The sequence below is a fragment of the Rhodococcus daqingensis genome (assembly GCF_042665615.1).
GTDB classification, from domain to species: Bacteria; Actinomycetota; Actinomycetes; order Mycobacteriales; family Mycobacteriaceae; genus Rhodococcus_G; species Rhodococcus_G daqingensis.
In genome coordinates, this window is sequence record NZ_JBHTCS010000025.1 from 1 (window position 1) to 85126 (window position 85126).

Below are 85126 nucleotides of genomic sequence, written 5' to 3' on the forward strand. Positions count from 1 at the left end.
TCAACTGGAACGACGTCGCCGCCCGCTTCGACCGCGCCCGCACCCAGACCGCCGGCCTGATCGCCTGAGCCGCCTCGCCGAGCGTGCACTTCCCGGGCCAAACCCCCAGGAACAGCCCCGGTAGCTGCACACTCGGCGGTCCGGGGGCGGGCGCCGAGTGTGCAGCTACCGGGGCAAATGTCGAGTGGCGGCGGACATATCTGCACACTCGGCAGGGGTCGGATGCGCTACCGCCAGGTAACCTCTACAGCGATGTCCACGACAGCTGAAGAGTCCCCGGCCGCCGCCGTGCAGCCGCAGCCTCTGACCACCCAGACCCGCACCCTCACCGGCTGGGGGCGCACCGCGCCCACCACCGCCGAGGTGCTGTCCACGCCCGACGTCGAGGTGATCGCCAGCGCGGTCGCGCAGGTCGCCGAGCAGAACGAGGGCAAGCCCTCCTACCTGCGGCGCGGTGTCATCGCCCGCGGACTCGGGCGGTCCTACGGCGACCCGGCGCAGAACGCGGGCGGCCTGGTCATCGACATGAATGCGCTCAACCGCATTCATCGCATCGACCGCGACACCCACCTGGTGGACGTCGACGCCGGGGTGAACCTGGACCAGCTCATGAAGGCCGCCCTGCCGTTCGGCCTGTGGGTCCCGGTGCTGCCGGGCACCCGCCAGGTCACGATCGGCGGGGCCATCGGCTCCGACATCCACGGCAAGAACCACCACAGCGCCGGCAGCTTCGGCAACCACGTCGTGTCGCTGGACCTGCTGACCGCCGACGGCAAGGTCCGCACGCTCACCCCCAAGGGCGGGCGAACCGATCCCAAGGCCGCGCTGTTCTGGGCGACGGTCGGCGGCATGGGCCTGACCGGCATCATCCTGCGCGCCACCATCAAGATGACGCCCACCGAGACGGCGTACTTCATCGCCGACGGCGACGTCACCAACAGCCTCGACGAGACCATCGCGCTGCACAGCGACGGCAGCGAGGCCAACTACGAGTACTCCAGCGCGTGGTTCGACGCGATCTCCGCGCCGCCGAAGCTGGGTCGCGCCGCGGTCTCCCGTGGCTCGCTCGCGAAGCTCGATCAGCTTCCGGCCAAGCTGCAGAAGAACCCGCTCGCGTTCGACGCGCCGACGCTGATGACGTTCCCGGACATCTTCCCGAACGGTCTGGCCAACAAGTTCAACTTCTCCGCGATCGGCGAACTCTGGTTCCGCAAGGCGGGCACGTACCGCGGCAAGGTCCAGAATCTGACGCAGTTCTATCACCCGCTCGACATGTTCGGTGAGTGGAACCGCGCGTACGGATCCAACGGATTCCTGCAGTACCAGTTCGTGGTTCCGCCGGAGGCCGTCGAGGAGTTCAAGAAGATCATCGTCGACATCCAGCGCAGCGGTCACTACTCGTTCCTGAACGTGTTCAAGCTGTTCGGCGAGGGCAACCAGGCGCCGCTGAGCTTCCCGATGTCCGGTTGGAACATCTGCGTCGACTTCCGCATCAAGCCGGGCCTGAACGAGTTCGTCACCGAACTCGACAAGCGGGTCCTCGAATTCGGCGGACGCCTCTACACGGCCAAGGACTCGCGCACCACCGCGGAGACCTTCCACGCGATGTACCCACGCATCGACGAGTGGATCGCGACGCGCCGGAAGTACGACCCCACAGGCGTTTTCGCCTCCGACATGTCCAGAAGGCTTGAATTGTGATCAATGCAGTAGGAAACCCGCAGACCATCCTTCTCCTCGGTGGCACCTCCGAGATCGGCCTGGCCATCTGTGAGGAGTACCTGACGAAGGCGCCGCTGCGCGTGATCCTGGCAACGCTCCCGGGCGATCCCGGCAGCGACGCCGCGGTCAAGCAGCTCGAGGCGAAGGGCGCCACCTCGGTGGAGGTCATCGACTTCGACGCCCTGGACACCGAGTCGCACCCGAAGGTGATCGACGCGGCCTGGTCCAAGGGTGACGTCGACGTCGCGATCGTCGCCTTCGGACTGGACGGCGATTCCGAGGAGCTGTGGCAGAACCAGCGCAAGGCCGTCATGGTCGCGGGCGTCAACTACACCGCGGCCGTCTCGGTCGGTGTTCTCCTCGGCGAGAAGATGAAGGCGCAGGGCTTCGGCAAGATCATCGCGATGTCGTCGGTCGCGGGCGAGCGCGTCAAGCGTGCCAACTTCATGTACGGCTCGACCAAGGCGGGCCTGGACGGGTTCTACCTGGGGCTCGGCGAGGCGCTTGCCGAGTTCGGACCGAAGGTCACCGTGGTTCGGCCGGGCATGGTGCGCACCAAGTTCAGCGCCCACGTCAAGGAAGCTCCGCTGACGGTCAACAAGGACGACGTCGCGAAGCTCGCCGTTGCGGCATCGGACAAGGGCAAGGAAATCGTCTGGGCCCCGGGCCCGTTCCGCTTCGTGATGATGATCCTGCGGCACGTTCCGCGCTCGATCTTCCGCAAGCTGCCGGTCTAGGACTCGCGACCGCACCGCACCACGAGTCGGCCCCACCACAGCGCACTGGGGTGGGGCCGACTCGTCGGTTCAGGCGACCACTGAGGTCAGGCCACCGCCTTGGGCGCCGCCGGGGCGGGCCGCACATCGCCCATCCCCGGCTCGACCCGCTGCCACTCGCCACTGCTCTTGCAGGTCTGGTAGGTGCCGTCCGGGTGATAGACCTTGCTACCGACGCTGTAATCCTTACCGTTGTAGACGCATACGGTCGTCTGTGTCCCGTCGGGGGCGGTGCGGATCTCGGCCTGGGCGACCGAGGCCGTGGCACCGGCCAATCCTGCGGCGACGATGAACGAGGCGGCGAGCGTCTTGGCGGTTCGAGAGGTCATGTGTGGCCTTTCCTTTGGGTCGGTCCGGGTGGACTACAACAAATATGGGGGCGCGCGGCCTGCACGAATAGGCACCCAAGGAGGCCGATCCGGCCACCCCGGGCCCCGGTGCGCCCGGCAATCCGCGGCGCTCGCATCCGGGTCCGCCGCCGTTCACTAAGCTCGGTGTTCGTGACCGACGCTCCCGCAGCTCCGATCCCCGACACCGCACCGAGCACGTCCGCGGCCCGCAGGGACCCCCTGCGGCGCGCGCTGTCCACCGCAGGCGAGATGGCGCTGGCCGCGGTCGTCGCGGCCGCGGTGGCCGCGGTCGGACTGCTCGCCTTCTCCCTCGTGGACTGGCCTGCGTTCAACGCCTCCAACGTCACCCGCGCGCTGACCACCGTCGGCCAGGTCGTCGCGCTGGCGGCCCTGGCACTGTCGGTGTGGCTGCTGCGGGCGCGCCGCGCGGTGCCCGCGGCGAAGCTGCTGTCCTGGGCGGCGCTGTCCGGCTTCGTCACCGTCACCCTCGGGATGCCGCTGGCCGCGACGAGGCTGTACCTGTTCGGGGTGTCGGTGGACCAGGAGTTCCGCACCGAGTTCCTCACCCGGATGACGGACACCGCGGCGCTGAAGGACATGACCTACGCGGACCTGCCCTCGTTCTACCCGGCCGGCTGGTTCTGGGTCGGCGGGCGGCTGGCGAACCTGCTCGGCATGGACGGCTGGGAGGTCTTCAAGCCGTACGCGATCGCGTCCCTCGCGGTGGCCTCCGTTGTGTCACTGGTGTTGTGGTCCAAGCTCATCCGCGACCATGTCGCGGTGCTCGTCGCGTCGGCCGTGACCGCGATCGCGGTGGCCTACGCCTCGCCCGAGGCGTACAGCGCGGTGCTCGTCGTGCTGCTGCCGCCGGTCCTGGTGCTGGCCTGGGGCGGGCTGTACCGACCGCGTCGGACCGGTACCGACGGCTGGGGCGCGATCGTCGGGACCGGGATCTTCCTCGGCATCGCCGCCACCTTCTACACCCTCTACCTGGGCTGGGCGGCGTTCGCCGTGACGCTGATGGCGCTGGCCTCGGCGGCGCTGGCGGTACGTGCGCAGGGATCCTGGCGTGCCGCGCTGGACCCCGCGGTGCGGTTGGCCGTCATCGCGGCGATCGCCGGACTGCTGGCGCTGGTGGTCTGGCTGCCCTACCTGCTCGAGGCCCGCACCGGGGCCACCGCGAGCTCCGGAACCGCGCTGCACTACCTGCCCGACACCGGGGCCCGGCTCCCCCTGCCGATGTTCCACTTCTCGTTGATCGGGGCGCTCTGCCTGCTCGGCACGGTGTGGCTGGTCGGCCGGTTCACCTCCTCGCGGCGCGCGCAGGCACTCGGGATCGGCGTGGTCGCCGTGTACGCGTGGTGGCTGCTCTCGATGGCCGTGACGGCGATCGGCAACACCCTGCTGTCGTTCCGCCTCGAACCTGTGCTGCTGGTACTGCTCGGCGCCGCAGGCGTTTTCGGATTTCTCGACTTCGCGCGCTGGACGTTCCTGGCGACCAGCGAGAACCCCCGGGTCCGGGCCGGGATCGTCGCGATCGGCGCGCTCGGCGCGGTGGCGTTCGTGCAGAACATCCCGCAGGTGCTCGCGACGGAGATCACCACCGCGTACACCGACACCGACGGCAACGGCGAACGGGCCGACAAGCGCCCGCCCGGCGCCGCCTCGTACTACGACGAGGTCGACGCGGCCATCGCCGCGCAGCGACCGGGGCCGCGTTCGGACACCGTGGTGCTCACCGCCGACACCGGTTTCCTCAGCTTCTACCCGTACTTCGGCTTCCAGGGACTGACCTCGCACTACGCGAACCCGTTGGCGCAGTTCGACCGGCGCGCCGCCGCGATCGCCGACTGGACCGAAGCCGAGAGCCCCGACGCGCTGATCCGTGCCATGGACGAAAGCCCCTGGCGCGCACCGGATGTGTTCGTCTTCCGGAAGGGAACCGACGGCTACACCCTGCGCCTGGCGGAGGACGTGTACCCCAACGACCCGAACGTGCGACGCTACACGGTGGCCTTCCCCCAGACGCTGTTCGACGACCCGCGGTTCACGACCACGGAGGTCGGTCCGTTCGTCGTCGTCACGCGCGTCGGCTGAACACGACTGTCCCCCACGCCCGTTGGGCGCGGGGGACGGATTCGGGCGGGTCAGCCGCGGACGAACGGCATGATCGCGCGCACCCGCGAATCACGAAGGTACAGGCCACCCCACACCAGGATGCCGAAGTAGATCGGCGCCAGGGTGGTACTGAGGATCGGCTGCTCGGTGAGTAGGTTCGTGCCCACCGCCCCGCCCAGGTATCCGGTGAGCAGGACCGCGCCGAGGATCGAGGTGAGCGGCACGACGTAGAAGGCGAGGCAGATCAGCAGCACGACACCGAACACCCTGTTCAGGCTCGGATCGAACCCGAGATCTTCCATCGCGGTGCGCACCTGCTCGACGTTCGCGATGTGGGTGAGCGAGTCGAAGAGGAAGAACACGACGGCCAACCCGCTCAGGACCAGGCCAGTGATCCGCGCCCGGCGCGAGGGGGCGGCGTTGGTGGCGGCGGGAGCGGTGGTCGTGGTGTAGGACGTGGTGGTCATGGCGGGCTCCGATGCTCGATTGCTTCGTGCACGGCGCGCGAAGCGGTTGCCATATAGACCGGCGCCGACCGCGAAACTCATCGCGCGGGTGGAAATTACCCGCCGAACCAGGCCATAGCGTCGAGGCGAAAGCCCTGACCTGCGGTGACGGTGCGCAGGGCGGACTCGAGCGCGCGCAGCTGGTTGGCGGCGCACACTTTCTGACAGCGTCGCACCCATGCTGGCCGCTCAACGCGTGTGCGTTCCTGTCACAAGGTGTGCACGAAGGCGTGATCGTCTGGGATGGCGCGGAGCAGCCCATTTGCTGAAACGCCCACGCATCAACGCCAGTGTTGTCATCATTGATGACAACACTGGCGACTCATTGGGGAGTACACGATGGTCAATGTCGGTTCGCGCCGAACGGTCCGATTGACGCCCGAGGTGATCGTGGACGCCGCCGTTCGGATCGCCGCGCGGGGCCGCCCGGACGGCCTGACCGGGCGCGCGCTCGGCGAGGAGCTCGGGGTCGACCGGTCGGCGGTGTGGCGGCACTTCGCCGACAAGGATGCGCTCCTGCGGGCCGTCGGCGACCGGCTGCTGACCATGGCCCATGAACGCGTCCCCTCCGGGCTCGGTCCGAAGCAGCGGATGGAACACCTCGCCGGTGCGGTGGTCGCGGTGTTCACCGAACATCCCCATGTCGGCGCCGCCGTGGCGCCGCGCACCACCCGCGGCCCCGGCGAGTTCGCCCTCGTCGAGATGATGCTCGCCGCGCTGGACGAGCTGGGGCTGGAGCCGGCGGACGTGGTCCGCTATCAACGGATGCTGGCCGAGTCCGTGCTGTCCTACGCGGGGATGCGGGCCGGCTACGCGGTGCTGCCGGACAAGCTACGCGCCGGCGACGAACGCGCCTGGGCCAGCGAGTACGTCGGCGCGGACCCGGCGCGGTACCCCGCGATCGCCGCACACGCCCCCGCGCTCTCGGAGCTGAGCCCGGACCTGGTGCTCGACACCCTGATCGAGGCGTTCTGGACGGCCGTCGACGCCAGGGCCCGCACCGCCCCCGGCCGCGAGCCCGCGGACTGACCGCACCCCCACGGCCGCACCGACCCGCCCACCGCACCGATTTCGAGGATCTCCCGCGCATGATCGAGCCCACGTCCACCGAGCCCACCACCACCGAACCCGCAGACGCCGAATCCACCTCGGCCCCAACCGCACCCGCCCGTTCCCGCTCCCGGTTGCGCACGGCCGCGATCGTCGTCCCGGTGGTCGCGGCGACCGTGGTGGCGACAACCTATGCAGCGACGGCCGCCCTCGACATCCCGACGCCCCCGACCCTGGCCCGGCTGCTGACGGACGCACCGTCGAAGCAGGGTGAGCTGTATCCGGCACGTGCGGTGGCGGCCTCGCCCGATCCCGCTCCGCTGCCGGTGAACCCGATTCCGCTACCCGAGACGGTGCCGTGGAAGGGCGAGCAGATCCCGGTCGCGCAGTTCCTCGAGTCCACCCACACCAACGCCTTCCTGGTGCTGCGCGACGGCGCGCTCACCCACGAGTGGTACCGCGACGGCGTCGAGCCGACGACGCGGCTGTCGTCGTGGTCGATGGCCAAGTCGGTTGTCTCGCTGCTGATCGGGCGGGCGATCGACGCGGGCAAGCTCCGCGAGGACGACCGGCTCGTCGACATCCTGCCGGAGCTGACCACCGGCGGCGAGTACGACACCGTGACCGTGCGGCACCTGCTGGACATGACCGCGGGCGTCGATGTGTCCGAGAACTACAACCCGTACTGGCCGCTGACCGGCACGGCCCGGATGTACCTGACCCAGGACCTCGACGAGTTCGTCGCCGACCACCGCGAGGTCACATTCACCCCGGGCAGCGAGGGTGACTACCGGAGCGTCGAGACCCAGCTCCTGGGACAGGTGCTGGCGCGGGTCGAGGGCAGGCCGCTGACCGAGCTGCTCGAGCGGGACCTGTGGGCCCCGATCGGCGCCGAGGACGGGGCCACCTGGAACCTCGACCGGGACGGCGGCCAGGAGAAGGCGTTCTGCTGCATCAACGCCACCGCCCGCGACTACGCCAAGATCGGCCAGCTCGTCCTCGACGGCGGGCGCGCGGGTGGCACCCAGGTCGTCCCGCCCGCATGGATCGAACGCATCAGCGCCCCTGCGCCGCACCAGGTCTCGGGGTCGAACTGGGGCTACGCCGCGCAGTGGTGGCACCCCACCCCCGACAGCCCGGACCTGTCCGCGCTCGGCGTCTACGGCCAGTACACCTACGTAGACCCGGCCACCCGCACCGTCATCGTCAAGCTCAGCGACCACGGCACCGAGCAGGACGAGGAGGCGACCTTCGAGGTGCTCCGGGCCGTCGCGGGCAGCTAGGCGCGCCAATCCCGGCCGAGCAGGGCCAGCGACGGAACCAGCCGTGGTCGTGGCGTGCGGTACGCACGAAGGTTCCTGCCTCCGCACCGATAGGCTGCTGCCCGTGCCGTCGATGACCCGAGAACGCCTGATGGACGCCGCCCTGCGCCTGTTCGCCGCCCAGGGCGTCGCGGCCACCACGGTGACGGCGATCGAGGATGCCGCGGGCCTGGCGGCCGGACGTGGCGGCTTCTACCGGCACTTCCGGTCCAAGGACGACATCCTCGATGCCGGGCTCGACCGCGAGCTCGCCCGGCTGCGGGCGATCCGTCCGGTGCGCCTGCCGGCACCGGACGGTGCCGACGGCCCCACGGGCCTGACCTCCCGGATCCTCGACGACCTCGGCTACCTGCGCGAGGCGCGGACGCTGATCGCCCTGCTCCTGCGCGAACGTGATTCCACCCCGGCACTCGTCCAGCGCGTCGGCGGCGTGCTCGTCGAGGCCGGGGCGGCCGGCGGCGCGCTCGACCTCGCCGAACTGGCCGGGATCGGCGATGCCGCCGACGATCCCGAGGCCGCGGCGGTGGTGAGCATGTGCGCCACCATCGGCTACTTCCTGACCACGGACTTCTTCCAGGAGATGCCGGCCCATGTCGGTCCGGAGCGCTTCGCCCGGACACTCGCGACGCTACTGGCCGCGCCCGACGCCGACTGACCTCCTCCCCGCGTTGCGATTTCACCCCTCGCGGGATGTAAGAGACCCCTTGCGTGATGTAAGAGACACCTTGCATACTTCTGAACGTGCGTCCAATTCGTGAAGTTCGCAACATTCGGGAGGGAATACAGAAATGACCACCACCACTCGCCGCCTGGTCGCCACCGCCGCGGCCGCGGCCTGCCTGTTCGGCCTCGGCACCGGCGTCGCGTCCGCCCAGCTGCCCGACTTCGGATCCTCGGGCGGGGTCCCGACGACGTCCGAGACCGACCCCGTCGTCCTCGTCGACAGCTTCGGCGGCATCGGCAAGGGCCGGCTGGTCAAGCAGATCATGTCCTCGCCCGCGGTGAGCCAGGGCGGCACCATCAAGTTCCGCGTGATGGTGCAGTACGTCGCAGGCAGCAACACCCGCGTCGAGCTGGTCCGCGACGCGGTGCCGGCGGCGCTGCAGCTGGTCAAGGTGGAGCGGCCCGTGGACGGCGCACTCGGCACGTCGATGAAGACCATCGAGGCGAACGCGTACGAGCAGACCACCTACAACGGCATCGACTACACCACCGTGTCCTGGAAGGAGGGCGGCTTCCTCGGGATGTTCCAGGACAACCCCGAGATCACCCCTGGCCACCCGGTTTTCGTCGACTTCACCTACAAGGTGCCGGCCGACATGGCCACCGGCGAGCACAAGCACGGCGCCGAGGCCCGCATCAACACGCTGATCAACCCCGAGGTCAAGAACGGCACCGGCGCCCAGCCGTTCACCGTGTCCGAGGCCACCCGCCCGTTCGGTAGCTGACCGTGAGGGTGTGGCTTCGCCGGCGCCGGTGAAGCCACACCTCAGCCCGCGTCGCGCCCGAGGAACGCCAGTAGCAGCGTCCCCGGGTGCGACCCCGGGGCGACGTGAACCGGCGCCGAGAATCGCGCCGGCCGGTCCGCATCGCTGACGAAAAGCGTTGCACAGGTGAGCAGTTCCTCGGCAAGGTCCGGCGGGATCGGCCGGTCTCGCCCGCACGCCCTGGCGACGTCCCACCCGTGCACGGCGATCTCCAACGCACCGGCGGCGGGCACGATACCCGCGGCCATCGAGACGCCACCGATCAGAATCCCCTCCGGATCGCCCGAGCGTGCCCACGACCCGAGCAGTCGGCAGGCGCGATCACACAGCGCCGCAACGGGATCGGCTCCGGGGTCCGGCCCCACTGCGGCGGGTGCCAGCACGATGTGCCGGTCCAGGGCCGCCTCCTGCAGCGTACCGAGGGCATCATTCATGTGCGCCAACAGTTCCCGCAGATCCCAACCGCGGCAGGGCGTGGCCCTGCCCATCGATTCCTCCGTCACGAGCTGCAGGCTGCCCAGCGTGTAGGCGATCGAACGCTCCAGCAGCGCGACCGGGTCGGCCAACGGCCACGCGAGCGCGGCGCCGGTCATGACCCGACCGGCAGCGTCTCGGGCAGTCCGAACTTGCCGAACAGCGACACGTCGAAGAACACGGTCACGTGGCCGATACCGGACGGCCCCAGCGAGACCACCTGCAACTGGAAGGCGGAGTACCCACCGTCGGGCCCCCGCATGTACATCGCGAACGCCGGCTGCCCGTTCGACACCGTGGGGATCAGCTTCATGTCCCCCGGACCCTTTGCGGGACAGTTGTTCTCGATCAGGGTGCGGATCGCGTCGGGACCCTGGTACCAGCCGACGAAGGGCGGCATCTCCCAGACGGCGTCCTGGGTGAACAGCTCCTTGAGCGCGGCCATGTCGTACGTCTCGAAGGCCGCCATGTACCGGTCCAGCAGCTCGCGCTGATCCGGCGCGACCGGCTCCACGACGGCGTCCTCGGCGGGCGAGGCCTGATCGATCTGCGCGCGGGCCCGTTGCAGCGCGCTGTTCACCGCCGCCGTGCTGATGCCGAGCAGTTCCGCGACCTCCGCGGCCGGCCAGGCCAGCACCTCGCGCAGGATCAGCACCGCCCGCTGCTTCGGGGGCAGGAACTGCAGCGCGGCGATCAGCGCCAGCCGGATGCTCTCGCGGGAGGTGGCGACCACCGCGGGGTCACTCGCGGCGGTGCCGAGCAGGGCGTCCGGGATCGGCTCGAGCCAGGGCACCTCGCCCTGCTCGACGAGCTCGCCGGCCGGGTCCGAGCTCGGCGCGCCGAGGCCGGTGGGCAGCGGGCGCTTGCCCTTGCTCTCCAGCGCGGTCAGGCAGGTGGTCGTCGCGATCCGGTACAGCCAGGTACGCAGCGACGAACGGCCCTCGAACTTCTCGTAGGCGCGCCACGCCTTCAGGTACACCTCCTGCACCAGGTCCTCGGCGTCGTGCACCGAACCGGACATCCGGTAACAGTGCGCCAACAGCTCCCGCCGGTACGGCTCCGCCAGCGGAGCAAAGTCCTCCTGAACCGCGCCCTCTGTCATCGATTCCCACCCTTCGTCGAATGCCTTCCCGAGTACAGACCGGCGGCGAGGGGAAAACTCATCGGTGTCGCTCGATGAATCTTCATGGCCCGCCCCTTCTGTACAGAGGACCACGATCAGGTGAGGGAGGAAAGCCCGGCGCGAGTTCGTCGATGATGTCCAGGAAGGGGCCGACCAAGGGGTTCTCACCCGCAGCGGGCCACATCAGGCCGTAGTCGATGGTCGGGGCGTCGCGAAACGGCACGAAGACCATCCCCGGCCGGGCGTGGAACAGCTCGGCGCGGGCGGAAACCGTGCTGACGCCGACGCCGGACGCGACATAGACCAGGACTTCCTGCCAGAAGTTCGGCGCGGGCCCCTGGGAGATCGGACGGCCCGAGGGGGTCCGGCGGGGGAAGTATCGGTCCATCCAATAGCGGGGAACCTTGGCGTCGTCGATGGTGACCAGCACCGTATCGGCAAGGTCTTCGAGCGAGACGCTTTCCCTGCGGGCGAACGGGTGGCCTGCGGGGACCATCAGCGACCGCGGTTCCGCGAACACCCGTCGCCCCGTGGTGATGTCCGGTTCGTCGATGGGGAACTCGGTGATCTGCACGTCGACCGTGCCGGCGCGCATGCCGCCGAGGGGGTCGCAGAGCTGGATCTCCTGGATCTCGACGTCGCAGTCCGGATACCGCATGCGGAACAGATCGGCGGCCCGCACCACCAGGTTTCCGCACCACGGTGCGGACCAGCCGACCCGCACCACGCCCTTGGTCCGCACGCCGCGGCCGGTTGCGATCGCCTCGGCGAGCCCGACGCTGATCTGCTCGTACGCGGGCAGTAGGCGGTCGCGGAGCCGCCTGCCCACGTCGGTCAACGTCACGCTGCGGCTGTTGCGTTCGAACAGCTGCGCACCGACGCGGCGCTCCAGCTTCCTGATGGTCTGGCTGATCCGGCTCGTCGTCACGTGCAGGCGCTCAGCGGTGCGGCCGAAGTGCAGTTCCTCGGCCAGCGTGAGGAATGCCTCGAGCTCCAGTCGTTCCAGCATGCCCCACTCCTGTTCGTGTAGCCCCGCTGAACGGAGCGTGCCGATTTCCGATCTTGTTGCCGATTCACCGATCCAGAACGCTGATGTGACAGCGAATCGCATCCCGGATCCCCCACTCGATCAAGGAGCAGCATTTACATGCGCAAGATCATCAACTCGACGTACATCTCCCTCGACGGCGATATCGAGCAGCTCGACCAGTGGTCCTTCGACTACTGGAGCGACGACCTGGAGCGGTACGCGCACAAGCTGCTGTTCGCCGCCGATGCGCTGCTGATGGGCCGCGAGACGTACGCGAACTTCGAGCCCGCATGGAGTGAGCGCGCAGGCACCGACGCGTTCGCCGACCGCATGAACAGCATCGACAAGTACGTCGTCTCCTCGACCCTGGCGGGAGGCGCCTGGGGTGACACCACCGTCATCCCCCAGGACAAGGCCGTCGCCGAGATCACCGAACTCAAGGCGCGGCCTGGCGGCGACATCCTCATGTACGGCTTCGGGCCGGTCGCCAAGACCCTGCTCGAGCACGGCCTGCTGGACGAGGTCCACTTCTGGGTGCACCCGGTGATCGCCGGCGGCGGAACCCTTGCCGCCGACGGCTTCCGGGGCAGGCTCGAGCACACCCACACCGAACTCATGGACACCGGCGTCGTGGTCCTCACGTACGCGCCTGCCGTCACGTCGTCGTAGCCCCCGCGCCCCGCACCTCGGGCCCGCCGGCTCCTGCTGCTCGGCGGCACGGCCGGCGCGCAGCTCGAGGTGCGAGCCGGTGAACCCGGCCCGCATGCGGCGGTCGTGTGTGACAACCACCAGGGCGCCCCGGTAATCCGCCAGCGCCCGTTCCAGCTCCTCGACGAGGGCGGGCGCGAGGTGGTTGGTGGGTTCGTCCAGCAGCAACAGGTCGACCGGTTCGCTCACCAGCCGGGCCAGCTCGATCCGGCGCCGCTGCCCGTACGAGAGGTCCCCCACGCGTAGGCGCAGATCGGCCGGGCTGAACAGGCCCAGCGAGAGCAGCGTCTCCGCGTGCTCGTCCGGATCGCCGTCCCGGTCATGCGCGAATGCCTGCACGACGGTGAGCCCGGGCGGCCACGGGAACTGCTCCTGGCGCAGATGTCCGACCCGCTCAGGGATGTGCACCGAGCCACCGTCGGGTCGGAGCTCGCCAGCGAGGACGCGCATCAGGCTGGTCTTGCCGGCGCCGGTGGGGCCGGTCACCAGCAGCCGCTCGCCGGGCCGGATCCGCAGGAAGGGGATGTGGAGCCGGTCCTCGACGTGCACGTCGGTGAGCTGGGCCGCCACCGCGGCTCCGCGGCCCGCGGTCGTCACGCGCGCGGAGAGGACCAGCGGGTCGGGCGGTGGTGTGACGGGGTCGCCCGTCAGTCGCTCGACCCGCTGCTTCGCGTTGCGGACCCGGACCATCGCGCCGTGCCCGCGACCGCGCGCGCGAAACCCGCCGTGGCCGAAGACGCTCAACGGCAGCTTGCGGGGAATCCCTTCCAGCCGCGCCACATTGGCTTCGGCGAGCTGTCGGTTTCGGGCGAGTTCGGCACACCAGTCCTCGTACTCCTGCAGCCGCCGTCGGCGCTCCGCCGCTTTGGCGGTGAGATAGCCGTCGTAGCCGTTCCCGTAGCGGGACACCCGGCCGGAATCGACCTCCAGGATCGTGGTCGTGAGCCGTTCCAGGAACATCCGGTCGTGACTGACCACGATCACCGTGCCGTTGTGCCCGCGCAGGAACGCTTCCAACCAGCCGACCGCGTGGTCGTCCAGGTCGTTGGTCGGCTCGTCCAGGAGCAGCAGCTCCGGTTGCGCTGCGAGCGTGGTGGCCAGCGCCAGGCGGGACCGCTCACCCCCGGACAAGGTGTCCAACCTCCTGCCGAAGTCCAGATTCGGCAGGCCGAGTCCGTGCAGCGCGATGCCCACCCGGGTGTCGGCCTCGTAGCCGCCGCGCGCCTCGTACCGCTCGATCAGTCTGGCGTAGGCCGCATACGCTGGGCCGCCGGTTCCGGGGTCGGTTTCCCCCTTGGCCAGGTCGGCTTCGGCCTGGCGCATCCGTGATTCGAGCTCGCGCAGGTCGGCCAGGGCCAGGTCGACCACGTCCTGCACGGTGGCCTCGGGCGGAAGCCGCAGGGCCTGGGCCAGGTAGCCAGTACCGCCCGGTGCGGTCACGGTCATCTCGCCGTTGTCGACGCGCTCGTCGCCGGCGATGAGCCTGAGGAGCGTGGACTTGCCCGAGCCGTTGTCTCCGATGACGCCGACCTTCTCGCCCGGCCCGACAGTGAAGGAGACCCGGTCGAGTATGACACGGTCCCCGTAGCGCTTGGTGATGTCGCGGAGGGCGAGTTGTGAAGTGCGCATGGAGCTTTTCCCCTGTTCCCGGCCAGGCCGATCGGAGCGGTTCGAAGACGTATCCGGATGCACCGCGCGGTGCGGAATCCGGCGAGACCGGGGAGGGAGCGTCGAGCGTCCTATGGGATGTCTCCTTCTCTACATGCAGCGCTACGAGGACCTATCTAGACGAGACGGTTCGTCTTGTCTGGTGCTCACGCACTATGCCATCAGTGGCGAACGAAGTCAAGACGAACCGTCTCGTCTTGCTACTTGCTGTCGCGCGGCGGTGGCGCGAACGATGCGCCGCCGAGGAGAGCAGCCGATGCAACCTCCGCGGGGGCCAACGGATTCGTTGCGCTGCAGCGGCTCTCAGGCCGCGGTGAGGATCAGCGGCCCGTCCGCGGTGATGGCGACGGTGTGCTCGCTGTGCGCCGCGCGGGTGCCGTCGAGGGTGCGCAGCGTCCACCCGTCCGGGTCGTGCCGGTAGTCGTCGGTGCCGCCGCGGATCAGCATCGGCTCGAGCGCGAGCACCAGGCCGGGGCGCAGCTTCATCCCCCGGCCGGGCCGTCCCTCGTTCGGCACGTCCGGCTCCTCGTGCATGGCGCGGCCGATGCCGTGGCCGCCGTGATCGGCGAGCACCCCGCGGCCCCTGCTCCTGGCGAAAGTGCCGATGGCATCGGCGATGTCGCCGATCCGGTTCCCCACCCGCGCGGCCTCGATGCCCCGCGCGAGGGCCGCCTCGGTATCCGCGATCAGGCTCAGGTCCTCGGGGTCGGCCGCGCCGACCACGAAGCTGATCGCCGAATCACCGCACCACCCGTCGAGAAACGCTCCGCAGTCCAGGCTCACCAGATCGCCGTCGGCGAGCCGGTAGTCGGTCGGGATGCCGTGCACGATGGCGTCGTTGACGCTGGCGCACACCACGCCCGGGAACGGGGACGGCGCCCAAGCGGGGTGGTAGTCGAGGAAGGCCGGGCTGGCGCCCGCCTCCCGGATCACCGCCGCCGCGGCCGCGTCCAGCTCGCGCAGGCTCACCCCGACCGCGGCCGTCGCCCGCGCCGCCGCGAGGGCCTGCGCCACCACCCGTCCGGCCGCCCGCATCGAGCGCACCTCGCCCTCGGTCTTGATCTCGACCATGCCCACTCCACCTCCGGTTACGAATAACTATACCGGTATTACTATAGGACCATGGTGCGCGTGCCGCTGACGGCGGAGGAACTCGAACGGGGCCGACGACTCGGTGAGCTGCTGCGCGGAGCCCGCGGCGAGGCCAGCATGGTCGAGGTCGCGATGGACGCGGGCATCTCCGTGGAGACGCTGCGCAAGATCGAGACCGGACGGATCGCGACGCCCGCGTTCTTCACCGTCGCCGCCCTCGCCCAGGTGCTCGGGCTGTCTCTGGACCTGGTCGCCGAGGCGCTGGCCGATCCCCCTCCGGGCCGCGAGGCGGCCTCGTAGCGTGAGCGGCCCATGATCGAACGGCGCACGCGTCCGGTTCGTGCAGCGGTGACCATCGTCGTCGCGATCGCGGCGGCCGCGCTCCTGACGATGGCGCTGGCCAAGGAGATTCGACGTCCCGACAACGCCCACTGCCTGCCGGTCGAGCAGAGCATCGTCGACGCAATCGCGAGTCGTTCGACCGCGCGGCCGATCGCCCCCACCGCGGCTGTTGCTGTACGGGATCCGTGGATCGCGGCCACGGCCTCGGTCCCCTTCGCCAACTACTATGCCGTCGCGATGCGGTTCACCACGGCGGATGGCGAAACCGCGTACGGCGTCTGGGGTTTGGGCACGGACGCGGCCCGGTCGCAGGACGGGTCGGCCGTCGGGTTCGGCAGTGGCCGTAGCGGACTCGTCGGTGTGGACGACGCGGCGCGAATATGGACCGACTGGCCGCCGGGCACCGACATGCCCTTCGCGGCGGAGGGCACGTCGGTGGTCCGCGCAAAGCAATGTCTGGACCTCGTCGATCGGTGAGGTGCCGGCCCGGGTCGTGACCGACCCGGTCCCGAACCTCGCCACCGGAACGGTGCAGGTCGCTGTCATTCAGGTGGATGACAGTGGATCGAGTCGCCCGCTCCGGCCGATCGGCCGCCATCTATTGTCCTGTCAACGTTGCGGCATGGGCAACGGATGGGTGTGCGTTGAAAGTTCTCTGGAATGGGAGCATTTCGGGCATGCCAGGACAGCCAACGAGAAAGCGCAAATGACCAGCACACGAATCAATCGGAATCGCTGTCGAACCCTCCCCCGGCTTCTTTTCGTGATGACCGCAGCCGTCGGACTCACTGCGTCGATGGTCGGCCAGAGCAACGCCGCACCGGTTGGCGTTGCCAACCCTCCGGGCGGAACTGTATACGCTTGGGGAACAAGCGACTACGGGCAAACTGCGGTACCCAAAGCCCTCGCCAACAAGACCGTCACCGCCGTCGCGACAGGCAGCAACCACTCCATGGCGCTCACCGATGAGGGCGCCGTGCACGTCTGGCCGACATATGACGTTCCAGGCGGGGATCCAAGCGCCCCACCTCAGGAGCTCAGCGGCAAGACAGTCAAGGCCATCGCCGCCGGCAACGTCCTCGGCGACTACTTCCTGGCTCTGACCGATGATGGTGTCATCCACGCGTGGGGATCCAACGCCCAAGGTGCAACCGATATCCCAGATGTGCTGACCAGCAAGAAGGTAACCGCGATCACCGCGTACGGGATGCGATGGGCAGCGCTGACCGAGGATGGCTCGGTACACGTGTGGCACCCCTACAGCTACATGCGCGCCACCCCGAATGAACTCAAAGGCAAGACGGTCACCGCGATCGCAGCGAACACGTGGGAATGGACGGTTCTCACCGACGATGGCGACGTGTACTCCTGGACCGGCAACGGCACTCCTTCCAGCAGCCCACCGGCTATGGCTGACAAGGCCGTCACCGCGATCGCAGCAGCCGACCGCTACAACTTGGCCCTCACCGATGACGGCGCCGTCCACGGCTGGGGGTTGAACAACTTCGGGCAGACGGACGTACCGGAAGAACTCACCGGCAAAACCGTTACAGCCATCGCCGCCGGCACCGAACACGCCATGGCGCTGACCAGCGACGGAGCCCTTCACACGTGGGGCAGCAACAGTCACGGGCAGACCGACACACCGCAAGAACTCACCGGCAAGGCGGTCACCGCCATCGCCGCCGGCTGGCGCTACTCAATGGCAATCGCGAAGAACACCACCGTCGGACCCGGTAACCCCACGGATCCAGTCGACCCCACCGATCCAACTGACCCCGGAAACCCCACCAACCCTGGTAATGGCGACCCCAGCGAACCTGGAAACCCGCCCTCACCGCCAAGCGCGGGCGCAGGGTCGCTTGATTCGGCATTCGCAAGCTGACAAACAATCCATGCAACTCGAGGCAGTGCCAGCGGGATCTCCCGTTGGCACTGCCTCTTTGGAGATGTCAGCCGCCCACCCTCCGACGGCGAGGGGTCGCGGCCAGGAATCCTCCGCCCGGGGTGTCCAGCGATCGCCCATCTTCGCGCCTATCCGGGAAGGCCGGTCAACCTTCCGATGAGTTTGTGCGTGCTGGGGAGTCTGTACTTCCATCACCATCATCGAGAGTGTGGGAGCACAGAGTGAGTCAGCTACTGCGAGTCCAGAACTTCAACGTTTCGAGTGACGGAATCGGCGCCGGGGAAAACCAGAGCTTCGAGAGCCCGTTTGGCCTCGACCCCGGGGCCATGTTCGCGTGGGGCGGCGCCACGGCCAGCTGGCCCACCCGCACCGACCCCGGGGGCAGCCGTGGCCTCGACGACTACTTCACGAGAGATTTCGCTCGGAACATCGGCGCCGAGATCATGGGACGCAACAAGTTCGGGTACCAGCGCGGCCCCTGGGAGGATCTCGAATGGCGTGGGTGGTGGGGCGACGAGCCTCCGTTCCGCACCCCGGTATTCGTCATGACCCACCACAAGCGTCCCTCGTTCACGCTCTCCGACACCACGTTCCATTTCGTCGACGGCGACCCGGCCACGATCCTCGAGCAGGCGCGCGAGGCAGCGCAGGGCAAGGACGTCCGACTCGGCGGCGGAGTCACCACCATCAAGCAGTTCCTCGACGCCGACCTCGTCGACACCATGCACGTGGCGGTCTCCCCGATAACGTTCGGATCCGGACTCCGGCTCTGGGAGTCACCGGAAGAACTGCGCGACCGGTTCCACCTCGAGATCGTGCCCAGCCCGAGTGGTGTGGCCCACCACCTGTTCTGGCGGAAATGACCCGAGGAACCGCGCAAGGACACACAAACGCGGACAGCATCTGACCGGATTCGATGACAACGTCGCGGGCATGACCACGAGAGAGCTCATCCAATCCAATGCCGACCTGGACAACGGCTACGGCAGCGTGAACGCCTTCGCGGCGGTGAAAGGCCATGGCGGCGCACGGGCGTTCATTCGTTTCCTCACCGAGGTGCTCGACGGCCGGGAAACCGAGGAAGCGCACAGCGTGGACACTGACGGGTTGCTGATCCACGCGGAGGTCCGGATCGGGGACTCGTGCCTGATGGTCGTCGACTCCAAGCCGGACTGGGCGTTCACCCCCGCCCTGCTCCAGGTGAACGTCACCGACTGCGACGAGGTACTGCGACGCGCCGGCGAGAGGGGCGCCCGGGTGGTCACCTCGACCACGCCGTTCTACGGGGGCAGCTCCCTCGCCCGGTTCGTCGATCCCTGGCACAACGTGTGGTGGCTGTTCGGCCTTGCGAGGCGATGCGCACCCTTTCACCGCCGACGGCCCTGGGTGTGACAACGGTCCGACGGTGAGTACGGTGGCCGGGGCCAAGGGCTCGGCACTCCGTCGGCCCGACGACGGACAGGAACATGAATGCCCCAGGTGCCGGTATTGGCGGACCCCGCGAGGACCTCGACCACATCGAGCTCCGCGCGCGCCGTCGTCGGGCGCCTGCGGGGGTACTGGACCGGAGCCGACCTGGCCGCCGCGCTGGCGTTCACCGCGATGGCGGTGGTGGTGCTCGTCCGCCAGTGGCGCTCCCCCACCGTCGGCTACCTGATCGGCAGCGGCCAGGACCAGCGGATGTGGGAGTGGTTCTTCGCGGTCGCGGCGCATTCGGTCACCCGGCTGGAGAACCCACTCGGCACGGTCCTGCAGAACTACCCGCACGGCGTGAACCTGATGGCCAACACGGCCATGTTCGGCGTCAGCATCCCGCTCGCGCCCGTCACGCTGCTGTTCGGCCCGACCGCCACCTGGACGCTGGTGCTGACCGCGGGCCTCGCCGGGACCGCCTTCGCCTGGTACTGGCTGCTGTCCCGGTATGCGGTGCGGTCGAGGGCCGCGGCGGCGGTCGGCGGCGCGTTCTGCGGATTCGCGCCGGGGATGATCTCGCACGCCAACGGTCACCCGAACTTCGTGGCGCTGGCGCTGCTGCCGTTGATCCTCGGCTGCGTGATCCGGCTCAGCCGCGGCGCGGGCATCCGGGCCACGGTCACCCTCGGCCTCCTCGTCGCCGCGCAGATCCTCCTCGGCGAGGAGCCGCTGCTCATCTGCGCCATGTCCTTCGCCGTGTTCACGGTGGCGTACTTCGCCTTCCGTCCTCGACTCTTCCGCGCCGCGGTGCGGTCCGCGTGGCGGCCGCTGCTGCTCGCGGCGGCGATCGCGCTGGCGATCACCGCGATCCCGTTGTGGTGGCAGTTCTTCGGGCCGCAGAGCTACCGGGTCATCGACCACGGGGCGATGGGCAACGATCTCAAGGCGCTGCTGCAGTTCCCGGCGCAGTCGCTCGGGGGGATCACCAACCCCGGACAGGACGTCTCGATCGGCGCCACCGAGGAGAACGCCTACTTCGGCTGGCCCCTGCTGGCCCTCGTCGCCGCGGCATCGGCCTGGTTGTGGCGCGTACCGCTCGCGCGGGCCGCGGCGGTGACCGTGCTCGTGATGGGCGTGCTCTCGCTCGGCTCCGAGCTGACGATCGGTCGGAACCGGACCGGGATCACGTTGCCGTGGGCATGGTTCGAGCACGTCCCGCTGCTCGAGTCGGTGCTCGAGACCAGGTTCGCGATGGGCGCGGTTCCCGCGATCGCGCTGCTGCTGGCGATGGCGACGGACCGTGCCGTCCGCGAGCGGGCGACGCTGGTGCCCTGGTGCATCTGCCTGGTGTTCGCCCTGCTGCCGCTGACCCCGATGCCGCTCCCCGCGGTCGACCGCAAGCCCGCCCCCGAGTTCTTCACCGACGGGACCTGGCGCGGGTACGTCGCCGACGGCTCCATCGTGACGGTCCCGCTCCCGCGGCCCGAGGATGCGCGCGCGCTGTCCTGGCAGGCCCGCGCCGATTTCGGCTTCCCGCTCGCCGGCGGCTACTTCGTCGGACCGGCCGGTGCCGCCAAGAAGGCCAAGTACGGTCCCGACGACCGCCCGACGGCCCTGCTGCTGGCCGAGGTGAACAAGACCGGCGCGGCGCCGACGATCACCGATGAGCTGCGCGCGCAGGCGGCCGCCGACCTGAGGTTCTGGCGGGCCGACGTGGTGGTGCTCCCACCGGGCCGGAACAGCCAGGCGCTCCGGGACACGGTCAGCGAGCTGCTCCGCGACAGCGGGCACGCCGCCGACGACGTCTGGGTCTGGGACGTGCGCTCTCTGGTCGCCGCGGGGCGCTGACCCGGGCGCCGTCCCATACGATCGGACCTTGTGTCCGACGCGCCTGAATCCCCGCCAGCCGACCGAACCTCACTGCGCACCGCCCGCCTGATCGCGGTCGTCGCGGGCCTGGCCGGGCTGCTGCTGGCCGTCCTCACCCCGCTGCTGCCGGTCACGCAGACGACCGCCAGCGTGTCCTGGCCGCAGAACGGCGCCCTGACCAGCGTGTCCGCGCCGCTGATCAGCTACGAGCCGCTGAACATCAGCGCGCACATCCCCTGCCCGGTGGCGACCCAGCTGCCGCCCGACGGGCAGGTCCTGCTCTCCACCGCCCCGAAGGAAGCGGCCGACGCCGAACTCGACGGCCTCACCGTCAAGGTGAGCGGCGATCCCGCGGCGGGCGACACCGGCCGTGAGGTGCAGGTGATCCTCCGCAACAGCGTGCTGGTCTCCGCGCCGCTGTCCGACGTCGCCGCGGGCTGCTCGGCGATCACCGTGTTCTCCGACGCCGATCACACCACCGCCACCTTCGCCGGGCTCACGAACGAAGCGGGCCAGCCGCTGAGCGTCGACGTCCCGGGCGACCTGCGCCCGCAGATGGTCGGGATCTTCAGTGACCTGCAGGGCACCGCCACAAACGCCACAGGGGGCACCGCCCCCGCCGGCCTCGAGGTGCGCGCGGACATCGACTCCCGGTTCTCCTCCAGCCCGACGCCGTTCAAACTGGTCGCGATGATCGTCGGGGCGCTGGCCACGCTGATCGCGCTGATCGCGCTGCACCGCCTCGACTGCACCGACGGCCGCGCCGCGCGCCGCTTCCTGCCCCGGCACTGGTTGCGCTTCACCGGCATCGACGCCCTGGTGGTCGGCACCCTCGCGCTGTGGCACTTCATCGGGGCGAACACCTCCGACGACGGCTACCTGCTGAACATGGCCCGGGTGTCGGAGAACGCCGGCTACATGGCCAACTACTTCCGCTGGTTCGGCGTCCCCGAGGCGCCGTTCGGCTGGTACTACGACGTGCTGGTGGCGATGGCGAAGATCGGCACCGCCAGCACCTGGATGCGGCTGCCCGCGCTGATCGCCGGGATCCTGTGCTGGATGGTGATCAGCCGCGAGGTGATCCCGCGCCTCGGGAACGCGGTGCGCCACAACCGGATCGCGATCTGGACCGGCGCGCTCGTCTTCCTCGCGTTCTGGCTGCCCTACAACAACGGCCTGCGCCCCGAACCGATCATCGCCCTTGGCGCGCTCCTGACCTGGTGCTCGATCGAACGCGCGATCGCCACCGGCCGGCTGCTGCCCGCCGCGGTCGGCGTGTTCATCGCGGCGTTCTCGCTGGCGGCCGGGCCGACCGGCGTGATCGCCGTCGCGGCGCTGATCGTCGGCGCCCGGCCGCTCGTGGCGATCCTGGTCCGCCGGGCCCGCGAGGTGGGATGGCTGCCCCTGCTGGCGCCGATCGCCGCCGCCGGCACCGTGGTGCTGGCGGTGGTCTTCGCCGACCAGACCCTCGCGACCGTGCTCGAGGCGACCCGGGTCCGCACCCTGGTCGGCCCGAACGTGAAGTGGTTCGACGAGTACCACCGCTACGACGCGCTGATGAACGTCTCGCCCGACGGCTCGCTGGCCCGCCGGTTCGGCGTGTTCACGATGATCCTGTGCCTGGTCGTGTGCGCGATGATCATGCTGCGACGCGGCGGGAAGATCCCGGGCGCCGCCGCCGGGCCGTCCCGGCGCATCCTCGGCATCGTGTTCGGCTCGCTGGTGCTGATGATGTTCACCCCCACCAAGTGGACGCACCACTTCGGTGTCTACGCGGGCCTGGCCGGCTCGATCGCCGCGCTGACCGCCGTCGCGGTCGCCGCGGCCACCCTCCGCTCGCGGCGCAACCGCACGCTGTTCGCGGCGGGCGTGCTGTTCCTGCTCGCGCTGGCCTTCACCGGCTCGAACGGATGGTGGTACGTCTCCAGCTACGGCGTGCCGTGGTGGGACAAGCCGCCGTCCATCGGCGGCAACGCCTTCTCCACCGCGCTGCTCGGGCTCGCGGTGCTGACCCTGCTGGTGGCGGGCTGGCAGCACCTGCGCGCCCCCTATCGGCCGGCGGAAGAGCGGACGCCGCCGCGCGGGCTGCGCGCGCTGCTCGGTTCGCCGCTCACGCTTGCGGCGGCGTTCGTGGTGCTCTTCGAGGTGCTGTCCCTCGCGAAGGCCGCGGTCGCGCAGTACCCGGCCTACTCGGTGGCCCGCTCGAACGTCGAGACCCTCGCGGGCAACACCTGCGCGCTGGCCGACGACGTGCTGATCGAGTCGGACGCGAACGCCGGGATGCTCACCCCGGTGCGCCCGGCGGAGAACCCGCTCGGGGCGGACGCCGACACCGGCTTCACCCCCAACGGGGTGCCCGTCGACCTGACGGCCGACGAGGAGACCAAGGCGGCGGGCGGTGCGAACACCACCGACAGCGACGCCACCACCACCACGTCCGGCACCGCGGCCGGCACCGGCGGGGGCACCGGGGTCGTCGGCGTCAACGGCAGCTCCGTCGCCCTGCCATTCGGCCTCGACCCGGCCCGGACGCCCGTGCTCGGCAGCTACCAGAGCGGGGAGCAGACCACCGCGCAGCTCACCTCCGGGTGGTACCGGCTGCCGGAGCCCGGCTCCGCCGGCACATCGGCTCAGCGGAGCGACGCGGCCCCGATCCTCGCGGTCACCGCCGCGGGCCGGATCCGGTCCGTCGACGCCGACGGCATCGTCACCTACGGCCAGGATCTGGTCGTCGAGTACGGCACCCCGGCCGCCGACGGCACGATCGAGCCGCGCGGCAGCCTGCTGCCGATCGACATCGGCCCGTCGCCGTCGTGGCGGAACCTGCGCGTCCCGATGGCCGACATCCCCGCGGACGCGACCGCCGTGCGGCTGGTCGCGAACGACCACGACCTCTCCCAGAAGCAGTGGCTGGCCGTCACGCCGCCGCGGGTGCCGCAACTGCGGACGCTGAACGACGTGGTCGGCTCCAGCGCACCGGTACTGCTGGACTGGTCCGTCGGTCTGTCCTTCCCCTGCCAGCGGCCGTTCGGCCATGAGTACGGGGTCGCCGAGGCACCCGAGTACCGGATCCTGCCGGACCGGGTCGGTGCCGACGCGACGAACGGCTGGCAGGACAGCCTCGGCGGCGGACCGCTCGGCTGGACCGACCTGCTGCTCACCGCGCAGACCATGCCCAGCTACCTCGACCACGACTGGGACCGGGACTGGGGGTCGCTGGAGCGGTTCACACCCCTCGACGAATCCGCGGTGCCCGCCCGGGTGGACACCGCAACCGTCACCCGATCCGGGCTGTGGACCCCGGGCCCGATCCCGGCCCGATGACGGCGGCACGGATCACGAACCCTGTGATCGCAGCCGATTCCCACCGACTGAACGGCCGACCAGGCCGCTGAGCTGGGGATACGAGCTGCGACACAGGGGTGTGGATCACCGAATACGGCGATTCTCCGTAGCGATGTGAACGCCGACCGGCCCTCGCCTACCATCGTGAACCGTGCCCGACGTCGTGACAGCCCCCGAACCAGTCATTTCCGCACCGCCACCGGTCGACTTCAGAGCGAAGTACCGCACCGCGCGGCTGGTCGCGCTCGTCACCGGCCTGCTCGGTGCGCTGTTCGCGGTGGCGACGCCGTTCCTGCCGGTCACGCAGACGACGTCCACGCTGAACTGGCCGCAGGCGGGCGTCACCGCGAGCGTCAACGCGCCGCTGATGGCCCAGGTGCCGCTCGATCTGCAGGCGACGGTGCCGTGCGCGCTGGTCCGCGACCTGCCCGCGGAGGGCGGCCTGCTGCTGGCCACGGCCCCGCCGCAGGGCACGGACGCCCCGCTCAGCGCGATGTTCATGCGGGTCACCGCCGACACCGTGGACGTGCTCGACCGCAACGTGGTCGTCGCGTCGGCCCCGCGGGCCCGGGTCGAGGCCGGCGGCTGCACGGCCATCACCTTCAGCTCCGACATCGACAGCACCACCGCCACCTTCGAGGGCCTGTCCATCGACGGCAACCCGGTCACCGGCACCCTCACGGGAGACCTGCGGCCGCAGGTGGTGGGCGTGTTCACCAGCCTGGACGGCCCCGCGCCCACCGGGCTGTCGCTGACCGCGAACATCGACTCCCGCTTCACCTCCTCGCCCACGCTGATCAAGAGCGCGGCGATGGTGCTCGCGGCCCTGCTGACCCTCTCCTCGCTGGTGGCGCTCGCCCGCCTCGACGGCACCGACGGCCGCGGCCATCGGCGCTTCTTCCCGTCGCACTGGTGGCAGTTCAAGCCGGTCGACGGCGTGGTCGTCGGCATCCTCGTGCTGTGGCACTTCATCGGCGCCAACACCGCCGACGACGGCTACCTGCTCACGATGGCCCGGGTGTCGGAGCACGCCGGCTACATGGCCAACTACTTCCGTTGGTTCGGCGTCCCGGAGGCCCCGTTCGGCTGGTACTACGAGGTGCTGGCCGCGATGGCCAAGATCTCCACGGCCAGCCCGTGGATGCGACTGCCCGCGCTGCTGGCCGGAATCCTGTGCTGGCTGGTCATCAGCCGCGAGGTGATCCCCCGCCTGGGCCGCGCGGTCCGGCACAGCTCCGCCGCGATCTGGACCGGCGGTCTGGTGTTCCTCGCGTTCTGGATGGCCTACAACAACGGCCTGCGCCCCGAACCGATCATCGCGCTCGGCGCCCTGCTGACCTGGTGCTCGGTGGAGCGAGCCATCGCCACCGGGCGCCTGCTGCCCGCCGCGGTCGCCGTGCTCATCGCCGCGTTCTCGCTCGCCGCCGGGCCCACCGGCCTCATGTGCGTCGCGGCCCTGCTGGCCGGCGCCCGGCCGATGGTCCGCATCCTGGTCCGGCGGCACCGTGAGGTCGGCGCCTGGCCGCTGGTCGCGCCGCTGCTGGCGGCGGGCACCGTGGTGCTCGTCGTGGTGTTCGCCGACCAGACCTTCGCGGGCGTCCGCGAGGCCACCCGGGTGCGCACCCTGATCGGCCCGAACATGAACTGGTACGAGGAGTTCCTGCGCTACTACTACCTGTTCGTGCAGACGGTCGACGGTTCGCTGGCCCGGCGGTTCGCGTTCCTGGTGATGATCCTCTGCCTGTTCACCACGCTGTTCGTCCTGCTGCGCCGCAAGCGGGTGCCGGGCGCGGCGGTCGGCCCGTCGTGGCGACTGCTCGGCGTGATCTTCGGAACCATCTTCTTCATGATGTTCAACCCCACCAAGTGGACGCACCACTTCGGGGTGTACGCGGGCATCGCCGGTTCGCTGGCCGCGCTGACCGCGGTCGCGGTCTCCGCCTCGGCGCTGCGCTCGCGCCGCAACCGCACCATGTTCGCGGCGGGCCTGCTCCTCGTGCTCGCCTTCTCCTTCTCCGGTATCAACGGCTGGTGGTACGTCTCGAGCTACGGCATCCCGTGGTTCGACAAGACCGTCTCGCTCGGTGGCAGGCAGCTCAACAGCGCACTCCTGGCGCTGTTCGTCATCGCCATCCTGGTCGTCGCCTGGCAGTACTTCCGGGAGGACTTCATCGGCACCGAGGTGAAGGCCTCCACCGAAAAGGGCAGGCGCATCAAGAGGTTCGCCGCCATGCCGCTGACCGTGGTGGCCGCGCTGATGGTGCTGTTCGAGGTGCTCTCGCTGGCCAAGGGCGCGGTCTCCCAGTACCCGGCCTATTCGCTGGCCCGCTCCAACGTCGACGCCGTCACCGGATCGCCGTGCGGGCTCGCCGACGACGTTCTCACCGAGGCGGACCCGAACGCCGGCCGGCTGCAGCCGATCTTCGACCCGGCGAACCCGCCCGCGAACCCGAACGACCCCCTGGCGGGCAGCGATCCGCGCGGATTCAGCCCCAACGGTGTGCCCACCGACCTGTCCGCGGACTACACCGAGGTCAAGCCCGGCCAGTCGAACACCGACGGCCAGTCGGTCGGCCCGAACTTCGCCACAGGCGCGGGCGCGGGCACCGAGGGCGGCACCGGCGCGGTCGGCGTCAACGGCAGCAACGTCAAGCTGCCGTACGGACTGAACCCCGCGACCACCCCCGTCCTGGGCAGCTATCAGACCGGGGTCCAGGAGCCGGCCGGCCTCGTCTCCAGCTGGTACGGGCTGCCCGCACGCAGCGAGCAGTCGCCGCTGGTGGTGATCTCCGCGGCCGGGCGCATCTGGTCGGAGAGCAAGGACGGCGAGGTCACCTACGGGCAGTCGCTGCTGCTCGAGTACGGGCACCGCGAACCCAACGGCACCGTCACCGTCCAGGGCTCCTACCTGCCCAAGGACATCGGTCCCGCACCGTCCTGGCGCAACCTGCGGGTGCCGCTCGACGAGCTGCCCGCGGACGCCGATGTGGTGCGGGTCCGGGCGAACGACCCGAACCTGACCGGTGACCAGTGGCTCGCCTTCACCCCGCCGAGGGTGCCGCAGTTGCAGTCGCTCGACGACTACATCGGCACGACCCAGCCGGTGCTGCTCGACTGGGCGGTCGGCCTGCAGTTCCCCTGCCAGCGCCCGTTCGACCACAAGTACGGCGTGGCCGAGGTACCCGGATACCGCATCCTCCCGGACCGTCCGCTCGCGGTCAGCTCCACCGACACCTGGCAGTCCCACGAGAACGGCGGACCGCTCGGCTGGACGGAGATGCTCGCGGAGGCGTCCACGGTGCCGACCTACCTCACCGACGACTGGGGCCGGGACTGGGGTGCACTGGAGCGGTACACGCCGTACTTCCCGGAGGCCCAGGCCGCCGCCGTCGACACCGGCGAGGCGCGCCGCTCCGGCTTCTGGAGCCCCGGCATGATGCGCGTCTACGAGAAGTAGCCACCAGCACCGACGAAGACCGGCTCCCCACGGGGGCCGGTCTTCGTCGCATCGGAGGGCCTGCGCCCGCATACTCGGTACATGCCGGACGACGCGATGAGCGACTTCGAGACCGCACACTTCACCCACGACGGCACCACACGCGCGGTCTTCCGCCGCGGCACCGGACCGGCGGTCATCATCATGGCCGAGATCCCCGGCATCACCCCGAAGGTGCTCGAGTTCGCCCGTCGGGTCGCCGAGATCGGGTGCACGGCAGTGCTTCCGCACCTGTTCGGGGACCCCGGCCGGGATCCGAATCCGGGTACCCACGGAAGGGTCGCGACGGCGGTCAACGCGATCACCACGATGGTCCCGATCTGTGTCAGCCGCGAGTTCACGATGCTGGCCACCGGGCGCAGCTCGCCGGTGGTCCGGTGGTTGCGGGCGCTGGCGGCGGATGAGCACGGCCGGTGCGGCGGCCCCGGGGTCGGCGCGGTCGGCATGTGCTTCACCGGCGGCTACGCGCTCGCGATGGCCGTGGACGATGTCCTGGTCGCCCCGGTCCTGTCCCAGCCCTCGCTGCCGATCGCGGTCTCCGCGCGGCGACGGCGGACCATCGACATCTCGCCCGCCGACCTGGCCAGGGTGAAGCAGCGCTGCGCGAACGGGCTGACCGTGCTGGGGCTGCGCTTCGACTCGGATCGCCTCGCGCCTGCCGAACGATTCGAGTTCCTCCGCGAACAGCTCGGCGACGCCTTCGTCGCCGTCGAGATCGACGGCGACGCCGCGAACCCGGAGGGGCTGCTGCCCCCGCACTCGGTACTGACCGAGCACCTCATCGACGAGCCCGGTCAGCCCACGCGCGCCGCGCTCGATCAGGTCCTCGACCTGATGCGGACGCGGCTGCTGACGCCGACCGCGGACCCCCGAACCGGATCGGTCGATCCGGGGTGAGCCCGCGGGCGGCGTGATCGCCCTGCGCTAGAACAAGATCCGCTAGAACAAGATCCGCTAGAACGGGATCAGGGAGTGCTTGCGCGGGTTCTTGGGGAGCTCCTTGTCGCGCAGCAGAGTCAGCGCCTTGCGGATCTCGAGGCGGGTGGTCGCCGGCTCGATCACCGCGTCGATGTAGCCACGCTCCGCCGCGATGTACGGGGTCGCGACGTGCTCGTTGTAGTAGTTGATCAGCTCCCGGCGCACGGCGGGGGCGTTCTCGCCTGCCGCCTCGATCTGCCGGCGACCGATCACCGCGACCGCGCTCTCCGCGCCCATCACGGCGATCCGGGCGGTCGGCCAGGCGAAGTTCACGTCCGCGCCCAGCTGCTTGGAACCCATCACCGCGTACCCGCCGCCGTAGGACTTGCGAACCACGACGGTCACCTTCGGCACGGTCGCCGAGACGTAGGAGAACAGGAACCGGCCGCCGCGCTTGATGACGCCGACCTTCTCCTGTTCGACGCCCGGCAGGAAGCCCGGGGTGTCCACGACCAATACCAACGGGATGTTGTACGCGTCGCAGACCTGCACGAAGTGTGCGGCCTTGTCGGAGGCGGCCGCGTCGAGCGCGCCGGAGAGGTACATCGGCTGGTTCGCGACCACGCCCACCGGACGGCCGTCCACCCGGGCGAAACCGGTGATGATGTTCTGCGCGGTCTGGCTGCGGACCTCGTGGAAGTCGCCGTCGTCGAAGATCTTGAGCAGCACGTCGTGCATGTCGTAGCCGGCGTTGTCGGCGTCCGGCATGAACGTGTCGAGCGAGAGGTCGTCCTCGGTGATCTCCGGCTCGAGGCCGGGGTTGACGATCGGGGGCTGCTCGGTGCAACTGGACGGCATGTAGCTCAGGTACTTGCGGGCCCACTCGAACGCGGCCTTCTCGTCGGCCGCGACGTGGTGCACGTTGCCGTACTCGGCCTGCTTGCGGGCGCCGCCCAGGTCCTCGAGGCTGACATCCTCGCCGGTGACGGACTTGATGACGTCCGGACCGGTGACGAACATGTACGACTCTTCGGTCGCGATCACGACGTCGGTGTTGATCGGCGCGTAGACGGCGCCACCGGCGCACTTGCCGAGGATGATCGAGATCTGCGGGCACAGTCCGGACAGCGGCTCGTGCCGCCGACCCATCTCCGCGTACCAGGCCACCGACGCGACGGCGTCCTGAACGCGGGCGCCGGCGGACTCGTTGATCCCGATGACGGGGCAGCCGATCTTGATCGCGAAGTCGAGGATCGCGGAGACCTTGCGGCCGAAGATCTCGCCTGCCGCGCCACCGAAGACGGTCTGGTCGTGCGCGAACACCGCGACCGGACGGCCCTCGACCGTGCCGTGCCCGGTGACGACGCCGTCGCCGTACGGGTTGGCGGGATCGCCCGCCATCCGGGCGAGCTGGCCGACCTCGACGAAGCTGCCCGGATCGAGCAGCATGTCGATCCGCTCGCGCGGAGTCGGCAGGCCCTTCTCCTTGCGCCTCGCGATGGCCTTCGGGTTACCCGGGGCCTTCGACAGCTCGAGCTTCTCGCGAAGGTCCGCCAGCTTCTCGGCCGTAGTCGTGCTCACTCAGTTGCTCCGCTTCTCGGCCTCGATATCGGCCAGCTTCTTGGTCAGGTCGGCGCCCACCTTGGCAATGTACGGCTCGTCCACGATCTGGATGTGATCGCCGCCGACGTGCACGATCTCCAGGTTCTTCACGGCCTCGCCCCAACCCCCGTCGGGCTTGCGGGTCTTGAACGCGGGCTCGAGGTTCATCACGTCGTCGTGGTACCGGTCGGCCAGGTACAACACCACGTCGCCCGCATACGTCTCGAGCTGCGCGGTCTGGATGGCCCGGTTGTCCAGCCACGAGGTGCGCTGGTGCTCGATGATGCCACCGGGGATCTTGGTCCCGCTCATCTTCAGCAGGTCCATCAGGATCTTGATCTGGCCCTCGTCATCGGTCGCGGCCAGCTTGTCGTACGGCAGCGGGGCGTCGACGTTGTACGTCTTCTTCGCGAACGCCGCGTACCGCTGCCAGCGCTTGCGGATCTCCTCCGGGGTGTCCTCGACCTTCTCGCCCGCCATGACGGTGTCGATCAGTCCGACGATCCGGACATCCGCACCCTCCTCGCGCAGCAGCTTCGCCACCGCGTACGCCAGCACGCCGCCGAGGGACCAGCCGTAGAGCACGTACGGACCGTCGCCCTGGATCTCACGGACCAGCGGGAGGTACGCCTTGGCGCGTTCCTCGATCGGGCCCTCGGTGCGTTCGAGCCCGTACATCGGCGTCCCCTCGGGCAGCCGCTTGAGCAGCGGCTCGTAGGCCACCGTCGAGCCACCCGCCGGGTGGAACACGAACACCGGCACCGCGGTGGACCCCTCGGGGCGAGCACGCAGCGTGCGGACCAGCCCGTCGATGCGGACGCCGTCCTCGAGGTGCTCGCGCACCTTCTCGGCGAGCTGCTCGATGGTCTCCGAGTCGAGGATGTCGTCGAAGCTCACCTCACCGCCCGCGCGCTCGGTCAACCGGGCCGCGAGCTTCTCCGCGGTCTCGTCGTCGAGCACCGGCAGGGTGTTGAAGATGCCCTTCGCGGACTGCCCGGTGATCACCGCCCAGGTCGCGAACGTCAGCCGCTCGGCGGCATCGCGCGGGGGCACGTCCGTTCCGGTCGCCTCCGCCGTCGCCTGCTGGGCGTCGACCGGTGCGGCGGCGGGCTCCGGGACCGCAGGCTCCGCGGCGGCGGCGGCGATGGCCTCGGCCTCCGAAACGGGGGTGGTGTCCTCGTCGTCGAGCGCCACCTCCTCCGCGGCCGCGGCCTCGGCGGTCTCCTTCTCCACGCGCTGCTTCTCGGCCAGCGCCTCGACCTCTTCGCGGTTGTCGAGGGCGTAGCGCAGGTACTTCTCCACCTCACGCAGGCTCGCGTCGCGGACCGCCTGCAGCTGGAGCTGCGGGATGTCGAACTCGTACTCGACGCGGTTCTTGATCCGCACCGCCATCAGCGAGTCCAGTCCCAGCTCGATGAGCGGGATCTCGGCGGGCAGGTCCTCGGGCGCATAGCCCATGGACTCGGCGACGATCAGCGACAGCCGGTCCTCCATCGACTGCGAGCCGGCCGGCTCCCACCGGTCGCCGAAGGACTCGACGACCTCGGGCAGCTCCTCCATCGGCGAGCTGGACCGCTCCACCGGCGCGGCCACGACCAGCTCGGGCAGCGGTTCGCCCGCGGTCACCACCGCGTCGAGCAGCAGCGTGAAGCCGTCCCGGTTCTTGGTGTGCACCTGCAGCGAGGCGCCGCCCGGGTGCGGGTTCAGCATCGTGGTCAGCGTGCCCGCGGCCGGGACCTCGCCGTGCGCGACGGCCGCGGTCAACACCACGTCCGAGAGCACCTGCGCGGCGGCGCCGGTCGCCAGCGCGTTCAGATCGGAGACCGCGGCGGCCTCGACCTCCCACACGTGCCTGCCGTCGGGCAGGGAGACGTGCGCCCCCGGCACCCGGGCGTTGCCGCTCGAGGAGATGCGGATGTCGAGCCAGTGGTCCTTGCGGAGGAACGCGGTCCGCGGCAGGTCCGCGTAGCCACCGCCGGAGAACAGCGACGGCAGGTTCACCGCGTGTCCGTGGACGTAGAGCTGGGCGAGGGCGCTGAGCACTCCGAGCTCCTCGTCCTCCTTGCGCTTGAGGGTCGGGATCAGCTGCGCGTCGTGCAGTCCCGCGTCGAACGCGGTCGCCGCGACCGACATCAGCGTCGCCGGGTTCGGGGCCAGCTCGACGAACGTGGTGTGCCCGGCGTCGACGGCGAGGCGCACCGCGTTGGTGAAGTACACGCTGTGCCGCAGGCCCTTGGTCCAGTACTCGACCTGGTGGATCGGGTCGTGCCCGGCGCGGTAGAAGGTCTCCTTGTCGACCGAGGAGTACAGCCCGGCCTTCAGCTTGTGCGGCTCGATGCCGGCCAGCTCGGCCGCCAGCTCCCCGAGCAGCGGGTCCACCTGCGAGGTGTGGCTGGCGCCCTTGGTCTGCAGCACCCGGCCGAGCTTCTCCTCGGCCTCGGCGCGGGCCACGATGGCCTCCACCTCGGGCTGCGGGCCACCGATGACGGTGTGGGTCGGCGCGGCGTACACGCAGACCTCCAGGTTCGGGAAGTCCCCGAGCACGCCCTCGATCTCGGCGGCGCTGTACTCGACGAGCGCCATCAGCCGGATGTCATCGCCCTCGAGCGTCGACTCGGCCTCGCCCATCAGCCGCGAACGGGCGGTGATGACCCGGACCGCGTCCTCGAGCGAGAGCCCGCCGGTCACGTACGCGGCGGCCGCCTCGCCCATCGAGTGCCCGACGGCGGCCTCCAGGTCGGCGCCGTGATGACGGAGCACCGCGGCCAGGCCGATCTGGATGGTGAAGATGCCGACCTGCGCGGTCTCGACGTCGTAGTCGACCGCGTCGTCGAGGAACTTCTCGGCCATCTTGTAGCCGGCCTCGTACTCGATCAGCTCGTCGACCTCGTCGACCGCCTTACGGAAGACGGCGTTGTTCAGGTAGAGCTGCTTGGCCATCTTGCGGTGCTGCGAGCCGAAGCCCGAGAACACCCAGACCGGCCCGTTGGACGCGGGGGCGTCCGCGGACAGCACGCCCTGGCCGGGCTTGCCCGCGGCGACCGCGCGCAGGCCGGTGATGGCCTCGGCGCGGGTGCGGGCGAGCACCACCGCGCGCGAGCGGCCGTGGTTGCGGCGGGCCAGCGTGCGGCCGACGTCCTCGAGCGGGGTGGTGCTGCCCGCCTCGGTCTCCAGCCAGTCGGCCAGGTCGGCGGCGGCGCGGCGGCGGCGCGAGGGCATCGAGGCGGAGACCGCCAGCAGCACCGGCGCCGGCTCTGCGTCGGTCTCGGCCGGCGCGGCGGCGGGTTCGACGCCCATCGACTCGGCGGCGTCGGCGAGCACGCCCGCGGCCTCCGTCTCGACGTCCAGGTCCGCCTCGACGGCGGGCGCCGCGGGACGCTCGTACTCGCGGACCACGACGTGCGCGTTGGTGCCGCCGAAGCCGAAGCCGGAGACGCCCGCGACGGCGTGGCCGGTGTACCGCGGCCAGTCGGTGGCCTCGGGGATCACCTGCAAGTGAGTCTTGTCGAAGTCGATGTACGGGTTCGGGCCCGCGTAGTTCAGCGACGGGGGGAGCTTGTCCTCCCGCATCGCGAGCACGACCTTGATCAGGCCGGCTGCGCCCGCGGCCGCCTCCAGGTGACCGAAGTTGGTCTTTGCGGAGCCGAGCAGCGCCGGCTGGTCCGCCGAGCGGCCCCGGCCGACGACGCGACCGAGCGCGTCCGCCTCGATCGGGTCGCCCAGGATGGTGCCGGTGCCGTGCGCCTCGATGTAGTCGACGCCGGACGGGGCGATGCCCGCGTCCCGGTACGCGCTGCGCAGGACGTCGGCCTGTGCGTCCGGATTCGGGGCGAGCATGCCGTTGGAACGGCCGTCCTGGTTGACGGCCGAGCCGGCGATCACCGCGAGGATGTCGTCGCCGTCGCGCTCGGCGTCCTCGAGACGCTTGAGCACGACCAGTCCGCCGCCCTCGGCGCGGACGATGCCGCTCGCGTCGGAGGAGAAGGCCTTGATCTTGCCGTCCTCGGTGAGGATGCCGGTCTCGTCGAAGCCGAGCGTGGCGGGCGGCGCGACGAGCATGTTGACACCGCCCGCGAGCGCGAGGTCGGACTCACCGGTGCGCAACGACCGGACGGCCTGGTGCACGGCCACCAACGAGGAGGAGCACGCGGTGTCCATCGCGACGGACGGGCCGCGGAAGTCGAAGAAGTAGGACACCCGGTTCGCGACGATCGCGGTCGAGGTGCCGGTCAGGGCGTACGGGTGCGCGTGCACCGGGTCGCTGACCGCGAGCAGCTGGTAGTCGTTGGCGGAGCTGCCGATGAACACACCGACCTGCTCGCCCTTGAGCTCGCTGGCCGGGATGCGGGCGTGCTCGAGCGCCTCCCAGGTGAGCTCCATCGCCAACCGCTGCTGCGGGTCGACATTGCGGACCTCGAGCGGCGACATCGCGAAGAACTCGGCGTCGAAGCCCTTGACGTCGTCGAGGTACCCGCCCTTGGTGTTGGCCTTCTCGATGGCCGCCGCCACCGTCGGGTCCGCGGCGAACTCCGACCAGCGACCTTCCGGCAGGTCCGTGACGGCGTCGCGGCCCTCGATCAGCAGCCGCCACATCTCGTCGGGGGTGTGACCGGTGCCGGGGAACCGGGTCGCCATGCCGACGATCGCGATGTCGTGCGACTGCGACGTGTCCTTGATCGTGTAGTACGCCGCGTCCTCGGGCTCGTCGGGGACCTCCGGCTCGCCCTCGATGATCAGAGTCGCCAACGAGGCGATCGTGGGGTGCTGATAGACGACCGTGGCGTTCAGCGTGATGCCGACGAGTTCCTCGATCTCCCCGCTCAGAGCGACGGCGTCCCGGGACGCGAGCCCGAATTCCTCCATCGGACGGTCATCCGAAATCTGGTCGACCGGTTGCCCGGTCGCCTCGGCAACCCAGTTGCGCAGCCATTCGCGCAGCTGCGCGACCGTCATCTCTGTCTCAGCCATCAACACACCACGCTACCCGTCAAGAAGAGGTTGTTTTACACGCTATCGGGGAACGCGGTCTGCGTGTAACCACCACGGAGCGTCCCCTCGATGTATGCGGCCTTGCAGGCGCGCCGGGCGATCTTGCCGCTGGAGGTACGCGGGATGGATCCGGCGGGCACCAGCAGCACATCACGAGCGGTGACGCCGTGGCGGGTGGAGATCGCCGCCCGCACCGCATCCGCGATCGGGCCCGGATCGGCCTTGCCCGCGCCCGGTGCCCGCTCGCCCACCAGCACGAGCTGCTCGGAGGCGTCGTCGGCGTCGAAGGTCAGGCCGGAGCCGGCCTCGAACACCTCCTTCGGCAGCTGGTTCGCGGGCACCGCGAAGGCCGCGACGAAGCCCGGGCGCAGCGCGGCGCTCGCCTCCTGCGCGGTCGCCTCGAGATCCTGCGGGTAGTGGTTGCGGCCGTCGACGATCACCAGGTCCTTGACGCGGCCGGTGATGTACAGCTCCCCGTCCACGTACACGCCGTAGTCGCCGGTGCGCATCCAGTTCGAGTCCTCGGGCGCACCCTCCGCGTGGCTGCCCGAGGCGATCGTGGAGGACAACCGGTTGTGGAAGGTCTGCTCGGTCTCCTCGGGGCGACCCCAATAGCCCTGGCCCATGTTGTTGCCGTGCAGCCAGATCTCGCCGACGTACTCGTCCTCGACCTCGGCGCCGGTGTCGGCGTCCACGATCACGGCCCACTGGCTGCGCGAGACGTAGCCGCAGGAGACCTGCGGGATGGCGCCCTCGGCATCCTTGTCCACCTTGACCATGCGGCCCTCGTTGAGCTGGGCGCGGTCGACGTAGATGATCTTGGCCTCGTCGCTGTGCTTGGTCGACGAGACGAACAGGGTCGCCTCGGCCATGCCGTACGACGGCTTGATCGCGGTCTTCGGCAGGCCGTACGGCCCGAACGCGTCGTTGAACTTGCGCATCGACGACGTGGTGACGGGCTCGCTGCCGTTGATCAGACCGATGACATTGCTCAGGTCGAGGGTCTCGCCGTCCTTCGGCAGTCCGCGGGCCGCCGCGTGTTCGAAGGCGAAGTTCGGCGCCGCGGCGAAGGTGCCCGCGCCGTCGGTGATCGCGGCGAGCTCCTTGATCCAGCGGTACGGGCGCTGGACGAACGCGCGCGGCGACATGATGGTGATGTACTTGCCGCCGAGCGCGGGCAGGATCACCGTGAGCAGGCCCATGTCGTGGAACAGCGGCAGCCAGGTGACGCCTCGCGAGTCGGTGGTCAGCTCGATCGCGTCCACCATCTGCAGCGCGTTGGTGCCGACCGCCCGGTGGGTGATCTCCACGCCGGCGGGCACCCGGGTCGAACCGGAGGTGTACTGCAGGTACGCGATGTCGTCGAGGCCGATCTCGGGGTACACCCAGGACTCGCCGACGGTGTCGGGGATCGCGTCCACGGCGATGATGCGGGGGCGCTCCGCCGCGGGCAGCGCGCGGAAGAGCTGACGCACGCCCGCCGCCGAGGTGGAGGCGGTGAGGATCGCCGACGGCTTGCAGTCACCGAGGACCGCGTGCAGGCGGTCGCCGTGGCCGGGCTCGTCCGGGTCGAACAGCGGGACCGCGATGGTGCCCGCGTGCATCGCGGCGAAGAAGGAGATGACGTAGTCCAGGCCCTGGGGCGCCAGGATCGCGACCCGCTGGCCGGGCTCGGTCACCTGCTGGAGGCGTGCGGCGACCGCCCGCAGCCGGTTACCGAACTGGGTCCAGGTGAGCTCGTGCACCTCACCGTCCCGCTCGCGCGAGTAGTCGATATAGCGGTATGCCAGCTCGTCCGCGTTCTCACGGGTGTGCTGTTCGACGTGGTCGACGAGGGTGCTGCCGGGCATCAACCTGATGTTGCCGGCTTCGTCGACGTAGTCATCGAAGTTCTTCATACCTTCTCCTCCAAGGCAAGCTCCCGGTGAGCGAGACGAACACCGGTGAGCTTCATCCCCTGCGGCCGCGTGGGATCGTGCAAATAGTGACTAGTGGTGGCAATGCGTGCAGGTCTCAGATCGGTAACGACGGACGCTACGTCCCAAACCAACAGCATGTTACAGACAGCGCCGATCTCATTCACCCTTGAGCAGGGGGATCACCGGAGCGAACGCCTCCATCTGTGTGGGGAAGATCCCCACGTAGGACATCGATGTCTTCTCCCGCACGCTGCGGATCTGGTCCGCGATCTCCTCGTAGGAGCCGAATGCGAGGTACGGGGAGTTCAGGATCTGCTCCACCGTGAGCTTGACATCGACCTCGATGTTCGGCGGGTACCCGTTGTCCAGGGCCGCCAGCGCCATCTCGGCCATCGCCTCCCGGTCATCGGTCGGCATGATCGTCGTGATCGTCCAGTTCAGCTCGATGTCGTCGAACCGGTCCCCCGCGGCCTCGCGGATGCGCTCGACCCGGGCGGCCGTCGCCTCCATCGTGATGCCGGACAGCAGCATCTTGCCGTCCTTGTTGCTGGGCGGTGCCAGGGAGATGATGTCCGCGTACTTCGCCGCGAGGGCCAGCATCTTCGGGCCGCCGCCGCCGACCACGATGGGCGGGCGCGGACCCTGCCGGGGGCGCGGGCTGCCCTTGAGGCCGTTGATCTGGTAATACTCGCCCTGGAAGTTGCACTCCTGGCCGCGCAGCAGCGTGTCCAGGATCTCCAGGGTCTCCGCGAGCTTCGCGATGCGCACACCCGGGCTGTCGTAGGTGATGCCGCCCTTGTCGAACTCTTCCTTCATCCAGCCCGCGCCGATGCCGAGCTCGAGCCGTCCACCGGAGAGCACGTCGATCGTCGCCGCGTCCTTGGCCAGCACGGCCGGATGCCGGAATCCATTGGCCAGCACCGCGGTCCCGATCCGGATCTTGTCCGTCGCCACCGCGAGCGCGCCCAGCGCGGCGATCGGTCCGACCTGGTTACCGAGGTGGTCGGGGATCATGAAGCTGTCGTAACCGAGCTCCTCGGCCTTCTGGGCCAACTTGACGAACCGGCGGGCGCCGCCCTCTTCGGCGTTCCCCTCTCCGCCGGCGGCGAACCGGAACTTGCGCGGCGCGGGTGCGTCGGCGGAACTCATCGATCACTTCTCCTGAAACCTGGGCACAACGGGGGAACTGGGCGGCGCGGTACGGCAACGTGGCCGGTGGGCCACTCTATCGGGAACGCACCGCTCCTCACTATTCGTGAGCGGGGGTCGGTGCGGACCTCACCTTGTCGGCGGCCCAGTTTGTCATCCACTGAGTGGCCGTGGTGCCGTTTTGATCCACTACGAACGAGTTGTACATCGCATGCACCGGGTTGTTGATGTACTCCCCGATCCGGGCGAGGCTGGCGAGGAAGTTCACCGGATTGAACGCGTTCGGCGGCGCATCGCAGATGCCGTCCGACGGCGCGCAGATGTCGACCACCCGATCGCCGAGCGACCCGAATCCGCCCGGCCTGGCGCCGGTCATCGTCATGCCCGGCACCTTCAGCCCGGCCAGCGAGAGTTCCGCGCCGACACCGGCGACCGTGGCACCGACGGACTGGGCCGCGCCGGGTTCGCGCCTGCCGTCCGCGATCAACCCGACGCCCAGCACCAGGTCCGCGGGCACCGGCCCGGTGCCCGCGCCGATCGACGAGGCGAGGTCGCCGGCGATCACCGCGCCCTGCGAGAAGCCGGCCAGCACGAAGGTCGTCAGCGGGCAGTCCGCGTGCATGGCCGCCATGGCCTCGCTGGCGCGGGCGGTGCCCTCACCGCGGCTCTTGTTGTACGACATCTGACCGTCCGGCGGCAGCGCCACCGGATTCGAGAACTGCGCCACGTACGGGACGGTGTACACCTGCGCGCGCTGCCCGTCGAACTGCGCCTGCAGCGGCCGGGTGATGTTGAGCATCAAGGACGCCGGGTTGGCGAACGGGTTGAACGGGTCGTCGACCGCACTCGATTCCCAGGTACCCGGGATCGCGACCACCTGGACGTCCGGGCAGCTCGCCGGCTGGGCGCTGGGCCGCTCCGGTTCCGGGGCGGGGGGCGGCGGCGGGGGCACCCGCCCGGCCAACAGGTACCAGGCCACCAACGCGACGAGCGCGAGGAGCAGCACCACGATGAGCACGATCAGCAGGCGCAGCACCCTGCGCCCGAACGACTTGCGGCCCTTGCGTCCGGCGGCATTCACGCGTGACTACTTGCAGTAGTGGGTGTGGGCGGCGTCGATGTACACCTTGGCGGCCTCGCCTGCCTGCTCCGGGGTCATCGTCGCGCCGGTGATGCTGGCCTCCGCTCCGGCCATGCCGGTCACATACGCGGTGACCTCCTCCTGGTTCGCGCCGCTGACCTTCGCACCGCAGATGTAGTTCGCGGTCGAGATGGCGATGTCGCCGTTGTCGGCGACCGCGATGCCGCCCTTCTTCAGCGCGTCCAGGTAGGCCTTTCCGCGGTCGTCGAGCTCGGGGGCCTCCGTCGGGCCGGGGAAGCCGCTCGGGACCGCTTCAGGGGTCTCCGGCGGTGCGGTCGCCGCGACGGCCGGGGTGGTGTACGGCGGCACCTCGATCGAGGTCTCGGGCGCCGGCGCGGACTTCGATCCGGTGGTGAGGGTGGGCGTGCTGCTGGCCGTGGAGTCGTCGCTGCCACACCCGGCGAGGATGCCGCCGGTGACCGCCACGAGCGCGCCGACCGTGAGCGCCCGGGCCAGGGAGTTACGAGTGGAAACAAGCATGGAGTTCAGTCCTCGGATTCGTGATCTGGGTGCGGCCCACCCGCGGGCGGCGTGCTGGGGGCCACGCCGGGTGTCGATGAACAGGCTACCGACGCGAACGGGCCGGTCGCCGGGATCACCCGGCCACCGGCCCGCGTGCGAAGGGAGCTAACGGTTGTGGATTTCGGCGTTGCCGTTGCGGACCGTGATGTTTCCGCCCTGGAAGTCCTGCTGGATCCCGCCCGCGATGTCGCGTTGGTCACCGACCGGGAAACCGAGCCTGCCGTTCTCGTAGTTCTGGCTCTTCCACGCGTCGAAGATCTTGCCGTTGCGCACCGACCAGGCCCCGCTGGCGGGGCTCCAGTAGATGTTGCCGTTCTCGAACTCGTTGAAGCGGCCGTTGTCCTTGACCGGGATCTCGCTGGTCCTCGGGAAGCCGAGCCAGCCGCCCTCCCAGCCCAGTTCGCCGTACTTCTTCATGATCAGGCCCTGGACGGCGTGGGTTCCGTTCGGCGGGCTGTGATACATCGCACCGACCTCGAAGCCCTGGACCACGCCTTCCTTGCCGGGCGTCTTCACCTCGTCGAGGACCGGGTAGCCCAGCGGGCCGCGCTCCCAACCCTGACGGGACCACTCGTCGCGGATCGCGCCGCGGACCGCGTGCGCGCCGGTCTGCGGGGTCCAGTAGATGGAGCCGCGCTCGAAGTGGTTGTAGCGTCCGCGCCCGTCCGGGGTGCCGTTCTCGTCGGTGGTGGGCAGCCCGAGCGGCCCCGCGGGACCACCGTTGGCCTGGTACGAGCCGCCGATCATGCCGGTCAGCACGTGCGCACCCGTGCCGGGCGACCAGAAGATCCGGCCGTTGCGGAAGTCCTGCGCCTTGCCACCCGCGACGTCGTACTCGCCGGTGACACAGCCGCTGAGCCACGGGTTCGCGTTCGCGACCGCGGCGATGGCGCCGCCGGGGCTGCAGCTGGGCGCGCTGGCGTCGACGCCGAGGGCGTTGGCCACCTGCGGCCAGGCCTGGTGCATCTCGAACTGCCAGTACGGCCAGGAGTGCGTGCCGGACGGCCGGTAGTTGACCTGCGCGGGGATGCCCAGCTTGTTCAGCTTGGTCGCGAAGCTCTGCGAGGTGAGCCGGGACAGGATCTCCAGACCCATGCCCGCGTAGTTGGTGGAGACGCCGGGGATGCCGGACGGCTGATCGTACGGACCGGTCATACCGCTGCCGCTGGAGATGTAGAGACTGACGCCCCTGAGCTTTTCGGCGTTGGTGTACGGGTCGTGCGCGGCCCACGCCGGATTCCCCGGCGGGCCCCACAACTTCGAGACGTTGTAGCCGCCCGCGTCGGTCATCGCGTACTGCAGCGCCTGCGGCATACCCAGCGAGGTCGTGGTCAGGTAGCCGGAGAACGACCCGGCGAACTTGAAGAAGCCGGGGTTGCGCTGGGTGAGGAACATCGCCGAGGTGCCACCCATCGACAGGCCGATGATGCCGCGCGTGGTGGTGGTCCGCAGCCCGTTCTCGAGCACCGGCGGGAGCTCCTTGGTCAGGAAGGTCTCCAGCTGGTAGTTCTTGCCGTTGTCCGGCGCGAGCCAGTCGGCGTAGAAGCTCGACTCGCCGCCGACCGGCAGGATCACGTTGACGTTCTTGTCGGCGTAGAAGTTCGCGGCGTCGGTTTCGATCGTCCAGCCGCTCTCGTCGTCGCGCGCGCGCAGTCCGTCGAGCATGTACAGCGCGGGGAACGTCGCGTCGGGCCGCGAGTTCCAGTCCCTGGCCAGCAGTACCTGCACCTGGAACGGGGCGCCCATCGCGGCGGAGTCGACCCACAGGGCCACGCGCCGGTCGGTGATCCACTCGACCTTGGAGACACCGGGGAGCGAGAGCACCGGCGCGGCGGCGCGGGCGACCGACGGCGCGGCGTTCGCTGCCCGGGCGGCCGGGGCGGGCGCGGCCTCGGGCGTGGTGGTCGGCGCGACCGTCGTGGTCTGCTCCACGGTGGTCCGCGCGGGAGCCTCGGTGGTCGTGGCGACGGCATCGGTCGTGGTGGTGACCGGCTCCAGCGTCTCGGCGGCAGGCGCCTTCGCCTTCGACGTCGGGGTCGTCGTCGGCGCCGTGGTGGTCGTGGTGGTGGTCGTGGTCTCGGAGGCCTCGGGAGCCGCGAAGGCGGTCGCCGTCGCGGTGGTCAGGCCCGCCGCGGTCGGAAGCACGAGTGCCGCCGCGAGCAGTCGCAGCACCCTGCCGCGAGCGCCTGGTGCGGACGCCTTCCCCCCGGGACGCGTTCCCGGATTCCTCAGTGCTGTTCGCATCTGACCGTGACACTCCTTCTGCTTTGTGGCCCCAGTGCTGTGGCCTCGACCCGGACATCCGGACCTCGGCCGTTCCCCCCGGCCCGTGTGGGTGTCGTTCGACCGACGCCTACACTCGTGCTCTTTCTACACGCAGCGAGCCCGCGCCAGGGGGTGACGCGCTGTGACGGGTGGTGCAATTGTTACTTCTGCGGGGTAAGGACCCCATGGTCACGGCACTGATCCGGACCGGATACGGCAATGCCGCCCCGCGCTGCCTGAGTCGGCGCGTGGGGCGGCATCATCCGTTCACAACGTGACCTGGAAACCGATCACCAGGCGTTGAGCGCGTTCAGGATCTGCGGACGCGCCTTCCAGAGCTCGTCCTGCCAGTACTTCCAGGAGTGGGTGCCACGGTCCGGGAAGCTGTAGGTCGCCGGGATACCGAGGGTGCCCAGGCGGACCTGGAACGCGCGGGTGTTCGCGAGCGAGAGAGCCTCGAGCGCCATGCCGTTCGCGGTGTTGTAGAAGTCGATCGGCGCGCGCGGGTTGTCGTGCCCACCGGGCAGACCGCTGGCCGCGGAGACGTACATCGACAGGCCCTTGAGCTGCGGGGCGAACACGAACGGGTCGTTGCGCAGCCACTGCTTGTTCCACGGCGGGCCCCACATGGAGTCCACGTTGAAGCGGCCGGCATCGAGCATCGCGACGCGGATGGCCTCACGCATGCCGGGCGCCGAGATGTTCAGGTAGCCCGACAGCGAGCCGGCGAACTTGAACTGGTCGCGGTGGTGTGCGGCCAGGGTGAGGGCGGCCGAGCCACCCATCGACAGGCCGAGCACGCCGTTGTTGCTCCGCGAGACGCCACGGGTCTCGAGGTAGTTCGGCAGATCCTTGGTGAGGAAGGTCTCCCACTTGTAGGCGGTCTTCTGCCCGTTGAAGTTCGAGGGCGCCATCCAGTCGGTGTAGAAGCTGGACTCGCCGCCGACCGGCATCACCAAGGTGACGTTGTCGTTGCCGAACTGCTGCAGCGCGTTGGTCTCGAAGGTCCAGGCGTTGCGGTCGTTGCGCGCACGCAGGCCGTCGAGCAGGTACAGGGCGGCGTTGCCACCGTTCCTGGCCCACTGGATCTGGACCTTGATCGGGCCCATCGCCGAGGGCACGAAGACCTCTTCGAATCCGCCAGAGGGCGCGCGGTGCGCGACCGGGGCAGCGCCTGCGACGGCGGTGCCCGCAATACCTGCGGCTATCGGCAGGACGAGCGCGGCGGCCGTGAGGCCGAGGGCGCGCTGCTTGAGGCGCTCAGAAAACCTCGGTCTGCCTATACGCATGAATATTGCTCACTTTCTTCTCTGCGGTGCCCGCCGAAGCGGCCCGACGATCCGGCGGAAGCCATGCTCTGTCGCCCCCACACACGTGGAAGCGACAGTGGAACTGATCAAGATCACCACTGCGCTCGGTGGAGCGTATGTCACACGGCGAGCACTGACAAACGGTGCCCCGGCTCAGGTCCCCGAGGCGCACACGACATCTGTATCGACATCTCGGAAGCCATCGTTACACAACCGAGATAAGTTCGCACAACAAGATGAGCGGGGACCCGTAGACGCCCGCTCACCTGGGTTTCTCCGGCGTCGGCGGTGCCAGGTTGCACCGCTGGATCTCGTACGCCGGGACCCGGTCGAAACGGTACTCGGCGTAGGCGAAGGCGCGCTTGAGATTGCGGATGAAAAGTGGGCGATTCAGCTCCCCCCGGCTCGACGCCAGCACCTCCTGCGTCTCCGGGCAGGTGAGGGCGAGCCTGGCGTCGGCCACCCACTCCTCGTCCATGTACCAGGGCAGCCACGGGTGCAGATCGACCATGCCGGTGTCGGCGACCACCCAGTCCGGGTAGAGGGCCTTGTCGTGACCGATCCGGCCGTCGTCGAGCCGCTTGGTGTGCGCGGCCAGTGGATAGGCCAGGCCCATCTGGTCGATCACCTTCACGTCGAGTCCGACGTTCATGCTCGTCATGCCCAGGTTGAGGAAGTACACCGTGTGCCCGGCGCCGCCGTCGGGGATCGGCAGCGGCGGCGGCACCACGTCCCAGTAGGTGAAGGACGCGGCGGGCAGCAGCAGACCACCGTCCGGGGTGTTGGCGATCGCCTCGACCATCGGGCGCATCCGCGGATAGTCGAGGTAGTCCTCGGCCCGGATCGGATGCGGGTGTCCGGTGTTGAGCGCGTAGAAGTTCCGCTCGTCGACGATCCCGGACTTGCCGACGACGGTGCCGTTCGGCATGCCGGACGAGTTCGACACCGAGATCGCCCAGACCACCGTGATCACCCAGGCGGCGGCGCCGACCGCGAACAGTGCGGTGCCCCGGGTCCGACCCCAGTCCTCGCGGTCGGGAATGCGGACCGGCAGCACGGCGATGGGCAGCATGAAGCAGAACAGCACGGGCAGCAGCACCCGACCGTGCATGAAATCGCCGCCGACCCGCAGCGAGTAGATCATCAGCAGCAGTCCGGTGAACAGGATGACGGCGACCACGGCGCCCGGCGTGCGCAGCCGCGACTGCCACCGAGCGAGGGCGTTGCCGCCCGCACTAGCGACGACGGTTCCGCGCGACCAGGGCCGGGTCACCAGGACCGCGACGGCCAGCACGAGCAGCGGGAGCCACAGCCAGTACGGCCCCACCAGGTTCCACAGGTACGTGAAGCCCTGACCCCACTTGGCGCCGCCTGCGTCCTTAGCGACCGCGGTGTTGGGGTAGGGCAGGCCGTAGTAGCCCATCCGCCAGATCTGGTAGCCGACCGGGACCGCGCCCGCGACCGCGACGATCAGCGCGCGCAGCCGCCAGGTGCCCGGCGCCAGGAAGATCAGCAGCAGCGCGAGGCCGGCGAGGATGACCAGCTCGGGCCGGACCAGCGGTCCGAGCCCGGCGACGAAGGCGAGGATCAGCACCGAGGCCGTGGTCGGCGGGCGCTGCGACCAGCGCACCAGCAGCAGCCAGAGCAGGGCGATCCAGAAGATGACCAGGCAGGACTCCAGCCCGGAGGTGGCGTAGTCGCGGGCGGGTGGCACCGCGATGTAGGCCAGGGCACCTGCGGGCAGCATCAGTGTGGCGGCAGGAGCGGAGCCTGAACCCAGGCCGCGCCAGAAGGCACCGGCGCCGAGCATGCCCAGCACGATCGCGGCGCCGGACAGCGCCAGGGCGAGGCCGAGCACCACGTACTCGAGCCGGGCCTGCGTCAGCCAGCTGAACGCGTACACCAGGTAGGTCCAGACGGTGCTGGTGTTGGCCTCGACCCGCTCCCCCGCGTTGAACACCGGGCCGTTGCCCGCCATCAGGTTGCGGATCGTGCGGAGCACGATCAACCCGTCGTCCGCGATCCAGCGGCGCTCCCAGCCACCCCACACGAAGAGGGCGGCGGTCAGCGCGATCCCACCGAGGAACACCGAGCGGGGCAGCCATGCGGGCATCCGCAGGGCCGATTCGGTCCGCTCGGCCGCCTCGGTGTCCTCCACGCGGGGCCTGTCAGACGAGATAGACAGCGACACCCACCGCTCCAATCCAGGCGATCGCGAGGAATTGGAGCACCCGGTCGCCGAGCGCGATCTCCTCCGGCTCCCCCGCCTCGCCACCGTCGACATCGACCGCGTATCGCAGGATAGCGATCGTGAACGGGACCATCGAGATCGCAAACCAGTTCGTGTCGTTCGCCTGATCGCGCTCGAAGGCCCACAGTCCGTAGCAGATCACCACCGCGGTCGCCGAGAGCGTCCAGACGAATCGCAGGTAGGTGCCGGTGTAGTACTCGAGCGACTTCCGGATCTTCGCCCCGGTGCGCTCGGCGAGCTGCAGCTCCGCGTAGCGCTTGCCCGCCGCCATGAACAGCGAACCGAACGCCATGATCAGCAGGAACCACTGCGACAGCGGGATCTCGGCTGCCACGCCACCGGCGATCGCGCGGAGCAGGAAGCCGGACGAGACGATGCAGATGTCGAGGACGGCCTGGTGCTTGAGCCCGAAGCAGTAGGCGAGCTGGATGCCGATGTACACCGCCATCACCACCGCGAGCTGCCAGTTCGCGAGGAAGGACAGGCCGATCGATCCGGCCAGCAGCACCACGGCCATCCCGTAGGCGAGGCCGATGGGGAGCACGCCCGCGGCGATCGGGCGGAACCGCTTGGTGGGGTGCGCGCGGTCGGCCTCGACGTCCATCGCGTCGTTGACCAGGTAGATGCCGGACGCGGCCATGCAGAACACGAGGAAGGCCAGCGCCACCGGCAGCAGCACGTCGACCTCGGTCACCGAGCCGGCGGCGAGCGGAGCGGCCAGCACCAGGACGTTCTTCACCCACTGGCGCGGGCGCAGTGCCTTGACGATCCCGGCGGGCAGCGACTTCGGCGGGCCGGTGACCTCGGCGGGGTGCTCGCTCATTTCTCTCCAAACTTCCGTTCGGCACGCAGCACCACTGCGGCCGAGGCTGCGCCAAGGGCGGATCCGGCAAGCACATCGGTCGGGTAGTGGACCCCGAGCACGAGCCGCGAGAGCAGCATCGGGGGCACCAGCACCGCGGGCAAGGGTAGCCCGGTCAGTCGGCCGAGTAGCACCGCGGCGGCTGTGGTGGACGTGGCGTGCGAGGACGGGAAGCTCAGCTTGCTCGGCGTCGACACGTTGACGGCCACGGAGGGGTCGTTCGGCCGGGGGCGACGGATCACCCGCTTGATCACGATCGATGCGGCGTGCGCGCCCACCGCGCCGACCGCGACGCCCGCCCACTGACGGCGGCGGGGACGGTCGAGTGCGGCGCCGACGCCCGCGATCGCGACCCAGCCGAGCGCGTGCTCACCGAAGTGGGACATGCCGCGGGCCGCGGCGACCACGCCCGGCTGTGCACCGATGGTCGACTGGACGGCATTGAGAATCTTCACCTCGGCGGCGGACTCACTGGTCGCGGCGCCGTCGAGCAGGGCGCCCTCTGGCCTACGCCGGGTAATGAAAGACACTCTCCCACCTCTCCTTGCTGGTCAGTGACGGCACTGCGTCGGCATAGACGCGCTTGAGCTCGGGGAACCGGGCGGCCAATTCGCGGCGCAGGCGCATGGCCTCCTTCAACAGGCCCCAGGCCTGGCGCGGGTCGCGCTTGCGGTAGACCACGCCGCGGCCGTCCGCGGTGGTGACGGTGACGCCGTCCACCTGCGAGAGCAGGAACCAGCGTGCGTCGAGGGTCGGCACGTTGAGCTGCGGGCGTTCGTGGTGCTCCTCGTGTGCGGGCCGGACATTGTGCACCAGGCCCTTCCCGAGGCGGACGAGCTTCGCGAGCGGGTTGGCCGGCTCGCCGACGGCGCCGACCTCCGCGCCGGACGGCATCGGCAGCGAGGTGGACGACGGCAGCACGACGGCGTCCGGGAAGTCCTCCCGCATCGCCCGGACGTCGCCGAGGGCCGTGGGCAGCAGGTCGAAGATGTGGTCCGGCCCCTGCAGGAAGTCCGCGATGGCCTTGTTCTGGATCGCGACGGTCGAGTACTCGAGGCAGAGCAGGTGCTTGAGGGTGGCCTTGACCGTGTTGACGACCAGGCCGCGACCGTTGCCCGGCATGTGCAGCGCGGCCACCACCAGGCGGTTGCGCAGATGGAAGTACGCCTGCCAGTCGATGGCGTCGTCCTTGTCGGACCAGGCCATGTGCCAGATGGCCGCGCCCGGCATGGTCACCGTCGGGTACCCGGCCTCCCGGGCACGCAGCCCGTATTCGACGTCGTCCCACTTGATGAACAGCGGCAGCGGCTGGCCGATCTCCTCCGCGACCTGACGCGGGATCATGCACATCCACCAGCCGTTGAAGTCGACGTCGATGCGGCGGTGCAGCAGCTTCGAGTTCTCCCGGTCCTTGAGCGGGTACTGGGAGAAGTCGTGGTCGTACTCGACATTCGGGGCGGCCGACCACATGAAGATGCCGCGGTTGACCACCTCACCCATCGAGTGCAGGTGACTGCGCTCCTGCAGGTTCAGCATCTGGCCGCCGATCAGCGTCGGGGTCTTGGCGAACCGGGACAGCGCCAGCGCGCGCAGGATCGAGTCCGGCTCGATCTCGATGTCGTCGTCCATGAACAGGATCTGCTGGCAGTCGGTCGTCTTGAGCGCCTCGTACATGATCCGGCTGTAGCCGCCGGAGCCGCCGAGATTCGCCTGGTCGTGCATCGCGAGCCGGTCGCCGAGGATCGCGGCCGCCTCGGTGAAGCCCGGCTCGTCGCGGACCTTGCGGGTGCCCTGGTCCGGGATGATGACGGCCTTGACCACGTCCATCACCAGCGGATCGGAGCCGAGGGCGGTCAGCGCCTTCACGCAGTCGGTCGGCCGGTTGAAGGTCGGGATGCCGACGGCCACGCTGGCCTCGCCGGGCGCCTCCATCGGGGCGTACCAGCCGGCGCTCTCGAGCACCACCTCGGTGTCGGAGGTGATGTCGAACCAGATCCAGCCGCCGTCCTCGAACGGCGCCAGCTCGACCTCGAACTCCAGTGCGGCGTCGCCGTCCTGGAATTCCCTGCCCTCCACGTGGATTCGCGAGGAGTCGGCCTTCGAGCGGTATACGTCGACCCGGCCGTGACCGGACAGTTCCAGGCGCAGCACGACGGAGGTCAGGATCGACCAGCGGCGCCAGTAGCTGGCCGGGAAGGCATTGAAGTAGGTGCAGAACGACGCCTCGGACTCCGCGCCGATCGACAGCGACGTCCGCGAGGTCGCGTGCGCGCGCCTGGCGTTGGTGGTCGCCTCCTCCAGGTAGAGGGTGCGCACGTCGAGGGGCTCGCCCGGCCGGGGCAGGATGACCCGCTGCAGCAGGGCCTTGCCGAGCACCTCGAGCTCGTCGCCGGCGTGCTCGTCGGCCTCGATCAGGTGGCGGGGGCTCATGCGCCGCTCCCGTTGGCGTCGTTCCCGTTGCCCAGCGGCGCGCCGGACTCCAGGTGCGGCCGCAGCGTGTTGTCGAACATGCTCAGCGCGCTCGCGATCGCCATGTGCATGTCCAGGTACTGGTAGGTGCCCAGGCGACCACCGAACAACACCTTGTTCTGGGCGGTCTCCGCCTTGGCCCGCGTCCGGTAGGCCTCGAGCTTCTCGCGGTCCTCGGGGGTGTTGATCGGGTAGTACGGCTCGTCCTCGCTCTCCGCGAAGCGGGAGAACTCGCGCATGACGACGGTCTTGTCCGCCGGGTACTCGCGCTCGGGGTGGAAGTGCCGGAACTCGTGGATGCGGGTGAACGGCACGTCCGCATCGTTGTAGTTCATCACCGGGGTGCCCTGGAAGTCGCCGGTCGGCAGCACCTCGGTCTCGAAATCGAGGGTGCGCCAGCCCAGTTCACCCTCGGAGTAGTCGAAGTAGCGGTCCAGCGGGCCGGTATAGACGACAGGAGCCGACGGGGACTGTTCGCGCAGCTCGTCCCGCACGTCGAACCAGTCGGTGTTCAGCCGGACCTCGATCTTCTCGTCCTTGGCCATGTTCTCGAGCCACGCGGTGTAGCCGTCGACCGGCAGGCCCTCGTAGGTGTCGTTGAAGTAGCGGTTGTCGAAGGTGTAGCGGACCGGCAGCCGGGTGATGTTGCCCGCAGGCAGGTTCTTCGGGTCCGTCTGCCACTGCTTGGCGGTGTAGTCGCGGACGAACGCCTCGTACAGCGGCCGCCCGATCAGGGAGATCGCCTTCTCCTCGAGGTTGGTCGCGTCCTTGCTGTCGATCTCGGCCGACTGCTCGGCGATCAGCTTGCGCGCCTCGTCGGGGCTGAAGTAGCGGCCGAAGAACTGGGACACCAGGCCCAGGCCCATCGGGAACTGATAGGACTGCCCCTTGTGCATCGCGAAGACGCGGTGCTGGTAGCCGGTGAACTCGGTGAACTGGGTGACGTAGTCCCAGACCCGCTTGTTCGAGGTGTGGAACAGGTGCGCTCCGTACATGTGGACCTCGATGCCGGTCTCCGGCTCGGCCTCCGAGTAGGCGTTGCCGCCGATGTGGTGGCGGCGGTCCAGCACGAGGACCCGCTTGCCCAGCTCGGTCGCCGCGCGCTCGGCGATCGTCAGTCCGAAGAATCCCGAACCGACGATGATCAGGTCGTACTGTCCGGAGGTGGCGGGGCCTGGGGTTACAGAGGTCACGGGCAACCAGGGTATCGGACCTGACGTGGAGGTCCCGGGCAACCCGTGGCTGCCGGGTGGTACGTCACAGCCGATCCGGTGGTCACCTCGGCGGGGCGAACTCCGTCTGCAGCCGGAGTTCACGCCGATTTCACTACAGGTTGCGCTCGACGTACACGGTGAGCGCGTCCCGGACGAACTCCGCGCCCCGCGTTCCGCCGTAGTTGGCGGCGAAGCGCTCATCCGCGACGTACATCTCACCCAGGCCCAGGATGTACTCCTTGACCGGCGGCGCGCCGTGACCGGGCGTGCCGGGGATGCCGCCGAGCCACTCGATATGGCGACGGGCCAGCTCCTGCGCCCGCTCGCCATCGGGCGCCGAGCCCGACGCCTCGGCGTCGATCCAATCGGAGTTGAGCCGTGCCAGTGCCGCCTGCCAGTCCCGACGCTGCTCGTCGGTCTGGCCACGCCACCAGCGGTCGCCGGCCTCGTAGGCCTGCTCACCCCAGCGTTCGATCACCTCGTCCTTGTGCCGGGTGTGGTCGAAGCCGTCGAAAACTTCCTCTGCCATCAGTTGTTCACCTCCTTCCGTTTTCCTCAAGGTCGTCCGCACCGACTCGATCTGCCGCCGGACCCGGCCGAGCTCCTGCTCGAGCAGGGCCAGGTGGGTCCGCAGCGCGGCCGCGGTGTCCCGCTCGCCGCCCAGGACCTCGGCGATGGCCGGGAGGCCGAGGCCGAGTTCGCGCAGCAACAGGATCCGCTGTAGCCGCACGAGGGAGTCCTGGTCGTAGTACCGGTAGCCGTTGGCCCCGATCCGGCTCGGCTCCAGCAGCCCCCGCTCGCCGTAGTGGCGCAGCGTGCGACTGGTGGTCCCGGCCGCCTTGGCCAGCTCCTGGATCGACCATTCGCCTGCCATTTCCGTTCCTCCCTCCTCGGTGCCGGTGCGGTCCGACATGCCAAGGATGAAGGTTGACGCTGCGTCAATGTCAAGGGTGCGCGACGAACGGGCCACGCCCCTCGGGCCGAGCACGTTTCCGGGCCGTGCCCGGCTGGTCCTACTGTGGGGGACATGACCGCAGCGGAGGACTTCGATCTGGACGCGTACCTCCGACGGATCGGTTTCGATGGCGACCGTGCGCCCACCCGCGCCACCATCGACTCGATCGCCGCGGGTCACACCCGATCGATCCCGTTCGAGAACCTCGATCCGTTCCTCGGCACACCCAATCGCCTGGACCTGGAGTCGTTGCAGGCCAAACTCGTTCGCGGCGGTCGCGGCGGTTACTGCTTCGAACACGGACTGCTGCTGCGCGCCGCCCTGCTGGAACTCGGGTTCGACGTCACCCCGCTCGCGGGCCGGGTGCTCTGGGGTTCGGAGCTCGACGCCATCACCCCGCGCAGCCACATGCTGCTGCTCGTCCACCTGGCGGGGGAACGCCGGGTCATCGACGTCGGCTTCGGCGGGATGACGCTCACCGGAACACTGCTACTCGAACACGACACCCTGCAGGACACCCCGCTCGAACCCTTCCGGCTGATCGACCTCGACGGCGACTGGGCGATGCAGGCACGGGTCGGCGACGAGTGGCGCACCACCTACCGTTTCGACCTTCAGCGCCAGCACCCCGTCGACTACGAGGCGCCGAACTGGTACCTCTCGACGTGGCCGCAGTCGCATTTCGTCACCGGCCTGATGGCGGCCCGCGCCACCGAGGACCGGCGGTACGCGCTCAGCGGCAGGCGCCTGACCGTGCACCACCTGGACGGGCGCAGCGAGCGGCGGGAGCTCTCCGGTTCGGAGGAACTGCAGCAGACCCTCGAGCGCGACTTCCTGATCGACACCCGCGCGCTCACCGGCCTGGGCGCCGCGTTCGACCGACTCCCGTAGCCGCGGCACGACTTCGGCCAGCCTTGCATTGCTGGTCGGATCACCAAGGTGCCGATAGCGTTCCGCGCATGAGCCCCGACCCGGATCATGCCCCGGCACCGCACCCGTCCGAACCACACGCCCAGGGGCTCTCCGCCAAGCTGAACTGGCTGCGGGCCGGCGTCCTCGGTGCCAACGACGGCATCGTCTCCACCGCCGGGCTCGTCGTGGGCGTGGCCGCGGCGAGCACCGCCCGCGGACCGATCCTCACCGCGGGCATCGCCGGGCTGGCGGCGGGTGCGGTGTCCATGGCGCTCGGCGAGTACGTCTCGGTCAGCACGCAGCGCGATTCCGAGCGTGCGCTGCTGGCCAAGGAGCGCAGGGAACTGGCCGAGCTACCCGACGACGAGCTGGCCGAGCTCGCGTCCCTGTACGAGGCGAAGGGGCTGAGCCCGGCCACCGCTCGCACCGTGGCTGAGGAGCTGACCGCACACGACGCGTTCGCCGCGCACGCGGACGCGGAGCTCGGCATCGACCCCGACGAGCTGACCAATCCGTGGCAGGCGGCGATCTCCTCGGCGATCTCCTTCACCCTGGGTGCCCTGCTGCCCCTGATCGCGATCCTCGTCCCACCCGCCAGCTATCGCGTGCCCGTCACGTTCGTCGCGGTGCTGGTCGCGCTCGCACTGACCGGCAGCGTCAGCGCCCGCCTCGGCGGGTCGCCCCGCGGAAAGGCCGTGCTGCGGGTGGTGTTCGGCGGCGCGCTGGCCATGATCGTGACCTATGGCATCGGGCAGATCGTCGATTCCGTGAACATCTGACCGATGTTCTAGAGACCCAGCGTGCCGAGCCACTTCGCGATGTGCCCGGCGACATCCCGCCACCCGGTCTCCAACATCATGTCGTGGGCCATGTTCGGAAAGAACTCGGCTTGAGTGCCGTAAGCGCTTGCGGTGGCGCGTATTTCCCCGGGGGTATGTGCGGTGTCGTGGTCTGCGCCCAGGACCAGCACGGGCACCGTCACGCGGTTCGTTCGCCGCGGGTCGACAAACAGCATGTCGCGAAGCGCGCGGTCGCTCTCGTTTTGCAGTCGTGCGGCATACCGCACGACTTTCGTGTCGCGCATCTGCGCCGAGAAGAGCCATGCGCGCGCCAATTCCGGGGTGTCGACGAGATACAGGGGCTTTCGGGTGACGCTCGCCTTGAGGAATGGCAACGGATGCCGTCGTGCACCGCGCAGCATGGAGCCGCGCCAACCCGCAGGGGGCGTGGAGGCAAGCAGCACGCCGGCGGGCGCGTCGTGCGATTCCAGATATTTCTGCACGACGAATCCGCCCATGGAGTGACCGATCACCACCGGCTTCACGGGCAGGCTGTCCGCGACCGACACCACATCAGCGACGTAGTCCGCGATCGTCAAGGTCCGGATCGGCTTGCCCGCCGGGCTGTTGCCATGGCCGCGCAGGCTCACGGCCAGGGCGCGGTACCCCTCGTCCGCGAAGTAGTCCAGAAAATGCTCATCCCAGCACCACGCTCCGTGCCAGGCTCCGTGGATGAAAAGCAGCGGGGTCGCGTGCCGTGCGCTGCCCGGTCCCCTGTCGATGACTTCGAGCATCGACCGGCGCTCCTTCCCACCGAACCCTTCGCCCCCCGCTTCGCCATTTTCCCACTTCAGGGGAGGTTCTGAAACTAATCTCGGGCACGACCCCACCAGCGGGATGCCTGCGCTTGCCCACTCGGTCCCGGCCACCGGCCCATGACGATCCTCGAGTTCTCGGGGTAGTTCTCCGGGGCGGTCGTACGCTGTTTCCGTGTCCAAAGTGGTGCACACGGCCCGGCGCCTGATCCTGGGGCGGGCGCTGCGCAACGAACGCCTGGGCGAGCAGTTGCTCTCCAAACGGCTCGCGCTGCCGATCTTCGCCTCCGACCCGTTGTCCTCGGTGGCATACGCCACCCAAGAGATCCTGCTGATCTTGTCCCTGGGCGGTTTGGCGTACCTGTATCTCACCCCGTACCTGGGTGCGGCCGTGGTGGTACTGCTGGCGGTGGTGGTGCTCTCCTACCGGCAGGTGGTGTACGCCTATCCCAGTGGCGGCGGATCCTATGAGGTCGCGCACCGCAATCTCGGACCGTCCGCGGGGCTGGCCGTGGCCAGCGCCCTACTCATCGACTACGTGATGACGGTGGCCGTGTCGGTGGCGGCCGGGGTGGACAACCTCATCTCCGCGTTGCCCTCACTGAATCCTCATCGGGTCGGGCTGGCCGTCGGCTTCGTCGTCCTGCTGACCGCGATGAATCTGCGCGGGGTCAGGGAATCCGGCAGGGCCTTCGCCATCCCCACCTACGGATTCATCGCCGGGGTGCTCATCCTGATCACCACCGGCCTCATCCGGGTGGTGCTCGACGACGCGCCGGTGGCGGAGAGCGCCGGCTACCTGATCGAGCCGGAGCACTCAGGGATCACCGGGCTGGCTCTGGTGTTCTTTGCCCTGCGCGCGTTCTCCTCCGGCTGCACCGCCCTGACCGGGGTCGAGGCAATCTCCAACGGCGTCCCCGCATTCCGTAAACCCAAGAGCAGCAACGCCGCCAAGACATTAGTGGCGATGGGCGCCACGGCGATCGTGATGTTCTCCGGCATCACGGCGCTGGCGATCATCAGCAAGGTGCGGATCGCGGAGAACACGTGTGACCTGGTGGGCTTTGCCGGCGACTGCGAGTCCGACCCCCAGCGCACCGTCATCGCACAGATCGCCGCCGCCGTGTTCGGGGGCAGCACCAATGTCGGGTTCTTCTACATCCAGGCGGCCACCGTCTTGATCCTGATCCTGGCCGCGAACACCGCCTACAACGGGTTTCCGCTGCTCGCGTCGATCCTCGCCCGCGACCGTTACCTACCCCGCCAGCTGAACACCCGCGGGGACCGCCTGGCATTCAGCAACGGCATCATGCTGTTGGCACTCGCTGCCACCGGACTCATCGTCGCCTTCGACGCCTCGGTCACCCACCTGATCCAGCTCTACATCCTCGGGGTGTTCACCTCCTTCACACTCAGCCAGGCCGGGATGGTGCGGCACTGGAACCAACTCCTCGCCACCGCGCCCGACCGTCAGGAAGCACGCCGCATCCGCTCGCGGCGGGCCATCAACGGCGCGGGATGCGTCCTCACCGGCATGGTGCTGATCATCGTGACCGTCACCAAGTTCACCCAGGGCGCCTACCTGGTGGTCATCGCGATGCCGATCCTCTTCTTCCTCATGAAAGCAGTGCAGCGGCACTATGACCGAGTTGCCGTCGAGCTCGTCGTCGACGAGGACAGCTTCACCCTTCCCTCGCAGGTGCACGCCATCGTCTTGGTCTCCCAGCTGCACAAACCCGCCGCCCGCGCCCTCGCGTACGCGCGAGCCACCCGGCCCTCGGACCTCGAAGCGGTCACAGTCCAGAGCGACGACACCGCCCGCCTCCAACAGGACTGGTCCCGCCACGACATCCCGGTGCCGCTGAAAGTCCTGGCTTCCCCGTACCGCGAGGTGACCCGCCCGATCGTCAACTACGTCAAGAGCATCCGCCGCGACAGCCCCCGCGACGTCATCACCATCTACATTCCCGAGTACGTCGTAGGACACTGGTGGGAGCAGATCCTGCACAACCAGAGCGCGCTGCGCCTGAAAGGGCGACTCCTCTTCACTCCTGGGGTGATGGTCACCAGCGTGCCATGGCTGCTGGACTCTGCCGCCCGGGTCCCACACCCGGACGCGAGACCCGCCCCGGGAGACATCCGGCGCGGCGCACTGCCCGCGGGAACCCCGACACCCGACAACCCGAGCCAGGAGCGTCGGTGACATTTCGACAACCGCGGTGGTGCCGCAAACAGAACATCAATACTCCGGCCGTCGATGTCAGGTAGGCGTCAAGAACCGGGCAGCTCCGAACGGCACGGCGTAGTTGTTGGAATCAGGTAGATCCGCCTGAACCACCGGCAACGGTTCACTCGATCGAGGAGATTGAGATGACAATCCGCCATCAGAGCACCTTCGTCCGCCATCCCTTCCACCCGTTCGTCGACATGCAGCGAAAGCAGAACGTCGTTGTCAACCTGACGTCTACGGGTATCGATGCCGTCGGCGATCGGACGGCCGAGGAAGCGCTGAAGGCGGTGATCGAGCAGCCACACCTTCAGCTGGTCGGCCTGTGCGTCAGCCTGGGATCCGACGTCACCGATTCCGCCCGGGTCGGCGCCGGAGTCGACCGGATGATTGCACTGATGGAGCAGGTTCACCGCGACTACGACTTGATCCTCACCGAGCTGGTGCTCGAGGAAGAACAAGACCGCTCGAGCGGCCCCGGGACCGGACTCCTCCACCAGGACGAGCTGGTCACGGCCATCAATGAGGCGTTGGACGACGCGTGCGCACGCTACCGGTACCCCCGCCCGAGCATCACGATCATGACGCACCCGACGGTCATCGCGCGGGACGCCGCCGGATGACCGGAAACAATCGGGCAGCCCGCGGCATTCCGCGTCAGACAACAGCAAGCGAGAAAGTACGGCGTACATGCGAAATGGTTTCAGCGGCGAGCTCGGCCTGCTGACGGGTCAGCTCGCCGAGCTCGCTCGTCTCACAGTGCAGTCGATGAGCGATGCGAACGCCGGGCTGCTCGAGGTGGATCTGGCCAGGGCTGAGCGGGCAATCGCCGCGGAGAGGAACATCGCGGCACTGCACGGCGACTGTGAAGGACGGGCGCTGTCGATGCTCGCTCTGCAATCTCCCGTGGCCACCGATCTTCGAATGCTCTTCTCCGCCATTCGGATCAGCGCAGATCTTGCACGGATGGGTGGGCAGGCGCGCCATGTGGCCGAAGCGGTCCGCCGCCGCTTCCCCGACAGCGTCGTTCCGCCCGAGACACGCGGCCAGTTCCTCGAGATGGGCGTGCTCGCCACCGCGATGGCGGACCGTGCCCGTCACGCGCTCATCGAACCGGATCTGCAGCTGCTCTCCCGGCTGCGCACCGACGACGATCGGATGGACGAGCTACACGCACAACTGACCGCGCTGATCACCGGCGAGTCCTGGCCACACGGCGTCATCAGCGCCGTCGACCTGACATTGCTGGCCGGCTTCTACGAACGGTTCGCCGATCACGCCGTCAACGTCGCCGAACGCATCGTTTTCCTCGTCACCGGGGCCCGTCCCCCCGCGGCGCGGACCCTCGCGCCGAGCGCCTCGATCACCGGAGCGGCGCCCGCAGGCGCCGAGACGATGCGCTACGCCTGACGCTCAGGCCCGGTCGGCGGGCGCCATCAGCACCGGGATCACGAACTGCTCGATCATCGCGCACTCGTCGGCGTCGTCGGCACCGGGCACGGTCAGCAGCGAGACGATCACCCGCACCAACCACCGTGCGCGACGGGAGATCTCGGCATCGTCGCCGCCCGGGGTGGTGGCGAGGAAACTCGCTCCCAGCACCTCGATCACCTCCGAGGTGCCCGCCAGCTCGGACGCGATGCCCGCGTCGCCGATTCCGAACCAGGCGGCCAGCGACGGCGTCGCGCGCACCTCGCGCACCGCGGCGAGCACGGCCGCGGTGATCCGCTCGCGCGGATCCTCGATGCCCGCCACCAACCCGGCCACCCGCTCGCCGAGCCGGCGCGCCTCCCGGTGCACGAAGGCCAGGTGCAGCGCGCGACGGTTCTCGAAGTAGCGATACAGGGTCGCCCGCGAACACCCGGCTGCCCTGGCCACCTCGGCCATGCCGGTCGTCGCGACACCACGCTCGACGAACAGCCCCGCGGCCGCGTCGAGGATGCGCTCCGCCGCGAGATCGGTGCGTTCGTCGCGCAGCCAGGTTCCGGAACTCATGGCCGGAACGGTACGTGCGTGGGCCGCCTCACGTAATTGCCGGCCGCGTACTCGACGCCGTCGACGTCCACCTCGAAGTCGGGGCAGCGGGCCAGCAGTTCCTCGAGCGCGACGCGGGCCTGCATGCGCGCGGCCGCGGCGCCGAGGCAGTGATGGCTGCCGTGGCTGAAGGTCATGATCTGGCGGGGCGCCCGCAGCACATCGAGTTCCTCGGAGTTCGCGCCGTACGCCCTGGGGTCGCGGTTCGCGGATCCGTAGACCAGCAGCGTCTTGCGGCCGGCCGGAATGGTGACGCCCTCGATCGTGACGTCGCGGGTGGTGGTGCGGGCCAGACCCTGGACGGGCGAGGTGAGGCGCAGCAGCTCGTCGATGGCGTCGGGGATGCGGGACGGATCCTCCAGTAGCAGCGCGCGCTGGTCGCGGTGCTGGGTGAGCAGCGCGGAGGAACCGCCGAGCATGCCGGTGGTGGTGTCGTTGCCGCCGGTGACCATCGTGAAGGCGAACCCGAGGATGGACAGGACGCCCGCGAAGTCGCCGTCGGCGGCGATCCCCGCGGCGACGAGGTGCGAGATGGTGTCGTCCGCTTCCCTGCCCGCGGCGACATCGGCCTTGCGCCGTTCGATCAGCCCACCGAAGTAGCCCATCAGGTCGCCGACCGCCGTCGCCGCCTCGAGCGGGTCACCGTTGGCGTTGGCGGCGACGATCGCCTCGGTCCAGCCGTCGAACTGGCCGCGGTCCTCCTCCGGCACGCCCAGGTAGTGCGCCACCACCATGCTCGGCAGCGGCTTGAACAGCTCGGTCACGATGTCGCCCCCGCCCGCCGAGCGCAACCCCTCGATGCGCTCGACGACGAACTCGCGGACCGCCGGCTCCACGGCCTCCACCTGACGCGGCGTGAACCCCCGGGCGACGAGGCGCCGGAAGTCGGTGTGCTCGGGCGGGTCGAGCATCACCAGGGGCGGGTTGTCCCTGAGCCCGATCTTGTCGAGCTCGCCGTAGCTCGTGGTCAGCCCGTCCGCGGACGAGAAGGTCTCGTGGTCGCGGGCGGCCGTGTAGACGTCGGCGTGCCGGGTCAGCACCCAGTAGTCGTCGGCGGGCGACGCCTCGGGCACCACATGATGCACCGGGTCGTGCTCGCGCAACGCCGCGTACATCCCCCAGGGGTCGCGCCAGGTCTCGGCAGAGCGCGGAACATAGGCGGCCTTGCCGGACATCATCGTCGTCATGTGCCGAGAATGAGACACATCACCAACTTTGTCAATCACCCGTCGATCCACCGAATCCCCTCGCGACCTCCGCCACGGCCCGTCAGACCGGATACCGCGCCAGCGCCTCGGCCCCGCCCACGTTCAGGATCATTCGGCGCAGCACCTTCACGGTGGTGACGTAGTCGGCATCGTCGATGCCCGCGTGGATTTCGCCGCGCAGGCCGGGCAGCTGTTCTTTGACCTGGGCGTGCGCCAGCCGACCGGGCTCGGCCAGCCGCAACCGGCCCGCGGCATCCCTGGTGAGCAGGCCGCGCGCGACCAGATCGGCGGCGTCGGGCTCCGGCTCGTCCTGCGGGAGCAGGTAGGAGCTCATGCGCTCGGAGAGTTCCGCGACGGTCAGACCGGACTCGGCCTCCTCGGCCGTGGCCAGGTCCTCGGGATGCAGGTTGCGGATGATCCAGTACTGCGGCTGGGTGAGGCCGCGCGCGGCCAGTGAGCGGCGGATGAAGGCGATGACCTCGGTGTGGGCCGCGTCGGTCCACTGGCCGATGGGAAGCCGGGCCAGAGTGCTGTCGTCGAGTTCTGTCGTGTGTGCCATGACCACAGCTTGTAGTCTCAACCTAGGTTGAGGTCAAGTCAGGATCATTCCCCGTCGTACGCGCGCCGCAGCGCGTTCACGTCGAGCTTCTTCATCTGCAGCATCGCCTGCATGGCACGCTGCGCCTTCTCGGGATCGCCGGTGACCATCATCTCCTCGAATCCAGGCGGAACGATCTGCCAGGACAGCCCGTACTTGTCCTTGAGCCAGCCGCACTGGACCTCCTGCCCGCCGTCCGCGGTGAGCTTGGCCCAGTACTCGTCGACCTCCTCCTGCGAGTCACAGTTGACGAGCAGGGAGATCGCCTCGGTGAAGTTGAACTGCGGGCCGCCGTTGATCGCGTTGAACTGCTGCCCGTTCAGCTCGAAGTCCACGGTCATCACGCTGCCCTCCGGACCGGGCGCGCCGGCCGGGTAGCGAGCGATCGTCAGGACCTTCGAGTTCTTGAAGATCGACACGTAGTAGTTCGCGGCCTCTTCGGCCTGGTCGTCGAACCAGAGTGAGGGATTGATCTGCATCGCTGCCTCCCGGGTCGTGGTGAATCCACTCTCACATGTTGTGACCCGGGAGGCGGCGAGAACTCATCGGCTCCGAGCGCGGCCATCGGTGAACGGTCGGGATCAGCTCCCCAGGCCGGGCAGCTTGGCCGTCAGCACGCTGGCATCGAGCACCTGCGCGCCGGTGGTCTTGGTCCAGACGATGGCGCCGTGCGTGTACATGCGGAACCGGCCCGCCTCGTCGGGCATCGCCAGCTCCGGCCCCACCGGCGCGCCGAGCACGCCCAGGTGCCCGCCGAGCTCGGCGTACTTGCGCTCGATGTCGGTCGGCTCCAACTTCCCGGTCGGGTCGGCGTTGTCGACCCCGGGTGCCGCCAGCGCGGAGGCGGGCGGCGGCGCGGCGGGCCCGACGCCCTCGGTGATGGTGAACCAGTCGGACTTGAGCCCCAGCTTGGTGCGCGCCTCGTCGCCGGTCACCTCCTTGGTACCGGTCGAGCCCGCCACCCTGAGCCCGGTGACCCGTCCGCCGTCGGCGCCGAGGTTGTTGCGCGAGGTGACCTCGATCGAGTGCAACTCGCCGACGCCGAAGGCGGTGGCGATCTCGCCCGCGGTCAGGGTCTGCGTCCACTTGTGGTTGGGCGACTCGGAGTCGCCGAGGTCCTCGACCGCCCCGAATGCGCCGCCCGCGCTGTACCCGCCGGTGGACGCCGAGAACTCGGCCGATACCGGCTTGCCCTCCTTCATCAGCACCTTGCCGGTGGTGGATCGGACCGCCTCGGTGGTCTTGGGATGTTCCTTGGACGAGCCGCCGTACACCTGGCAGTCCTGCGTGTCGCAGGTCTCCGCGTAGGCGTAGCGGTGCTCGGCCGCCGCGTAGGACCGCGCCGCGACGGCCTGCGCGCGCAGCGCCTCGGCGCCGCCGGTGTCCGCCCACTCGGCCTTCGACTCCGCAGGCACGACACCGAGCAGGTAGTCCTCCATGCCCACGTGGTTGACGACCCGGGGCGCGTCGCCCTCGAGCGCGACGCCGAGCGAGCCGCGGAACGGCACGCCGCCGCCGCACAGTTTCAGGTGTTCGTTCGCCGGGCGATCGAGGCCGAGGTCGACCGGATCCACCCACGGGTGGGCGGTGGACTCCTGCCACAGCACCTCGCCGTCGCAGCCCCTGGTCACGACGACCGTCGCGCCACCGCCCGGGTTGGCGGTCAGGTGCGCGGCCTCCCCCGGCGCCACGGTCCGGCCCGCCACCCCCATCGGGGAATCCGAGAACACGTCCAGACCCTTGCCGTCCAGGCCCATGAGCCGGACGCCGATCGCCTTGTCCCCCAACGCTTCGAGCGTGGTGCCGCCGTAGTAGTAGCCGAGAATCCGTTCCGCGGTCCAGCCCTGCTTGGCGTAGCCGTATGCGCCCCACTGCCCCATCCCCCGACCGTGACCGTGGCCGTAGCCGGTCAACGTGTAGGGGGCATCGGCGGCGACCGCCTCGGCGACGTCGGGGCCCGACGACCGGGTGGCGACCACGACGCCGACGGTGCCGCCGACGAGGAGCGCGGGCGCCAACCCCAGAATCGCGGCCCGCATCGCGAACGGTCTCCAGCCGCTCCGCATCGGCCGTCCCACGACGAATTTCTTCCTACGGGTCCTCGCCATACCCTGATCTCCTCATCGACGGAGTTGATCGTCAGCGCGCGACAGCGGGTGACGCGCGGTGGCGCGTACGTGCGGATCTCAAAAGCCTCAAGTTAAGGTTGAGCGTTGGAATGTTTGTGACTAGTGTGGCAAGAGTGACTAACGATGGCAACAACCGTCACACCTGCATCACCAGTTGCTGACAGTGCGACACCCGTGAACCACAACTGAGGGAGTCCGTTTTGCCGTACCGCCGCCCAAAGCCGTCAATCGTTCTCGGCACGGTTGCCGCCTTGGCCATCGCGAGCCCACTCGCGGTCTGGGGCGTCACCAGCACCACCGGCATCCGTTCCACCACCGACTCCGCACCCTCGGCGGTCCCGACGCAGATCGCCGAGGTGGTCCTCGCGCAGGTCCCCGACATCGTGATCCCGCTCAAGGACATCACCGGGCTCGACCTGCCCGACCTGAGGCTCTCCGATCTCAAGAAGCTGCCGATCCCGGCCACGCTCCCCACCGAGATCCCGCTGCCGCAGAACCTTCCGCTGCCCCCGGGTATCGCGCTGCCGCCATCGATCCAGATCCCGCCGCTGCCCGCACCGGGTGACATCGCCGACGGCGCACCGGCTCCCGCGCCGGCACCGGCTCCCGCGCCCGCACCGGCTCCCGCCGCGAGTCCCGAGGAGCAGTTCGGCACCGCGGTCAAGGAGATCACCCGCGACACCCCGTTCAGCATGATCGCGCTGACCTCCGAGCTCGGCGCCGCCTCCGCCAAGGTCCGCGCCAAGCTCGCCGACGGCTCGTGGGGACCCTGGTTCGCCACCGAGAAGGTCGACTCCCGCAAGGACGACAAGACCACGGGCGGCAAGACTGGCACCGAGCCGGTGTTCGTCGGAGCCACCAAGGCCGTCCAGGTGCTGGTCACCAAGGTCGAGCAGGCGGTCGCGGCGCTGCCCGCCTCGGGAACCGCGGACGTTCCCGCCGTTCCGGCGCCCGGCGCCCCGGCCCCGGCCCCGGCGCTGCCGAATCAGCTCGTCCCCGCGGACCCCGCGCAGCTGCCGATGGGCTTCGCGCCCGCCGCGCTGTCGAACCCGCTGCGCGGCCAGGAACCCGCCCCGCAGCCGGAAGCACCGCAGCAGGCACCGGAAGCACCACCGCAGGAGCCCGCCGCGCAGCCGGCGGCCGCACCGCAGGCGAACTCCGCTCAGCAGCTCGCCGAGGCCGTCACCGCCGTGTTGATCGAGCCCGGCACCTCGGCATCGGACAGCACCCTCGGCGACATCGCCTCTCCCCTGGGCAGTTCGTCCGGCCCGAAGGTGATCACCCGCGCGCAGTGGGGCGCCGACGAGTCCATCCGCTGCCAGGAGCCGGTCTACGACGACTCCCTCGGCGGTGCAACGGTGCACCACACCGCGGGCAGCAACGACTACTCCAAGTCCGAATCGGTCGAGATCGTGCGCGCGATCTACGCGTACCACGCCTCCACGCTCGGCTGGTGCGACGTCGGCTACAACGTGCTGGTCGACAAGTACGGCCAGACCTTCGAGGGCCGGGCCGGCGGTCTGGACCGGAATGTCCAGGGCGCGCACGCGGGCGGGTTCAACGAGAACACCATGGGCATCGCGATGATGGGCGACTTCTCCTCGGTGACCCCGCCGCAGGAGACCGTCAACGCGGTCGGCAAGTTCCTCGGCTGGCGACTGGCCAAGGCGGGCCTGGATCCCAAGGGCAACACCACCATGTACTCCGAGGGCACCGAGTTCACGCCCTATGCACAGGGTGAGGCCGTGGATCTGCCGATCATCTTCGCGCACCGCGACGTGGGCAACACCAGCTGCCCGGGCGACGCCGGCTACGCCAAGCTCGGCCAGATCCGCGACATCGCCGCGGCGAACCTGGGCGGCGGCTCGTCCTCCGGCTCCGGTGTGCTCGCCGCCGCACCGAACGGCTCGCCCACCGACAACACGACCCCGGGGCAGACCGACGGCCCGGTCGCCCCGAACGGCGACGCGTCCGGAACCGGCTCGACGGCGGGCGCCATCGGCGCGCTGGTCGGCGAACTGCTCCGGCTGACCGATCCCTCCCCCATCGCACAGAAGTGGATCGCGGAGGGCGGCGACACCGGACGTCTCGGCAACTCGCTGTCCGGTGAGATCCCGGTCAAGGGCGGCAACAAGGTCGTGAAGTTCACCAACGGCGCCATCGCGACCTCCCCGAACGGCGGGGTGTGGACGGTCCTCGGCAAGATCTTCGAGACCTGGCAGTCCTCCGGCCTCGACGCCGGCTCGCTCGGCCTGCCCACCAGCGACGAGTACCCGGTGCCGGACGGCAAGCGCACCGACTTCGAGGGCGGCTCGCTGATCTTCAACGAGCTGACCGGCATCGTCACCACGATCCTCAAGACCTACAACGACGCCTACGCAAAGGCCTACCAGGAAGGTGCGGCGGCGACCCCCGCCGCCGCGCCCGTCGCCGAGGCGGCACCCGCCCCGGTGGCGCCTCCCGCTCCGCCTGCAGCCGCCGAACCGGCACCGGCCCCCGCCGGCTGAGCCACAGGCATCGAACGAGAACATCGGCCCCGCATCGGTTTCCCGATGCGGGGCCGATCCGTATCCGCGGTCGCGCGCCCATGGTGTGGCTGGCCACACCCCCGAATCGCCTGGCAACACCCTCGAATCGCTCCTCGGGCATCGGGAAACATGGTTCCCATGACGACGACCACGCCCCGCGCACCGGCGCTCCGCGAGTTCCTCCGCGCCCCGATCGCCGCGCAGACCTGGCGGGAGACCGGATACCTGGCGGTGACCGCCGTGCTGGCACTCGCAGGCATCACGTATCTCTTCCTCGGCACCGTGTTCGGGGGCGTCCTCGTGATCACCCTGATCGGCATCCCGCTGCTGGCCGCGATGATCGTGGTGGCCAGGGGATTCGGCCACGCCTACCGCACTCTCTCCGCGTGGATGCTCCGCTCGCCGGTGGAGGACCCGCCTCCGTTCTCCCCTCGGCCGGGCGTGCTCGGGTTCATCTGGTCCGGGCTCATCGACCGAACGGGATGGCACGCGATTGCGTTCATGCTGATCAAGACCCTGCTCGCGGCCGCAGCCGTGTGGGGCGCGCTGCTGTTCGCGGTCGTCTCATTGGGCCTTGCGATCTCGCCGCTGCTGTGGTGGCTGATCGACCCCGTGAACTACGACTCGAACGGCGTCGCCCGGCACTCGCTTCTCCAGTTCGGTGACGTGTACTTCGACACCTGGCCGCAGATGCTGGCGCTGTCCGCGGCCGGCATCGCCTGCCTGTTCCTGGCACCCTGGCCGATCCGCTGGCTCGCCGCACTGGACCGGATGCTGATCCGGACCCTGCTCGGGCCGCCGGCCCGCGATGCTCGCGTCGAGGAGCTCGAACGCACCCGCACCGCGGCGATCGAGGACTCGGCCACGAGGCTGCGCCGGGTGGAACGCGACCTGCACGACGGCACCCAGGCCCGCCTGGTGGCGATGGCGATGACCCTCGGTCGCGCCGAGGACCGCATCGCGGCGGGCGAAGACCCCACGGAGCTGGTGCACAGCGCGCACTCCGCCGCCAAGGAGGCGCTGACCGAACTACGGGAGGTGGTGCGGGGGATCCATCCGCCCGCCCTCGATCTGGGCCTGGGGCCCGCACTGCAGACGCTGGCCGCCCGCAGCGCGGTACCGGTCGACCTGGCGGTGTCGGTGGATCCACGGCCCTCGCCGGGCACCGAGACGATCGCCTACTTCTCGGTCGCCGAGCTGCTGACCAATGTGGCCCGGCATTCCGGCGCGAGCAGAGCGTGGGTGTCGGCGACATCCGACAGCGAGGGACTGTCGGTGTCGGTGCGGGACAACGGCATCGGAGGCGCGGCGATCGGCGCCGGCAGCGGCCTCACCGGGCTCGCGGCCAGGGTCGGCACCGTGGACGGATCGCTGCACGTGGACAGTCCGGTCGGCGGTCCGACGTTGGTGACCCTGTCGTTGCCGGTCGACGGGAGACGCTGATGCGGATCGTGATCGCCGAGGACAATGCGATCCTTCGAGATGGATTGGCGCAGTTGCTGATCGAACGAGGGCATGAGGTGGTGGCCATCGTGGGCGACGCACCCTCGCTCGGTGCGGCGGTCGCCGAGCACCTGCCGGATGTCGCGGTGGTCGACATCCGGATGCCGCCCACCTTCACCGACGAGGGTCTCGTCGAGGCGGTGGGTCTGCGTCGGAGATTTCCCGACGTCGGGGTGCTCGTGTTCTCCCAGTGGGTCGAGACCCGCTATGCGGCTGAGCTTCTCGCCGGTCAGGCCGCGGGCGTGGGCTGCTACCTGCTCAAGGACCGGGTCGCGGACGTCGGCGAATTCGTGGACGCCCTGCAGCGGGTGGCGGCGGGCGGAACCGCCCTCGATCCGGAGGTGGTGACCCAATTGATCGGCTCCAGCCGCAAGGCCGACGCCCTCGGCGCCCTCACCCCGCGCGAGCGCGAGGTGCTCGGCCTGATGGCGCAGGGACTGTCCAACGGGGCGTTGGCATCGTCGCTGCACGTGACCGAGCGGGCGATCGAGAAGCACATCGGCAACATCTTCACCAAGCTGGACCTGCCGCCGTCGACCGGTCACCATCGGCGAGTGCTCGCGGTGCTCCGCTACCTCGAGTGAGATCGCGTCGCGCGCAGCACATGTCAGTGCATCAGGCGCCGTAGCTGCCCCCACAACCCGTCGAGCGCGGCCGCATCGTTGCGCAGCTTCGCGAACAGCACCGCGCCCTCGAGCTGCGCGAGCATCGCCCCGGCCAGCTCGGCGGTGGTGCCGTCGGGCGTGAGGCTGCCGTCCGCCGCGGCCTCGTCCAGCACGCCCGCGACGAGGGCGGCCTGCTCGTCGAAGATCGACTGCAGGTCGGCCCGGATGGTCGCGTCCTGCGTCGACAGCTCCAGCGACAGGTTGGCGAACAGGCATCCGTTGATCGCGGCGGAGGCGTGCTCGGCCCGGATGTCGTCGACCTGCATCGCGAACAGCGCCTCGAGCCGGTCAAGCGGTGCGCCGGGCCCCGAGAGCGCCGCAACCCACCGGGCGCGCTGGGTCTGCCAGTGCTCCCGGATGACCTCCCGCGTGAGCGCCTGCTTGGACTCGAAGAAGTGGTAGAAGCTGCCCTTGCGCACGTCGGCGGCCGAGCACACCTCGGCGACGCCGACCCCGGTGTACCCCCGTTCCCGGATCAGGCCGCAGGCGGCGTCGAGCATGCGTTCGCGAGCATCGCTGGTTCGTCCCACGCCGACACAATACAACCGGTCAACTATGTTCCGGTTGACGTTTAGTTGACCGGTCGTCTAGTTTCGACCCGGGCCGAATCCGACTCGGCCGGACAAGGAGCGCCATCGCCATGGCCGACTGGACAGACACACGCTTCACCAGGGACTTCGGGATTCGCTACCCGATCGTGCAGGGCCCGTTCGGGGGTGGGATCTCGCGCGTCGAGCTGACCGCCGCCGTCTCCGACGCGGGCGGACTCGGCTCGTTCGGTGCCCACCACCTCCACCCCACCGAACTCGATGCCACCCTCGCCCAGCTCAGCGCGGCCACCGCCCGGCCGTTCGCGGTGAACCTGTGGGTGCCGCTGCCCGGCGAGCCCCGCACGCTGGACCCACGGACCCACAGCACCCAGACCCACACGCTGGCGCCGTGGTTCCGCCGAGCCGGGATCGAGCCACCCGCCTATCGAGCGCCAGCCCCGCCCGACTTCGAGGCCCAGGTCGAGGTCCTCCTCGAGCGCAGGCCCGCGGTCTTCAGTTTCGTCTTCGGGATTCCGGCGCCGGGCATTCTCGCCGAATGTCGCCGCCGCGGCATCCGAACCCTGGGCGCGGCAACACATCTCGACGAGGGACTGGCACTGCGCGACGCGGGTGTCGACGCCGTCGTCGCGTCCGGCTACGAGGCGGGCGGGCACCGGCCTGCCTTCCTGCGACCGGCCGAGGACTCCATTGCCACCGGCCCGCTCACGGCCCAGCTGTCCGCCGCCCTCGACATCCCGGTGATCGCGGCGGGCGGTATCGCGGACGGGCGGGGTGTCGCGTCGGCGCTGATGCTGGGTGCCGACGCCGTCCAGGTGGGCACCGCCTTCCTGGCCACCGACCAGTCGGGCGCGCCGGCGGCGCACAAGGAGATGCTCCGCTCCCCCCGCGCCCGCTACACGGCGCTGACGAGGGCGTTCTCCGGCCGGCTCGCGCGCGGCATCCGCAACGACTTCCTCGACGAGCACACGGCGACGGATCTCCCGCCGTACCCGCAGCAACTCTGGCTCACCGCGCCCATCAAGGCGGCCGCCGCGCGCACCGGCGACGCCGAACTGCTCGCGCTGTGGTCCGGCCAGGGCGCGCCGCTGCTGACCGGGCGTCGCGACGCCACCGAGGTCTTCGACCACCTGGTCGACGGCACCACCAGCACCCTCCGTTCCTTCGCCATCCCCACCCGAGAAAGAGACGCCTCATGAGCACCGCACGCATCGCAATCGCATTCCACAGCGGGCACGGACACACCGCACGGCAGGCCGCGGCCGTCGCCCGCGGCGCCCGCTCCGCGGAGGGCGCCGAGGTCCACCAGCTCGACGTGACGGACCAGGGGCCGGACTTCTGGGACATTCTCGACGGCGCGGACGCCATCGTCTTCGGCGCCCCGACCTACATGGGCAGCGCCTCCGCGGAGTTCCAACGGTTCGCCGAACAGTCGGCCACCGCCTGGTCGACGCAGGCCTGGCAGGACAAGTTCGCGGCCGGATTCACCAACTCCGCCGGCGTCAGCGGGGACAAGCTGAATACCCTGCAGAACTTCGCCATCCTCGCGGCTCAGCACGGAATGCACTGGATCAGTGTGGGATTGCCGCCCGGATGGCTCTACTCACGCGAGGGATCGGTCGAGGACCTCAACCGGCTCGGGGGCTTCCTCGGCGCCATGGCGCAGTCGCCGTCGGATGCACCGGCCGATGCGGCGCCCTCCGAGGCCGACCTGAGGACGGCCGAGCACCTGGGCCGGCGGGTGGCGGAGACCGTGCTGCGCTCCCGACGCCCCGCGGTCCTGGTCACCGGCTGAGCCGGCCCCCGGTCACCGTCCCCACCAGCGCTCGAGGACCCGGGCCACGCCGTCCGCCGAGTTCGACGTCGTCACCTCGTCCGCGGCCGTGATCGCGTCGAGGTGTGCGTTCGCCATCGCCACCCCGTGCCGGGCCAGGGTGAGCATCGGCACGTCGTTGGGCATGTCACCGAACGCCACGATGCCGGAGACCGGGATGCCCAGCTGCTCGGCGACCACCGTCAGACCGGACGCCTTGGTGATGCCGGGGGCGGACACCTCGATCAGGCCGTTGTCCGTCGAATAGGTCAGGTCCGCGCGTTCGCCGATCAGCGGGGCGAGGGTCGCGGCCATCGCGGCGCTGCTGGCGCCGGGCAGCCGGATCAGCAGCTTCACCGCGGGGTGGGCGAGTACCTCGTCGCCGGACATCTCGGTGTTGTCCGGGTTCAGCCAGGCGTGTTCGTAGCCCGGCGAGCTGACGAACTGCGGGGTGGCCGCGTCGTGCGCGCTGGCCCCGACCCGCTCCGCGGCAAGGCCGCACCCGGGCAAGGCGGCGAGGGCCAGTTCGGCGAGCCAGGCCATCGCGTCGGTGGACAGCGTGACGGCGCTGAGCACCCTGTCGGCGTTGCTGTCGTAGACCACCGCGCCGTTCGCGCAGACGGCCAGCGGCGCGAATCCGAGTTGGTCGACCACCGGCGCGATCCACCGCGGCGGGCGCCCGGTGGACAGCACGAAGGGCGTCCCGTCGGCCACGGCCGCCTGGACGGCGGCCCTGGTCCGGGCGCTGACCTTCTCCTCGTCGTCGATGAGGGTGCCGTCGACGTCGCTGGCGATCAGCAGGGGCTTGGTGTGTCGGTTGTCCTGCACCGAACCCATCATGCCGCAACCAACCGACGGCCCCGACGTCGCCGACGGCGTCCGTGACCCTCCGCGGCCGGGCTCCCCCAGGGTGCAACGCGTTCCACTCACGGCGGGATCCCGGGTCCGAGATGCACCGCCACGCTGGACCGATTGCGATTTCAACGATTTGGTGCCCTCACGAACATGTTCTCCTCTATGGTCCAGGTCACAGAATTTCTTTACTTCTGTGCAACTAACTTCCGACCCGAGCAAGGAGCACTACATGTCCTTCACGCACGTTCGCAGGGGTGCGGTCCCGGTGGTGGCCGCCGCGGCGATGGCAGCCGGCAGCCTGCTGATGGCGTCCCCCGCCTCCGCGGCGCCGACGTCGATCGAGTTCCAGGGCGCCTGCCAGGCGAGGGCGATCCTCACCCAGCACATGTCGCAGCCGCTGGGCATGACGATCGATGCCCCGGCCGCCGTGAAGGTCGGCGAGCAGTTCAGCTACCGGCTCCAGCCGACGGTCAGCACCCTGCCCGACAAGGCTTCGATCGCCACCACCATCGACATCCAGCGACTCAAGATCGACTGGGACCTGCCCGCCAACGCCGAATTCGTTTCCGCGACCGTCGTTCCCGACAGCGGCAAGGGAATCGCGGGAGTCGCGCCGACGGTGATCCGGGTCAACCAGGCCGGCGAACCCGACGCCGCGGGGGCGATCCTGCGCCTGTCCGGTGACAACGAAACCGTTGCCAACGGGCCGAAGTCCAGCCTGAACACCCCTGGCGGCATCTCCGTGCCCAAGACCAAGACCGACCTGGGCGGCAACCCGACCGCCGACGGTTCCACCAATTTCCAGCTGCCGGCAGTCGAGGTCACCGTCAAGGCCATCGACGAGGGCGTCATCACCCCGACCGTCCGCGTTTCGGGCGACTCGGCGAACTACAACAGCGACGCGAACTACGACACCTTCCTGGCTCGCGCCACAGCGTTCAACAGCACCCAGAACGCGCCGACGTTCTGCACCCCCAAGGACGGCACCAGGCCGGCCAACGACGTCCCGGTCAACGCGGGCGGGCAGGCCCTCGCGACCATCCAGGTCGGCAAGGGCGGACCGGTCGACCCGGGCCCCGACCCGGTCGACCCGGGCACCGGTTCCGTCGACCTCGGCTCGATCGGGTCGATCTTCGGATCCTGATCCTGCGGCTGCGCCGCAGTGGTGCGGTTACGGAGTCCCACGACTCCGTAACCGCACCACCGCGCGTCAGCGCAGCTCGGTGACCTTCGGGTCCCGGCCGCTGAGCATGTCCGCGACGGCCTTCGGGCTGGCCAGCCACTCACGGGCGGTGTTCCTGGCCACGGTGATGAAGCGGCAGTCGCAGTCGCCCTTGACGCCGTCGGCATCGATGCCCGCGTCGCGGCACAGCGCCACCGCCCGGGCGACGTGATTTCCCTGGCTGACGATCAGCGCCTTGCGCACGCCGAAGGTCCTCGCGGCGCGCGCACAGGTGTCGTAGGTGTCCAGGCCGTAATCGTCGCCGACGATCAACTCCCGATCGATGCCCTTGGCCACCAGATAGTCGGTCATCGCGGCGATCTCGTCGCCCGAGGTGCCGTTCGCGTCGCCGGAGACCAGCACCGAACTGGCCTTGCCCTCGCGCACCATCTGCGCCCCGACATCCAGGCGGCCGGCGAGGAAGGACATCGGCTTGCCGTCCTTGACCTTGGCGCCGAGCACGATCACCACCGGGGCCTCCGGGGCGTCCTCGGGGTCATAGACGTGCCCGGCCGACGCGACGGCCACCCAGGCCATCGAGCCGAGCAGCACGACACCCGGCACCGCGACGACCGCTCCCGCCACGCGCAGGAGCCGACGCCTCATCGCTGCGCCCGACGTGCCGCCTTTGCCTCGGCCTCGTCGGCGTCCATCCGGTTGGCCTCCTCGAGGGTGGGGGCACCGCCGCCGAGGCGCGCGGGGACCCAGTACGCGCCCGCCGGGTGTTCGTAGTCCTTCTGCAGTTCGTGCAGCATCGACTCCATCGTCGCGTGCAGCTTCGCGGTGAGCTCACTCGCCGGTTCGAACGGCTGGATGGGCTCGCCGACAGCGATGGAGATCGGCGTGTTGGTGCGCCCCAACCGCTTCGGATGCCCCTTGGTCCAGACCCGCTGAGCGCCCCAGATCACCGTCGGGATGATCGGCACCCCGGCCTCGATGGCCATCCGCGCGGCACCGGACTTGAACTCCTTGAGCTCGAAGCTGCGGCTGATCGTGGCCTCCGGGTACACGCCCACCAGTTCCCCGGCCCGCAGGTCGTCGACGGCCGCGCGGTAGGACTCCGCGCCCGCGGCGCGATCGACGGGGATGTGTTTGAGCGCGCGCATGATCGGTCCGGAGATCTTGTTGTCGAAGACCTCCTTCTTCGCCATGAAGCGGATGTAGCGCTTCACGGTGCGCACCGGCAGCCCCGCGTAGGTGAAGTCCATGTATCCGGTGTGGTTGACGGCGATCACCGCCCCGCCCTTGGCCGGGATGTGCTCGTCACCCTTGACGGTGAACTTCAATCCCTCGGCGGCGAACACCACGCGGGCGACGCCGATGATCGTTCTGTAGACGGGTTCCACGTCGGCCAGCGTAGCCCGACGATGGTGATCCGGCCCACCACGGCGACCGCGGGACGGACTCCCCACACCCGTTCCGGGGTGGCGGTCGCCACGCGAGGTGCTCGACGCCCGTCGGTCCGCCTACCCTGGTAGGCGTCGTAAACCCCCAGGAGGACTACCAGTGCAGGTCACCAGCGTCGGACACGCCGGATTCCACATCCAGACCAAGGCCGGATCGATCCTGTGCGACCCCTGGGTGAACCCCGCCTACTTCGCATCGTGGTTCCCGTTCCCGGACAACACCGGGCTGGACTGGGACGCCCTCGGCAACGTCGACTACCTCTACGTCTCGCACCTGCACAAGGACCATTTCGACCCGGAGACGCTCACCAAGCACGTCAACAAGGACGCGACGGTGCTGCTGCCCGACTACCCGGTGCCGGACCTGCGGCGCGAGCTGGAGAAGCTGGGCTTCACCAAGTTCTTCGAGACCGAGGACTCCGTCAAGCACCGCGTCTCGAATGGGCAGGGCGGCGACCTCGACATCATGATCATCGCGCTGCGCGCGCCCGCCGACGGGCCGATCGGCGACTCCGGCCTGGTCGTCTCGGACGGCGAGACCACCTGCTTCAACATGAACGACGCCCGCCCGGTGGACATGGACGTGCTGCACGAGCAGTTCGGCACGATCGACATCCACCTGCTGCAGTACTCGGGCGCCATCTGGTACCCGATGGTCTACGACATCCCCTCGCGCACCAAGGCCAACTTCGGCAAGCAGAAGCGCCAGCGCGGCATGGACCGTTGCCGGAGCTACATCGAGCAGGTCGGGGCCACCTGGGTGGTGCCGTCGGCCGGTCCCCCGGTGTTCCTGGACGAGGAGCTGCGCTACCTCAACGACGACCGCGGCGACGAGGGCAACATCTTCCCGGACCAGATCGTCTTCCTGGAACAGATGCGCATCCACGGCAACGACGGCGGCCTGCTGATGATCCCCGGCTCGGTGGTGGACATCCACGGTTCCGAGGCCGCCCTGACGCATCCGATCCCGGACGCCGAGGTCGACAAGATCTTCAGCGACAAGGCCGCCTACATCGAGGACATGGCGCAGCGGATGGCGCCGGTGCTCGAGGCGGAGAAGGCGTCCTGGGCGCCGGCCGAGGGCGAGCCGCTCCTCGGCCCGCTCAAGGCGAAGTTCGAGCCGATCATGGCGCAGTCGGACCTGATCTGCGACGGCATCGGCTACCCGGTCGGCCTGGTGATGGGCTACGGAGACAGCGCTGAGACCGTGGTTCTCGACTTCCCGAACCGCACCGTGCGCGAGCCGATCGAGGGCGAGGGCAAGTACCGGTATGGCTTCCGGATCGCGCCGGAGCTGGTGCGCACCGTGCTGCGCGACGACGAGCCGGACTGGGTGAACACCATCTTCCTGTCCACCCGCTTCGAGGCCTGGCGGGTCGGCGGCTACAACGAATTCCTCTACACCTTCTTCAAGTGCCTCACCGACGAGCGCATCGCGTACGCCGACGGCTGGTTCTCCGAGGCGCACGACGACTCCGCGTCGATCGAGCTGGGCGGCTACGAGATCCAGCGCCGCTGCCCGCACCTGAAGGCGGACCTGTCCAAGTTCGGCGTCGTCGAGGGCACCAACCTCACCTGCAACCTGCACGGCTGGCAATGGGACCTCGAGACCGGGCGCTGCAAGACGTCCAAGGGCCACGAGCTGCGCTCGTCGAAGGTGTAGCAACGCGCCCGGACGCCTGTTCCTGCGTCAGGGGATGAGGACGAGCCGTCCGCGCAGGCCGCCTTCGGCCAACCGTGCGTGGGCTGCCGCTGCGTCCGCGAGCGGGTAGGTATCCGCGACGCGGGCCACGATTACCCCCTCGTCGGCGAGACGGGAGAGCTCGGCGAGCTGGGCGCCGTCGGCCCGCACGTCCAGAGCGTCGACACGGATGCCGCGCTCGGACTCCGGTTCCTGCCCCGGCCACAAGCCGACGTAGGAGCCGCCGTCTCGGACTGCGGCGATCGCCTCGTGCCCGAGGCCCGCGGCATCGAGCACACCGTCGAAGGCTGCAGGTGCCAGGTTCGCGCCGCGGGGCAAGAAGTCGCCGGCCCCGCGAGAGGCGAGGAAGGGCTCGTCGCCGGCGGAGGCCAGCACAGTGACCTCCAGGCCGTTCCGGTGTGCCAGTTCCACCGCGTGGCCCCCGACCGCGCCGGCCGCCCCCGTGATCAGCAGGCTCTGCCCCTGCCGCAGCCCCAGCATGTCCAGGGACTGAGCGGCGGACAGCGTGTTGAGGGGTAGCGCCGCGGCATGCACATCGTCGAGGGAGGCGGGGGCGGCGGCGATGGCTGTCGCCTCGAGCACGACGTGGTCGGCATGGGTGCCCAGCGGCTCGGTGTGACCCGTGGCGAGACCGATGACCCGGTTCCCGACCAGCCAATCGGCTCCGGCCCCAACGGCATCGATCGTGCCGGCGACGTCCCAGCCCAAGCCGATCCGTTCCTGGCCGCCGCTGCCGAAGACCCCCGACCGCATGGCGGCGTCCACCGGATTCAGTGCGGCCGCGCCGACCTTGATCCTGACCTGCCCGGGGCCCGGCAGGGGTACCGGGATCTCCGTGATCTCGACTGCCTCGGGTCCACCGAAGCGGGAAACGGTTGCGGCACGCATGAACATGGTCTTCCTTACGGGATATGGCGGGTTGCTCTTCAGATGAATGGCCGAGTGCCGAACATGACGGGAGGCATGAATCGAACCGACGACCTCGGCCGTGCAAGGCGCTGTTCAGGCTTCGGCCAGGCGATAGAAAGCGCGGAGGCTGTTCTGTGGTTTACCTGGTTTCACGGCTCTGAACTGGTGTCTTGCAAATGGTGCGTAACCCCATGATGGGACAGTATTGAGTTCGATACAAAAGGCACACGCGTGTGCGGAACGGGAAAGGCAGGTGCGCCATGGAAGCCGATCCGAGCACCGGACAGGCCCGAGCCCTGCCCGGGCCGTGCTCCCGCTGGCCGGCGGAACAGGGGGAGACCATCCGGCAGATCATCGAGCGGGCGGGCAACAAGTGGGCCGTGCTCGTGGTCAGTTCGCTGCATGGCGGGCCCCATCGCTACACCGACCTGCTGCGCTCCATTCCGGGCATCTCCCAGCGAATGCTCACTCACACCCTGCGCCAGCTGCGGCGTGACGGTCTCATCACCAGAACCGCCTATCCCGAGGTTCCTCCGAGGGTGGAGTATGCGCTGACCGATCTCGGCGCCTCCCTGCTCATTGCCATCACCACCCTGATCGATTGGGCGGGCACCCACCACGACGAGATCCAGGAAAATCGCTCCCGATTCGACAAGGCAGAACCCACCACCTGACCTCGAGGCGGTGAACACCGAGACCCCGCGCGCATCAGCGCTGGACGATGATCTCCGGATCCGTGGGCGGCTGATCGAGCACCGTGCCCGACCGGTTCAGCAGGAACTTGTCGAACATGGCCGCGACATACGTGCGAACGAGGGTTGTCGAGCGCTCGGACGCGATGGGCCCGATGTAGCGCGCGGCGGCCGGCTGTACCGCCGCGGGCACCAGCACGGACATGTCGGTGAAGTCGTAGTGCGCTGAATCCCGCATCGTCACTTGACGTTTCCAGCCCGTGGCGTGCTGCCAGAGCGTATCCAGCGACGGCCTGGCATCCCCGACCTCCTCGATCTGCTGGCTCGTCATGACCAGCACCGGGCGGTCCACACCCTCGGTGGCGGCGCGACCGAACTCCTCGTCGACCCCGATCTGACCGTCGAGGTCGACGGCGGCGTCGATACGGCGGTCAGCGTGCATCGATTCGACGGCGGTGTACCCGCCGGACGAGTGGCCGACCATCCCGATCCGATTCAGGTCGAGCGCACGATCGAGACCCTGTGGCAGGTCGCGATGGTCGGCGTCCGGGTTCACCCCCTGAGTGAGCTCCGTCAGCGAGTCGAGGACGAACCGGGTGTCGAGCAGCCTGGCGGCCATGTACTTCTTCCGGATGTCCTTCCCGAAACCCCCCGCGACCGGCGCGAACTGGACGACCATGCCACCGGGGAACTCCACGGCCGGAGCCTCATAGGTGTGGTCGATGGTGACCACCACATAGCCTCGACTGGCCAGGTCCTCGGCCTGGCCGGTCCCGAGCAGACGCGAGACCCCGCCACCAGGTGAATACAGCACGACCGGATGCGCGGAGTCGGTGAGTGCAGGCGCGTCCGTATACGAGTTGGTCAGCAGGCCAGGCAATTCGACTCCCAGACGCTTTTCCAGCCCCGGAACGAACTCGGTGGACACGTAGTGCGCGCGCGGATGCGTGCCGACGTCGGCCGCCGGATAGAACACCGACACCATCAACTCACGTGGCCGATCGGGCTGAAACGGATCCTGTCGCGACTCATCGACGAGATGCAACACGGTCGTTCCCACCGGAGATCGACCGGAAAGCGGCTGAAGGACAGTCACGCCCACCGGTGACGCTCCGGAGGCACCCACACTCCCGAACACCAACGTGCACGCGCATGCGGTCGCGATTGCAATCCGACTGATCAACATTCCCCCACGATGTGAAAAGGCTCCCCGCAGCCTTCAACAAGCCGACCCCCGGACGCTAGCAGGAGAACGACTTTCGCAGACCGGCCTTTCGCCCTGGGTCGCGAGTGCCGACGCCGAAGCTGAAGAACCACACCGTTGTCGGGAATATCACCGGGGCCCGCAGGGTTACACCTGAACACGGTTATTCGAGGCGCGCCATGTCCACGGCCACCACTTCCGGTGGGCGAGCGGGCGATCGCGTAGACCGATGGCACTGCCAGGTCGCGAGCATGACGGAAGCCTGCCGGAAGGCTGGGCGACGACGATCGGCACTGCCGCCGCGAGAACGCTATGCCCACATCGCGTCGACCCTCCTTCCCTCACAGGAAGGACGAGGCAGTGAAACTCGCGATCACCTGGATGTTCGGAATCCTTGCCGCCGTCACCGTGCTCTTCGGTGGCTACGGTGACGATCGGGCGGGAACGATTGCGGCCGGACAGGACCCGGTCCCGTGTCCCGAGGTACAGCCTCAGAGCGCGAGCTCGCCCTTCGACGACCAAGCTCCGGACCGGGACAACGACGACCAGGAGCGAGAACGGATAGAACGCAGCGAGGACCTCCAGGAACGGAGGGACCAGATAATGCCGGATACCTGCGTGCCCTTCTTCCAGAGCGCCGCGTGAGGCTGCGGAACACCGCGTCCCCGCGCGCGGGCGGCGCCCCGCGCGGCCTGTAGCGCGCGCGGGACGCCGGGGGGTGCGCGAGGTCAGGCCGCGACCGGCACGCTCTCCGCCGAGCGCGCCTGCGCCCGGTTGCGCAACCCGAACGCGGTGACGGCGGCCGCGACGACGATCGCGAGCACCGGAACCGTCAGGGCCGCACGGTAACTGTCGAGCAGGCCCGCCGCCGAGTGGTCGCCGCCGAGCGTGGTGACCTGCACCGCCGTGACCACCGCGAGCCCGAGCGCCGAGCCGAGCTGCCAGGAGGTGTAGAGCAACGCACCGGCCAGCCCCTGCTCGTCTTCGGCGATGCCGTCGGTGCCCGCGATGGTCAGCGGCCCGTACACCAGGGCGAACGCGACACCGATGAGGATCAGCGCGGGAAGCATCGCCGCATAGGCCGCGTCGGCGCCGATCCAGAGGAACGATGCGTACGCCACCCCGGCCACCAACAGCCCGGCGAAGATCACCCGGACGTTCCCGAACCGGTTCACCAATCGCGGCGTCAGCGTCGGCGCGAGCACCGCGTCGCCCGCCACCGCCAGCATGGCCAGACCGGTCGCCAGCGCTGACCATCCGCGCAGCTCCTGCAGATAGAGCACCAGGATGAACTGGAACCCGACGAACGAGCCGGCGAACAGCAGCGCCGCCGCGTTCGCCCGGACCAACGGGCCCGACCGCAGGATGCCGAGGCGAACCAGGGGCGCGGGAACCCGGCGCTCGACCGTGACGAACAGCGCCAGTAGCGCGACGGCGCCCGCCAGCACGGCGACCGTGGCCCCGAGCGGGACGTCGGGCGCCCGGACCACCCCGTAGACCAGCAGCAGCATCGCCCCGGTGACACTGAACGCGCCGAGCAGGTCGAAGTCCCGAATCGACCGGGCGCCCGGACGCGCCTCGGCCGGGATGAGCCGGATGCCGGCGATCAGGATCAGTGCGGCGAGGATCACGGGGGCGAAAAACACCCAGCGCCAGGAGAACTCGGCGAGAAGCCCACCCACCACGAGGCCGAGCGAGAAGCCCGCCGCACCCGTCCCCGCGTAGACCAGCAGCGCCTGGTTGCGCTTGCGCCCCTCCGCGATCGTGGTGGTGATGATCGACAGTCCGGCGGGTGCCATGAAACCGGCGGCGACCCCCGTCACGAAGCGCGCCGCGATCAGGACCCAGCCCTCCGAGGCGAGCCCGCCCAGACCGGAGAAGGCGATGAACACTGCGAGCCAGATCAGGAACATCCGGCGCCTGCCGAGCAGGTCCGCGGCCCGGCCGCCGAGCAGCATGAAGCCGCCGTAGCCGAGCACGTAGGCGCTGATCACCCACTGCAGTTCGGCCGTGGACATGGCCAGGTCGGCGCGGATCGCGGGCAAGGCCACGCCGAACATCGACACGTCCACGCCCTCGAGGAAGATGGCGCCGCACAGCACGAGGAGCATCGCCCATTCGCGCCCGCTGAAGCGGTCGCGCTCTGTTTCTCGATCGAGCACGGGTGGTTGCGGGGAATCCAGCACTGAACGCTCCTTCGGTCGGCCGTCGGGAACCGCGACCATCGGTTCCTGGCCGTCTGGTCGGTTCCCTCTTGTAACTTGCCCCATTCTTCGGCACCATCGATGACCATGGAAGAAGGCACTTTGAAGGAACCGACTCACTGCGCCGATACCGCCGGCGACCGGGACCCCTACCAGTGGGACACCAGGGAGGACTGCGAGGTCCGCCAGATTCTGGACCGGATCGCGGACAAGTGGTCGCTGTTGGTGATCGCGCTGCTCGATCGGCGAACCCTGCGCTTCACCGAGCTGCGTCGGGAGATCGACGGCATCAGCCAGCGGATGCTCACCGTCACGCTGCGGCAGCTCGAACGGGACGGGCTGGTCCGCCGCACCGTGTACCCGGTGGTGCCGCCGCGGGTCGACTACGCGCTGACCCCCCTCGGCGAGACGCTGCACGAGACGATCCAGGCGCTGGTCAGCTGGACCGAGGTACACCAGGACGAGGTCGCCAGGGCACGCGCCGAGTACGACCTCCGCGCCGACACCGAGCGCGACCTCGTCGCTGGCGCACGCTGACCGTCAGGCGTAGATCTCCTCGACGTCGGCGGCTGTCAGCGGCACCCGGCATCGACCTCGAGGAGGCGGCGAAGGTACTGCCCGAACGGATCTGGCAGTCGGTCCGCGGCGAGCGCGGCTGAGCGCGCCGGCCTCCGACCGCGCGCCGGCCGATCGGCCTATCGTGAAGCGATGGCACTGGATCGGGACACCATCGACCGCTACCTCAGCGCCTACGGGAACTCGCTGACCGCCTTCGACGCCGAGGCGACCGCCGCGATGTGGGGCATGCCGGGCACCATCCTCACCGACGAGTTCGCCGGATCCCTGTCGAGCCGGGAGGACATGGCGGCCGGCCTCAGCCAGTCGTACCCGCTGTACAAGCAGCTCGGGCTCGCCGGGATCGCGCATCAGGTCCTCGAATCGGCCGCGCTCACCGACCGCCTGGCCCGGGTCCGGGTGCGGTGGAGCTTCCTCGACTCCGCGGGCGAGACCCTGACCACCAGCGACTACGAGTACCTGCTCCGCGAGGACCCGGACGGCGTGCACGCGTACGTCTCGGTCGGCATCGACGACGCGCAGAAGCTGCGCGAACTCGCCGACCGGCTCGGCGTCGACCTCGGCTGACAGATCACGAGCGCCACAGCTGCAGGTAATCCTGCCTGCCGAACATCTTCGCCGAGTCGACGGCGGTGGGGTGCCCGGCGTTCGGATCGGCCCCGGCGGCGGCGAGCGCGCGCACCACGGCCTCCTCGCCCTTGAAGATGGCGCCCGCGACCGGCGACTGACCGCGGTCGTTGAGCCGGTCGACGTCCGCCTCCCGGTCGATCAGCAGCTGCACCGCCTCGGCGTGGCCGTGGTAGGCAGCGAGCATCAGCAGGGTGTCGCCGGCGCCGTTGGTGAGGTTCACCGGCACTCCCGCGTCGAGGTAGGCGCCGAGGGCGGGCACGTCCCCCGCCCTTGCCGCGTCGAAGACCCGCTGGGCGATCTCCTGCAGCCGGGGGTCGATCGGTTCGTCGGTCATGCCGACCGAAGTTACCGGGAACTACGGCCGCAGGACGTCCGTCCCGACGAACGGCTGCAGCGCCACGGGCACGGTGACGCTGCCGTCGGCCTGCTGATGGTTCTCGAGGATCGCGACGATCCAGCGGGTGGTGGCGAGGGTGCCGTTGAGGGTCGCCGCCGTCTGCGGCTTGCCGTTCTCGTCGCGGTAGCGGGTCCCCAGCCGGCGGGCCTGGAAGGTTGTGCAGTTCGAGGTCGACGACAGTTCGCGGTAGGCGCCCTGCGTGGGAACCCATGCCTCGCAGTCGAACTTGCGCGCCGCGGACGAACCGAGGTCGCCGCCGGCGACATCGATCACCCGGTAGGGCACCTCGATGGCCGCGAGCATCTCCCGCTCCCACGCGAGCAGCCGCTGATGCTCGGCGTCGGCATCCTCCGGCTTGCAGTAGGTGAACATCTCGACCTTGTCGAACTGGTGCACGCGGATGATGCCGCGGGTGTCCTTGCCGTGGCTGCCCGCCTCACGCCGGAAGCAGGAGGACCATCCCGCGTACCGCTTCGGGCCGGCGCTCAGGTCGATGATCTCGCCGGAGTGGTATCCCGCGAGCGGCACCTCCGAGGTGCCGACGAGGTACAGGTCGTCCTGCTCCAGGTGGTACACCTCCTCGGAGTGCTGACCGAGGAACCCGGTGCCCTGCATGATCTCGGGCCGCACCAACACCGGCGGGATCATCAGGGTGAAGCCGTTCGCGGTCGCCTTCTGCGCGGCGAGCTGCAGCAGGCCGAGCTGGAGCATCGCGCCGTGGCCGGTCATGAAATAGAAACGCGCGCCGGACACCTTGGCGCCGCGCTCCATGTCGATCAGTCCGAGCGACTCGCTGAGCTCGAGGTGGTCCTTCGGTTCGAAGTCGAAGGACGGGATCTCACCGACGGTGTCGAGGGTGATGAAGTCGTCCTCGCCGCCCGCCGGTGCCCCCTCCTGCACGATGTTCGAGATGGCGCGGGCCGCGGCTTCGAGCGCGGCGTCCGCCTCGTGCTGGGCGGCCTCGGCATCCTTGACCTGCTGAGCCAGTTCCTTGGACCCGGCGAGCAGCGCGGGCCGCTCCTCCGCGGATGCCTGGCCGACCTTCTTGCCGAGCGCCTTCTGCTCCGCACGCAGGTTGTCGCCTGCCAGCACCGCGGCACGGCGCGCCTCGTCTGCCGCCAGCAGCGCGTCGACCAGGGCCGGGTCCTCGCCCCTGGTGCGCTGTGACTCGCGGACGACGTCGGGATTCTCGCGCAGGAACTTGAGGTCAATCACGACCGCAAACCTTACTTGGTACGTGCACACGGGCCTCAACGCGTGCGGGGGAAGGTTCGGCATCGGTGCGAGCAACGGGCATGATGGTGGCGATGTCCGACGAACACGCCAACGAACGCGACGCCTCCGGGCGGGGCGGCGACGCGCGCACCGACGCGGAGACGACCCGCGGCTGGGGTACCCGGTCGGCCGACAAGACCGGCCGCCACATGTCCGCGACCACGACCCGGCGCGCCCTCGCCGCGATCGCGCTCGGCGCGGTCCTCGCCGCGATCGTGACCGCGGTCTTCTCCGGCGGCTTCAAGAGCGAGAGCGATCTCAGCACGCATGCCAACACCGGGGGCCCGATGTCCACCGGCGCGGTGTCGGGCAGCGCGTTCGGCTCCGCCCACGCGGGCGACTGCCTGACCTGGACCGAAGACGACGCCAGCGACCTGGAAAAGGTGGACTGCTCGCAGGAGCACCTGTTCGAGGTCGCCTCCGAGGTGGACCTGAGCAACTTCCCCGGCACCGAGTTCGGCCCCGGCTCGAAGTTCCCCGGCGTGCTCCGGTTCTCCCAGTTCCGCGACGAGCACTGCACGCCCGCGGTCAACGAGTACCTCGGCGCCAAGTACGACCCGAACGGCAAGTTCAGCGTCGGGCTGATCAATCCCGGCACGGGCGGGTGGGCGGCGGGAGAACGCACGCTGCGCTGCGGCCTGCAGTACTCCGGCACCACCGGAAATCCGCAGCCGATCGTCGGGACCGTCGCCGGGCAGGACCAGTCCAAGACCTGGGACGCAGGCACCTGCATCGGCATCAACCAGAACGTCCCCACGGATCCGGTGCCCTGCTCGGACCCGCACGCCTTCGAGGTGATCTCGGTCGTCGACCTCGGCGCCAAGTTCACGGGTGGATACCCGGCCATCCCGGACCAGGACAAGTACCTGGAGGAGACGTGCACCCAGGCGTCCAACGAATTCCTCGGATCGCCGGACGCACTGCGGAACAAGACCCTCACCCTGTTCTGGGACAACATCGACCTGACCAGCTGGCTGGCGGGCAGCCGGAAGGTCACCTGCTCGGTCGGCAAGGAGCTCGACACCGGCGGGTTCGCGGCGATCGTCAACTCGGCGAAGGGCGACATCCTGATCAACGGCGCGCCGCCGGTGCCGCCGCCGCCGGTCCCCGAGGGTCGTTCACTGCCCGTGCCGCTGCCGGGGGCGGGCAACTGACGTGACCGTGGAGATGACCGAGGCCCGCTTCGAAGAGCTGGTCTCCGAGGCGCTGGACCTGATTCCCGCCGAGCTCACCCGCGCGATCGACAACGTGGTGGTGCTGGTCGAGGACCGCGACCCCGAGGAACCCGGCCTCCTGGGGCTCTATCACGGCATCGCGCTCACCGAGCGAGACAGCCACTACGGCGGGTCGCTACCGGACACCATCACCATCTACCGCGAGGCCCTCCTCGAGGTCTGCGATTCGGAGGAGCAGGTCGTCGAGGAGGTCGCGATCACGGTGATCCACGAGGTCGCGCACTACTTCGGCATCGAGGAAGAACGGCTGCACCAGCTCGGCTGGGGTTAGGTCGGGCTCGGCGAAATTGGTGGGAACCGGTCGGGCGCGGTGAGCGTCCAATCTCTTGACGACCGATCTCGGTGCCTGCGGGTCGCTCCGCAGGCCCCGCACCGCCGAGCCCCAAGGAGGCCGCGACCATGTCAGGCCATGTGTTTGTCGCTCCCGAAGCCCTGATCTCCGCCGCCACCCAGCTGGAGGCCCTCGCGGCGCGCCTGGAGACCACCGTCAACGTCAACGCGCCCGCCTTGCATGTGGCGCCCGCGGGCACCGAAGAGGTCTCGGTCATGGTCGCCTCGTCGTTCAACTCGGTCGCCGACAGCTTCCTGCCCTCCGCGGCGACCGGCATCGCCGAGCTGCGGGTCGCAGCCACCACCCTGCGCAAGCACGCGGCCGAGTACCAGAACCAGGACCACACCATGAGCGCCTCGCTCAACGCGGGTATGTGAGCGTCCGACACCGGATCTGAGGAGACACCGAAATGACCATGGGATTCACCGGCGTCGTCTGGATGCCCCGCGGGGCGACCTGGAACTCGACCGCACTCAACGCGGGCGTCGGCCCGGTCCAGCTGTCCGCGGCCGGCGTCGCCTGGACGTCCATCGCGGCCGGCCTGACGGACGCGTCCGCGACCATGACCAAGGTGATGGCGGAGCTTCGGGTCGGCTGGGAGGGGCTCGCGTCCGACGCCGCGCTCGCCAAACTGATCCCGTTCACCGCATGGACCGAGGAGTCCACGGCGATGGCGACGACGACGGCGTCCAAGGCCGCCGCCGCGGCCAGCACGCACTCCGTCGCCCGGATCTCCATGCCGAGCCTGCCCGAGATCGCCGCGGTCAAGACCGCGAAGCTGGTGGCGCACACCGTCGGCGGCTCGCTCGCCGGTGCGGGCGCGGCCGCCGAGGCCGCGGACCGGGCGATGGATCTGCGGGCGGCCCTCGTCATGGAGGGCTACGAGGCCGCGTCCACCGCGGTGTCGGTGCCGCAGAGCTTCACGCCGCCGCCCCCGCTCGCGACCGGGGCGCAGGCGTCGGGCGCGGGCGCGCAGGAGTCGGTGCCCACCAACAGGGACGACGTCGACTGGCGGACCAACCCGGCCGGCGCCGCGATGGCCACCGCGATGGCGCATGCGCAGAACCCGGCCGTGGTCAGCGCCGCCTCGCAGGCCGGCTCGATCGCGGGGTCCGGCTTCAGCACGGTCACCTCGACCGCCAGCTCGTTCGCGCCCGCCGCGGTGTCCGCGATCACCGGCGGCCGCTCCGGCCAGTCGTTCGGCGGCTTCTCCGACGCCCCGACGGCGAACCGGTCCGCTGTTGCGGGTGGTGGTTCGGGTTCGGGCGCCACCCGCGCAATGAGCTCGGCCGGAGCCGCGGGGCGCGGCGGCGGTGTCGCGGGCGGCTTCGGCGGCGGCAGCGCGGGGCGCACGACGCTGCCCGAG

Annotated in this window: 72 protein-coding genes and 1 pseudogene; 37 read left to right on the forward strand and 36 right to left on the reverse strand. The window is 69.5% G+C overall.

Annotated features, from left to right (window positions below; translation table 11 throughout):
* Positions 1–252: 252 nt before the first annotated feature.
* Positions 253–1701, forward strand: coding sequence for an FAD-binding protein (locus ACFQS9_RS21235; RefSeq protein ID WP_378408347.1), 1449 nt, complete (start codon positions 253–255; stop codon positions 1699–1701).
* On the forward strand, positions 1698–2459 hold the full coding sequence (locus tag ACFQS9_RS21240) for a decaprenylphospho-beta-D-erythro-pentofuranosid-2-ulose 2-reductase (RefSeq protein ID WP_378408349.1): 762 nt from the start codon (positions 1698–1700) through the stop codon (positions 2457–2459). The genes ACFQS9_RS21235 and ACFQS9_RS21240 overlap by 4 nt, the downstream gene beginning before the upstream one ends.
* Before the next feature lie 86 nt (positions 2460–2545).
* On the opposite strand, the gene ACFQS9_RS21245 is transcribed toward ACFQS9_RS21240, so the two are convergent.
* On the reverse strand, positions 2546–2827 hold the full coding sequence (locus ACFQS9_RS21245) for a hypothetical protein (protein WP_378408351.1): 282 nt from the start codon (positions 2825–2827) through the stop codon (positions 2546–2548).
* A gap of 270 nt (positions 2828–3097) precedes the next feature.
* Between ACFQS9_RS21245 and ACFQS9_RS21250 the strand changes: the two genes are divergently transcribed.
* Positions 3098–4945, forward strand: coding sequence for a galactan 5-O-arabinofuranosyltransferase (locus ACFQS9_RS21250; RefSeq protein ID WP_378408475.1), 1848 nt, complete (start codon positions 3098–3100; stop codon positions 4943–4945).
* 50 nt (positions 4946–4995) lie between these two features.
* Here the strand turns inward: ACFQS9_RS21250 and ACFQS9_RS21255 are convergent, their stop codons facing one another.
* Positions 4996–5433 carry a DoxX family protein gene (locus ACFQS9_RS21255; protein ID WP_378408353.1) on the reverse strand — a complete coding sequence of 146 codons (438 nt, stop codon included), beginning with the start codon at positions 5431–5433 and terminating at the stop codon, positions 4996–4998.
* A gap of 378 nt (positions 5434–5811) precedes the next feature.
* On the opposite strand from ACFQS9_RS21255, the gene ACFQS9_RS21260 reads away from it, so the two are divergent.
* From ACFQS9_RS21260 to ACFQS9_RS21275, 4 genes are all read left to right on the forward strand, one after another.
* On the forward strand, positions 5812–6501 hold the full coding sequence (locus ACFQS9_RS21260) for a TetR/AcrR family transcriptional regulator (protein WP_378408355.1): 690 nt from the start codon (positions 5812–5814) through the stop codon (positions 6499–6501).
* Positions 6502–6560: 59 nt separating this feature from the next.
* Positions 6561–7805, forward strand: a complete 1245-nt coding sequence (locus tag ACFQS9_RS21265) for a serine hydrolase domain-containing protein (protein ID WP_378408357.1) — start codon at positions 6561–6563, stop codon at positions 7803–7805.
* 112 nt (positions 7806–7917) lie between these two features.
* A complete protein-coding gene (locus ACFQS9_RS21270; RefSeq protein WP_378408477.1) occupies positions 7918–8499 on the forward strand; it encodes a TetR/AcrR family transcriptional regulator in 582 nt (193 codons plus the stop codon).
* A gap of 133 nt (positions 8500–8632) precedes the next feature.
* A complete protein-coding gene (locus tag ACFQS9_RS21275) occupies positions 8633–9292 on the forward strand; it encodes a hypothetical protein (protein ID WP_378408359.1) in 660 nt (219 codons plus the stop codon).
* Between the two features lie 41 nt (positions 9293–9333).
* On the opposite strand, the gene ACFQS9_RS21280 is transcribed toward ACFQS9_RS21275, so the two are convergent.
* From ACFQS9_RS21280 to ACFQS9_RS21290, 3 genes are all read right to left on the reverse strand, one after another.
* On the reverse strand, positions 9334–9924 hold the full coding sequence (locus ACFQS9_RS21280; protein ID WP_378408361.1) for a TIGR03086 family metal-binding protein: 591 nt from the start codon (positions 9922–9924) through the stop codon (positions 9334–9336).
* Positions 9921–10907: a sigma-70 family RNA polymerase sigma factor gene (locus ACFQS9_RS21285; RefSeq protein WP_378408363.1), complete on the reverse strand. Its 987-nt coding sequence runs from the start codon at positions 10905–10907 to the stop codon at positions 9921–9923. The genes ACFQS9_RS21280 and ACFQS9_RS21285 overlap by 4 nt, the downstream gene beginning before the upstream one ends.
* Before the next feature lie 82 nt (positions 10908–10989).
* Entirely contained in the window at positions 10990–11937 is a 948-nt protein-coding gene (locus ACFQS9_RS21290; protein ID WP_378408365.1) for a LysR family transcriptional regulator, read from the reverse strand.
* Positions 11938–12075: 138 nt separating this feature from the next.
* Here ACFQS9_RS21290 and ACFQS9_RS21295 point away from each other — a divergent pair, with 138 nt between their 5' ends.
* Positions 12076–12627: a dihydrofolate reductase family protein gene (locus tag ACFQS9_RS21295; RefSeq protein WP_378408479.1), complete on the forward strand. Its 552-nt coding sequence runs from the start codon at positions 12076–12078 to the stop codon at positions 12625–12627.
* Between the two features lie 39 nt (positions 12628–12666).
* Here the strand turns inward: ACFQS9_RS21295 and ACFQS9_RS21300 are convergent.
* Positions 12667–14295, reverse strand: a pseudogene (locus ACFQS9_RS21300) (TlrC/CarA/OleB/SrmB family ABC-F type ribosomal protection protein); the annotation flags it as partial.
* A gap of 342 nt (positions 14296–14637) precedes the next feature.
* Complete coding sequence (map, locus tag ACFQS9_RS21305; protein ID WP_378408368.1) at positions 14638–15405, reverse strand: type I methionyl aminopeptidase; 768 nt, start codon at positions 15403–15405, stop codon at positions 14638–14640.
* A gap of 51 nt (positions 15406–15456) precedes the next feature.
* Here map and ACFQS9_RS21310 point away from each other — a divergent pair, with 51 nt between their 5' ends.
* From ACFQS9_RS21310 to ACFQS9_RS21350, 9 genes are all read left to right on the forward strand, one after another.
* Positions 15457–15726: a helix-turn-helix domain-containing protein gene (locus ACFQS9_RS21310; RefSeq protein WP_378408370.1), complete on the forward strand. Its 270-nt coding sequence runs from the start codon at positions 15457–15459 to the stop codon at positions 15724–15726.
* 12 nt (positions 15727–15738) lie between these two features.
* A complete protein-coding gene (locus ACFQS9_RS21315; RefSeq protein ID WP_378408372.1) occupies positions 15739–16245 on the forward strand; it encodes a hypothetical protein in 507 nt (168 codons plus the stop codon).
* Positions 16246–16261: 16 nt separating this feature from the next.
* Positions 16262–17653 (forward strand): RCC1-like domain-containing protein, encoded by a 1392-nt coding sequence (locus ACFQS9_RS21320; RefSeq protein ID WP_378408374.1) that lies wholly within the window; start codon positions 16262–16264, stop codon positions 17651–17653.
* Between the two features lie 242 nt (positions 17654–17895).
* Complete coding sequence (locus ACFQS9_RS21325) at positions 17896–18537, forward strand: dihydrofolate reductase family protein (protein WP_378408376.1); 642 nt, start codon at positions 17896–17898, stop codon at positions 18535–18537.
* 70 nt (positions 18538–18607) lie between these two features.
* Positions 18608–19066: a VOC family protein gene (locus tag ACFQS9_RS21330; protein WP_378408378.1), complete on the forward strand. Its 459-nt coding sequence runs from the start codon at positions 18608–18610 to the stop codon at positions 19064–19066.
* A gap of 78 nt (positions 19067–19144) precedes the next feature.
* Positions 19145–20935, forward strand: a complete 1791-nt coding sequence (locus tag ACFQS9_RS21335) for a glycosyl transferase (protein ID WP_378408380.1) — start codon at positions 19145–19147, stop codon at positions 20933–20935.
* 30 nt (positions 20936–20965) lie between these two features.
* Entirely contained in the window at positions 20966–24280 is a 3315-nt protein-coding gene (locus tag ACFQS9_RS21340) for an arabinosyltransferase domain-containing protein (RefSeq protein ID WP_378408382.1), read from the forward strand.
* A 172-nt stretch (positions 24281–24452) separates the two neighbouring features.
* On the forward strand, positions 24453–27758 hold the full coding sequence (locus ACFQS9_RS21345; RefSeq protein ID WP_378408383.1) for an arabinosyltransferase domain-containing protein: 3306 nt from the start codon (positions 24453–24455) through the stop codon (positions 27756–27758).
* Between the two features lie 81 nt (positions 27759–27839).
* Entirely contained in the window at positions 27840–28694 is an 855-nt protein-coding gene (locus ACFQS9_RS21350) for a dienelactone hydrolase family protein (RefSeq protein ID WP_378408385.1), read from the forward strand.
* Between the two features lie 57 nt (positions 28695–28751).
* Here the strand turns inward: ACFQS9_RS21350 and ACFQS9_RS21355 are convergent, their stop codons facing one another.
* From ACFQS9_RS21355 to ACFQS9_RS21420, 14 genes are all read right to left on the reverse strand, one after another.
* Positions 28752–30296: an acyl-CoA carboxylase subunit beta gene (locus tag ACFQS9_RS21355; protein ID WP_378408387.1), complete on the reverse strand. Its 1545-nt coding sequence runs from the start codon at positions 30294–30296 to the stop codon at positions 28752–28754.
* Positions 30297–35270 carry a polyketide synthase Pks13 gene (gene pks13, locus ACFQS9_RS21360; RefSeq protein ID WP_378408481.1) on the reverse strand — a complete coding sequence of 1658 codons (4974 nt, stop codon included), beginning with the start codon at positions 35268–35270 and terminating at the stop codon, positions 30297–30299.
* Between the two features lie 50 nt (positions 35271–35320).
* Positions 35321–37204 (reverse strand): long-chain-fatty-acid--AMP ligase FadD32, encoded by a 1884-nt coding sequence (gene fadD32, locus ACFQS9_RS21365; protein WP_378408389.1) that lies wholly within the window; start codon positions 37202–37204, stop codon positions 35321–35323.
* A gap of 177 nt (positions 37205–37381) precedes the next feature.
* Positions 37382–38374 (reverse strand): LLM class F420-dependent oxidoreductase, encoded by a 993-nt coding sequence (locus ACFQS9_RS21370; protein ID WP_378408391.1) that lies wholly within the window; start codon positions 38372–38374, stop codon positions 37382–37384.
* Positions 38375–38474: 100 nt separating this feature from the next.
* Complete coding sequence (locus ACFQS9_RS21375; protein ID WP_378408393.1) at positions 38475–39455, reverse strand: cutinase family protein; 981 nt, start codon at positions 39453–39455, stop codon at positions 38475–38477.
* 6 nt (positions 39456–39461) lie between these two features.
* Positions 39462–39995: a DUF732 domain-containing protein gene (locus ACFQS9_RS21380; RefSeq protein WP_378408395.1), complete on the reverse strand. Its 534-nt coding sequence runs from the start codon at positions 39993–39995 to the stop codon at positions 39462–39464.
* Between the two features lie 147 nt (positions 39996–40142).
* A complete protein-coding gene (locus ACFQS9_RS21385) occupies positions 40143–42281 on the reverse strand; it encodes an alpha/beta hydrolase-fold protein (protein WP_378408397.1) in 2139 nt (712 codons plus the stop codon).
* A gap of 311 nt (positions 42282–42592) precedes the next feature.
* Positions 42593–43591, reverse strand: coding sequence for an alpha/beta hydrolase (locus tag ACFQS9_RS21390; RefSeq protein ID WP_378408399.1), 999 nt, complete (start codon positions 43589–43591; stop codon positions 42593–42595).
* A gap of 283 nt (positions 43592–43874) precedes the next feature.
* Positions 43875–45803 (reverse strand): arabinofuranosyltransferase AftB family protein, encoded by a 1929-nt coding sequence (locus tag ACFQS9_RS21395; protein ID WP_378408401.1) that lies wholly within the window; start codon positions 45801–45803, stop codon positions 43875–43877.
* Positions 45781–46686 (reverse strand): decaprenyl-phosphate phosphoribosyltransferase, encoded by a 906-nt coding sequence (locus ACFQS9_RS21400; RefSeq protein ID WP_378408403.1) that lies wholly within the window; start codon positions 46684–46686, stop codon positions 45781–45783. The genes ACFQS9_RS21395 and ACFQS9_RS21400 overlap by 23 nt, the downstream gene beginning before the upstream one ends.
* Positions 46683–47219 carry a phosphatase PAP2 family protein gene (locus ACFQS9_RS21405; RefSeq protein WP_378408483.1) on the reverse strand — a complete coding sequence of 179 codons (537 nt, stop codon included), beginning with the start codon at positions 47217–47219 and terminating at the stop codon, positions 46683–46685. Before ACFQS9_RS21405 ends, ACFQS9_RS21400 begins: the two co-directional genes overlap by 4 nt.
* Before the next feature lie 13 nt (positions 47220–47232).
* On the reverse strand, positions 47233–49155 hold the full coding sequence (locus ACFQS9_RS21410) for a glycosyltransferase (protein WP_378408404.1): 1923 nt from the start codon (positions 49153–49155) through the stop codon (positions 47233–47235).
* The gene (gene glf / locus ACFQS9_RS21415; RefSeq protein WP_378408406.1) at positions 49152–50387 is read right to left on the reverse strand and encodes a UDP-galactopyranose mutase; all 1236 of its coding nucleotides are present in this window, start codon (positions 50385–50387) and stop codon (positions 49152–49154) included. Before glf ends, ACFQS9_RS21410 begins: the two co-directional genes overlap by 4 nt.
* Before the next feature lie 133 nt (positions 50388–50520).
* Positions 50521–51282, reverse strand: coding sequence for a MerR family transcriptional regulator (locus ACFQS9_RS21420; RefSeq protein WP_378408408.1), 762 nt, complete (start codon positions 51280–51282; stop codon positions 50521–50523).
* Between the two features lie 153 nt (positions 51283–51435).
* Between ACFQS9_RS21420 and ACFQS9_RS21425 the strand changes: the two genes are divergently transcribed.
* Both ACFQS9_RS21425 and ACFQS9_RS21430 read left to right on the forward strand, forming a co-directional pair.
* On the forward strand, positions 51436–52254 hold the full coding sequence (locus tag ACFQS9_RS21425; RefSeq protein WP_378408410.1) for an arylamine N-acetyltransferase family protein: 819 nt from the start codon (positions 51436–51438) through the stop codon (positions 52252–52254).
* Positions 52255–52322: 68 nt separating this feature from the next.
* Entirely contained in the window at positions 52323–53054 is a 732-nt protein-coding gene (locus ACFQS9_RS21430) for a VIT1/CCC1 transporter family protein (RefSeq protein ID WP_378408412.1), read from the forward strand.
* 8 nt (positions 53055–53062) lie between these two features.
* On the opposite strand, the gene ACFQS9_RS21435 is transcribed toward ACFQS9_RS21430, so the two are convergent.
* Positions 53063–53848: an alpha/beta hydrolase gene (locus ACFQS9_RS21435; RefSeq protein ID WP_378408414.1), complete on the reverse strand. Its 786-nt coding sequence runs from the start codon at positions 53846–53848 to the stop codon at positions 53063–53065.
* A gap of 196 nt (positions 53849–54044) precedes the next feature.
* Between ACFQS9_RS21435 and ACFQS9_RS21440 the strand changes: the two genes are divergently transcribed.
* The 3 genes from ACFQS9_RS21440 to phoU all read left to right on the forward strand — a co-directional run bounded on the left by ACFQS9_RS21440 (position 54045) and on the right by phoU (position 57506).
* Complete coding sequence (locus tag ACFQS9_RS21440; RefSeq protein ID WP_378408416.1) at positions 54045–56072, forward strand: APC family permease; 2028 nt, start codon at positions 54045–54047, stop codon at positions 56070–56072.
* A gap of 167 nt (positions 56073–56239) precedes the next feature.
* Positions 56240–56719 carry a type III PLP-dependent enzyme domain-containing protein gene (locus ACFQS9_RS21445; protein ID WP_378408418.1) on the forward strand — a complete coding sequence of 160 codons (480 nt, stop codon included), beginning with the start codon at positions 56240–56242 and terminating at the stop codon, positions 56717–56719.
* A 67-nt stretch (positions 56720–56786) separates the two neighbouring features.
* Positions 56787–57506: a phosphate signaling complex protein PhoU gene (gene phoU, locus ACFQS9_RS21450; RefSeq protein WP_378408420.1), complete on the forward strand. Its 720-nt coding sequence runs from the start codon at positions 56787–56789 to the stop codon at positions 57504–57506.
* A gap of 3 nt (positions 57507–57509) precedes the next feature.
* On the opposite strand, the gene ACFQS9_RS21455 is transcribed toward phoU, so the two are convergent.
* The 5 genes from ACFQS9_RS21455 to ACFQS9_RS21475 all read right to left on the reverse strand — a co-directional run bounded on the left by ACFQS9_RS21455 (position 57510) and on the right by ACFQS9_RS21475 (position 62044).
* Entirely contained in the window at positions 57510–58091 is a 582-nt protein-coding gene (locus ACFQS9_RS21455) for a TetR/AcrR family transcriptional regulator (RefSeq protein WP_378408421.1), read from the reverse strand.
* Entirely contained in the window at positions 58088–59317 is a 1230-nt protein-coding gene (locus tag ACFQS9_RS21460; RefSeq protein WP_378408423.1) for a cytochrome P450, read from the reverse strand. The genes ACFQS9_RS21455 and ACFQS9_RS21460 overlap by 4 nt, the downstream gene beginning before the upstream one ends.
* An 82-nt stretch (positions 59318–59399) precedes the next feature.
* The gene (locus ACFQS9_RS21465) at positions 59400–59897 is read right to left on the reverse strand and encodes a MarR family transcriptional regulator (RefSeq protein ID WP_378408425.1); all 498 of its coding nucleotides are present in this window, start codon (positions 59895–59897) and stop codon (positions 59400–59402) included.
* A 44-nt stretch (positions 59898–59941) separates the two neighbouring features.
* Positions 59942–60415: a VOC family protein gene (locus ACFQS9_RS21470; RefSeq protein ID WP_378408427.1), complete on the reverse strand. Its 474-nt coding sequence runs from the start codon at positions 60413–60415 to the stop codon at positions 59942–59944.
* Positions 60416–60517: 102 nt separating this feature from the next.
* Complete coding sequence (locus ACFQS9_RS21475) at positions 60518–62044, reverse strand: SpoIID/LytB domain-containing protein (protein ID WP_378408429.1); 1527 nt, start codon at positions 62042–62044, stop codon at positions 60518–60520.
* Positions 62045–62265: 221 nt separating this feature from the next.
* On the opposite strand from ACFQS9_RS21475, the gene ACFQS9_RS21480 reads away from it, so the two are divergent.
* The 3 genes from ACFQS9_RS21480 (at position 62266) to ACFQS9_RS21490 (ending at position 66680) form a co-directional block, all read left to right on the forward strand.
* Complete coding sequence (locus ACFQS9_RS21480; RefSeq protein WP_378408431.1) at positions 62266–64572, forward strand: N-acetylmuramoyl-L-alanine amidase; 2307 nt, start codon at positions 62266–62268, stop codon at positions 64570–64572.
* Between the two features lie 159 nt (positions 64573–64731).
* Positions 64732–66036: a sensor histidine kinase gene (locus tag ACFQS9_RS21485; protein WP_378408433.1), complete on the forward strand. Its 1305-nt coding sequence runs from the start codon at positions 64732–64734 to the stop codon at positions 66034–66036.
* Complete coding sequence (locus ACFQS9_RS21490) at positions 66036–66680, forward strand: LuxR C-terminal-related transcriptional regulator (RefSeq protein ID WP_378408435.1); 645 nt, start codon at positions 66036–66038, stop codon at positions 66678–66680. The genes ACFQS9_RS21485 and ACFQS9_RS21490 overlap by 1 nt, the downstream gene beginning before the upstream one ends.
* Positions 66681–66703: 23 nt before the next feature.
* Here the strand turns inward: ACFQS9_RS21490 and ACFQS9_RS21495 are convergent, their stop codons facing one another.
* Positions 66704–67291, reverse strand: coding sequence for a TetR/AcrR family transcriptional regulator (locus ACFQS9_RS21495; RefSeq protein WP_378408437.1), 588 nt, complete (start codon positions 67289–67291; stop codon positions 66704–66706).
* Positions 67292–67401: 110 nt separating this feature from the next.
* Between ACFQS9_RS21495 and ACFQS9_RS21500 the strand changes: the two genes are divergently transcribed.
* A complete protein-coding gene (locus ACFQS9_RS21500; protein ID WP_378408439.1) occupies positions 67402–68508 on the forward strand; it encodes an NAD(P)H-dependent flavin oxidoreductase in 1107 nt (368 codons plus the stop codon).
* Complete coding sequence (locus ACFQS9_RS21505; protein ID WP_378408441.1) at positions 68505–69104, forward strand: flavodoxin family protein; 600 nt, start codon at positions 68505–68507, stop codon at positions 69102–69104. The genes ACFQS9_RS21500 and ACFQS9_RS21505 overlap by 4 nt, the downstream gene beginning before the upstream one ends.
* A gap of 12 nt (positions 69105–69116) precedes the next feature.
* Here the strand turns inward: ACFQS9_RS21505 and ACFQS9_RS21510 are convergent, their stop codons facing one another.
* Positions 69117–69950, reverse strand: a complete 834-nt coding sequence (locus tag ACFQS9_RS21510) for an HAD family hydrolase (RefSeq protein WP_378408443.1) — start codon at positions 69948–69950, stop codon at positions 69117–69119.
* Between the two features lie 256 nt (positions 69951–70206).
* Here ACFQS9_RS21510 and ACFQS9_RS21515 point away from each other — a divergent pair, with 256 nt between their 5' ends.
* Positions 70207–71121: an Ig-like domain repeat protein gene (locus tag ACFQS9_RS21515; protein WP_378408445.1), complete on the forward strand. Its 915-nt coding sequence runs from the start codon at positions 70207–70209 to the stop codon at positions 71119–71121.
* A 66-nt stretch (positions 71122–71187) separates the two neighbouring features.
* Here ACFQS9_RS21515 and ACFQS9_RS21520 read toward each other — a convergent pair whose 3' ends face one another.
* Entirely contained in the window at positions 71188–71736 is a 549-nt protein-coding gene (locus ACFQS9_RS21520; protein ID WP_378408485.1) for a SanA/YdcF family protein, read from the reverse strand.
* Between the two features lie 65 nt (positions 71737–71801).
* On the reverse strand, positions 71802–72545 hold the full coding sequence (locus ACFQS9_RS21525) for a lysophospholipid acyltransferase family protein (protein ID WP_378408447.1): 744 nt from the start codon (positions 72543–72545) through the stop codon (positions 71802–71804).
* Positions 72546–72705: 160 nt separating this feature from the next.
* Here ACFQS9_RS21525 and ACFQS9_RS21530 point away from each other — a divergent pair, with 160 nt between their 5' ends.
* Positions 72706–74268 (forward strand): Rieske 2Fe-2S domain-containing protein, encoded by a 1563-nt coding sequence (locus ACFQS9_RS21530; RefSeq protein WP_378408449.1) that lies wholly within the window; start codon positions 72706–72708, stop codon positions 74266–74268.
* A gap of 27 nt (positions 74269–74295) precedes the next feature.
* Here ACFQS9_RS21530 and ACFQS9_RS21535 read toward each other — a convergent pair whose 3' ends face one another.
* On the reverse strand, positions 74296–75195 hold the full coding sequence (locus tag ACFQS9_RS21535; RefSeq protein WP_378408451.1) for an NADP-dependent oxidoreductase: 900 nt from the start codon (positions 75193–75195) through the stop codon (positions 74296–74298).
* Between the two features lie 281 nt (positions 75196–75476).
* On the opposite strand from ACFQS9_RS21535, the gene ACFQS9_RS21540 reads away from it, so the two are divergent.
* Positions 75477–75890: a winged helix-turn-helix transcriptional regulator gene (locus tag ACFQS9_RS21540; RefSeq protein ID WP_378408453.1), complete on the forward strand. Its 414-nt coding sequence runs from the start codon at positions 75477–75479 to the stop codon at positions 75888–75890.
* 34 nt (positions 75891–75924) lie between these two features.
* On the opposite strand, the gene ACFQS9_RS21545 is transcribed toward ACFQS9_RS21540, so the two are convergent.
* Complete coding sequence (locus ACFQS9_RS21545; RefSeq protein WP_378408455.1) at positions 75925–76893, reverse strand: alpha/beta hydrolase family protein; 969 nt, start codon at positions 76891–76893, stop codon at positions 75925–75927.
* A gap of 579 nt (positions 76894–77472) precedes the next feature.
* On the opposite strand from ACFQS9_RS21545, the gene ACFQS9_RS21550 reads away from it, so the two are divergent.
* Positions 77473–77757: a hypothetical protein gene (locus tag ACFQS9_RS21550; RefSeq protein WP_378408457.1), complete on the forward strand. Its 285-nt coding sequence runs from the start codon at positions 77473–77475 to the stop codon at positions 77755–77757.
* Between the two features lie 83 nt (positions 77758–77840).
* On the opposite strand, the gene ACFQS9_RS21555 is transcribed toward ACFQS9_RS21550, so the two are convergent.
* Positions 77841–79298: an MFS transporter gene (locus tag ACFQS9_RS21555; RefSeq protein WP_378408459.1), complete on the reverse strand. Its 1458-nt coding sequence runs from the start codon at positions 79296–79298 to the stop codon at positions 77841–77843.
* A 105-nt stretch (positions 79299–79403) separates the two neighbouring features.
* On the opposite strand from ACFQS9_RS21555, the gene ACFQS9_RS21560 reads away from it, so the two are divergent.
* Entirely contained in the window at positions 79404–79853 is a 450-nt protein-coding gene (locus ACFQS9_RS21560) for a winged helix-turn-helix transcriptional regulator (protein WP_378408461.1), read from the forward strand.
* 171 nt (positions 79854–80024) lie between these two features.
* Positions 80025–80459, forward strand: coding sequence for a hypothetical protein (locus ACFQS9_RS21565; protein ID WP_378408463.1), 435 nt, complete (start codon positions 80025–80027; stop codon positions 80457–80459).
* Between the two features lie 4 nt (positions 80460–80463).
* On the opposite strand, the gene ACFQS9_RS21570 is transcribed toward ACFQS9_RS21565, so the two are convergent.
* Positions 80464–80856, reverse strand: a complete 393-nt coding sequence (locus ACFQS9_RS21570) for an ankyrin repeat domain-containing protein (RefSeq protein ID WP_378408465.1) — start codon at positions 80854–80856, stop codon at positions 80464–80466.
* A gap of 21 nt (positions 80857–80877) precedes the next feature.
* Complete coding sequence (gene serS, locus ACFQS9_RS21575; RefSeq protein ID WP_378408467.1) at positions 80878–82134, reverse strand: serine--tRNA ligase; 1257 nt, start codon at positions 82132–82134, stop codon at positions 80878–80880.
* A gap of 209 nt (positions 82135–82343) precedes the next feature.
* Here serS and ACFQS9_RS21580 point away from each other — a divergent pair, with 209 nt between their 5' ends.
* From ACFQS9_RS21580 to ACFQS9_RS21595, 4 genes are all read left to right on the forward strand, one after another.
* Positions 82344–83348, forward strand: coding sequence for a septum formation family protein (locus ACFQS9_RS21580; RefSeq protein ID WP_378408487.1), 1005 nt, complete (start codon positions 82344–82346; stop codon positions 83346–83348).
* Between the two features lies 1 nt (position 83349).
* The gene (locus ACFQS9_RS21585; RefSeq protein WP_378408469.1) at positions 83350–83700 is read left to right on the forward strand and encodes a metallopeptidase family protein; all 351 of its coding nucleotides are present in this window, start codon (positions 83350–83352) and stop codon (positions 83698–83700) included.
* A 128-nt stretch (positions 83701–83828) separates the two neighbouring features.
* The gene (locus ACFQS9_RS21590; protein WP_378408471.1) at positions 83829–84137 is read left to right on the forward strand and encodes a PE family protein; all 309 of its coding nucleotides are present in this window, start codon (positions 83829–83831) and stop codon (positions 84135–84137) included.
* A 32-nt stretch (positions 84138–84169) separates the two neighbouring features.
* Positions 84170–85126: PPE domain-containing protein (locus tag ACFQS9_RS21595; RefSeq protein WP_378408473.1), on the forward strand; the 957-nt coding region annotated here is incomplete at its 3' end.

What these genes read in the sequence shown, in the direction of transcription:
- ACFQS9_RS21270 (WP_378408477.1), top strand. Translation starts at nt 7,918, where the DNA reads ATGACCCGAGAACGCCTGATGGACGCCGCCCTGCGCCTGTTCGCCGCC.
- ACFQS9_RS21285 (WP_378408363.1), bottom strand. Translation starts at nt 10,907, where the DNA reads ATGACAGAGGGCGCGGTTCAGGAGGACTTTGCTCCGCTGGCGGAGCCG.
- ACFQS9_RS21335 (WP_378408380.1), top strand. Translation starts at nt 19,145, where the DNA reads ATGCCCCAGGTGCCGGTATTGGCGGACCCCGCGAGGACCTCGACCACA.
- ACFQS9_RS21490 (WP_378408435.1), top strand. Translation starts at nt 66,036, where the DNA reads ATGCGGATCGTGATCGCCGAGGACAATGCGATCCTTCGAGATGGATTG.
- ACFQS9_RS21265 (WP_378408357.1), top strand. Translation starts at nt 6,561, where the DNA reads ATGATCGAGCCCACGTCCACCGAGCCCACCACCACCGAACCCGCAGAC.
- ACFQS9_RS21505 (WP_378408441.1), top strand. Translation starts at nt 68,505, where the DNA reads ATGAGCACCGCACGCATCGCAATCGCATTCCACAGCGGGCACGGACAC.
- ACFQS9_RS21235 (WP_378408347.1), top strand. Translation starts at nt 253, where the DNA reads ATGTCCACGACAGCTGAAGAGTCCCCGGCCGCCGCCGTGCAGCCGCAG.
- ACFQS9_RS21390 (WP_378408399.1), bottom strand. Translation starts at nt 43,591, where the DNA reads ATGCGTATAGGCAGACCGAGGTTTTCTGAGCGCCTCAAGCAGCGCGCC.
- ACFQS9_RS21295 (WP_378408479.1), top strand. Translation starts at nt 12,076, where the DNA reads ATGCGCAAGATCATCAACTCGACGTACATCTCCCTCGACGGCGATATC.
- ACFQS9_RS21590 (WP_378408471.1), top strand. Translation starts at nt 83,829, where the DNA reads ATGTCAGGCCATGTGTTTGTCGCTCCCGAAGCCCTGATCTCCGCCGCC.
- pks13 (WP_378408481.1), bottom strand. Translation starts at nt 35,270, where the DNA reads ATGACGGTCGCGCAGCTGCGCGAATGGCTGCGCAACTGGGTTGCCGAG.
- ACFQS9_RS21560 (WP_378408461.1), top strand. Translation starts at nt 79,404, where the DNA reads ATGGAAGAAGGCACTTTGAAGGAACCGACTCACTGCGCCGATACCGCC.
- ACFQS9_RS21470 (WP_378408427.1), bottom strand. Translation starts at nt 60,415, where the DNA reads ATGCAGATCAATCCCTCACTCTGGTTCGACGACCAGGCCGAAGAGGCC.
- ACFQS9_RS21570 (WP_378408465.1), bottom strand. Translation starts at nt 80,856, where the DNA reads ATGACCGACGAACCGATCGACCCCCGGCTGCAGGAGATCGCCCAGCGG.
- ACFQS9_RS21460 (WP_378408423.1), bottom strand. Translation starts at nt 59,317, where the DNA reads ATGACGACGATGATGTCCGGCAAGGCCGCCTATGTTCCGCGCTCTGCC.
- ACFQS9_RS21580 (WP_378408487.1), top strand. Translation starts at nt 82,344, where the DNA reads ATGTCCGCGACCACGACCCGGCGCGCCCTCGCCGCGATCGCGCTCGGC.
- ACFQS9_RS21350 (WP_378408385.1), top strand. Translation starts at nt 27,840, where the DNA reads ATGCCGGACGACGCGATGAGCGACTTCGAGACCGCACACTTCACCCAC.
- ACFQS9_RS21255 (WP_378408353.1), bottom strand. Translation starts at nt 5,433, where the DNA reads ATGACCACCACGTCCTACACCACGACCACCGCTCCCGCCGCCACCAAC.
- ACFQS9_RS21250 (WP_378408475.1), top strand. Translation starts at nt 3,098, where the DNA reads ATGGCGCTGGCCGCGGTCGTCGCGGCCGCGGTGGCCGCGGTCGGACTG.
- ACFQS9_RS21260 (WP_378408355.1), top strand. Translation starts at nt 5,812, where the DNA reads ATGGTCAATGTCGGTTCGCGCCGAACGGTCCGATTGACGCCCGAGGTG.
- map (WP_378408368.1), bottom strand. Translation starts at nt 15,405, where the DNA reads ATGGTCGAGATCAAGACCGAGGGCGAGGTGCGCTCGATGCGGGCGGCC.
- ACFQS9_RS21520 (WP_378408485.1), bottom strand. Translation starts at nt 71,736, where the DNA reads ATGGCCTGGGTGGCCGTCGCGTCGGCCGGGCACGTCTATGACCCCGAG.
- ACFQS9_RS21430 (WP_378408412.1), top strand. Translation starts at nt 52,323, where the DNA reads ATGAGCCCCGACCCGGATCATGCCCCGGCACCGCACCCGTCCGAACCA.
- ACFQS9_RS21435 (WP_378408414.1), bottom strand. Translation starts at nt 53,848, where the DNA reads ATGCTCGAAGTCATCGACAGGGGACCGGGCAGCGCACGGCACGCGACC.
- ACFQS9_RS21330 (WP_378408378.1), top strand. Translation starts at nt 18,608, where the DNA reads ATGACCACGAGAGAGCTCATCCAATCCAATGCCGACCTGGACAACGGC.
- ACFQS9_RS21500 (WP_378408439.1), top strand. Translation starts at nt 67,402, where the DNA reads ATGGCCGACTGGACAGACACACGCTTCACCAGGGACTTCGGGATTCGC.
- ACFQS9_RS21465 (WP_378408425.1), bottom strand. Translation starts at nt 59,897, where the DNA reads ATGGCACACACGACAGAACTCGACGACAGCACTCTGGCCCGGCTTCCC.
- ACFQS9_RS21425 (WP_378408410.1), top strand. Translation starts at nt 51,436, where the DNA reads ATGACCGCAGCGGAGGACTTCGATCTGGACGCGTACCTCCGACGGATC.
- ACFQS9_RS21290 (WP_378408365.1), bottom strand. Translation starts at nt 11,937, where the DNA reads ATGCTGGAACGACTGGAGCTCGAGGCATTCCTCACGCTGGCCGAGGAA.
- ACFQS9_RS21370 (WP_378408391.1), bottom strand. Translation starts at nt 38,374, where the DNA reads ATGAGTTCCGCCGACGCACCCGCGCCGCGCAAGTTCCGGTTCGCCGCC.
- ACFQS9_RS21515 (WP_378408445.1), top strand. Translation starts at nt 70,207, where the DNA reads ATGTCCTTCACGCACGTTCGCAGGGGTGCGGTCCCGGTGGTGGCCGCC.
- ACFQS9_RS21410 (WP_378408404.1), bottom strand. Translation starts at nt 49,155, where the DNA reads ATGAGCCCCCGCCACCTGATCGAGGCCGACGAGCACGCCGGCGACGAG.
- ACFQS9_RS21315 (WP_378408372.1), top strand. Translation starts at nt 15,739, where the DNA reads ATGATCGAACGGCGCACGCGTCCGGTTCGTGCAGCGGTGACCATCGTC.
- ACFQS9_RS21245 (WP_378408351.1), bottom strand. Translation starts at nt 2,827, where the DNA reads ATGACCTCTCGAACCGCCAAGACGCTCGCCGCCTCGTTCATCGTCGCC.
- ACFQS9_RS21400 (WP_378408403.1), bottom strand. Translation starts at nt 46,686, where the DNA reads ATGAGCGAGCACCCCGCCGAGGTCACCGGCCCGCCGAAGTCGCTGCCC.
- ACFQS9_RS21565 (WP_378408463.1), top strand. Translation starts at nt 80,025, where the DNA reads ATGGCACTGGATCGGGACACCATCGACCGCTACCTCAGCGCCTACGGG.
- ACFQS9_RS21385 (WP_378408397.1), bottom strand. Translation starts at nt 42,281, where the DNA reads ATGCGAACAGCACTGAGGAATCCGGGAACGCGTCCCGGGGGGAAGGCG.
- ACFQS9_RS21280 (WP_378408361.1), bottom strand. Translation starts at nt 9,924, where the DNA reads ATGACCGGCGCCGCGCTCGCGTGGCCGTTGGCCGACCCGGTCGCGCTG.
- ACFQS9_RS21445 (WP_378408418.1), top strand. Translation starts at nt 56,240, where the DNA reads ATGACAATCCGCCATCAGAGCACCTTCGTCCGCCATCCCTTCCACCCG.
- phoU (WP_378408420.1), top strand. Translation starts at nt 56,787, where the DNA reads ATGCGAAATGGTTTCAGCGGCGAGCTCGGCCTGCTGACGGGTCAGCTC.
- ACFQS9_RS21275 (WP_378408359.1), top strand. Translation starts at nt 8,633, where the DNA reads ATGACCACCACCACTCGCCGCCTGGTCGCCACCGCCGCGGCCGCGGCC.
- ACFQS9_RS21455 (WP_378408421.1), bottom strand. Translation starts at nt 58,091, where the DNA reads ATGAGTTCCGGAACCTGGCTGCGCGACGAACGCACCGATCTCGCGGCG.
- ACFQS9_RS21475 (WP_378408429.1), bottom strand. Translation starts at nt 62,044, where the DNA reads ATGGCGAGGACCCGTAGGAAGAAATTCGTCGTGGGACGGCCGATGCGG.
- ACFQS9_RS21420 (WP_378408408.1), bottom strand. Translation starts at nt 51,282, where the DNA reads ATGGCAGGCGAATGGTCGATCCAGGAGCTGGCCAAGGCGGCCGGGACC.
- ACFQS9_RS21545 (WP_378408455.1), bottom strand. Translation starts at nt 76,893, where the DNA reads ATGGTGTCGGTGTTCTATCCGGCGGCCGACGTCGGCACGCATCCGCGC.
- ACFQS9_RS21485 (WP_378408433.1), top strand. Translation starts at nt 64,732, where the DNA reads ATGACGACGACCACGCCCCGCGCACCGGCGCTCCGCGAGTTCCTCCGC.
- ACFQS9_RS21535 (WP_378408451.1), bottom strand. Translation starts at nt 75,195, where the DNA reads ATGCGTGCCGCAACCGTTTCCCGCTTCGGTGGACCCGAGGCAGTCGAG.
- ACFQS9_RS21540 (WP_378408453.1), top strand. Translation starts at nt 75,477, where the DNA reads ATGGAAGCCGATCCGAGCACCGGACAGGCCCGAGCCCTGCCCGGGCCG.
- ACFQS9_RS21380 (WP_378408395.1), bottom strand. Translation starts at nt 39,995, where the DNA reads ATGCTTGTTTCCACTCGTAACTCCCTGGCCCGGGCGCTCACGGTCGGC.
- fadD32 (WP_378408389.1), bottom strand. Translation starts at nt 37,204, where the DNA reads ATGAAGAACTTCGATGACTACGTCGACGAAGCCGGCAACATCAGGTTG.
- ACFQS9_RS21310 (WP_378408370.1), top strand. Translation starts at nt 15,457, where the DNA reads ATGGTGCGCGTGCCGCTGACGGCGGAGGAACTCGAACGGGGCCGACGA.